Below are 113,853 nucleotides of genomic sequence, written 5' to 3'. Positions count from 1 at the left end.
TCTGGATTTTCTGGCGGCGCAGTTTCTCCGCCGTTTCGTCGGGTTTCAGCAGATCCTGGCCCTGATAGTAAAGCTCGCCGCCGGTCGGCGTTTCTATCATCGTCAGCAGACGGCCGAGCGTGGATTTCCCACAGCCGGACTCGCCCACCACCGCCAGCGTTTTGCCGCGCTCAAGGGTAAAGGAGACGCCGTCCAGCGCCTTCACCAGACGTTCCGGCGCGAAGAAACCCTTCTTCACCGGGTAGTGTTTTTTCAGGTCGATAGCCTGCAACAGCGGGTGCTGCGTGGTGGCCTCATGCGTGCTCATAATTGGTTGGCCTCCCGGCATCATCGAGGGGATAGTGGCATTTCGACTGGCGGCCGTTGTCCACCAGGTTTAACGCCGGTTCTTCGGCGCGGCAGCGCTCGGTGGCGTAGGGGCAGCGCGGGTTGAGCAAACAGCCCGTCGGACGGTCATATTTCCCCGGCACCACGCCCGGCAGCGACGCCAGACGTGCTTTATCCTGCGCGAACTCCGGCAGCGCGCGCAGCAGCGCCTGCGTGTAGGGGTGGCGCGGCGCGCGGAAGATATCCCGCGCCTCGCCGGTTTCCACCACCTGGCCTGCGTACATCACGATGATTTTGTGCGCCGCTTCGGCCACCAGCGCGAGATCATGGGTGATAAGGATCAGCGCCATGTTCTCTTTTTGCTGAAGCTCCAGCAGCAGTTCAATAATCTGCGCCTGGATAGTTACATCCAGCGCGGTCGTCGGTTCATCAGCAATCAGCAGCTTCGGACGACAGGCGATCGCCATCGCAATCATTACGCGCTGGCTCATCCCGCCCGACAGCTGGTGCGGGTAGACGTCAAGACGCGACGCCGGGTCCGGAATGCCGACCAGGTTGAGCAAGTCGATCGCGCGCTGGCGGCGGGTCTTTTTATTGCCGCCCTGGTGCACTTTGATCGCTTCCATAATCTGGAAACCCACGGTGTAGCAGGGGTTCAGACTGGTCATCGGATCCTGGAAGATCATCGCCACTTCGGCGCCCACCAGGTTACGGCGATCTTTTTCCGAGATACGCTGTAAATCCTGGCCGTTGAATTCCAGTTTGTCCGCCATCACGCGGCCAGGAAAATCGATAAGGCCCATGATAGCCAGCGAGCTGACCGATTTGCCCGAGCCCGATTCCCCCACAATGCCGACCACTTCGCCCTGGTTCACGCTGTAGCTCACGCGGTCTACGGCGCGGAACGGGGTGCCTTCGTCGCCGAAGTGCACCGATAATTTATCTACATTCAGTAACGCCATCTCGTGCCTCTTTACTGCTTGAGTTTGGGGTCGAGCGCGTCACGCAGGCCGTCACCCATCAGGTTAAATGCCAGCACCGTCAGCAGGATTGCGAGACCCGGGAAGGTCACGACCCACCAGGCACTTTGCGCGAACTGCAACACGTCGGAGAGCATGGTGCCCCACTCCGGTGTTGGCGGCTGCGCGCCCATGCCGAGAAAGCCCAGTGCGGCCATATCGAGAATGGCATTCGAGAAACCAAGCGACGCCTGAACAATCAGCGGCGCAAGGCAGTTAGGGAAAATATTCACGAACATCTGGCGCATCGCGCCCGCGCCCGCCACGCGCGAGGCGGTGACGTAATCGCGGCTCACTTCCACCAGCACCGCCGCGCGGGTTAAGCGCACATAGTGCGGCAGCGCCACGAAAGTGAGCGCCAGCGAGGCGTTAACGATGGACGGGCCGAAAATCGCCACCAGCACCAGCGCCAGCAGCAGGCTCGGCAGCGCCAGCATAATATCGACCACGCGCATGATGATGGTGTCGACGATGCCGCCGAAATAACCCGCCACCAGGCCGAGCACAATGCCCATCACCAGCGACAGCACCACCACCAGACAGCCGACCAGCAGCGACAGGCGCGCGCCGTACATCAGGCGCGACATCACATCACGGCCTACGTCGTCGGTGCCGAGAATATGCGCCCAGGTGCCGCCATCCTGCCAGACCGGCGGGGCCAGCAGCGCGTCGCGGAACTGCTCCGCCGGGTTATGCGGCGCGATAAAGTTCGCGAAGACGGCGATGATTATCATCACCACCACATACACCAGGCCGACCACAGCGCCTTTGTTACGTTTGAAGTAGTGCCAGAACTCCTGCATCGGCGTCATCGGCACCGGTGCGGCCACCACTTTGTTTTCAGTCATTTGCGTCATGATGGCCCCTTATTTCTTATGACGAATACGCGGGTTCACCACGCCATAGAGCAGATCGACCAGCAGGTTGACGAGAATAATCATCGTCGCCACCAGCAGCACGCCGCCCTGCACCACCGGATAATCGCGGCGCTGCAGCGCGTCAATCAGCCAGCGTCCGAGCCCCGGCCAGGAGAAGATGGTTTCCGTCAGGATAGCGCCCGCCAGCAGCGTGCCCACCTGCAGCCCAATCACCGTCACGACCGGCAGCATGGCGTTACGCAGCGCGTGAATGATAATGACGCGCATGCGGGTCAGGCCCTTGGCGCGCGCAGTGCGGATGTAATCTTCGCCGAGCACTTCCAGCATCGCGGAGCGGGTCATACGCACAATCACCGCCAGCGGAATGGTGCCGAGCACCACGGCAGGCAGGATCATATGCGCCAGGGCATCGATAAAGTTGCCCTCTTCGCCCCAGATGGCGGTGTCAATGAGCATAAAGCCGGTCAGCGGATTGGTGTCGTCAAGGAACACCATATCGCTGACGCGCCCGGAGACCGGCGTCAGGTTCCACTGCACCGAAACCAGCATGATAAGCATCATGCCCCACCAGAAGATAGGCATGGAGTAGCCAGTCAGCGCCAGGCCCACCGCGGTGTGATCGAAGATGGAACCGCGCTTCACGGCGGCCAGCACGCCGACCGGAATGCCCACGGCGACGGCGAAAATCATCGCGCAAATGCCCAGTTCCAGCGTCGCTTTAAAGCGCGGCACGAACTCTTCCCAGACCGGGAGGCGGCTTTTCAGCGAGATCCCTAAATCGCCATGCAGCACGCCCCAGATGTAATGGAGATACTGTTCCCACAGCGGCTTGTCGAGGCCAAGCTCGGCCAGCAGCTGCGCGTGACGCTCAGGGGAAATACCACGTTCGCCCGCCATGATCATCACCGGGTCGCCGGGGATCATATGGACGAAGGCAAAAGTGAGAAGGGTGATACCGATAAACGTCGGGATAACAAGCCCCAGACGTCGGAGGATGAACTGCAACATAACCCGGATTCTCTGTAATGACGCACAACCAGGGGATGTGGTCTGTATTGCTCACAAATCTCATTCCCTCCCCTGTGAGAGAGGGAATAAAGCACTGCTGCCGGGTGCGCCGCCCTTACCCGGCCTGAAAGTGTAGACCGAGATAAGCGCAGCGTCGCCGGACACGGGGCGCTCACGCGCCCCTGATGGTTTTAATTATTCAACGGAGACGTTTTCGAAGTGGTGTTTGCCCAGCGGATCGACTACGTAGCCTTTGACCTCTTTACGCACCGGCTCATACACGGTGGAGTGCGCGACGATAAGCGCCGGCGCCTGATCGTGCATCACGACCTGAGCCTGTTTGTAGAGTTCGATACGTTTGTTGTGGTCTTCAGTGGCGCGCGCCGGCTGAATCAGATCTTCAAACGGCTTGTAGCACCAGCGAGAGTAGTTGGAGCCATCTTTCGCCGCGTCGCAGCTGAACAGGGTTGCGAAGAAGTTATCCGGATCCCCGTTGTCGCCGGTCCAGCCCATCATCACGGCCTGGTGCTCGCCCGCTTTGGCGCGTTTCAGATACTCGCCCCACTCGTAGGTCACGATTTTGGCCTGAACGCCGATTTTCGCCCAGTCAGCCTGGATCATCTCGGCCATACGGCGCGCGTTCGGGTTGTACGGACGCTGTACCGGCATCGCCCACAGCTCAACGGTAAAGCCTTTATCCTGGCCTGCTTCTTTCAGCAGCGCTTTGGCTTTCTCGACGTCATAGGTGTAATCCTTCACGTCGTCGTTGTAACCCCACATGGTCGGCGGGATCAGGTTTTTGGCGGCAACGCCAGCGCCCTGGTAAACCGCTTTGATAATGGCGTCTTTATTCACCGCGTAGGTCAGCGCCTGACGCACTTTCACGTCGTCAAACGGCTTTTTCTCGGTGTTGAAAGAGAGGTAGCCGACGTTCAGACCCGCCTGCTCCATCAGGTTAATGTTTTTATCCTGCTTCATGCGCGCGATATCTGCCGGGTTCGGGTACGGCATCACCTGACACTCATTTTTCTGCAGTTTGGCGTAACGCACAGACGCATCCGGCGTAATGGAGAAGACCAGACGGTCAATCTTCGGCTTAGTGCCCCAGAAGCCCTGGAACGCTTTATACAGAATACGGGAGTCTTTCTGGTATTGCAGAAGCTGGAACGGGCCGGTGCCGATCGGGTTCAGGTCGACTTTCTCCGGAGTGCCGGCTTTCAGCATATTGTCGGCGTATTCTTTAGAGAGAATTGAGGCGAAGTCCATCGCCATATCCGCGAGGAACGGCGCTTCCGGGCGCGTCAGCACAAACTGGACGGTATGGTCGTCGACTTTTTTCACTTCGCTAATCAGCGTCGGCAGGCCCATGCCTTCGAAATATTCGTAGCTACCGCCAGAGACTTTATGATACGGGTTTTGCGCGTTTTTCTGACGATCAAACGAGAACACGACATCATCGGCGTTAAATTCGCGCGTCGGTTTAAATTCTTTATTGTCCTGCCATTTTACGCCTTTACGCAGATAGAAAGTATAGGTTTTACCATCTTCGCTGACGTCCCATTTTTCCGCGAGTCCCGGAATAATTTCCGTGGTGCCGGTTTTAAATTCTACCAAGCGGTTATAAATAGGCACAGAGCTTGCGTCATAGGTGGTGCCAGAGGTGAAGAGCTGTGGGTTAAAGCCTTCAGGCGAGCCTTCTGAACAGTAAACCAGGGTTTTGGCTTGTACGCTTGCGGCGCAGGCCATAGCCAGCAGGCTCAGACCAAACTTCAGCATCCCTGACTTCTTCAAGGAAATACTCATTCTTCTGCTCCAATGTGATAGGTGTTGTGTTATCCGTCAGACCTTTTTTATTTTTTGCCCGGTCCGATCGGTAATGGTGAGGCTGGGGATTCCTTTCGCAAGGGAGACTGAGTTGCAGTACAGATTGTCCGTAAAATGACCCTCACGCCCTACAATCTGTCAACAGAACAGGCAAACGTCAATACAGCTATCCGGGATTTACAACCGGGGTGAGAAACGGCAAACAAAGATTAAAAAAACCTCATGGCCGTGTTTTCAGCACGGAAATTTATGCTACGCCCATGCTGGCAGAATAATCATCTTGATAATTTGTAACATCCAGCGCTTATGTTTTATGCGGTTAATCTAAAATTTCTCGCGCTGTGGCGAACTTATGAACGGTTTATGGCGAAATTTGTTAAGCATGCAGCAAAAAATGCTAAGGCGATATATAAGCAGAGGGGAAAGTATGCGCCGTGTTTCATAACTATTTTCAATGAAATATGTCACAGAATCGTGTTCAGACGACAAAATCGAAGCTAAATAAGACGGGCGAATTAAGCGGCGCGTTAGCGTTCGGCAGATATCGCCTGGAGCCGATTCTTAATGGGGCAGAAATGCAATAGCGTGAATGAATAAAGCCTGCCTTTTCGGTTTCATAAACGCCGGAAAGCAAAAAGCCTGCTCACTGAGCAGGCTTTTTAAATTTGGTCGGTGCCAGAGGATAACTCGCCGCTGCGCGGCTTCGCCCTGTGTCGAACCTCCCTGCCCCCGGAGGTTCTCATCCTCGCAGACGCCAGAAAGCAAAAAGCCTGCTCACTGAGCAGGCTTTTTAAATTTGGTCGGTGCCAGAGGATAACTCGCCGCTGCGCGGCTTCGCCCTGTGGGCCGTTGCTGCGCAACGTTCTCTCGCTACGCTCGGGTCGAACCTCCCTGCCCCCGGAGGTTCTCATCCTCGCAGACGCCAGAAAGCAAAAAGCCTGCTCACTGAGCAGGCTTTTTAAATTTGGTCGGTGATAGAGGATTCGAACCTCCGACCCCTTCGTCCCGAACGAAGTGCGCTACCAGGCTGCGCCAATCACCGAATGCGGGGCGCATATTACTGCGCACCCTAATCCTCGTCAATCCCTTACTTTAAAAAAGCCGCGCGATCGGCTGAAAAGCCAGCGATATGGCTATTTTGCCGCATCAGGAACGTGGCACCAGTTGTTATTCTGATTGATGCCGCCGTCCGGCGACTGGTAACCCAGACAGCCCATAATGGTGTCGAACAGCTCAACGTGGCGATGCGGACGCTTCTGCTGCGCCTGCAGTTTAAGCTGCGCGAATGCCTGCGCGTGTTGCGGGTCGGCCAGGTAGCTGTCAGACATCCAGACCATCATCGGCACGCGGAACTGCTCCGGCGGCGCGATATTGCGCGGCGTACCGTGCAGATGCTCTTTCTCGTTGATCGACTCGCCATGATCCGCCGCGTAGAAAACAATCGCTTTCTTGTTACGCACCTGGTCGATGACATCAGAGATAAAGCTGTCGACGTACAGCACCGAGTTATCGTACGCGTTAATCAGCTCCTCGCGGCTACAGCTGGAGTCAACGCCCATGCATTCCGGCTGCCAGCGCGCGAAGCTGCGCGGATAACGCTGCACATAGTTATAATGCGAGCCTTTGGTATGCAGGATGATGAGGTGCTTGCCCTTCTCGTGGTTGGTCAGCGAGTTTTTCATCTCATCCACCAGCAGCATGTCATCCACCTGCTTGCCGCGGTTGCGCGGCTCGGCGCCTATCTGCTCGCGGTAGGCGATGTTGTCCGCCATCGTGTTGCTGTAAAACCACATCTCGCTCTGCATCGCATAGAGATCTGCGCTAAAGCCCAACTGCTTGAGCACTGCGAAAACATTCTGCTCTTTCAGGGTGCGCTGTGGATTATCGTCCGCGCCGCCTTCACGAACAAACATACAGCGCAGCGACAGTTTGGTCGCCGTGTCGCACGACTCGCCGCGGAACGCCGCCAGGTTTTTCTCCTGCGCGAGTTTCGGCGTGGTGTCACGGTCGTAACCGAGCATGCCCATGTGATCCCAGCGCGTGGTTTCGCCGATGATAAACACCACGTAGGTGTCATCGATGCCCTGCGGGGCCTGCCAGGTAAATTTTTTGGCCGGATTCAACAGTGATTTGTTATCGCTCGACTCGTCCACCTGCGCCCAGGCGTAGAGGCCCAGCGCAGAGAGCCAGTTCGACGGCAGATAAGAGTTCGCCACCACGCCGCCGTAGCTCGGCATATCGACGCCAGAGGTGCGTTCTTCGTTCTTCTGCTGCAAATCCAGCAGGCGAATCGGCGCCCAGACCAGCAGGCCGGCCACAATCACCACCGCCGCGCTTTTCAGGCGTTGATCGCGCGTGCGCAGCTGGCGCAGCAGCGTATCGCGGCAGCGGTTGCCCCAGATAAGCGCCAGCGGCACGATACATACCAGCACCATCCAGGCGATAAACTGCCAGCCGATCACCTCTTTTGAGAGATCAATATCAGTAGTCATCACTGACGCGATGATCCCGTAGCCAATCACGACGTTCATAAACGTCATGTAATAACTGGCCGCGGCGGAGAACAGGACGATAAGCGTCGTCAGCACGCGCCAGACGCGTCGCCCGAACAGCGACAGCACGCGCAGCAGGAAGAACGTGACCAGCACGGTCGCCGCCAGCTCCACCACCATTGAGACGCCATTAACCCAGGTGAGATTTTGCGCATAACCATCAAAACGACGGTACAGCACCGCGCAGTTCAAAAACAGACCGATGTATACCGCCAACAGAAAGCTCAGCTTCTGCTGGGTCATCGAGAGGATGTATTTCATGCAAACCGTCCAGGCAAAGCAGGCACTAAAAACCCTTTACCCAAAAAAGGAAAAAAGAATGTACAGGTAACGGCCGTGAGGGAATCAGGAGATTCTTATCTCAGACGCGGGGAAGTAGACCACAGAAGCGGGAAAAAGTGCGGGCTTTTAGGGCGGTCCGGCCTCTATTTACAAAAATATGAGGCCGGAACCGCATTTTATGGCGCGTGAAGCCGGTTAGTCGGTGATCACATTCAGCTTAACGTCGATATTGCCGCGCGTGGCGTTGGAGTACGGGCAGACAATATGCGCTTTCTGCACCAGTTCTTCCGCTTCCGCACGATCCATGCCCGGCAAATGAATATCCAGCTGGGCTTCGATTCCGAAGCCGGTCGGCAGCGGGCCAATCCCCACCTGACCTTCGATAAACGCCTCCTGCGGCACTTTCTTTTTCTCCTGCGCGGCGACATGCTTCAGCGCGCCCAGGAAGCAGGCGGAATAGCCCGCCGCGAAGAGCTGCTCCGGGTTGGTCACCTGACCGCCCGCGCCGCCCATCTCTTTCGGCACGCCGAGTTTCACATCCAGCACGCCGTCATCAGACGTTGCCCGGCCATCACGGCCGCCAGTCGCTTTCGCTTTTGCGCGATAAACCACTTTTTCTAAGGACATCTTGTTCTCCTTTGTGTTGGCAATCACAGCTAGTAAGCATAGAACGTCTGAGCGAACTGGGGAGAAAGTGAGAACAATCGGGGAAACAGCGCCGCCGCAGGATGCGGCGGCGAAGGGCGAATCAGGCGCGGGCGTGTTCCCAGGTTTCGCGGCGCGGCTGGCGAATGGTGGTGGAAATCGCCAGCGACACAATCAGCAGCGCGAAGATAACGCAGAAGGTGACGTAAAAGCCGCCAAACAGCGAGGCGATAATCGAACCGCAGATGCTGCCGATACCGAAGCCGAGATAAATCACGCCGTAGTTTTTAGCAAGATTATTAAGCCCGAAGAAATCGCTGACCAGCGACGGATACACCGTGATCGTGCCGCCGAAGTTAAACGCCACGCAGGCGATGGCCGCGAAGAACGTCACTTCATTGAGCGGGGCGAAAAGCAGCGCCGCCATACCAACCAGCGACACCACCTGGCCCAGCGTAATCACGCGAATGCGCGGCATTTTATCGGAGAGAATGCCAAGCACCAGACGGCCCGCCAGGTTGGCGATGGAGATAACGGTAACGGCGTTCGCGGCGGTAGCGGCGTCGAGGCGCACCATGCCCTGGGCGATATCTTTCGCCACGCCAATAACATACAGGCCGCTCATGCAGGCGGTCAGGAACATCAGCGCCAGCATCCAGTACTGCGGTTTACGCATCGATTCGGCAAGGCTGTAATCGCCTTCACCTGCGTTATTGCCCGCGCTTGCAGGCTGCAGCGGCGCGTCTTTCATCAGCAGCGCGCCGCCGATGATCATCACCATCACGAGGCCGCCCCAGATAATAAACGTATGCTCAAGCCCGACGGAGGCCAGCAGATGGCTGTCGATAAATTTAAAGCCGAGGCTGCCGAGACCATACGAGCCGATGGAGAACGCGGAGATAAGCCCTTTGCGCTCCGGGAACCACTTCACGCAGTTCGAGAGCGTCAGCAGATAACCGGCACCGTCCGCGAGGCCCACCAGCAGCCCGGCGCTCAGCCAGAGCATCAGCAGATTGCTGGCGTGAGAGGTTAACACCAGGCCCAGCCCCAACAGTACGCCAGAGGCGATCGTCACGCGTTTTACGCCGAAACGCTCCTGCAACTTCCCGGCTACCGATGATGACAGCGCCAGCCCCAGGCTCAGCAGCCCGAAGGAAAACGCCACCTGGCTTACCGGCTCGTCGAGCTTTTGCGATAGCGCGCCGTTAAACAGGCTCCAGGTATAAACCGAGCCCAGCGCGAACTGGGTCACAATGGTGCCCACCAGGGTGAGCCACCGGGTACGCTGTTGGATGGATGTATTCATGGTTGTTATCCCAAAGAAAAGAAGAAAGCTTCACTACCTGCAACGATAGCGAAACCCCTACTTTTCCGGGGGAAAACGGCATGAGATGCCGCTGACGCGGAATGAACTGCATGAAAAAAGGCATGGATGGCCTTGAACGGGCGGCAAATGCCCGCCCTAAAACGTCGCGCTGACGCCGAGATTGTACATTTGCGCGTCGTTTTCACTCAGCCGCCCTTCCGCCTGGGAGAAGGACGCCCAGGCCGCAACATGCTTGTTAATTGGCATATCGGCACCAAACGAGACATCCATCCATGAGCCATACTGGCTGGTGGGCAGCAGCGGCTGCATATTCCACAGCGGATCGCCGTGCTGTTGGTTATAGCTGACCTGCGCCCAGGGCCGCAGAGCGCCGATACGCGAGTCAAGCCGCCAGCCCAGCGAGCCGACGCTCGGGTGCCAGTATGCGTCGTCCGCGCTCAGGCCGTTCTCCTGAACGGGAAGCACGCTGGCCTCGCGCCGCCAGCCAGCCACCGGGCGCGCGACGACCGGCAGTGGCAATGACAGATTCAGCCCCGGCGACGTGATTAACGTGTCGTCGCGCTGCGTCTGCGCCACCCGTTCGGCGAGGATCTCCTCATAGCTCGGGGTGCGATCGCTGTCCCACGTATAGCGTTCAGACGTATTACTTTGCGGGTCAACAGCGATATATTCCTGTTGCCAGGCGTGTGCCGCCTGCGTAAAAACCAGAGACCACAAAAGCACCGCCGCGCGTCGCAACGCATGGCGTCCAGAGATTGTTATCATCATCAAGGCGACTCCAGAAAAGAGCCGATTCCGGCAGTTTTTATTGGCTTTATTAGCGGAAATGCGAATAACCCTGAATTAACTATTGTCTCTTTATTCGCAACGTCAAGCCGCTTCAGAAAATCGCCAGGATGTTTATGACCATAAGGAAAAGCAGGATGGAACGTTGCGGATGGGTCACTCAGGACCCGCTTTATCTCGCCTACCATGATGATGAGTGGGGCAAGCCTCAAAAAGATAACCACACGCTGTTTGAAATGCTCTGCCTGGAAGGCCAGCAGGCAGGGCTTTCCTGGATAACCGTGCTGAAAAAACGCGAACACTATCGCCGCTGTTTTCACGAGTTTGATCCGAATGCTATCGCGCAGATGGGGCCGGAGGCGGTTGACGCGCTGGTGCTTGAGCCAGGGATTATCCGCCATCGCGGCAAGATCGAGGCGATTATCGCCAACGCGCGGGCGTATCTCGCCATGCAGTCGCAAGGGGAAGATTTCGCCACGTTTGCCTGGTCGTTCGTTGATGGCGCGCCGAAGATCAACTCACCCGCCACGCTCGCGCAGGTGCCGGTCACAACGCCGCAGGCGCAGGCGCTCTCAAAGGCGCTAAAAAAACGCGGATTTAAATTCGTCGGCCCCACCATTTGCTACGCCTTCATGCAGGCCTGCGGGCTGGTGAACGATCATCTCGCAGGCTGCGGCTGCCACCCGGAGAACCGGCCGTGATCCGCGCGCAACGCCCTGCCGACCGCGAACGGGTGCTGGCGCTGTGGCTTGCCAGCACTACCGCCGGACATCCGTTTATCCGCCCCGACTACTGGCGCGCCAGCCTGCCGGTGGTGCGCGATGTCTATCTGCCCGGCGCCTGCACCTGGGTGGAGGAAGAAAACAACGCGTTACGCGGCTTTATCAGCGTGATGCATGAGAAATTTATCGGCGCGCTGTTCGTCGCGCCGGCGTGGGCGGGAAAAGGCGTCGGCACCGCCCTGCTCACCCATGTGCAGTCGCAGTACGACACCCTGAACCTTGAGGTCTATCAGAAAAACACCCGGGCGGTGAATTTCTATCACGCCCGGGGGTTTCGCATTGAAGAGAGTGCGTGGCAGGAGGAGACCCGCCACGCGACGTGGATTATGCGCTGGCAGGCGGATCAAACGCCGTAACAACCGGCGCCGGGCCTTCATATTTCTCCACGCGCACCAGCGACGAGTTCGCCGCGCAGCCGTTGCCGAGCCGCGAGGTGGGGATATCGCGCGTCAGCACGTTTACCGCGCCGTTCTTGCAAAGCCCCTGCTGCTGCCAGTCAAAATCGGGCCATGCGCCCTGATGCAGGCAAATGACGCCCGGTTTAATGCCGTCGGTCACTACCGCGCCGGCCAGCACCTGGCCGCGATCGTTCCATACGCGCACCAGATCGCCATCATGGATACCGCGTTTACGGGCGTCGTCCGGGTGCAGCGTCAGCGGCTCGCGTCCGGCCACCGCGTAACGTTCGCGCAGCGCCGAATAGTTGAGCTGGCTGTGCAGGCGGTGCGCAGGGTGCGACGAGAGTAGCTGCAGCTCGTCCGGCTGCGCGTTGCCGTGCCACTCGTCCGGCTCAAGCCATGTCGGGTGCGGCGGGCAGTCGGCATAACCGAAACTCGCGATACGCTCTGAGTAGATCTCAATTTTTCCGCTCGGCGTACTGAGCGGGTTCGCCGCCGGATCGGCGCGAAACGCGCCAAAACGGACAAATTCGGCGTTTTTCGGGTTCTCCGGCATCTCGATTATCTGGTTCGCTTCCCAGAAATCCGCGAAATCCGGTAGCGTCACCTGCTGGGCCGCGCCGCGCTCGCGGGCGATGTTGTAAAACGTCTCCAGCCATTCGAGCTCGCTTTTGCCTTCGGTGAAACGCTCGCGCCCGCCGGTTTCCCAGCGCCCGGAGAGTTCAGCGAAAATATCGAAATCGTTGCGCGCTTCATACTGCGGCGGCACGACCTGCTTCATCGGCACCATATGCTGATTGCTGTAGTCGCCGGTCATGGTCATGTCGTTGCGCTCAAAAGATGTCGTCACCGGCAACACGATATCGGCGTGCTTCGCCGCCGCCGTCCAGAAGCATTCGGAAATCACCACCAGCTCCGGCTTCTGCCACGCGTTGATAAGCCGGTGCGTTTCCTGGTGATGAGTGAAATTCGCGCCGCCTGCCCACCAGATAAAGCGAATATCGGGGAAAATACGTTGCTGGCCGTTATGCGGGTATTCGCCGCCGGGGTTTTCCAGCGCCTCGACGATGCGCGCCACCGGGATTTTATCCACCGCGTCGGTACCGTCCGCGACTGTGCCCTGCATGGATGCCAGCACCGCGGCGCGGCGCGTCGGGTTGCCGCCATTCGCGAAGTGATAGGACAGCCCAAAGCCGCCGCCCGGCAGGCCAATCTGGCCGAGCATGGCCGCGAGCGTCACCAGCATCCAGTGTTTCTGCTCGCCATACTGCTGGCGCTGCATGCCCCAGCCCGCCATCAGCATGGTGCGATTCTGGCTGAAAAGCCGCGCCAGCTCGCGGATGGTCGCCGCGTCGACGCCGCAAATCGCCGCTGCCCAGTCGGCGTTTTTCGGCGTGCCGTCGCGCTCGCCGGTCAGGTAGGCCGCGAACTGCGCGTAGCCATGCGTACAGGCGTTAAGGAAGTCATTATCCTGCCAGCCGTTTTCCACCAGCGTATGGGCGATGCCAAGCATCAGCGCCACATCGGTGCCCATATGCGGGGCTATCCACTCCATGCGCTCGCCGAAGAAATCGGCGGTTTCCGGGCGCATCGGGTTGATGCAGATAAGCTTTTTACCACTCTCTTTTAACTGCTCGAAATAGCCGATGCCCTGTTCGTCAGAGGCGTTCCAGGCGATTTTCAGCGTATTAAGCGGGTTGGCGCTCCACAGCACCACCACATCGCTGTGCTCCAGCACCAACGGCCAGCTCGTCTGCTGCTGATACACTTCGTTGCCGCCCAGCACATAGGGCATGATCACCTGCGCGGCACCCGTGGAGTAGTCCCCAAGATGGCCGGTATAGCCGCCCGCGAGACTCATATAACGTTGCAGCAGCGTCGCGGCTTTATGCAGCACGCCGTTGGAGCGCCAGCCGTAGGAGCCTGCGAAAATCGACGACGGGCCGTAGCTTTCGCGGATACGCCGGTGCTGCTGGTCGATCAGACGCAGCGCCTCATCCCAACTGATTCGCACAAATTCATCCTGTCCGCGCACGCCCTGCGGGCTGTCCGGCGAGGCGAGAAACCCCTTGCGCGCCATCGGGTAGCGCACGCGCGCCTTGCTGTGCACCTGATCCGGCACGGCGGTTTGCAGCGAATTCGGGTGACGCGTCGGCAGCGCGCCCTGAGAGGACAGAACGGTCTCACCGTCGGTCTCAACCACCATAGGCCCCCAGTGGGCGGCGGTAACGATGCGTTTTAAAGCAGATGGGTTAGCCAAAACGGGCTCCTGACTGGCGTTTGCAGATGAGGCGGCGTGAGTATGGTCACTTTGTCGCCGCTCGATTCGTTATGGATGACAAAATCGGAACACTCCCCGGAATTTTCATCATATTCACCCCTCATAATCAACCTCCGCCACTCCAGGCGTACCAGAATTAAATTGAATAAGGATATGCGATGAAAAAACGCATCATGTTTGTGGCCGCGATTGTCAGCGGCGCACTGGTTATTTCAGGCTGCACCACTAACCCTTACACCGGCGAACGTGAAGCGGGTAAATCCGGCATCGGCGCGGGCCTCGGCTCGCTGGTCGGCGCGGGCGTCGGCGCGCTCTCTTCATCGAAAAAAGATCGCGGCAAAGGCGCGCTGATTGGCGCGGCGGCGGGCGCGGCGCTCGGCGGCGGCGTGGGGTATTACATGGACGTTCAGGAAGCGAAACTGCGCGAGAAAATGCAGGGCACCGGCGTCAGCGTTACCCGCAGCGGCGATAACATTATCCTGAATATGCCGAATAACGTGACCTTCGACAGCAGCCAGGCGAACCTGAAACCGGCGGGCGCCAACACCCTGACCGGCGTGGCGATGGTGCTGAAAGAGTACCCGAAAACCGCCGTGAATGTCGTGGGCTACACCGACAGCACCGGCGGACAGGCGCTGAACATGAAGCTGTCGCAGCAGCGCGCGGAAAGCGTGGCCAGCGCCCTCATCACCCAGGGCGTCGCCGCTAACCGCATCCGCACCAGCGGTATGGGCCCGGCGAACCCTGTCGCAAGCAACAGCACCGAAGAGGGTAAAGCGCAGAACCGTCGCGTGGAAATCACCCTGAGCCCGTTGCAGTAACAGGCAACCGCCTCACCGGAAATGGCCGGCGAGGCGGTATCACGCCTTAGTGATGCAGCATTTCGTCGACGATCTGCGCTTTGCTGAGCTGATACGGATAGTACGTCGGCCAGTTATCCATCTCTTTCAACAGCGCCTCATGCGAGGTATTGCCCATATAAATATGGAAATGCGCGGACTGGCGCGGCGCGATGGTGTGATCGCTGAATTGCACGAATTTTGGCGCTTTCGACGCGCTGTCGGTGCATTCAAACAGGTAACGCACACCCTTTTTACCTGAGACGTAATGCAGGATCTTATAGCCGTTATATTTGTATTCGCAGGCGTTCACGGTGTCGCCCACGTGAAACTCCATCACGTTGTTTTCAATGCCAATCATCCCGACATCCGTGGCGTAACCTTTTTTATAATACGCGCGATATTCTTCGACGGTTTTGCCGCCTTCTTTCGCTTTTTTCGCCAGCACCGGATCTAAATCGCCATTCAGCAGATACGGGTTAAGCGATTGCCAGACCCCGTCCCAGTTACTGAGCGGGCGATCTTTTACGTCGTTATCGTTAAACACCCCTTCGCTGGCCTGGCGCTCTGCTTCGGTCAACGGTTTGCCGTGATGATGGCCGTGGGCCAGGCTTTGGGTGCTGGTAAGCAGAAGCCCCATTCCCAGTAACAAGGCTAACTTCTTCATTGGTCTCACTCTCCTGTGTAAGCGACTGTCATGAATTGATACGTTATAACATAAATATAAACAGCGCTACAAAATCGTGATATCGCGAAAAGCCGCCAGTGGCGATAATGCGCGGTCTGGCCAACACTCGCTTTACGGCGGCCACCCAAATCATCTAATAATAAAAACCGTCACCTGCCCCACCGGCGTTGTAGCCTGAGAAGGAAATCTCATGACCCCAAAAGCGTCCCGCCCGACCATCAGCGATGTCGCCCGCGCCGCGAAAACCGGTAAAACCAGCGTCTCCCGCTATCTGAACGGCGAAAAGCACCTGCTTTCCGGAGATCTTCTGGCCCGTATTGAACAGGCCATCGCCCAGCTCGACTATCGCCCAAACCAGATGGCGCGCGGGCTGAAACGCGGCCGCACCCGCCTGATTGGACTTATCATCGCCGATATCACTAACCCGTACTCGGTCAATGTTTTAAGCGGCATCGAGGCCGCGTGCCGGGAAAAGGGCTTCACGCCGCTGGTCTGTAACACCAATAACGAACTCGATCAGGAGCTGCATTATCTGGATTTGCTGCGTAGCTATCAGGTGGAAGGGATTGTGGTAAACGCGGTGGGAATGCGCGAAGAGGGGCTGAACCGGCTGCAACAGTCGGCGCTGCCGATGGTGCTTATCGACCGTAAAATCCCGGATTTCGCCTGTGACGTGGTTGGGCTCGACAACACACAGGCGGCCACCACCGCCACGGAGCATCTGATAGAACAGGGCTTTGAGGCGCTGCTGTTTTTAAGCGAGCCGCTCGGCACGGTCAACACGCGCCGCGAGCGTCTGACCGCGTTTCGCGCCACCGCGGCCCGCTACCCCGGCGTGGTGGCGGAAAACGCCGAAACGCCGTTGCATGAGGCGGACCATCTCGACAACACGTTACGCCACTTCCACACGCGCTATCGCGGAATGCGCAAAGCGGTGATCTCCGCTAACGGCGCGCTGACGCTGCAGGTGGCGCGTTCGCTTAAACGCATCGGCCTCAACTGGGGCGCGGATATCGGCCTGCTTGGCTTTGATGAACTGGAGTGGGCGGAACTTGCGGGCGCTGGCATCACGACGCTGAAGCAACCGACCTGGCAAATTGGCTACGCCGCGCTGGAGCAGGTGGTGAAGCGTATTGAGGGCCAGTCGCAGGCGGTGCGGGAGCAGCTTTTCTCCGGCGAACTGATCGTGCGCGGCTCGACGGCGCGATAATCGACGGTTCGTGACCCCGATCATAAATTCACCATCCTGGGCTTCTCTTTGGAACCGGTTCCATCTAGCGTAATAACTATGTTATGCAGATGTAACCACTCCGGAGAAGTTAATGGAGAGAGAAATTATCGTCGTCACCGCCGCCTATGGTAACGACAAAATTAAAGCGCTCGGCGGCCAGCAGGCCGTGCTGCCGATTATCGCCGAAGCGGGCGCTGACGGCGTGGAAATTCGCCGTGAACTGCTCGACGCCGCCGAACTGGCTTCCCTGCCGGTGCTGGCGCAGGCCATCGCTAATCACCGGCTGAAAGCCTGTTATTCCGCACCGGAGCCGCTGTTTGAACACGACGGCAAAATCAACGCGCGCCTGCCCGCGCTGCTCGCCGAAGCGCACGAAATCAACGCCCGCTGGCTTAAGCTCTCACTCGGACATTTCAGCCAGTCGCATCAGGCGGAGCCGCTCGCCGGCCTGCTCGCGCTCAGCGACGTGGCGCTGGTCGTGGAAAACGATCAGACCGAATGCGGCCGCCTTGCGCCGATGCGCCGTTTTCACGCCGCCAGTAAAGCGCTCAACCTGCCTGTCCGCCTGACGTTTGACATGGCCAACTGGCTGTGGGTGGACGACGCGCCGGAAGACGCCGCGCGCGCGCTCCATACAGGCGTCAGCTATATCCACGTGAAGGCCGCCACTGCCCATCATTACCACTATCGCGCCATCGCGCTGGATGACGCCGGGCCGCGCTGGCGCGCGCTGCTGGAGATGCTGCCGGCAGACGCGCCGCGCGGCATTGAATTCCCGCTGGAAGGGCGCGATTTAACCGCCGTGACCCGCCACTACGTCAACCTGCTGCGCGAGGAGTGAACATGGAACAGCCACTGGATGTGATTACGATTGGCGAAGCGATGGCGATGTTCGTCGCAACCGATCCAGGCTCTCTTTCGCAGGTCGAACACTTTATCAGACGCGTGGCGGGAGCGGAGCTGAACGTCGCCACCGGCCTTGCGCGTCTCGGCCTGAACGTGAGCTGGGTGAGCCGCGTCGGCAATGATTCTTTCGGCCGCTTCGTACTGAACCAGCTGGAAAAAGAAGGTATCGCCACCCGTGGCGTGACGATTGATGACCGTTTCCCGACCGGCTTTCAGCTGAAATCGAAAGTGACAGATGGAACCGATCCCATCGTGGAGTATTTCCGCAAAGGCTCTGCCGCGAGCCATCTGAGCACCGAAGACTTTAACGCGCCCCTGTTTTACAGCGCCCGTCACTTACATCTGAGCGGCGTGGCGGCGGCGCTTTCCGGCACCTCTTACGATCTGCTGGATCACGCGGCACGCGCCATGAAAGCTCAGGGCAAAACGCTCTCCTTCGACCCGAACCTGCGCCCGGTGCTGTGGAAAAGCGAGGCGGAGATGATCGAAAAACTCAATCACCTCGCCAGCATGGCGGACTGGGTGCTGCCGGGCCTGAAAGAGGGCCAGCTCCTGACCGGACAACCAAGCCCGGAAGGCATCGCAGATTTCTACCTGACGCGCGGCGTGAAGGCCGTGGTGATTAAAACCGGCGCTGACGGGGCGTGGTATCAGGCGGCAAGCGGCGAGCAGGGCACGGTCGCCGCGGTGAAAGTCGAGAACGTGGTGGATACGGTGGGCGCGGGCGACGGCTTTGCGGTAGGCGTGATAAGCGCCCTGCTGGAAGGCAAAACGCTGCATCAGGCCGCGACGCGCGGTAACAGGATTGGCGCCCTGGCGATTCAGGTGCAGGGCGACAGCGAAGGCCTGCCGACCCGCGCGCAACTGGGCGAATAATCCCCTCGCTTTCAGGAGAGAGAATCCCCCTTGCGGCTGCACAAAGATATAGCCTGAGACCGGGCGCCAGACGCAACAAAAAGTATCCCCTCACCCGCCAGACGAGAACGATTTTCCCTTCTCCGTTCGGGAGAGGGCCGGGGTGAGCGGTCGCTCATCACCCTGGAACAGACAGTATTAACAGCGTCCGTCGTCCCCTACACCGATGAGACGCACCCACCTCAACCACAGAGGGAATACGATGAAAAGTCCGACTAACGCTTCAAAACGCTGGTGGTACATCATGCCAATCGTGTTTATCACGTACAGCCTGGCGTACCTCGACCGCGCAAACTTCAGCTTCGCCTCGGCGGCGGGCATCAATGACGATCTCGGCATTACCAAAGGCATCTCATCGCTGCTCGGCGCGCTGTTCTTTCTGGGGTATTTCTTCTTCCAGATCCCCGGCGCGATTTATGCCGAGCGCCGCAGCGTGCGCAAGCTCATTTTCATCTGCCTGATCCTGTGGGGCGGCTGCGCGTCGCTGACCGGCGTGGTCAGCAATATTCCGATGCTGGCGGCGATCCGCTTCATTCTCGGCGTGGTGGAGGCGGCCGTGATGCCCGCCATGCTGATTTACATCAGTAACTGGTTTACGAAATCGGAGCGCTCGCGCGCTAACACCTTCCTGATCCTCGGCAACCCGGTCACGGTGCTGTGGATGTCGGTGGTGTCGGGTTATCTGATTCAGGCGTTCGGCTGGCGAGAAATGTTCATCATCGAAGGGGTGCCCGCTGTCATCTGGGCTTTCTGCTGGTGGGTGTTGGTTAAAGACAAACCGACCCAGGTGAAATGGCTGGCCGATAACGAAAAAGCGGCGCTGCAGGCGCAACTGGATAAAGAACAGGAAGGCATCAAGGCGGTGCGTAACTACAGCGAAGCCTTCCGCTCGCGTAACGTGATCCTGCTGTGCGCGCAATATTTCGCGTGGAGCATTGGCGTTTACGGGTTCGTGCTGTGGCTGCCGTCGATTATCCGCAGCGGCAGCGAAAACATGGGCATGGTGGAAGTGGGCTGGCTCTCCGCCGTGCCGTATCTGGCCGCGACCATCGCCATGATTATCGTCTCCTGGGCCTCCGATAAAATGCAGAACCGCAAACTGTTCGTCTGGCCGCTGCTGCTGATTGGCGGGCTGGCGTTTATCGGCTCCTGGGCGCTCGGCGCAAACCATTTCTGGGCGTCCTATACGCTGCTGGTGATTGCGGGCGCGGCAATGTATGCGCCATACGGCCCCTTCTTCGCGATCATCCCGGAGATGCTGCCGAAAAACGTGGCAGGCGGCGCGATGGCGCTTATCAACAGCATGGGCGCGCTCGGCTCGTTCGTGGGCTCGTGGGTAGTCGGTTACCTTAACGGGGCTACCGGCAGCCCGTCTGCCTCATACATTTTTATGGGGGTAGCGCTTTTCGCCTCCGTGTGGCTCACTTTAATCGTCAGACCCGCCACCAGCCGGTCCCTGCCGGTAGGCGCGCGCCACGCGTAACACGCAGCGGGCGGCGTAACGCCGTCCGCTTGTCTATTCTTTCTTTTTTGTTCAAAGCTGGAGATCTGCATGAAGCCGTCCGTCATTCTCTACAAATCCCTGCCCGACGATTTGCTGGCCCGCCTCGAAAACCATTTCAGCGTGACCCGGGTGCCAGACCTCAGCCCGCAGACCGTCGCGGCGCACGCCGATGCCTTTAGCCAGGCGCAGGGTTTACTGGGCTCCAGCGAAAAAGTGGACGCGGCGTTGCTTGAGAAAATGCCCCACCTTCGCGCCACCTCGACGGTGTCCGTAGGGTATGACAATTTCGACGTGGACGCGCTGAACGCGAAACAGATAGCGCTGATGCACACGCCCACCGTGCTCACCGAAACCGTTGCCGACACGCTGATGACCCTGGTGCTGGCCACCGCGCGCCGCGCGCTGGAAGTGGCCGAGCGGGTGAAAGCTGGCGAGTGGACCGGCAGCATCGGCCCGGACTGGTTCGGCACCGACGTGCATCATAAAACGCTCGGCATCGTCGGCATGGGCCGCATTGGCCTCGCCCTGGCGCAGCGCGCGCATTTCGGCTTTAACATGCCGATTCTCTATAACGCGCGCCGTCATCACAGCGAGGCGGAAGAGCGCTTTAACGCGCGCTACTGCGATCTCGACACGCTGCTGGCGGAGTCAGATTTCGTCTGCGTTATTCTGCCGCTGACCGACGAGACGCATCATATGATTGGCGCGGAGCAGTTCCGCAAAATGAAAAAATCCGCGATTTTCATTAACGCGGGCCGCGGCCCGGTGGTGGATGAACAGGCGCTGATTGCAGCACTGCAACGCGGTGAGATTCATGCGGCGGGCCTGGATGTGTTTGAACAGGAGCCGCTGGCGAAAGACTCGCCGCTGCTGTCGCTTAAGAACGTGGTGGCGCTGCCACACATTGGCTCCGCCACCCATGAGACGCGCTACAACATGGCTGCCTGCGCGGTGGATAATCTTATCAACGCGCTTAACGGCGACGTGTCGCAGAACTGCGTGAATCCGCAGGTCGTGAAGAAATAAAAGATCGTGAAGAAATAAAAAACGGCTCGTAAGAGCCGTTTTTTTTACTGCATCGCGTTGGTCGCGGTGGTGTAAGCCTGAGTGAAGGCCTGATGCTGGGCGGCGAGCGGTCCAATCAGCGCATTATACTGGCTGGCCTGCTGCGAGGTCGGGAACTGAATGCCGTTGGCGGCAAAGCCCACCTGCGTGCCCTGCTGGGCAATGAAATCCCCCACCTGCACCAGTTGCTGAGTGAACGTCTGCGCGGCGGGGATCAGCGGTTGCAGCGCATTGGCCGGGCCGGTCACCACTTTCTCATAGGCTTTATCAAACACCGGCTTCAGATCGTCCGCCTGCTTCAGCGAAGAACGGGAGCTGTCGGCCTGCATTTTCGCATTCTGCAACTGCTGGCTCATCACGCCCAGCGAACCGTTCGCCTGGCGCAGCGCCTCGCGCTGAGTCATATAATCCTGCGGCACACGAATGCTGTTTACGCTATCCACTACCGGGCGGATACCAGCGTCCATCGCCTGGTTCACCTGCTGAGAGTAGCTGTAAAGGATGGCATAGTCGGATACGAACGGACCGAACTGTTTTTTCTGATCGGCGGTCAGCGTCGGCAAACGTTCGCCGCTACGCATCACCGTGTTTTGCAGGAAATCGACGAACGCTTTGCGCTGGTCACCCTCTTTATCAAAACACCCGCTCAGGCTGAATACCATTAACAACGCCGCCAGCGGCGCGAACCAGCGAGAGCAGGACTTACCTGTCGCCATTTTTTTGCTCCTTTCACTCATCAACGCGCACACCACTGCCAGTGTGCTTCAACGCCCACAAGGATAGTTCAGACGCGCCGCGCAGGATACCCTTTATTGCGCCGCGCAAGCGATTATGCGAAGGCCCGCGCGCCGTTCGCCCTGTGACCGTAAAAAAGGGCCGCTGGCCTGCGCTGACGCTCCTTGATAAAGACGCTCGCAGCCCTGCTCACATTCAGCGTCGCCTGGCCTGAAAAGGCGGGTTTCTTCTGGCAGCGACTTACCAGATTCGTAAGCCAGAAACGCAGCGCCCTCCCGCTACCTGTCCTTAATGGCGGATTTCGCACAGATAAAGAGCGTGAAGATGAATAACGTGACACAAATGATGAATACGCATCAGATAAGCGCATTTCGCGGTTGTTTTCTCAGCTTCTGACAGGCGAGAGGCTACTCTGCATAGGTTCAGCAGGAAGAGAGTCTCGTGGTTAATGAAAATTGGCCTTCGGGGCTTTCTTCTTTTTGCCTCCGGTAACCGGCGGTTTACCGCTCTGGCGGATGGCAAAAAGCCTCAGGTGCCGGGGATGATCCCGCGTCCCCGCTTCTGGCTACCAGAAAGCGATCTTTTTCAGAACCTGATACGGGCATCTTTCCCGCATCGTATGCCGGGCAGCGCATGCCGTGCGCCACAACGGTGCAACGCGCCTTTCAGGGGCGCGCTTTTCGCGCATGTTTTCCAGCGCATCTGAGTAATCTCCAGAAAAGGCCACAAAAACAACGGATTAACGACTAAAAAAATCTGGCATGCGCCTTGCTTAAATAAAAACGCAGGGGTGACAACCACAAGCCGGTGTCGCCAGACAATTTGCAATGGATCACTAGGGTTCCGGTCGCAAGACGCTGGTCCGAGAGTGATCGACCGCCCTCTGGCGGTTACACGGCGGGATAAAAGCCCGGGAGGATAAGCGACACCACGCGCCGTCCTCCTGCCTTTTATCAACGCAACGTCAGAGGAACCACCATGCTTAACGCCTGCCAGAAAGCCCTTCTGATCGCCGCGCTCGCGCTTTTCAGCGTGACCGCCAGCGCGGCGAAACCCGCCTTTAAGCTCTGCTGGTCTGTCTACGCAGGCTGGATGCCCTGGGATTACGCCCAGCAGACCGGCATCGTCAAAAAATGGGCCGATAAATACAACATTGATATCCAGTTCGTGCAGGTGAATGACTATATCGAGTCGGTAAACCAGTACACCGCAGGCGGCTTTGACGGATGCACCATGACCAATATGGACGCGCTGACTATCCCGGCGGCGGGCGGCGTGGAAAGCACCGCGCTTATCATCGGCGACTACTCCAACGGCAACGACGGCATCCTCTCTAAATCCGCCACCAGCATCGCCGCGCTGAAAGGCCAGCCGGTCAATCTGGTGGAGCTCTCCGTTTCGCACTATCTGCTGGCGCGCGCGCTGGAAACCGCCGGGCTTAGCGAAAAAGATATCAAGGTCGTCAACACTGCCGACGCCGATCTGGTCGCCGCGTATGGCACGCCGGATGTTAAAAATATTGTCACCTGGAACCCGCTGCTGGCCGAGGCGCAAAAACAGCCTGGCTCGAAAATCCTTTTCACATCCGCACAAATTCCGGGCGAAATTCTCGATCTGCTGGTGGTGAACAGCGCCACCCTGAAAGCGCATCCGGAACTGGGCAAAGCGCTGGTCGGCGCCTGGTTTGAAACGCTGAAAACCATGCAGGGCGACAGCGAAAGCGCCAGAGCCGCCCGCACGCAAATGGGTGAAGCGGCAGGCACCACGCTTGCTGGTTTCGACGCCCAGCTCGCCGCCACGCAGCTTTTCATCACGCCGCAACAGGCGCTGGCGTTTACCACCAGCCCGCAACTGAAAGCCACCATGCAGAAAGTGGCGGAGTTCTCTTTCGCGCACGGTCTGCTGGGCGACGCCGCGCCCGCTGCGGATGTGGTCGGCGTCACCACGCCTGCGGGAAACTGGGGCGATGAGGCCAACCTCAAACTGCACTTCAGCGACGAATTTATCCGCCTCGCCGCCGACAATAAGCTCTGACCACGGAGGCGCCCATGCGCAAAATGATTAACTTCCAGCCGCAGCCCATGAGCCGCGTTATGCTGGGCGCGCTGCCGCTGCTGGCGCTGATCCTCTTTTATCTCATCGCCTCTGACGCGCGCCTCGCCGCTAACAGCGCCGATAAACTGCTGCCAGGCTTTGACGCGATGTTCGCGGCCATTGACCGCATGGCCTTTACGCCCAGCCCGCGCACCGGCGACTACCTTCTGTGGGCCGATACCGCCGCGAGCCTGGCGCGTCTGCTTACCGGCACGCTGATAAGCGGCGCGGCGGCGCTACTGCTCGGGCTGTTCTGCGGCGCGCTGCCTGCGGTGCGGGCGGTCGTCTCGCCGTTGCTCACCGTCGTAGCGCTCATTCCCCCGCTCGCTATTCTGCCGATTTTGTTTATCTGCTTCGGGCTTGGCGAGCTCTCTAAAGTGGTCCTGATTGTCATCGGTATCACGCCGTTTATCGCGCGCGATTTACAAATGCAGGCGATGACAATCCCGCAGGAGCAGCTGGTAAAAGCCCAGACGCTGGGCGGGCACAGCGCGCAGATCCTCTGGCGCGTCATTCTGCCGCAACTGCTGCCGCGCCTGCTGGACGCGCTGCGTTTATCGCTCGGCGCCGCCTGGCTGTTTCTTATCGCCGCAGAGGCCATCGCCGCCACCGAAGGGCTCGGCTACCGCATTTTCCTGATGCGCCGCTACATGGCGATGGATGTGATCCTGCCATACGTCGCCTGGATAACGCTGCTTGCCTTTCTGCTCGACCTGGCGCTGCGCTGGCTCAATCGCCGCTGTTTCCCCTGGTATCACGCCCGGTAAGGAGCCTCTATGCCATTGCTCGAACTGAAAAATATCGAAAAACATTACGGCGACCAGGTGGTGCTGGAGCGGCTTAACGTCACCGTAGAGGAAGGCGAATTTGTCTCGGTCGTCGGCGCGTCCGGCTGCGGAAAAACCACGTTTCTGAAGATGCTGCTTGGCACCGAGGCCCCCAGCAAAGGCCAGTTGCTACTGGACGGCCAGCCGCTACCCCAGGAGCCGGACGCCCAGCGCGGCGTGGTATTCCAGCGCTACTCGGTGTTTCCACACCTGACGGTCATTGGCAATGTCATGCTGGCGGATGAATTTCGCGAAGCGCGACTGCTGGGACGCGTCTGGGGCCGCCCGCGCGCCGCCCTTCGCGAGCGCGCCCGCGCGATGCTGGATCAGGTGGGATTGCTCGCGGCGCAGGATAAATACCCGCATCAGCTGTCGGGCGGGATGCAGCAGCGCCTCGCGCTGGCGCAGGCGCTGATGAAACAGCCGCGCATTCTGCTGCTCGACGAGCCCTTCGGGGCGCTCGATCCGGGCATTCGCGGCGAGATGCATCTGCTTATCAGCGAGCTGTGGGAGCGCCACCGGCTGACCATTTTTATGATTACGCACGATCTCAAAGAGGGCTTTTCGCTCGGCTCGCGGTTATGGGTATTCGACAAAATACGTCACGACCCGCAGGCGCCGGACGCGTTTGGCGCCTGCATTACCTATGACATCCCGCTGGATCGCGCCCCGGCCGGCAAAGTCAGGCCCCCAGACCCGGTCGTGCGCCCTTTTCCCGGTTCTGATCCCACACAACGCCCGCTGGCTTTGATAAGCGAAGGCTAACCCAAGGAGACGCTATGGAAACTTTTTATGAAACTCGCCTGCCCGCCGGTAGCCACTGGTCGCTGCTGATGCGTCGCGGCACGGCCCTGACGCTCACCGACATCGCCGGCGGCGTTAACGCGGCGGCGCTGTTCTACAACCCGGACAACCTGCTTGAGCGCTACAACGCGCCGGACACGCTGAAATGTCAGCATACGTTTCGCCTGACGGAGGGCCACTGCCTCTATTCCGACATGGGACGCATCTTCTGCGGCATTGAGGATGACACTTTCGGCTGGCATGAAACCGTCTGCGGCAGCAGTAACGCCTCGCAGGTAGAAGCGCAGTTCGGCGCGCTCCGCTACCAGCAGGCGCGCAACGAGCGCCATCAGAACGGCGTCGACAGCTTTCTGACCGAGCTTGCCAAATATGGTCTTGGCAAACGCGACATGGCTGCCAACGTCAATTTCTTCGCCCGCGTGGAAACCGGCGACGACGGCGCGCTCGCGCTCACCGCCCAGGGCCTGCCCGGCGCCCGCGTCCGGCTGCGTTTCGCGATGGATACGCTGGTGGTGCTACACACCTGCCCGCACCCGCTCAGCGACGCCGCAGCCTATCCCACCGCGCCGCTCGGCCTGACCTTTGACGCCACGCGCCAGCCCTTGCCGGCACGCTGTCTGGCGCGTGCGGAAAACCAGCGTGGTCTGCGCAATAACCAACTCTACTATCTCAGTGAAGGAGTGTGACGATGCTGACTGAAAGCCCCCGTAACCCGCAGCAGGCGGCGTATCGCGCCACTGTCGAAGCAGGCGACTACTGGATCTGGCGGCTGCGCGAAGGGGAAACGCTGCGCATTACCGATCTCGAAGGCAACCAGGCCGCCGACACGCTGTTCTTTAACGCTGACAACACGGCCGAACGCTACAGCGTGACCGATACCCTGCGCGGCCAGCGCAATGTGTTCCTCACTACCGGCAGCGTGCTGCGCTCAAACGACGATCGGCCGATGCTGGAAATTGTGGCCGACACCTGTGGCCGTCACGACACCCTGGGCGGCGCCTGCTCGTGCGAAAGCAACACCGTGCGCTATGACCTCGAAAAACGCCATATGCATGCCTGCCGCGACTCATGGATGCTGGCAGTGGCGCAGCACCCGGAATTTGGCCTGACCCGCCGCGATATCACCCATAACGTCAATTTCTTTATGAACGTGCCGGTGACGCGCGACGGCGGGCTGACTTTTGCCGACGGGATTTCCGCGCCGGGCAAATATGTGGAGCTGATCGCCCGAATGAACGTGCTGGTGCTGATCTCCAACTGCCCGCAGCTGAACAACCCCTGTAACGGCTATAACCCGACGCCGATAGACGTGGCTGTCTGGTAATCCTGGCGCTGCGGGACGACCCGCGCACAGCGCGAAAAACCACGCAGGACGACCTGCCCGCCGGAGATCCGGTTATGTTTACCCGAATTCTTATCGCCAACCGCGGCGCTATCGCGGTGCGTATCATCCGCACGCTGAAACAGATGGGCATCACCGCCGTCGCGGTTTACGCCGACGCCGATAAACACGCTGAACATGTGCGCCTCGCCGATCTGGCCTTCCCGCTTGGCGAAGGGAACGTGCGCGACACCTATTTAAACCAGGACAAACTGTTCGCCATCCTGCACGAATGCGGCGCGCAAGCGGTGCATCCCGGCTACGGTTTTTTGAGTGAGAACGCGAGTTTCGTGGCGCGTTGCGCCGACGAAGGCGTGATATTTCTTGGCCCGACGCCTGAACAGATGGCGGCCTTTGGCCTGAAACACCGCGCCCGCGAGCTTGCGCAGCAGAATAATGTGCCGCTCCTGCCCGGCAGCGGGCTGTTACAGTCGCTGGAGGCCGCGCTGGAGGCCGCACACGCCATTGGTTACCCGGTGATGCTGAAAAGCACTGCGGGTGGCGGCGGCATTGGCATGCAGCGCTGCGACGACGCGCAGGCGCTGAGCGACGCGTTTACCCGCGTGAAGCGCCTCGCAGGTAATAATTTCGCCGATGATGGCGTCTTTTTAGAGAAATTTATCGCCCGCGCGCGGCATATTGAAGTACAGGTCTTCGGCGATGGCGACGGCAACGTCATTGCCCTGGGCGAACGCGACTGTTCGGCCCAGCGCCGCAATCAGAAAGTGATTGAAGAGACGCCCGCGCCGCGCCTTTCCGACGCGACGCGCGAGGCGCTTCAGGCGACCGCGGTGCGGCTGTGCCAGGCGGTGAACTACCGCAGCGCGGGCACCGTCGAATATGTCTATGACGACCAGGCGCAGCAGTTCTGGTTTCTTGAGGTCAATACACGTTTACAGGTAGAGCATGGCGTCACCGAGATGGTCTACGGCGTGGATATTGTGCGCTGGATGGTGGAGCTTGGCGCGCAGACGCTACCGCCGCTGGAAACGCTGCGCCCCATGCCGCAGGGCCACGCTATCCAGGTGCGCCTCTACGCCGAAGATCCGGCGAAAAATTTCCAGCCGGTGGCCGGGCTTTTGAGCGACGTCGCTTTTCCGGAGCACATCGCGGGCGCGCGGCTGCGCGTCGACAGCTGGGTGTCGGCAGGCTGCGAGGTCTCGCCGTTTTACGATCCGATGCTTTCGAAAGTCATCGTTCATGCGTCCACACGCGACCAGGCGCTTGACGCGCTGCGCCAGGCGCTTGACGCAAGCCGCCTCTATGGCATTGAAACCAATCTCGGCTGGCTGCGCCATCTGCTGCGTCTGCCGGAGGTGCGGCACGGCAACGTCATTACCGCGACGCTCGGCCAGGTCAGCTGGCAGCCCGCCACGCTCGACGTGCTGGCAGGCGGCACGCTGACCACGATTCAGGACCTGCCGGGGCGCACCGGCTACTGGCACGTCGGCGTGCCGCCTTCCGGCCCATACGACAGGCTGGCGTTTACGCTCGGCAATGAACTGCTCGGCAACCCACAGGATGCCGCCGGGCTGGAAATCACGCTGCGAGGCCCGACGCTGCGCTTTAATCGCGCCTGCTCCGTGGCGCTTACCGGCGCGGAAATCGACGCTGAGCTCGACGGTCAGCCGCTCGCGATGGGCGAGACGATCGCGGTGGCAGCCGGACAGACGTTACGCCTGGGCGACATCCGTGGAGCGGGTTGTCGTAGCTACCTGCTGCTGGCGGGCGGGCTCGATTGTCCACGCTATCTCGGCAGCCGCAGCACTTTCACGCTCGGCAAATTCGGCGGCCATGCCGGACGCGCGCTGCGCACCGGCGACGTGCTGCATCTGGCGGCACCGGATCTGCGTGCGGCGGCGACGCTGGCGCCAGACGCCTGCCCCGCGCTCACGGATCACTGGCAACTGCGCGTTATTTACGGGCCGCACGGCGCGCCGGAATTCTTTACGCCGCAGGATATCGACACGTTTTTCGCCGCGCGCTGGCAGGTGCACTACAACTCCAGCCGCACCGGCATCCGGCTTATCGGCCCGAAACCCGAATGGGCGCGGCCGGACGGCGGCGAAGCGGGCATGCACCCGTCCAATATTCACGATAATGCCTACGCCTTCGGCACCGTGGATTTTACCGGCGATATGCCCGTCATCCTCGGGCCCGACGGCCCGTCGCTCGGCGGTTTCGTCTGCCCCGCAACGGTGATTGATGCCGACCTCTGGAAGCTCGGCCAGCTAAAGGCGGGCGATACGCTGACGTTTGTGCCGGTCACGCTGGAGACGGCGGACACCACCACCGCGACCGCGCGGGCACCTGCGCCAGCGTTGCCGCTCCCCTCGCCCATCCTCTGGGAGGAGGCGGCACGCGACGGGATGCCCGCCATGACGGTACGCGCCGCAGGCGATCGCTTTTTGCTGGTGGAATATGGCGAGCAGAAGCTGGATATCGCCCTGCGTTTTCGCGTCCACGCGCTGATGCAGCAGCTCGAACGCCAGCCGCAGCCAGGGAGGCTTGAGATGACGCCCGGGATCCGCTCGCTACAAATCCACTTCGACCCGACGATCTGCCCACGCGCGATCCTGCTGAAAGCGCTGATCGACGCCGATCTCCGTCTCGGGGATCTGCATGATGCGCGGGTGCCATCGCGCACGGTCTGGCTGCCGCTCTCGTGGGACGACGACGCGTGTCGCGAGGCTATTGCCCGCTATACCCAGTCGGTGCGCCCCGGTGCGCCCTGGTGCCCGAGCAACATTGAGTTTATCCGCCGCATTAATGGCCTTGAAAGCGTTGAGCAGGTCAAAGAGACCGTCTTCAACGCCTCTTATCTGGTAATGGGGCTTGGCGATGTATACCTCGGCGCGCCGGTCGCCACGCCGCTTGATCCGCGCCACCGCCTGGTGACGACCAAATACAATCCGGCGCGTACGTGGACTGCGGAAAATTCGGTGGGCATTGGCGGCGCGTACCTGTGCGTTTACGGAATGGAAGGGCCGGGCGGCTATCAGTTTGTGGGCCGCACGCTGCAAATGTGGAATCGCGATCGAAAAACCCGCGACTTTACGCAACCCTGGCTGCTGCGTTTTTTCGATCAGATACGCTTTTATCCGGTGAGTCACGAGGCGCTGGCGGAGATCCGCGAGCGTTTCCCGTGGGGCGACTACCCGCTTCGTATCGAAGAAGGCGAATTCAGCCTGCGCGATTATCAGCAGATGCTTCAGGATGACTCCGCCAGCATTGGAGCGTTTCAACAGCAACGCCAGCAGGCGTTTGATGAAGAACTCGCACGCTGGCGCGCCGACGGGCAGTTCACGTTCGACAGCGCCCTGGCGGAGCAGGAGGATATCGTTGAAGCGATACCGGAGCACTGTTGCGGCGTGGAAAGCCAGGTGGCGGGCAGCGTCTGGCAGTGGCTGGTGCAGCCTGGCGAGCAGGTTAGCGAGGGGCAAATCATCGGCATTCTGGAGTCCATGAAAATGGAAATTCCGGTCACGTCGCCGGTGACGGGCACTATCCGCGCATTTCAGCGCCAGCAGGGGCATCAGGTACAGGCCGGGCAGTTGCTGATGCTGATTGAAAAGGCGGCGTAGCGCGTTCGCGTCGGGCAGGGAAGCCCGGACTGACGCGATCACGCCCCGCTCATCCGGATCGTCACAGGATCATTTACAAAACTATACTCAGGCCCAGAAAAATCTGAATATCAGCCGGTTAGCACGCGATTTTTCACCAGCGAACCGGCAAATCCGCGGCTTGCGGAGCCGCCGTCACAAGATTCCCTGCTACCCTGCCCGCAGGTTGTTTTTTCCGAACTATGATTAAGAAGCTTCTTAGTTGTTCACGATCCCGCTGTGTGATTTAGGAGTCCAAAATGGAATCTAAAGACCCTATGTTTGAGTTGCTCAGCAGCCTCGAACAAATTGTATTTAAAAAAGATGTCGCCGAAACGGTTACCCTGCCGCAGAAACCCAACGCGTTTTCAGAATTTGAACTGTTACGCAAAAAAACGGGCCTGAAAACAGACGACCTGGCGCGTGTAATGGGTGTCAGTGTCGCGATGGTTAAAGAGTGGGAATCGCGCCGCGTGAAACCCTCCAGCACCGAACTGAAGCTGATGCGCCTGATTCAGGCGAATCCCATGCTCAGTAAACAGCTCATGGAATAAACCGGTAGTCAGAACACTTTTTTCGCAAACAAAACGCCCCCGCAAAAGCGGGGGCGTTGCTTTTCGGAATAAATTTGGGTGCCTGCAGGCGCGCCCAACATGCTGACCGTTGGGTGGGGGATCGCTCCCCCATCCAAAGGCTACTTCCCTGGTTCGTAAGCAAGGATGGCCCGTATTTCCCGGCTTCCCTCTTTAATGGTGAATTCACATAAGCGGTCACGCATTATTAAGGCGAAACACAGCACCGTAATACAGAGCGCTAATATGCTTAAAAAAGCATATCGGGATTTTACTGGCATAATTGCCTCCTTATAGGGAAGAGGCTACAATCAGGCTGTTGGGTACTGATTGCAGCCTCCCCCGAGGTTAAATGGAATTAACTTAGGGGGGCATTCATCTGACCAGCCTTTGCATCATGCCCAGGCCAGCCAGCCTGAGCACCCGCGCGCTATATTATCCGTAACCCGCTTATTAATAATTCCGTGAACCCGTAATAAGGCCACGCTTTTTGCGTTGCAGGAATAAAATAAGAATACGGCGTAGCGGAAAGCGTATAAAAAAACCCGCCAGCGGCGGGTTTTTTATTATTAACGAAACGTGTTACTGGAGCAGGGAAATATCCGCGACCTGCAGGAACAATTCACGTAATTTAGACAGCAGCGTCAAACGATTAATACGCACCTGCGCGTCATCCGCGTTGACCATGACTTTCTCGAAGAACTCATCCACCGGCTCGCGCAGCTGCGCCAGTTCGACCAGCGCTTCCTGGTAACGGCCTTCCGCGAACAGCGGTTGCAGCTTGTCGCGCATCACTGCGAGCTGCAGCGCCAGGCGGATTTCCGGATCTTCTTTCAGCACCGACGCGTGAACCTGATCGTTCAGCGGCTCGGTCGCTTTGGCCAGAATGTTGGAAACGCGCTTGTTGGCTGCGGCAAGCGCAGCGGCTTCGTCCAGCGTACGGAAGTGCGACACCGCTTTCATGCGGACATCGAAATCCGCCGGGCGGGTCGGACGATTCGCCAGTACCGCCTGGATGGTGTCGACGCTGTAGCCTTCGTCCTGATACCAGGCGCGGAAACGGCCCAGCATGAAGTCGACCACCTCATCCACCACTTTCGCATTGGTCAGCTTGCTGCCGTAGAGGCGTACCGCTTCTTCGGTCAGCGTTTGCAGATCGAGCGGTAGATTTTTCTCAACGATAATACGCAGCACGCCGAGCGCGGCGCGGCGCAGCGCGAACGGGTCTTTATCGCCTTTCGGATGCTGGCCGATGCCGAAAATCCCGGCAAGAGTATCCATCTTATCGGCAATCGCCACGGCGCAGGCGACCAGGCTTGACGGCAGCGCATCGCCCGCAAAGCGCGGCATGTACTGCTCGTTCAGCGCAACGGCCACGTCTTCGGCTTCGCCGTCGTGACGGGCGTAATGCATCCCCATAACGCCCTGAGTGTCGGTGAATTCAAACACCATGTTGGTCATCAGGTCGCACTTGGACAGCAGGCCCGCGCGCGTCGCGTGGTTGACATCTGCGCCGATCTGGCTGGCAATCCAGCCGGAAAGCGCCTGAATGCGGTCGGTTTTATCACGCAGCGTACCGAGCTGCTGCTGGAACAGCACGGTTTCGAGACGCGGCAGGTTATCTTCCAGACGTTTTTTACGGTCGGTGTTGAAGAAGAACTCGGCATCCGCCAGACGCGGGCGCACGACTTTTTCGTTACCGGAGATAATCTGGTGCGGATCTCTGGACTCAATATTCGCCACAAAGATAAAGTTCGGCAGCAGCTTGCCGTCGGTGCCGTAAACCGGGAAATACTTCTGGTCGCCCTTCATGGTGTAGACCAGCGCTTCCGCCGGCACCGCCAGGAATTTCTCTTCGAATTTCGCGGTCAGCACGACCGGCCATTCCACCAGCGAGGTCACTTCTTCGAGCAGGCTGTCGCTCAGATCGGCATTGCCGCCGATTTTCGCGGCCGCGGCTTCGGCGTCCTGCTGAATTTTAGCTTTACGCGCGTTGTAGTCGGCGATGACTTTGCCGCGCTCCAGCAGGATCTGCGGATACTGGTCGGCGTGGTCGATGGTGAATTCCGGCTCGCCCATAAAGCGGTGGCCACGGATCACGCGGTCAGACTGAATGCCCAGAATGGTCGCCGGCAGCACTTCATCGTCCAGCAGCAGCGTCACGGTGTGTACCGGGCGCACGAATTGCACCTCGGACGCGCCCCAGCGCATCAGTTTCGGGATAGGCAATTTAGAGAGCGCGACGCTGACCATGTTCGGCAGCAGCGCCTGCGCGCTTTCGCCTTTCACATGGGCGCGATACATCAGCCACTCGCCTTTATCGGTCACCAGACGTTCAGCCTCTCCGACCGTAATACCACAGCCGCGCGCCCAGCCTTCCGCCGCTTTGCTCGGGTTGCCCTCGGCGTCAAACGCCGCAGAGACCGCCGGGCCGCGTTTTTCAACTTCGCGATCCGGCTGCGACGCGCTCAGATTCGCCACTTTCAGCGCCAGGCGACGCGGCGCTGCAAACCAGCTTACAACGCCGTGGGTCAGGCCCGCAGCGTCCAGTTCAGCAGTAAAATTCGCAGCGAAGGATTCCGCCAGGCTGCGCAGGGCTTTTGGTGGCAGCTCTTCAGTGCCAATCTCCACCAGAAAAGTTTTCTCAGACATGGCAGCCTCTTATTTATTTCTGTTGCACATCGGGAAGCCCAGCGCCTCGCGGGAGGCGTAGTAGGCTTCGGCCACAGCTTTGGTCAGCGTGCGGATACGCAGAATGTAGCGCTGGCGCTCGGTCACCGAGATAGCCTTGCGCGCGTCCAGCAGGTTGAAGCTGTGGGCGGCTTTCAGAATACGTTCATAAGCAGGCAGCGGCAGCGGGTTTTCCAGCGCCAGCAGCTGTTGGGCTTCTTTTTCGTACTGCTCAAAGCAGGTAAAGAGGAAATCCACGTCGGCGTATTCGAAGTTATAGGTGGATTGCTCCACTTCGTTCTGATGGAACACGTCGCCGTAAGTGGTTTTGCCGAGCGGGCCGTCGCTCCACACCAGGTCGTAAACGCTGTCTACGCCCTGGATGTACATGGCAAGACGCTCAAGACCGTAAGTGATTTCGCCAGTCACCGGTTTGCACTCCAGGCCGCCAACCTGCTGGAAGTAAGTGAACTGCGTGACTTCCATGCCGTTCAGCCACACTTCCCAGCCGAGGCCCCAGGCGCCGAGCGTCGGGTTTTCCCAGTTGTCTTCGACGAAGCGAATATCATGAATGGTCGGGTCCATACCCAGCTCTTTAAGCGACCCCAGATACAGCTCCTGAATATTGTCCGGCGACGGCTTGATGATCACCTGGAACTGGTAGTAGTGCTGTAAACGGTTGGGGTTTTCGCCGTAGCGGCCATCGGTCGGGCGACGAGAAGGCTGAACATAAGCGGCGGCGATAGGCTCCGGGCCCAGCGCCCGCAGGCAGGTCATCGGGTGGGAGGTGCCGGCGCCGACTTCCATGTCCAGAGGTTGAACGATGGTGCAGCCCTGACGAGCCCAGTAATCCTGTAAGGTCAGGATCAGGCCCTGAAAGGTCCTGGTATCAAACTTTTGCATATGATTTCGCACGCGATACGAGTGGGTTTATTTGGAAGCGGTCAGTATACCCGTTGACCGCCAGATATACAGCCTCAATCCACGTCCAAAACCAGGCTGTTGACGCGTGGTTGCGCCATTAGCGCATAGAAAGGTGTAAAAATTGACCATTGGCGTCGAAAGAACAGGTAAAGCCCTCTTCGCGCGCTGTATAGCCCCGCATTTCATAGCTTCCCTGGAACGCCTCGAAGCCGTTAACGGTAATTTTCTGCGCAGCGGTGTTATAGCGGCGGGCGGCTTTATCTTTGCAAAGCTGCTCCATTTCCAGCGAATGCGGCGCGCTGACGCGGCCTTTTTGCGCATGCTGCGGATGCGCCTCTTCATGACTGCAACCGGCAAGCGCGCCCGTAAAAAGAACCAGCCAAAGCGTGCGGGGCAACAGCCTCGTCATAGTGTGTTATCTCCATGTTAAAATGACGACCAAACGCGGGGTATCGCAGCGAACAAGGGGCGTGCATTCTGCGAAACCGTCCCCAGGCTGACAATAGCCCGTCCTGAAACTCAGACTGTTCCGTGGTGCAGGATCCCGATTCAGGAAGTCACACTGCTGATAATTAAAGATGGTACAGAGGAACTGATGCAGCAAAAAATTCACTGGATAGATAACCTGCGCGCGATAGCCTGTCTGATGGTCATCATGATCCACACCACCACCTGGTACATCACCAATCCGTCGCTGGTAAGCCCGCTGAACTGGGATTTCGCCAACCTGCTGAACTCCGCATCGCGCGTTAGCGTACCGCTGTTTTTTATGATTTCAGGGTATCTGTTTTTCGGCGAGCGCAGCGCCGGCCAGCGGCATTTTCTGCGTATCGCGCTCTGTCTGGTGTTTTACAGCGCCGTGGCGCTGGCTTATATCACATTGCTTACGCCTATCAATGCGGAGCTGTCGCTTAAGCTGTTGTTGCAAAAGCCCGTTTTCTACCATTTATGGTTTTTCTTCGCGATCGTGGTGATTTATCTGCTGTCGCCGTTGATTAGCGTGAAACGCATTGATGGCCGCACGGCGCTGGCGCTCATTGTGCTGCTGGGCGTGGTGGCGAACCCGAATACCGTGGCGCAAAAGCTCTACGGCGTGCAATGGCTGCCGGTGAATCTCTACATTAACGGGGATACGTTTTATTACGTGCTCTATGGCCTGATGGGCCGCGCTATCGGGATGATGGAAACGCAGCAGCGGCCGGTAAGCCTGCTGGCGGGCGTGTTGCTGGCGGTGAGCACGGTGTCGATTGCCAGCGGCACGCATCAGGCGCTGGAGAGCCACGGTAATTTTGCCGACACTTTTTACCTCTACTGCGGCCCGCTGGTGTTGATCGCCGCGTTAAGCCTGCTGGTGCTGGCGAAAAACACGCTTAACCGCGAGCTTGCGCCGCTGTCGTTTATTGCCCGTTATTCGCTGGGGATTTACGGTTTTCATGCCCTCATCATCCATTTTATGCGCACGCGCCATCTCGAACTGACGGCGTGGCCAGCGCTGGATATCGCCTGGATTTTTAGTATGACGCTTGCGGGCAGCCTCCTGCTGGCCGCGCTCCTGCAACGTATCGATCGCCGCCGTCTGGTCAGTTAATCGCGCGCAGGCGGGCGCGCTGAAGCTGCCGGGCAGATGAAAACCCGGCAGCCAGCGCCGCCTGTTCAGCGCCCTGCCCCTGAAGCAAACACTGACTGGCGAACGCCACGCGCAGTTGCTCCAGATAGTCACGCACACTTACCCCTAAATGTTCCTTAAAGAGCCGCGACAGGTGACGCGGGCTGACATGCGCCCGGCCCGCGATCTCCGTCAGGCTCCACGCACCCTGCGGATTGGCGGCCAGCAGATCCTGAGCCCGATGCACGGCGGGGTGTAGATGGTTACGGTAACGCAGCCAGGGCGACAGCTGCGGATCGTCGCCGGAGCGGCGAAACCAGACCACCATTTCGCGCGCCACGTCGAGGGCCGCGCGTGGCCCGCTCAGTCGATGAATAAGATGCAGGCTTAAATCGATACCAGAGGTAATGCCCGCGCTGGTCCAGATGCCGCGGTCCTCCACGAAAATGCGGTTATCGCGCACCAGTGCGCCAGGCGCGGCGGCTTTGAGGCGCGCCAGCACATCGTGATGCGTGGTGCACTCCACGCCATGCAGCAGCCCGGCGCGGGCCGCCAGAAGAGCGCCGGAACAGACGCAGATAAGCGTGATCTTCCGGCTGTGGATCTGCGGTTGCAGGCGCATTAGCCAGTTACGGGCGGCCTGCGCCTCTGTCGTATCAAACCAACGGCTGGAATCCGACACGCCAGGCAGAACCAGCAGACTGCCTGGCGGCAGTGTGTCTGGTAACGGGGCGATACCGGCGATCTGCAGGCCGGTCGACATCGTGACGTGCGCTTCAGGCCCGATATAGTTCAGGCTGAAGGCATCGCCCGCGAGCGCGAGCGTCTCCGCAGGGCCCGTTAAATCGAGCGCCATGACGCCAGGCAACACCACAAACCAGACAGGAATAGTCATCCCAAAGACTCCAGACATTGCGCTACGCTGCTAATCGTCGCGAAACGCCCTGCCAGCACCGTTTCAGTGCGGTGGCGCAGCGTTTCCACATCCAGCGTCACGCCTTTCCAGGTCATCGGGAAGGTCAGCGTCGCTTCGCTGACAAACGTCACCCGATAGCCCAGATCAGAGGCGACCCGCGTAGTGGTTTCGCAACACTGCTCGGTACGGATACCGCAAATAATCAGGTGGTTAATATCTCTTTGGCGCAGCCATAAATCCAGCCCGGTATCGGTGAATGCGTTATGAACATGCTTATGAAATGTCACGGCGGCCTGATGACGCAGAAAAGGCATTGGCGCGACAAAGCCGGACTCCAGCGTAAATAACGCATCGCCATCGACATGGAAAATATCAACGATCGGTACATTACGCGCCCGGCAGCCGTCGATGAGTCCGTTCATGGCCTCACAGAACGCCGGAAAGTCATCTTCCCGCCAGTAGTCACGATGAAGAAAGGATTGTTGAGTATCAATATTCAGCAGAGCGGTACGCGTCATTTCAGGACACCTTAGTGAGGGGGGATAAACCCTATTCTCACAGGCATCCCTGATCGTGGGCAGGCCAGAAAAGGACAAAAACCGGGTGTTTCAGGACGCCTTTTGCTGACCACCCGGTTCCCGTTAAGACATCAGCGGCAACAGCTGTCGGTAAAGCTGGCGGAAGGTTTCCCGCTGCTCGCCGTAGCGCTGATGACGCGCCCTGTCTGGCTGATGCTGCTGCTCCAGCGGCAGCGGCGGCAGCAGCGCTTTCAGCGAACGCTCAGGCGCCAGCGCAATCTGTGCAAGCCTTGCCGCGCCAAGCGCCGGGCCTACGTCGCCGCCGGTGCGATAATCCAGCGGCATGCCGCTGATATCTGCCAGCATCTGTCGCCAGTACGTACTCCGTGCGCCGCCGCCGATGAGCGTGACGCTTTGCGGCGTCACGCCGCACGCGTGCACCGCGTCCATACCGTCTGCCAGCGCATAGCCGACGCCTTCCAGCACCGCACGCGCCAGTTCAGCCGGGCCGTGCTCATGCGTCAGCCCGAAAAATACGCCTTTCGCCAGCGGGTTGTTATGCGGCGTGCGCTCGCCTGAAAGATAAGGCAGAAACCAGACCGTGCCCGCCTCTTCACGCGCGCGTTGCGCGGCGGCCAGCAGCGCCGGAACGTTATCCGCGCCCGTCAATGACGCGGCCCAGTCAAGGCATGACGCGGCGCTCAACATCACCGACATCAAATGCCAGCGCGCTGGTAAGGCGTGACAAAAGCTGTGTACTGCGCTCTCCGGCCTGGCGCGGAATCCATCGCTGACCGCAAAGTAAACGCCTGAGGTGCCGAGCGACAACATCGCGTCGCCAGGATCGGCAAGCCCGACACCCACCGCACCCGCGGCATTATCGCCACCGCCTGCGACCACCGGCACCGCATCCATGCCCCAGGCCGCGGCAACGTCGTGCTTCAGCTCGCCAGTTATTTCACTGCCTTCGAACAGCGCAGGCATAGTCTCACGTTGCAGGTGACAGGCCGCCAGCATCGTGTCGCTCCAGTCGCGCTGCGCCACGTCGAGCCACATCGTGCCTGCCGCGTCAGACATGTCGCTCGCAAAAACGCCGGTCATGCGCAGCCGCAGATAATCTTTCGGTAGCAGCACTTTATCGGTTTGCCTGAAAATGTCTGGCTCGTGACGTTCAACCCACAGCAGCTTCGGCGCGGTGAAGCCGGGCATCATTAAATTACCGGTAATCGCGCGCGAATTGGGCACCTTTTCTTCAAGAATGGCGCACTCCTGCGCGCTACGTCCGTCATTCCATAAAATCGCCGGACGCAGGACACGTTGCTGTTTATCGAGCAGTGTGGCGCCGTGCATCTGGCCGCTTAAACCGATCGCTTTCACGTCTCGCAGGCTGCGCTGTGCGCCGAGCGCCTGCATGGCGCGGTCCGTCGCCTGCCACCAGCTTTCAGGATCTTGCTCCGACCACAACGGATGCGGACGGGAGACCTGCAGCGTTTCACTGTGCGAGGCCACCAGCGCGCCCTGCTCATCCAGCAGAATAACTTTTACCCCTGACGTTCCAAGGTCGATCCCAATGTACATAGCCAGCGCTCCTGAGCAAGAACGCCGCCCGAAGGCGGCGCCACGCGTTTACTTATCAAACAGATAATAATTGACCAGATTTTCCAGCAACTCCTGATGCCCGCTCTGATGTTGCGGCGCCAGATTGTGCTGCTCCGCGTACTGTGCCAGCTCGGCAAGCGACATTTGCCCTTTGAGGATCTGCTGGCCCAGCTCGCCGTTCCAGCCTGCATAGCGGCGGGCGACGCGTTTATCCAGTTCGCCATCTTCCAGCATTTTCGCCGCCACTTTCAGCGACAGCGCCATCGTATCCATCGCGCCGATATGGCCGTAGAAGAGATCGTATTTATCGGTGCTCTGACGGCGCACTTTGGCGTCGAAGTTCAGGCCGCCGGTGGTAAAACCGCCCGCTTTGAGGATTTCGTACATCACCAGCGCGTTCTCTTCGACGCTGTTCGGGAACTGATCGGTGTCCCACCCAAGCTGCGGGTCGCCGCGGTTCGCATCCACCGAGCCGAAAATACCGAGCGCAATGGCGCTGGCTATCTCATGATGAAAAGAATGCCCGGCAAGCGTGGCGTGGTTAGCCTCAATGTTGAGCTTAATCTCTTTTTCCAGGCCGAACTGTTTCAGGAAGCCATACACCGTCGCAGCGTCATAGTCATACTGATGTTTGGTCGGCTCCTGCGGTTTCGGCTCGATAAGCAGCGTTCCGCGAAAGCCGGTTTTATGCTTATGTTCCACAACCATTTGCATAAAGCGACCAAGCTGTTCGCGCTCCTGGCGCAGGTCCGTGTTGAGCAGCGTTTCATAACCTTCACGCCCGCCCCACAGCACATAGTTCTCCCCGCCCAACTGGTGCGTCGCGTTCATGGCGGTTACCACTTGCGTGGCCGCCCAGGAGAAGACTTCCGGATCAGGGTTGGTGGCGGCACCCGCGCCGTAGCGCGGATGGGTAAAGCAGTTGGCGGTGCCCCACAGCAACTTCACGCCGCTTTCCTGTTGCTTCTGCGCCAGCACCTCGACCATCTGGGCGAAATTATTCAGATATTCTTTTAGTGATGCGCCTTCCGGCGACACGTCGACATCATGGAAGCAGTAGTACGGCACGTTGAGCTTATGGAAAAACTCAAACGCCACGTCGGCTTTGCGCTTCGCAAGGCTGAGGGCGTCGCCCGCCTGTTGCCACGGACGCTCGAAAGCGCCCACGCCAAACATATCCGAGCCGTTCCAGCAGAAAGTGTGCCAGTAGCAGGCGGCGAAACGCAGATGATCTTCCATACGTTTGCCAGCCACCAACTCGTCAGGATTGTAATGGCGGAATGCCAGGGGATTCGTGGTTTTCGGGCCTTCGTAACGCACACGTTCAAGTTGGTCGAAATAAGTCGGCATAATTGACTCCGTAATCAGGGGCTGTTGCAGCGAGAATAAATTAATCCTGGAATTTCCTTTGCCGTTGCTCAATTACGTTATTTCACACTGCGATTAAGAGAATGCACAAATGTGCGCTGGCTCGCAAAAAACAGGTTTCTTTTACTCAATATTGCATTGCGGGATAAATTCCATTTTGTTTGTGAAACTTTTGGATTTAACATTTGAAATCCGATCGGCGTCATAAAATCAGAAATAAACAAAAAAACATAATCCAAAGATAAAAATCTGTAATTGATCGCCAGCCTTTCCGCGCTAAAAATTCCTGCGTCCGTAAGTGTGAATGTCCGTTTCGTCCCCGATGAATTAAGCCCATTCGTAACACTGGAACAGGTATAAAAACCATGAAAATAAAGCAGCTTATTCTTACCCTGTGCGCGTCGCTGGCGTTGATCACCTTCAGCGGCATCGCAAAAGACATTAAAATCGGTATGGCTATTGATGACCTGCGGCTGGAGCGCTGGCAGAAAGACAGGGATATCTTTGTCAGCAAGGCAGAGTCGCTGGGCGCTAAAGTGTTTGTGCAGTCAGCGAACGGCAATGAAGAAACGCAGATGTCGCAAATTGAAAACATGATTAACCGTGGCGTGGATGTCCTGGTGATTATTCCCTACAACGGTCAGGTATTAAGTAATGTGGTCGCCGAGGCGAAGCGCGAAGGAATTAAAGTACTGGCGTATGACCGTATGATTAATAACGCCGATATCGATTTCTATATTTCTTTTGATAATGAGAAAGTCGGCGAAATTCAGGCGCAAAGCCTGGTGGATCAGGTGCCGCAAGGCAATTATTTCCTGATGGGCGGCTCGCCGGTTGATAATAACGCGCGCCTGTTCCGCGACGGCCAGATGAAAGTGCTGAAGCCCTTTATCGATAGCGGAAAAATAAAAGTGGTCGGCGACCAGTGGGTTGATGGCTGGCTGCCGGAAAACGCGCTGAAAATTATGGAAAATGCGCTGACCGCAAATAATAATAAAATCGACGCCGTCGTCGCCTCTAACGACGCGACCGCAGGCGGGGCCATTCAGGCGCTGAGCGCGCAGGGCCTTGCTGGTAAAGTCGCGATTTCGGGTCAGGATGCCGACCTTGCCGGTATCAAGCGCATCATGGCCGGCACGCAGACCATGACCGTCTATAAACCTATCACCCAGCTTGCTAATACCGCGGCGGAAGTCGCCGTCGAGCTTGGCAACGATAAGCAGCCCAAACCCGACGCGACCCTGAATAACGGGCTGAAAGAGGTTCCGGCGCGCCTGCTAGCTCCCATCAAAGTGGATAAATCCAATATCGAATCCACCGTTATAAAAGATGGCTTCCATAAAAAGAGCGATCTGTAATCTCGCGGCGTTCGCGGTATTTCGCGAACGCCAGGCCGCTGTTCGACCTCTGCAGGCGGAATCGTAATGCCTTATTTACTCGAAATGAAAAACATCACCAAAGCCTTTGGCGCGGTAAAAGCGGTAGATAGCGTGTCGCTCGCGCTGGCGCCTGGCGAAGTGATGTCGCTGTGCGGTGAAAACGGCTCTGGTAAATCAACCCTGATGAAAGTGCTCTGCGGCATTTACCCCTGGGGCAGTTATGAGGGCGAAATTGTGTTTGCCGGCGAGCCGCTCACGCCAACGCATATCCGTGATACCGAGCGTAAAGGTATCGCGATTATTCACCAGGAGCTGGCACTGGTGAAAAACCTGACGGTGCTGGAAAACATCTTTCTGGGTGCCGAAATCACGCGTCACGGCGTGCTGGATTACGATGCCATGACGCTGCGCTGCGAAAAACTGCTGGCCCAGGTGAGCCTGCACATTTCGCCGCATACCCGCACGGGCGATCTCGGGCTTGGGCAGCAGCAACTGGTGGAGATCGCGAAAGCGCTCAATAAACAGGTGCGTCTGCTGGTGCTGGATGAGCCGACGGCCTCACTTACCGAGCAGGAGACCGCGCTGTTGCTGGATATAATCCGCGATCTGCAACAACACGGCATCGCCTGTATTTATATCTCTCACAAACTGAATGAAGTGAAGGCGATTTCTGACACTATCTGCGTGATCAGGGATGGCAAACCCGTCGGCACGCGCCCTGCCGCGCAGATGAGCGAAGAAGAGATCATCGCCATGATGGTAGGCCGTGAACTGACGGCCCTTTATCCGAGCGAGCCACACAGCCCCGGTGACGAAATTCTGCGCGTTGAGAATCTGACGGCATGGCACCCCGTTAACCACCATATCCGCCGCGTCAGCGATCTCACTTTTTCACTGCGCCGTGGTGAAATCCTCGGTATCGCCGGGCTGGTCGGTGCCGGGCGCACCGAGGCGATGCAGTGCCTGTTTGGCATCTGGCCGGGGCGCTGGCAGGGCAGCATCTTTATTGACGGCAAGCCGGTCACTATCCGCAACTGCCAGCAGGCTATCGCCCACGGTATCGCGATGGTGCCGGAAGACCGCAAAAAAGATGGCATCGTACCGGTGATGGCGGTCGGGCAAAACATCACGCTTGCCGCTCTGGATCAGTTTAGCGGGCCACTCAGCGCGCTGGATGCGGCGGCGGAGCAGCAGTGCATTCTCGATTCGCTGCAGCGATTAAAAGTAAAAACGGCCTCACCGATGCTGGCGATTGGTCGCCTTAGCGGCGGCAATCAACAGAAAGCGATTCTGGCGCGCTGCCTGCTGCTCAATCCACGCATTCTTATTCTGGATGAACCGACGCGCGGCATTGATATCGGCGCGAAATATGAAATCTACAAACTCATCCACCAGCTGGTGCAGCAGGGTATTGCCGTTATCGTTATTTCTTCGGAGCTGCCGGAAGTGCTTGGCCTGAGCGACCGGGTGCTGGTGATGCATGAAGGCCGACTGAAAGCCAATTTAATCAACCATCAGCTGACGCAGGAACAAGTGATGGAAGCCGCACTGAGGAGCGACCGCCATGTCGAAAAGCAACCCGTCTGAAATTAAGCTGACCGCAACGTCAGCCTCATCGCCGATATCTTTCCGCGCCCTGAACAAAATCAACTTTCAGGTGTTCGTCATGATCGCCGCCATTGTGGCCATCATGCTGTTTTTCACCCTGATGACGGAGGGCGCGTACCTGAGCGCGCGTAACATTTCTAACCTGCTGCGCCAGACCGCGATTACGGGCATCCTGGCGGTGGGGATGGTGTTTGTCATTATCTCGGCGGAAATCGATCTCTCTGTCGGCTCAATGATGGGATTGCTGGGCGGGGCCGCGGCCATTTTCGATGTCTGGCTAGGCTGGCCGCTTCCGCTGACGATTGTCGTCACGCTACTGCTCGGTCTGCTGCTGGGCGCCTGGAACGGCTGGTGGGTGGCGTACCGGAAAGTACCCTCGTTTATCGTCACCCTGGCGGGAATGCTGGCGTTTCGTGGCGTGCTGATTGGCATCACTAATGGCACAACGGTTTCGCCCACCAGCCCGGCGATGTCGCAGATTGGACAGAGCTACCTGCCGGGCGGCGTTGGCTTCGCCATTGGCGCGCTGGGGCTGGCGCTGTTTATCTTCTGGCAATGGCGCGGGCGCATGCGGCGTCAGGCGCTTGGATTAACGTCCACAGCGTCAACAGCGGTCGCGGGCAAGCAGGCGCTGACGGCGGTCATCGTGTTGGGCGCCATCTGGCTGCTTAATGATTATCGCGGCGTTCCGACGCCAGTGTTGATCCTGACGTTTCTGCTGCTGGCAGGCATGTTTATGGCGCTGCATACTGCCTTTGGCCGCCGCATTTACGCGATTGGCGGAAATCTGGACGCCGCAAGGCTTTCGGGTATCAATGTGGAGCGCACCAAGCTCGCGGTGTTCGCGATAAACGGCTTAATGGTGGCAATTGCCGGCCTGATTTTAAGCTCGCGGCTCGGCGCAGGCTCACCGTCAGCGGGAAACATTGCCGAGCTGGACGCCATCGCCGCCTGCGTCATCGGCGGCACCAGCCTTGCGGGCGGCGTCGGGAGCGTAGCGGGCGCGGTAATGGGCGCATTTATTATGGCGTCGCTTGATAACGGCATGAGCATGATGGATGTTCCCACGTTCTGGCAATACATCGTCAAAGGCGCCATTTTGCTGCTGGCGGTCTGGATGGATTCCGCCACCCGCAGGCGCGTATAACCATAACCTGCAATGGATCACATTGCCGGTGCACGGTTATTCCGCCTGGCGGGATATGTGTTATTCAAACAACAGGTTCAAGGCCGGATACTGACACTATGTTTGAAAAGCGTCATCGCATTACGCTGCTGTTTAATGCCAACAAAGCTTATGACCGCCAGGTGGTCGAAGGGGTTGGCGAGTATTTACAGGCTTCTCAGTCAGAGTGGGATATCTTCATGGAAGAGGATTTCCGCACCCGGATTGAGAACATCCGGGAGTGGCTTGGCGACGGGGTGATCGCCGATTTTGACGATCCGGAAATTGAGCAGTTGCTGAAGGATGTGCAGGTGCCGATTGTCGGCGTCGGCGGCTCTTATCATCGCCCGGAACATTATCCGCCCGTGCACTACATCGCGACGGATAACTACGCACTGGTGGAGAGCGCGTTTTTACATCTCAAAGAGAAAGGGGTACACCGTTTCGCTTTTTATGGGTTGCCCTCTTCCAGCGGCAAACGCTGGGCCGCCGAGCGCGAACATGCGTTCCGCGAGCTGGTAGCGCGTGAAAAATATCGCGGCGTCATTTATCAGGGGCTGGAAACCGCGCCGGAAAACTGGCAGCACGCGCAAAACCGGCTCTCTGACTGGCTGCAAACGCTACCGCCGCAAACTGGCATCATCGCCGTGACGGACGCGCGGGCGCGTCATCTGCTGCAGGTGTGCGAGCATCTGCATATTCCGGTGCCGGAGAAGCTTTGTGTTATCGGGATTGATAACGAAGAGCTGACCCGCTATCTCTCTCGCGTGGCGCTCTCGTCCGTGGCCCAGGGAACGCGACAGATGGGGTATCAGGCGGCAAAATTGCTGCATCGCCTTCTGGATAACGAAAATCTGCCGCTGCAGCGCGTGCTGGTGCCACCCGCGCGGGTGGTGGAAAGGCGCTCTACCGATTATCGTTCATTGCACGATCCAGCCGTTATCCAGGCGATGCACTACATTCGCAATCATGCCTGTAAGGGCATCAAAGTCGAGCAGGTGCTGGATGCGGTGGGCATCTCCCGCTCTAATCTTGAGAAGCGTTTTAAAGAAGAAGTGGGCGAAACCATTCACGCCATGATCCACGCCGAGAAGCTGGAAAAAGCGCGCAGTCTGTTGATCTCGACCTCATTGAGCATTAACGAGATTTCCCAGATGTGCGGCTACCCGTCACTGCAATATTTCTATTCGGTATTTAAAAAAGAGTACGACACCACGCCAAAGGATTATCGCGACCGATTCAGTGAAGTGATCATATAGAACGTGCTGTTCCGTATGGTTACAACGTTAAGCGACGCTTATGCCGCTTCGCGTAAAAAAAAGAAGTGTGCTAACCGCTAACGACGACAATAAAAAACGTCTTCCGAAGAAGACGTTTTTTACGCTCAGGCCAGGAGAGCCGCTACATTAGTTGGTTGCCAGCAGGTGCTGATTATCCTGATACATGGCAAACAGATAATTGTTATAGCTTTTTCCTTTGGTGGAGTAGCCTTTCAGCTTATGGATCATATTGCTGGCGGTGACTTCCTGGTCCGCTTTACGAAGCTGCAGGCGGGATTTACGGAAAGAGGCATAAGCCGGATGCGTATTCAGGTTTACCGCATACGCATTAACGGATTCTTTAACAGAGTTAAAGGTTGAATACCCTTTCACTTTCCCGGGCGCGTTATTACAACGCTTATTGCCGCATTTCATGCCGAACAGATTGTTATTGTTACGGGCAAGTTTCGACGTACCCCAGCCGCTTTCCGCTGCCGCCATCGTCGCGACCATGCTGGCAGGAATAATATCAACGCGTTCAAGCAGCGTATTCCACGGTACACGACGCGTATTGCCGTTCCATTTCACCTTGTAACGCTTCGCGATATCTTTCAGGCGCGCGCGTTCAGACGGCGACCACTGGGCGTCGTACTGCTTTGAAATAAGCCAGTTACGCTCAGCCGAAATGGCGGCATTCTGGCTGGTAATGTAAGGCATGACGGTCCGGAGAAACGCTTTTTTCCGTGGTGTTCCGGAAGGGTATTTTCGCAAATCAGGCAGTGAACCACTTATTACACTATTGCGAGAATACTCTTTTTTACTGCTTGCCAGTTTTTTACCGCTTGTCTTTTTAATATGGACTGTATGGCTCTTTTTCGTCGTGTGCTGCGTTGCCAGCACTTCACCCGAAAATGCCAGGGTGGCTAACATACACAGCGCCGCCCCTAATCGTCGAATTGAAGTCGATATCATCAGGTCTCCTGGTCGGATTTCAGCATTCCAACGCCTTATTATTTAATTAAATTTAAGAAAGGAATCTTAAATCGTATCAAAAATACCTCTATGGATCACCTAAAGAAATAAGTCGATTCTGAATTATGGCCTGAACCCTGCCGCTTAAATCACTGAAAATTAATAGTAAAAAGTGGAAATTTTAGCAATTTATGCTGGCGATGAGACGGCACGGCTCATCCTTGCGTTTCCTCCCCTTTCACTGGCGCTTAAGGATGAGGCTTTTGCAGCGTCGCCATGCGAGACTGGACAAAAATCGCACAGGATGCAGATAACTCATGAACCTCTCCCCTCTCGCGTTGTGTTTACTGCCCGGTATTGCGCTTGCGCAGTGGTCTGCCCCCGGTCTTCCCGCGTTTAAGGAACAGACGCCAGGCGTGTTTGTCAGTAAAGGCGCGCTGAAAAAAGGCGCTGATCCGCTGCGCCTGACGCTTGATAACGCCTGCTGGCAACCCGCAGGCCCGGTCAGGCTCAACCAGATGCTCTCGCTCAAGCCCTGCGCCGACCCGTCGCCCGAATGGCGACGCTTTCGCGACGGCAATTATCAGGTGCAGATAGACACGCGCTCCGGCACGCCGACGCTCATGCTGAGCGTGGAGCAGGAAGGCGAGAAAGCGACGACGGAAGTCGCGCGCCAGTGTCCGAAATGGGACGGTAAACCACTCACCATTGCCGTCAAAGAGACGTTCCCCGAAGGCAGCCAGGTGCGCGATTTCTACAGTGGTAACATCGTCACGGTCACGCAGGGGAAAATCACCCTCACGCCCGCGCCCGGGAGCAACGGGCTTCTGCTACTGGAACGCGCTGAATCACCCGCACAGGCAGCCTTTAACTGGCACAATGCCACCATCTATTTTGTCCTCACCGACCGCTTCGTTAATGGCGACCCGACTAACGACAACAGCTATGGACGCCATAAAGATGGTATGCAGGAGATCGGCACCTTTCACGGCGGCGATCTCCGGGGGCTCACCGGCAAACTGGATTATCTGCAAACGCTTGGCGTTAACGCGCTATGGATAAGCTCGCCGCTGGAGCAGATCCACGGCTGGGTGGGCGGCGGCACTAAAGGCGATTTTCCGCACTACGCCTACCACGGCTACTACCCGCAGGACTGGACAAAACTCGACGCTAATATGGGTACCCCGGACGATTTACGCCAGTTGGTGGATGAGGCGCACCGGCGCGGCATTCGCGTGTTGTTCGATGTGGTCATGAACCACGCGGGCTACGCCACGCTTGCCGATATGCAGGAATTTCAGTTTGGCGCGCTCTACCTGAAAGGCGAGGAGCTTAAAAAAACGCTGGGCGACCACTGGACGGACTGGCGTCCTTCACCGGGCCAGAGCTGGCACAGCTTTAATGATTACATTAACTTCAGCGATAAAAGCGCATGGGATAAATGGTGGGGGAAAAACTGGGTCCGCACCGATATCGGCGATTACGACAGCCCGGGCTTTGATGATCTCACCATGTCGCTCGCTTTCTTACCGGACCTGAAAACCGAATCGACGCAGCCCTCCGGCCTGCCGCATTTTTATCAGCACAAGCCCGACACCGCCGCGCAGGCTATCGACGGCGCCACTCCGCGCGATTACCTGACGCGCTGGCTCAGCCAGTGGGTACGCGATTACGGTATTGACGGTTTCCGGGTGGACACGGCAAAACATGTTGAGCAGGCAGCCTGGCAGCAGCTTAAAAATGAAGCCAGCGCCGCGCTCGCCGACTGGAAAGCGAATAACCCCGATAAAAAACTTGATGACGCGCCGTTCTGGATGACGGGCGAATCCTGGGGCCACGGCGTGATGCAGAGTGATTACTATCGCCACGGCTTCGACGCGATGATCAATTTTGATTACCAGGAGCAGGCGGCAAAAGCCGCCGACTGCCTGGCGTATATCGACCCAACCTGGCAGCAAATGGCAGAAAAACTTCAGGGCTTTAACGTACTGAGCTATCTCTCCTCGCACGACACCCGGCTGTTCCGCGAAGGCGGATCGCGCGCGGCAGAGCTGCTGCTACTCGCCCCTGGCGCCGTGCAAATCTATTACGGTGACGAGAGCGAGCGGCCTGCCGGGCATGGCGGTTCGGATCCGCTCCAGGGCACGCGATCGGATATGAACTGGCAGGATCTCACCGGAAAAAGCGCGGCGACGCTGGCGCACTGGCAAAAGCTCGGGCAGTTCCGCGCGCGTCACCCGGGCATTGGCGGCGGCAAACAGACCACGCTTTCACTTAACCAGGGCTACGGCTTTGTACGCCAGCAGGACGATGACGTCGTCATGGTTATCTGGGCGGGTCAGCAGTAAACGCCGGGCGGCGCGTCTTTCCCCACGCGCCGCCCTTTTAACCAGCATTAAATCCTGTCAGTCTTTACCATCGAAACATTTTGCATCAGAAAAGCGTTCACCCGCCGATTTGCACCATGCCAGTTGTAGCGCTATGGTTAGCCTCTTTTTAAAAGAATGCGACAGACTGACCGCTATGACGTTTTCACTTTTCGGCGACAAATTTACCCGCCATGCAGGCATTACGCGCCTCATGGAGGATCTCAACGACGGATTACGCACCCCTGGCGCTATCATGCTGGGCGGCGGAAACCCGGCGCAAATCCCGGCGATGAATGCCTATTTCCAGGAGCTGCTGGCCTCGATGCTGGAAAGCGGCAAAGTCACTGATGCGCTTTGCAATTATGATGGTCCGCGCGGAAAAAGTGAGCTGCTGGTGGCCCTGGCGGGGATGTTGAGAAAAGAGTTTGGCTGGGATGTTGAACCACAGAATATTGCACTGACAAACGGCAGCCAGAGCGCATTTTTCTACTTGTTTAACCTGTTTGCTGGTCGTCAGGCAGACGGCACCTCGAAAAAGGTGCTGTTCCCGCTCGCGCCAGAATACATCGGCTATGCAGATTCGGGGCTGGAAGAGGATCTGTTTGTCTCCGCACGCCCGAATATCGAGCTGCTGCCGGAAGGCCAGTTTAAATACCACGTCGATTTCGAACATCTGCATATCGGCCCGGAAACCGGCATGATTTGCGTGTCGCGTCCGACCAACCCGACGGGTAACGTCATCACCGACGAAGAGCTTATCAAGCTCGACGCGCTGGCAAACCAGCACAATATTCCGCTGGTTATTGATAACGCCTACGGCCTGCCGTTCCCCGGCATTATCTTCAGCGAGGCGCGCCCGCTGTGGAATCCTAATATTATTCTTTGCATGAGCCTCTCCAAGCTCGGCCTGCCGGGCAGCCGTTGCGGCATTATCATCGGCAACGAGAAAGTCATTTCCGCCATCAGCAACATGAACGGGATAATCAGCCTGGCGCCGGGCGGCATCGGGCCGGCGATGGCTTGTGAAATGATCAAACGCAACGACCTGCTGCGTCTGTCGCAGGACGTGATTAAGCCTTTTTACCAGCAGCGCGTACAGGAGACAATCGCCACGATTCGCCGCTACCTCTCACCGGAACGCTGCCTGATCCACAAGCCGGAAGGCGCGATTTTCCTGTGGTTGTGGTTTAAAGATTTACCGATCACCACCGAACTGCTTTACCAGCGCCTGAAAAAGCGCGGCGTGCTGATGGTGCCGGGCGATTTCTTCTTCCCGGGGCTGGATAAACCCTGGCCGCACACGCATCAGTGCATGCGCATGAACTATGTGCCGGAGCCGGAGAAAATCGAAGCGGGCGTGAAAATTCTGGCCGAAGAGATCGAACGCGCCTGGCAGGAAGCAGGTCAATAACGCGTACTTATCATCTCAGGCAAAATGCCGCCCGTGGGCGGCATTTTTGTTGCTTACAGCGTAATACTTAACGCCTGCGCGCCGCGCTCAGGCGTTACCACGACGCCCCATTCGCTGCCCGCGCCGCTGCCGCCCTGCACGCTAGCCACCTGAGGAACGTTGCGCAGGCAGAGCGTCCAGCCTGTCGCATTGCCGTTCCCTTCGACTGTCAGGCGATTGCCCTCACGCTTCACGCACAGCGTAAACACCGTCGTGCCGTCAGCGGCAGGCACCTCGCAGCGCGCTTCACGGCCCTCCTCCAGATTAAACAGCTGGAACGCGGTGCCCTCATGCCAGGCATAATCGGGCTTTTTATCGTTATTTCCGAGCGCCAACAGCGTGTTGTCGCGCACATAGACCGGCAGGCTCAGGAAGTCATGACGCTGGTTATGCCAGCGACTGCCGGAAAGCTCGTCGTTGCGCCACAGGTGCGTCCAGCGCCCTTCCGGCAGGTAAAACGCCACGTCGCCCGCCTCACTGAACACGGGTGCCACCAGCACCGCATCACCAAGCATATACTGGCGGTCGAGGTAATCGCAGGCCGGGTCATTCGGAAACTCCAGCATCATGGCGCGCATCACTGGCGTGCCGCGCTCGTGCGCTAACGCCGACTGGCGGTAGAGATAAGGCATCAGCCGGCATTTCAGCTGCGTGAAGTGGCGCACCACGTCGCAGGCTTCGTCATCGTAAGCCCAGGGCACACGGTACGATTTGCTGCCGTGCAGGCGGCTGTGGCTGGAGAGCAGCCCAAACGCGCACCAGCGTTTATAGACATGTGCCGGCGCGGTGTTTTCAAAGCCGCCGATATCGTGGCTCCAGAAGCCGAACCCGGAAAGGCCGATAGACAGCCCGCCGCGCAGGCTTTCAGCCATCGATTCATAGTTAGCGTAGCAGTCGCCGCCCCAGTGTACCGGGAACTGCTGCGCGCCCACCGAGGCCGAGCGGGCGAACAGCACCGCTTCTTCCTCGCCCACGGTCTCTTTGAGCACGTTCCAGACCAGCGCGTTATAGAGGAAGGCGTAGTGATTGTGCATTTTTTGCGGGTCAGCGCCGTTATGCCACACGACATCGGTCGGGATACGCTCGCCAAAATCGGTTTTAAAGCAATCGACGCCCATTCTCACCAGCCGCTTCAGATGGCCCGCGTACCATTCGCACGCCGCCGGGTTGGTGAAGTCGACGATACCCTGCCCCGGCTGCCATTTATCCCACTGCCACACCGCGCCGTTCGGGCGTTTCAGCAGGTAGCCTTTTTCCATCCCTTCGCGGAACAGCGGCGATTTCTGACCGATGTACGGATTGATCCAGACGCAGATTTTCAGCCCGCGGGCTTTGAGGCGCGCTAACATGCCTTCAGGATCCGGGAACGTCGCCGGGTCCCATTCGAAGTCACACCACTGAAACGCCTTCATCCAGAAGCAGTCGAAGTGAAAGACATGCAGCGGCAGTTCGCGCGCCGCCATGCCGTCGATAAAGCTGTTTACCGTCTCTTCATCGTAATTAGTCGTAAATGATGTGGTGAGCCACAGCCCGAACGACCAGGCGGGCGGCAGCGCCGGACGGCCTGTCAGGCGAGTATAGCGATCCAGCACCGCTTTCGGCGTCGGGCCGTCGATAACGAAATACTCCAGATATTCCCCGGCCACGCTGAACTGTACTTTCGAGACTTTTTCAGAAGCCACTTCGAAGGAGACGCACTCCGGGTGATTGACCAGTACGCCATAACCGCGGTTGGTCAGGTAAAACGGAATGTTTTTGTACGCCTGCTCGGTGCTCGTGCCGCCGTCGCGATTCCAGGTCTCCACCGTCTGACCGTTCTTCACCAGGGCAGTAAAGCGTTCGCCGAGCCCGTACACCGTCTCGCCGACGCCCAGATCCAGCCGCTCAAACATAAAGGTCGCGGCGTTGCCGTCCTGAACATAACCGCTGTTCTTTACCTGGCTGCCGGTAATCCGCTCGCCGTCACGCAGAAAATCGAGCGCCCAGTTTTCGCCTTTGGTCACCCGCACGCTGAGGCTGCCGCTTTTTAGCTCGGCATAGCTCTCGGTTTCGCACATCGCTACCGGCACGTTTTCCTGAACCTTGAGCGGGTAATGCGGGCCGTTATCCGGCACGCCCTGAAAATGCGCGATACGCACGCCGATAATGCCCTCCTGCGGCGAAAAAAACCGCAGCGTAAAGAGCGGGATATCCAGTTGCCCGGCACGTTCGCGCACGTCTCGCGGCGCGGCACAGACAATCATTTCGCCGTCGCGCTGCTCGACATCAAACACCTGAATGGGATGCAGCAGGCTTAAACCCGGCTGGATCAGCCAGTTCCCGTCACTGATTTTCATGACTTACCCCTTAGACTCATGGAATGCGTCGCTAACCGGCAGCGTTTCAAACTCTTTCTGGTTATTGCGCGCGCCCTGCGCCAGTTCCGCCAGGATATGTTTCAAAAACGGTGTCTTTAGCGTGTAATAGCGTTTCGCGATGATGGCGCTCAGCACATAGCAGACGCCCGGCGCCAGCGTGAACAGCGCGATAATGATGGTGAGCGTCGCACCGTTCTGGGCTTTCGCGGCGGCGTCATAGCCACCGCCCGCCAGCATCCAGCCGATAAGCGCGCCGCCGAGCGCCAGACCCAGTTTCAGGACAAACAGCGTGCCCGCAAAACTGATGCCGGTCAGACGTTTGCCGTTACGCCATTCACCGTAATCGACCGTGTCGGACATCATGACCCACTGAATCGGCGTGACCAGCTGGTGCAGAACGCCGATAACGAAGATAAAGATGAACATCACAATGGTGGCGCTCATCGGCACAAAGAACATGGCGACGCTCAGGACCGCCAGCGCGGCGTTGGTCCACCAGAAGACGCTGACTTTGCACTTCCAGTCGGTGAGCGGTTTGGCGAGTGCGCTGCCGAACAGGTTGCCGACGCAGTAAAGCCCGAGGAACCAGGAGAACAGCGCGGCGTCACCCATAATCCAGGTGACGTAGTACATCATCGCCCCGCCACGTACGCAGACCGCGAGAATATTAAGCAGGGTCAGCATGCCCACAACACGCCACTGGTCGTTTTGCAGGATATCGCGCAAGTCTTCACGCATGGTCGAGGTCGTTGGCGGCGCCTCGACACGCTCTTTGGTCGTGAAAAAACAAAACGCGAGCATCAGAAACGCCACCGCGGCCAGCACCGCTATGCCCGCCTGAAAGCCGAACGCTTTATCTTCGCCGCCAAAAAAATTTACCAGCGGCATCATCAGTACCGTAGAGAGCATGCCGCCCGCCGTCGCCAGCACGAAACGCCACGATTGCAGCGAGATACGCTGCTGCGGATCGCTGGTAATCACGCCGCCCAGCGCGCAATAAGGAATATTCACGACGGTGTACATCAGGGTGAGCAGCGTGTAGGTCGCGGCGGCGTAAATCATCTTGCCGGTGAGGCTGAGTTCCGGTGTGCTGTAAGCGAACACGCACACCACGCCGAACGGCAGCGCGCCGAACAACACCCACGGGCGAAATTTACCCCAGCGGCTGCGGGTGCGGTCCGCAATCAGCCCCATCGCCGGGTCGGATATCGCATCCAGCGCGCGGGCCAGCAAAAACATCGTGCCGACGAAACCGGCGGGAATGCCGAAGATATCGGTGTAGAAAAACATCATATAAAGCATTACGTTATCAAAGACGATATGGCTTGCGGCGTCTCCCATGCCGTAGCCTATCTTCTCCTTCACGGTAAGCGCTTGCTCACTCATCGGGCAGTCCTCATCGGCGATACGCGAAATTTCACTTAGGTTTTAACGCCGTTCGGATCCCCCAGAAATTCTGTTTTCTGGTAATTTCTTTATGATTCTTGTTTTCTGTGATCGCGTTAACTCGCTGATGCAACGAATGAATAATTTTTGTTGCAGATAACAGGCAAAAAATACTTAAGCAAAACCGTATCACGCCCGTCAGACGGGCGAAAAAAGAGTGTGGTGGGGGTATTGGTAAGCGTCAGAAACGCGCCTATAATGCGCCGGCCTCCATGTAGCAATGCAGGCGCGGAAGATCGTCGTCTCCGGTGAGGCGGCTGGACTTCAAATCCAGTTGGGACCGCCAGCGGCCCCGGGCAGGTTCGACTCCTGTGATCTTCCGCCAAAATGCTTTCCCTGGTTTATGATGTGTAGCCCTTCTGCTGAATGCCCGCCTCTCTTCTTCTCCTGAGTATTTTTTCTGTCACTCTAATTATTAAGGCAAATAACAGTAAGGTCAGAATAGTGGTAGAACTCACAAAAAACAGCTCAAACAGCGTATCCATTTGTCCTTCAAGATCAATTATTTGTTTTGCCGAAGAATAATGATTAACAAGATACCAGGCGAGATAACTTGACGCGTAATCCAGTTCAGAAAAAAGCCAGACAAGAAGTAATATACCGTAATAAACACTGCCTTTTATAAGCCTGTTCCAGGACCACCAACCGACAAGCCGGATAATCAATCCCCATAAAAAAATATTTAATAAAAGGAAAAGACTTACAGAAGCAACCGGATTTATTCCCTCGCCATAGCTACCCATACCTACAAAAAAGATATTAATTAACGGTATAGTGATTAACGCCGCCAGTAATGACAATTTATATAAGAAGGTCTTAGGATAATCTGGCATAAGGCATCCCTATAACATTTAATTGTCCATACGCCTTCAAACCGCTACAGTGGACCACATATCTTACTGATTTTAACAGTGCTCTTCTTAATATGTAAAAATCCGATCGGTTATAAAACGTCACGCAACCGTCAGAAACACCGGTGCCGTCTGGCCGCAATGGATGAAGACGAAAGCTGCCACGAAAAGTCCCGTCTACGAACGTTTGATCATCAATAAAGCCGTCCTGCCTGAATAAAGCAAACCACTCATTATAGAGATTCCCTGTATCTCTCTTTTTCTGCCACGTACGATACCTCGAATAAGGTCCTCCTCGTGGCCGCTCAACAATCCAGTATCTCCCCAACGGAATCGGCCCATTACGCCTGCCGGCAAATTCAACGGTGTTTTTATAACTCCCCAGCCCTGAAAAAACCGGGAAAGAGCCTACACCGGCGCAGCGCAAAATCAATCTGCCATCAGGTGTTTTTTCGTTGTAATTGAGTTCGCAAGAAATCATATCGCCATCCTAAGCATAAACCTGACTGTTCCATTGGTCCGTATACTGAATATTACCATTCAGGTATTTCCACGTGATTTTACTGTATATCAGGGCCACGGATTCTACGGGTGTGGAAAGAAGTCCTTCTGGATGTTTAAAATTTTGCATATTAGGATGAATACCCGTAATCCTGACCGATTCGAGCACCATCTGGAAAAACTCCTCTTCCATTCCGGCCCGGTTTATTCGATACCAGCGAATAATTGCCTGCTGAAGGTTTTCGCTGGTGGCAACAGCCCGATAAAGATAAGGAGAGGATTTATCGAACTCTTTTTCAATATTCATCAGATTATGAACACGCGTGGCGGTCAGCCTGCCGGTATTACCATCATAAGGCACTGCCAGCCCATGCCCAAAACTCTGGATCTCTATGCTGCCCTCACGTCCAGTGACCTCGGAACCGCCAGCAATTAACACGCCTGAGGCGTCGTAGAGCCATAAATGTGCCGGAACTGCCATAATTATCTCCTTTTATTAACCATAGCCATGTAATCCTGCCAGGTATTTCCCCACCAAATAAATTAAAAACTCCGGTGTGATTATTTAGCGTAAAACAGATTAAAAAGTAAAAAGGAGATATTTTGTAATAGCGGTATCTTTGACTAAAATTAAAAAAGCACCCTACGCATTCACGCAAAAAATAAGAAACTAACCACTATATTATTAATACATTAATCGATGCCGTTACGCCTTCTGTCAATCCCCTTCCCCTTTACACGCCTTGCAAATACCCCGCCAGCAGGCGGGATAAGTGCGTCTGAAATTGTTCCGTGTAACCCGCTGGAATAAATCCTTCGAGAAATGCCTTCGTCGGGCCGGTTATGACGCCAAGCGCGAGATGCGCGGTAAAAACCGGGTCGGGGAACGTGTTATCCGGCGCGGTAGCGAGCATTTGCGCTATGGCGTTAACCATCCGCTGATAAATCACGCCCATCAGACGCGCGCCGTCGCGCTCTGCCGCAACGGCGTAGAGCGCTTTTGACTCATCAGGATTGGCTAATTTCAGGCTCAGATAAGCCCGCACTATCGTCCTTGCCATTTCCGCGACAGGTTTACCGCGTGCGGAAATACAAGCGGCGTCGAGCGCGTCGGCAATTTTAGTTAAGTGCAACTCCAGCACGCCGGAAAGGAGCGCGTCGCGATTAGGGTAATACTGATAAAGGCTGCCGACGGACATCCCGGCGCGGTTTGCGACACGCGTTGTCGTACAGCGGCTTAATCCTTCATTCACTAAAACCTGAATGGTTGCCGTATGAAGCGCCTCCACCGTCGCGACTGAACGGCGCTGGACAGGCATTTTACGCGGGCTAAGGGGGGCTGCGGTCGTCTTCATGGAATGCGAATTCTTAAACTGAAGGATGCTTCATATACTAATACTTCCTCACCACCGATACAGCAAGCAGGCGTTATGAACAGTATTGAAAAGAGCGGAACTTATTTACTGGGCAACCGTGAAGTCAAACGGTTTGGTTACGGCGCGATGCAGCTGGCAGGGCCTGGCGTATTTGGGCCGCCGAAAGATAAAAGCACGGCGCTTAGCGTATTACGCGCCGCCGTCGAGGCAGGCGTAAATCATATCGATACCAGTGATTTTTACGGGCCGCATATTACGAATCAACTGATTTGCGAAGCGTTATATCCCTATCGCGGCGACCTGACGATTGTTACGAAAGTGGGGGCGAAACGCGGCAATGACGGCTCGTGGAACCCGGCGTTTTCCGCTGAGGAATTAACTCAGGCGGTGCATGATAATCTGCGCAATCTGAAACTCGACGCGCTGGACGTTGTTAATCTGCGCGCGATGTTCGACGTGCATGGTCCGGCGGAAGGGTCAATCGAAGCGCCGCTGTCGGTACTGGTGAAATTAAAAGAACAGGGGCTGATTAAACATATTGGCTTAAGCAACGTCACGCCCGGTCAGGTCGCCGAGGCGCGGAATATTGCCCCGATTTGCTGCGTACAGAATATGTATAACATCGTCCATCGCAACGACGAGGCGTTAATTGACGAGCTTGCCGACGCCGGAATTGCATACGTGCCGTTTTTCCCGTTAGGCGGTTTCTCACCGCTGCAATCCTCGACGCTTGCGTCTGTCGCTGCGCAATTATCCGCCACCCCGATGCAGGTCGCGCTCGCCTGGCTGTTGCAACGCGCAAAGAATATTTTATTAATTCCGGGCACCGCGTCAGTCGCGCATTTTTATGAAAACAGCAAGGCCGCAGAATTAACGCTTTCGCCGCAAACGCTGAACGCGTTAAACCAACTGGCGGCCTGATAAACAGACGCCTTCAGACGGTACTGATTTTATTTAAATATCACTACCGCCTGCGGGCGTTATTTTATAATTTTCTGCCGCGATGAGATCGCCTGGCACATCAACATCCAGCACCACGCCCGCATCGTCCAGTGCCAGCGTCAGCACCTCGCCGCGCGCCCGCGCCGTCTGCACAACGGATTTTGCGCCCTCGTCGCCGGAAAGCGCAGCCAGCGCATCAAAATACTCACGCCGGAACGCGACCGGATGGCCGTGGCGTTGCTGGTAGTGCGGCACCACGACCGGTTTCTCGTTAAGCGCCTGCGCCACGCGGCGTATCGAGGCCGCGGTGATAAACGGCAGATCGCCCGGGAGGATCAGCCAGCCTGCGGCATCCGGCGTCGCTTTTACGCCAAGCGCGATCGATTCCCCTATCCCGCCGGTGCCGCCTGCCGGCCTCACAAGATGCCAGCGCAGGCCGGAAGTTTCCGCTGCCGCCAGTACATGCGCTAACACCGGTTTGCCATGAAGCAGGGCGTCCAGCTTGTGCGTAGTCGCGCCGCCTGCGCGAAACCGCTCGCCCTTTCCGGCGGCGAGAATAATGATGACCGGCGGTGTGGTCGCAGACATTAGCCTGCCGCCTGTGCTTCTGCAAGGCGCTGCCGGGTCGCCGCGACGTCAGCCAGGATGCTGAGCGCCAGCGATTGCGCGTCGCGGGCTTTGGGGAAAATACCAATTGGCGCTTTAATGCGGGCGATATCCTCCTCGCGCCACCCGCGCTCGCGTAGCGCCTCCGTGCGCCTGGCATGCGTGCGCTGGCTGCCCAGCGCGCCGATATAAAACGGCCCGGCGGCCAGCGCGGCGTTAAGCACCGGCAGTTCACGGTCAAGATCGTGATACAGCAGGATCACGGCGGTATCGGCGTCCATCAGCGCGGCATCGGCCTGCGGCTCCGCGCCGCTACTGACATGCACGTCATACCCTGCCGCCCGCGCCACATTCGCCGTCGCGTCGGCTTCAACGGAGCGCCCATAAATGATAACGCGCGCGCAGGGCACATAGCGCACCTCGAAACCGTCGTCGCGCCAGCCCGTTTCCCTCGCCGGCAACACGCTTTGTAGCGTCTGCGAGGCCGGATGATAACGCATCCCGGCGGCTTTACGCTGCGCCAGCGCGTTGAGCGTCGCCAGCAGCGGCGTGACCGACCGTAACGGATGAATGCTGAGCGTAATGCCGCCGCCGCAGGGCAGCACAATATCGAAATATGGCGAGCCTTCGCCGTATTTCACCACGCGGTCTTTGCCGCAGGCTATCGCCTCCAGCGCTTCATAAGCGGCGGCCGATTCCACGCAGCCGCCGGAGACAAAACCGCAGTACGCGCCATCTTCGCGCACCGCCATGTGCGCCCCGAGCGCGCGGGACGAGCCGCCGCGGATATCTACCAGCGTGACCAGCGCCGTCGCCATACCGGCGTTCAACGCCTGCAACGCGAAGCGCAAAATTGTCGCGCTGTCGTCGGTTAACAACGCCGCCTCAGGCCGCGCCTGTTCTGTCAGGAGGGATTGTTGCAGCACTTTTTCTCATCCTTCTGTCAAACTGCGATGCGATACCGCTGACGACGCGGGGCCGTCAGCGGACGCGTTCCTTACGAGGCAAGCTCAGGCAGGCCTTCAAGTAATTTATCGAGCGTGATGGGGTATTCCCGCACGCGTACGCCGGTTGCGTTATAAATCGCGTTCGCAATGGCGGCGCTAACGCCGCACAGGCCCAGCTCGCCGACGCCTTTGGCTTTCATCGGCGATGACACCGGGTCGGTATCTTCGAGGAAAATGACCTCCTGCGTCGGGATATCGGCGTGAACCGGCACCTCGTAGAGCGCCATGTCGTGGTTGACGAAAAAGCCGCGCCGCGTGTCGACAAACAGCTCTTCCATCAGCGCACCGCCAAGGCCCATCGTCATCGCGCCAATCACCTGGCTGCGCGCGGTTTTCGGGTTGAGAATGCGACCGGCGGCGCAGACGGCCAGCATGCGGCGCACGCGCACCTCGCCGGTGTTCGCCTCCACAGCCACTTCAACAAAATGCCCGGCGAACGTAGACTGCTGAAACTCCTTGTCGAGGGAGCCATATTCCATGGTGTCTTCTGCAGTCAGCGTACCGTCGGCGGCAGCCTGCGCGAGCGGCGCGACCCTGCCTTCGCTGCGGATCTGACCATCGGCGAATTCCGCGCTGTTCGGGTCAAATCCGAGCCGTTTCGCTGCGGCTTCGCGCAGTTTGACGCAGGCGGCATAGACTCCCGCCGTTGAGCTGTTGGCGCCCCACTGCCCGCCGGAGCCGGACGAGATCGGGTAATCGGAATCGCCCAGGCGCACGGTCACGCTCTCCAGCGGCACGCCCATCATTTCGGCGGCGGTCTGGGCGATAATGGTGTAACTGCCGGTGCCGATGTCGGTCATGTCCGTTTCCACCGTCACCCGGCCCTGCGCATCCAGATGTACGCGCGCGCCGGAGGGTGTCACCAGGTTATTGCGAAACCCGGCCGCCATGCCGAGGCCCACCAGCCAGTCGCCTTCACGCACCTGGCCTGGCACCGGATTACGCTGCTGCCAGCCGAAATGCGCCGCGCCCGTGCGCAGGCACTCCACCAGCTGGCGGCGCGAGAAAAAGCGCTCCGGATGCGCCGGGTCGACCTGGGTGTCATTCATGATGCGAAACGCCACCGGGTCCATGCCGAGCTTCTCGGCCATTTCATCAATGGCGATTTCCAGCACCATCATTCCCGGCGCTTCGCCAGGCGCGCGCATGGAGTTGCCCTCCGGCAGGTCGAGCTCCGCCAGCCGCAGCCCGGTATGGCGGTTCGCCCCTGCGTACAGCAGTTCGGTCTGGTTGGTCGCCGTCTCCGTCGGCCCGCCCGGCAGGTTGCCGGACCAGCTCTCGTGCGCGATGGCGGTAATGCGCCCGTCCTTACGCGCGCCGAGGCGCACCCGCTGGATGGTCGCCGGGCGGTGCGTAGTGTTATTGGGAATAAACGGTCGCGGCAGCATCACTTTCACAGGGCGCTGCACCGCGCGGGCGCCGAGCGCGGCCAGCACCGCGTCGCTTCGCAAAAAGAGCTTGCTGCCAAAGCCGCCGCCGATATACGGCGAGCGCACGCGAATGTTTTCCAGGGGAATGTTGAGCGTTTTAGCGAGATCGCCGCGCCACCAGTTAATCATCTGGCTGGAGGTCCACAGCGTGAGTTTATCCCCCTCCCAGGCCGCCATTGACGCATGCGGCTCCATCGCCATGTGGCTTTGATCCGGCGTGGTGTAGGTGGCGTCGAACTGCACGTCGGCGCGGTTGAACGCGCTGTTGAAATCGCCGACCGTTTTATCGGGCGTATCCTCCGGCGGCGTCGTCACGGCGGGCTTTTCTTTCGCGAGATCGTACGCGCCCGGCGCTTCTTCATACGTCACCGTAATCAGCCCGGCGGCGGCGCGCGCCTGCTCAAAGGTCTCCGCCACCACCACGGCGATAGCCTGATGGTAGTGCTCTATCTCCGGGCCGCCCAGCAGCGTGGCGGCGTTCATGTCGCCTTTGCCGAGCGGGCCGGCGTTCTGCGCGGTGATGACCGCCAGCACGCCGGACGCCTGTTCCGCCGCCCGGGTATCCATAGCGGTAATACGTCCTTTGGCGATGGCGGAGCCGACCACATGACCGTAAGCCGCGTTCGGCGCTTCATCGTGCCATTCATAAGCGTACGTCGCCTGCCCGGACGTTTTCAGCGGTCCGTCGATGCGATCGCGTGGCCGCCCGACCACGTTTTGCTGGTCGATCGGGTTCTGTGTTGCCGGTTTATCGAATTTCATCAGCCTGCCCTCGCTTGCGTCAGTACCGAGGCGAGCGTGCGCTTCGCCAGTACCAGCTTGAATGCGTTTTCCGGTGTCGGTTGCGCGTCGGCAAAGAGCACGTCGTAGACGGCCTGCGCGCCATGAGGCACCTGCGCGTCCGCCGCTTCAACCCGCCAGGGCTGATGCGCCACGCCGCCGAGCGCCACGCGTCCGGTGCCGTCCGGCTGCACAATCGCCGCCACCGAAACCAGCGCAAACGCATACGAGGCGCGATCGCGCACTTTACGGTAGATCTGCGTGCCGCCCACCGGCGGCGGCAGCGTTACGGCAGTGATAAATTCGCCGGGCGCAAGCGTGGTTTCCAGATGCGGCGTATCGCCAGGCGCGCGGTAAAACGCCGCGATGGGGATATGCCGCTCCTCGCCTTGCGGGTCGACGGTTTCCACCACCGCATCCAGCAGACGCATGGCGACCGCCATATCGCTCGGGTGCGTGGCGATGCAGGCGTCGCTTGCGCCGACCACCGCTAACTGGCGGCTGTAGCCCTGCATGGCGGCGCAACCGCTGCCGGGCTGGCGTTTGTTGCACGGCTGGTTAGTGTCGTAGAAATAGGGGCAGCGGGTGCGCTGAAGCAGGTTCCCGGCGGTCGTGGCCCGGTTGCGTAACTGCCCGGACGCCCCGGCGAGCAGCGCGCGGGAGAGCACCGCGTAATCGCGGCGCACGCGCGGGTCCGCCGCCAGATCGGTGTTGCGCACCAGCGCGCCTATGCGCAGGCCGCCCTCGTCGGTGGGCTCAATCGTGTCCAGCGCCAGGCCGTTCACGTCGATAAGATGCACCGGCGTTTCTATCTCAAGCTTCATAAGATCGAGCAGATTCGTGCCGCCTGCGATGAATTTCGCGCCGGGTGTGCGCTGGGCGCTGGCCGCCGCCTCTGCAGGCGTCGCGGCGCGTTCATAAGTGAAAGCTTTCATGAGGATCCACTCCCGGCGACATCTTCGATCGCGGCAAGAATGTTGGAATACGCGCCGCAGCGACAGATATTGCCGCTCATTCGCTCGCGGATCTCGTCGGCGGTCATTTCCGGGGGCGAGACTAAATCGTGCGTCACATGGCTTGGGATGCCCGCTTCTATCTCTTTCAGCATGGCCACTGAGGAACAGATCTGCCCCGGCGTGCAGTAGCCGCACTGAAAACCGTCGTGCTCGACAAACGCGGCCTGCATCGGGTGCAGGTTGTCCGGCGTGCCGAGGCCTTCGATAGTCGTTATCTCTGCGCCTTCGTGCATGACCGCGAGCGTCAGGCAGGAATTCACGCGTCGCCCGTCGACAAGAACCGTACACGCCCCGCACTGGCCGTGATCGCAGCCTTTTTTGGTGCCGGTCAGGGCCAGATTTTCGCGCAGCGCGTCCAGCAGCGTGGTGCGGGTGTCAACGTCCACCTGTCGGGTCTCGCCATTTACCGTCAGCGTCAGCGCCATATACTGCGGCGCGCCGTCCGCCTCGCGCCGATGCGCGTTGTGTATTTCATCGCCTTGGTTGCTCATGCCAGGCCTCCAGTATCGTCAAAGCAGAAAGGGCATAAACCGCTACGATGCCGCGCGGTTTTTTTTATAACGGACTGTTAATAATAGACGGCGCTGGCAACCCGGCGGCGCGAGCGGGTGGATCGGCGTCAGAGCGAACCCCGGGGACGGCGCGGGAACAGGGGCGCAGGCCCCTGTAAAAGAACGTAAAACGCGCGCTACTGACGGCGTGGACGCGTGGCCCACAGCGACGCGCCGACAATAAACAGCCCACCGAGCCAGGCCGCCGGGGTGAGCGACTCTCCCAGCCACAGCATGGCGAACAGCGCGCCAAACAATGGCTCGGTTCCCATCAGCAGCGAGGCCCTGGTGGGCGTGGTGCGCTGTACCGCGTAATTCTGCGCAAAGAAGGCGAATATCGTGCAGAACAGCACCAGATAAAGCGTCGCGATCCAGAAGCCTGGACTGATCGGCAAGGCGGGAAGGGTATGATAAGTCCCGAGCAGCACCGCCAGCGCCCCGGCGGCAACCACGCCGGTCTGTACGGCCGTCAGGGCAAGCGCTGGCACATCGTGCCGCTGCGTCAGCGTTTTTGTCAGGCACACCATCACGGCCCGCAGCAGGGCCGCGCCCAGGAGAAGCGCATCACCCACGCCGAGCCCGGTAAGCGTGCCGCCGGTCAGCAGCAGCGCGCCGCACAGTGAAACGCCCGCCGCGATAAACGCCCGCGTTTCCGGGCGCGTACGAAAGACCCGCCATTCGACGAAAGGCGTCAGCACCACGCACAGGCTTATCAGAAACGCGGCGTTGCTGGCACTGGTCTGCGCGACGCCAAAAGTTTCACACAGAAAAATCGCCAGCAGCACCGAGCCAGGTGCCAGGCCCGCCGCCGTCGCCTCTCGCCAGTGGTTTTTCAGCGCAGGCAGCAGAATGAGAAACGTCAGCATAAAGCGAATAAACAGAAAGCCCGCCACCGGATAGAAAAAGAGCGCCTGACGCGCCATGCCGTAACTGGTGCCCCACACCACAGCCACTCCCAGCAGCATAACCTCGGCATATCCGCTGCCTGCGCGCCGCACCTCACCTTGCGCGCTCATATTTCTCTCCCCGCCGCCGGGATGAAAAACCCGTGACGCGTCGCAGGGTCTGCGCCCGCACGCCATCGCCGGTCAGCACGGTGACTTTACCGCCGTGCTGGGATAGTTTGTAAAACAGATAGCCGCGGTTAAGCAGCGCGAGGATCTGTTCCGACCGGCACGGCGCCTGTTGATAACGCTTCATGATCGCTTTCCTTGTGGTTAAACGTGAGAGTTGCGGCCTGCCACAGGGCGATTATGGGGCATTCCGCCCCGGCGAATAATCGGGGTAAACAAACAAGACTGTTGCGCTATGAGAACAAATCAATACATGGGACTGCTGCCGTACATGGCGGTGTTCGTGAAAGTGGTGGAAACGGGCAGCTTTTCCGCCGCGGCCGAACAGCTTGGCACCACCGCATCGTCGGTCAGCCGCCAGGTGGCGAGCCTCGAAAAAGCGCTGTCGGTAAAGCTGCTGGAGCGCACCACACGGCGTCTGCGGCTCTCGGCAGCGGGCGCCGATGCGTATGCCCACGGCTGTGAAATCGTGCAGGCGGCGGCTTGCGTCATGGCGCTGGCGGAGCGGGTCAACGACGCGCCGCAGGGCATGGTGAAGCTCAGCGCCCCGCGCGCCTTTGGCAGGGCGCTGATTGCGCCGCATATCGCAGCGTTCCTGAGCCGTCATCCCGGGGGCGATATCCAGCTCCAGCTGACCGACCGCCAGACCGATTTGATTGGCGATGAGCTCGATCTGATGGTGCGCATTACCGACACGCCCCCCGAAGGGCTGGCGGCGCGTCCGCTTATCCGGGTCAGCCATGTCATTTGCGCCACGCCCACGTACCTGAATAAGCACGGCTACCCGCAGCATCCGGACGATCTGGCGCGACACCATTGCCTCTATCTTGGCGAGACGCCTGGCGATAACGTCTGGAAATTCCGGCATCTGGAAACACACGATCGCGTTAGCGTCGTGGTACACGGACGTTACGTCACCAACCACAGCCTGGCGCGGCGGGATGGCGTGTTGAGCCATCTGGGTATCGGCTGTCTGCCACGGTTTGTCGCCCGCGAGGCGCTGGAGGCCGGGCAACTCGTTGAGGTGCTGCCGCAGTGGGATTACATGACGTCCTATTACGGTATGGCATGGCTGCTCTACCACCCGAACCGCTTTCTGCCGCCGAAGTGCCGCGCGTTGATCGACTTCCTGGCAGAGAAAATCGCCGGGTCGCCGCCTTGCGCGGTCGAAGGCTAAAAATTTGCCGTCCGCCGCCGATACCTCTGGTATCGTGAATTCCTCTGAAGCCGCCCGAACCGCCTGAGCCTGACACTATGATTTCCATCTGCATGATCGTGAAAAACGAGGCGCAGCACCTTGCCGCCACGCTGACCTCCGTCGCTGCGCATTTTGACGATATCGTGATTGTCGATACCGGCTCGCAGGACGAGACCAAAGCCATCGCGCGCCGCTTTACCGATAATGTTCATGACTTCGCCTGGGTGGAGGATTTCTCGGCGGCCCGTAACGCCTCGCTGCACTATGCGCGTCACGACTGGGTGCTGGTGATTGACGCCGACGAGGCGGTAGCGGCGGTCGATGTCCCGGCGCTACAGGCGCTTATCAATGCGCATCCGCAGGGCGTGGGCCGCGTGGAGCGGATTAACTATATCGACGAGGGCGAAGGGATGACGACCGTGCGTGAACGGGTATCGCGCCTGTTTTCGAAGGCGCGCTATTGCTATCAGGGTGTGATCCACGAACAGGTGACGCCGCGCGCAGGCATCCCGGCAGGCGAGACATTCCCGGCGCCCGTGACGCTGGATCATGTCGGCTATAAAAAAGCGGTATTGCAGCAGACGGATAAAATCAGCCGTAACATCCGGCTGCTAACGCGCGCGCTGCAAACCCGGCAGGACAGCCCCTATCTCTGGTTTCAGCTCGGTAAAAGCCATTTTCTGAAGCGCGACTACCCGGCGGCGGTTCAGGCGTTTCGCGAGGCGCTGCGTTACCAGCCAAATGTGGCGCTGGAGTATGTCGAAGAGCTGTGGAAACCCTGGGCTATGCGCTGATTAATAAGGGCGACTACGCCGCCGCCATGACGCTTATCGATTACGAGCGATGGTACACGTCGGCCGATTTTACGTTCCTTAAGGCGTTAATTCTGATGAACAACGGCAAGCTTCAGGAGGCCGTGGACACCTTTATAGCCTGCACAACATTGCCGGAGGGCAACAAAGCGGGCGTCAACAGCTTCAAGGCCTGGTACAACATCGGCGTTATCCTGGAGATTTCCGGTATGACGCCCGACGCGCAGGCGTGTTATCAGCAGTGCGGTGATTACCCGCCCGCGCAGGCCGGGCTGGCGCGGCTTAACGCCTGAGCCTTCAGCGCGGCGCGGCGCCGCTCTCCTTTAGCGCCTCCACCACCAGTGAAAACGCAGGAGATGGCTGCTTTCTGCTGGGATAATAGAGGTAATAACCGGGAAACGGACGACACCAGGGTTTCAGCACCTGTACCAGCCGTCCTTCTTCGATATGCGCGCCAAATTCCTCTTCCGGCAGGAAGGCGATGCCAAGCCCCGCCAGCGCCGCATCCACGATATGCGCCGAAGTGTTGAAAATTAGCTGGCCTTGCACGCGCACATTCACCGGCCCGTCGTCGCCGTCAAACTCCCACACGTAAACTCTGCCGGACGCGGCCATACGCATGTTGATGCAGTTGTGCTGCATCAGATCCTGCGGCGTCTGCGGCACCGGATGGCGGGCGAAATAGTCCGGCGAGGCCGCCGCCGCCATCCGCAACGCCGGCCCAATGGGCACGGCAATCATGTCTTTATCGATGGTGTCGCCCATGCGCACGCCTGCATCGAAGCGGTCCGCCACAATATCGCGAAAGCCGTGGTTAGCATCGAACTCCAGTCGGATATCCGGATATTCGCGCAATAGCGGCGTCAGTTTCGGCAGCAGAATGGTATGCAGGACGTTCGGCCCACAGGTGATGCGTACCGTGCCCGCAGGCTTGTCGCGCAGGGCGGTTAACATATCCAGCTCCGCCTCTATCTCATCAAAACGGTTGCCGATCGCCTGCAACAGCCGCTCGCCTGCGGCAGTAAGCGAGACGCTGCGCGTGGTACGCGTCAGCAGGCGGATTTGCAGCCGCGCTTCGAGACCGCTTATCGCCTGGCTCAGCGCAGGCTGGGTGACGCCCAGCTGCGCGGCGGCGCGGGTAAAGCTCCCCTCACGCGCCACGGTCACAAAAGAGAGCAGATCATTAAGATTTCGCTTCATTCTGGCTCCTGCCGGTGCGATTTATAAATATTACTTATAAGCCCATTAAGCATTCATTAGCTAGTCAGCACAAGACGCGCGTGTAACACTTTTACCGTCACTTGCATGCCAGCCCTGCCGCGCGGTCTCCGCGCTGTCGCGCACAGGTCCATTGACCTTATCCGCGCCCATAAAAACATCCCGTCACATCAGGTTTTTATTCTCAATAAAAGCCCGACCCCGGTGTGCCTGCGCACGGGCTGGCGCAGAAAAAGCGAAGGAAAAATATGTCCGGAACGTACCAGGAAACAGAAATACAAAGCGAAAAGACGCCCGCTTACTGGGCCGGCGTGCTGGCGATGACGCTGTGCGTCTTCGCGTTAGTAGCCTCGGAGTTTATGCCGGTAAGCCTTTTGACGCCGGTTTCGCGTGATTTAGGCGTCAGCGAGGGGTTGGCGGGTCAGGGGATCGCGATTTCCGGCGCGCTGGCGGTGCTGACCAGCCTGTCCATTGCGCGTCTCGCGAGCAGCGTCAACCGTAAGGCGTTGCTGCTGGGGCTGACTATTTTGATGGCGGTTTCCGGCGTCATCATCGCTATCGCGCCCGGTTACCTCACGTATATGGCGGGACGTGCCTTGATTGGCGTGGTGATAGGCGGCTTCTGGTCGCTCAGCGCCGCGACAGCGATACGGCTGGTGCCGCGCCATCAGGTAGCGCGCGCGCTGGCGGTTTTTAACGGCGGCAACGCGCTGGCGACGGTTATCGCCGCCCCGCTCGGCAGCTGGCTCGGCGGAGTGATCGGCTGGCGCGGTGCGTTTTTCTGTCTGGTGCCGGTCGCGATTATCGCGTTTATCTGGCAGTGGATAAGCCTGCCTTCAATGCCATCGTCGCCGCAAAAGACGCGCCAGAGCGGCCTGCTGCCTCTGCTGCGCCAGCCACTGGTGCTGACGGGAATGGCGGCCTGCGGGATCTTCTTTATGGGCCAGTTCGCGCTCTTTACCTATGTACGGCCCTTTCTTGAGTCCGTCACCCGCGTCGATGTCCCCACGCTGTCGCTCATTCTGTTGGTTATCGGGGTGGCAGGGTTTACCGGCACGATACTGATTGGCGGCGCATTGCGCGCCGGGCTCTACCGGACGCTTATCGCCATTCCGCTGCTGATGGCGACGGCAGCCATCGCGCTGACCGCTTTCGGACATCAGCTCTGGCTGGTCGCCGCGCTGCTCGGCGGCTGGGGGCTTATCGCGACCGCCGCGCCAGCGGGCTGGTGGACGTGGGTCGCGCGTACGCTGCCGGATAACGCCGAGGCGGGCGGCGGCCTGATGGTGGCGGTCGTTCAGCTCTCCATCGCGCTCGGCTCCACGCTCGGCGGACTCGCCTTCGACCACAGCGGCTGGCGCAGCGCGTTCCTTCTGAGCGCCGGGCTGCTGCTGCTGGCGGCGCTGCTGGCCGTGCTGACCGCACGACACGATCAACACCCTGATTTCTGAGCCGTAATACGGCTGACTACTAAGGAGCCTCGTTATGAAAATCAAAGCTATTGGCGCGATTTGTGCTACGCAACCGCTTGAACCTATGGAGATTTCCCGCCGCGAACCGGGCGCGCAGGATGTGCAAATCGCCATCGCGTATTGCGGCGTCTGCCACTCCGATATTCACCAGGCGCGCGCCGAATGGGCGGGCACGTTATTTCCCTGCGTGCCAGGCCATGAAATCGTCGGACGCGTCACCGCGACCGGGGCGCAGGTTTCCGGCTTTAAGCCGGGCGATTTGGTGGGCGTGGGTTGTATTGTGGACAGTTGCAAACACTGCGAGGAGTGCGACGAGGGCCTGGAAAACTACTGCGATCATATGACAGGCACTTATAACTTCCCGACGGCGGACGCGCCAGGCTATACGCTCGGCGGTTACTCGCAGCAGATCGTAGTGCATGAGCGCTACGTGTTGCGCATCCGTCATCCGGAATCGCAGCTTGCCGCCGTGGCGCCGCTGCTGTGCGCCGGGATCACTACGTATTCGCCGCTGCGCCACTGGAATATCGGGCCCGGGAAAAAAGTGGGCATTGTCGGCATCGGCGGGCTTGGGCATATGGGCATTAAGCTTGCGCATGCGATGGGCGCGCAGGTGGTGGCGTTCACCACTTCAGAATCCAAACGCGACGCGGCGAGAGCGCTGGGCGCGGATGACGTGGTGGTGTCGCGCAACGCCGATGAGATGCAGGCGCACGCGAAAAGCTTCGATTTCATCCTCAATACCGTGGCGGCGCCACACAGCCTGGATGCGTTCACCGCGCTGCTCAAACGTGACGGCACGATGACGCTGGTCGGCGCGCCTGCCTCGCCGCACCCATCGCCGGAGGTGTTTAACCTGATTTTCAAACGCCGCGCGATTGCAGGCTCCATGATTGGCGGCATTCCGGAAACCCAGGAGATGCTCGATTTCTGCGCCGAACACAACATCGTCGCCGACATTGAGCTTATCCGCGCTGACGAGATCAACGAGGCCTGGGAGCGCATGATCAAAGGCGATGTGAAATATCGCTTCGTGATAGACACCGCCACGCTCGCCTGAGTATTCCCACGCCGGGCAACGTAAACGTCCGGCGTCGCGATGTGGTCCATAACGCTTTTAGCTTTGACAGGAGATTGTGATGACTGAGATTTACCGTTGCGGTTCACGCGCCTCTTATGGCGGCCCGGAGGCGTGGTTTACGGGTACGGTGCGTATCGACCCGCTCTTTCCGGCAAACGATCCGGCCCGCGCGAGCGGCGGCAGCGTGACCTTTGAGCCCGGCGCGCGTACCGCCTGGCATACGCACCCGCTGGGCCAGACGCTTATCGTCACCGCCGGTTTCGGCTACGTGCAGACCTGGGGCCAGCCTGCGCGGGAGATTCGCCCCGGCGACGTGGTCTGGATCCCGCCGCATGAAAAACACTGGCATGGCGCAAGCCCGACCACGCCGCTGACGCATATCGCGATACAGGAAGCGCAGGACGGCAGCGTCGTGGAGTGGCTGGAGCACGTCAGCGACGCGCAGTACCACGCGCGCGGTTGATAAGCGCGGCCTGCGTTTGCGGCGCAGGCCGCGGCGCGAAAAAGCTTATCGGCGTGCAAAGGCCAGGTATAATCCGCAGCAGCGGGAATGGCCCGCGCCATTTTCCTTTGCGACAAGGACGTAATCATGAACGCGCCCGCGGACAGATTTCAACACACGCTGCTTTGCATTACCGTCGGGGTGGCCTGGTTTACGCTACCGGTCGCCATCTCCCTGTTACCAGGCTATTCAGGTATTTACCGTGCCGGGTTCGCCACGCCGCTGCTCTATTTCGTATTCTGGCTGCCCTTCGCCCTGCTCTGCTGGCGAACGTATCAGAAACACTACGGACTGCTGCCGCCGGGCAGGCTGAGCGTGCAATCGCTGGTATTGCCGGGGCTGGCGCTGATGGCGCTTTCGATGATCCACGGGTTGTTTGGCAGGCAGGAGCCCTGGAGCGCCACGCTGTCAGAGATGTCATCCTTTAGCCTGGCGCTGACGGCGATCTGCATCTGCCTGCTGGCGCCGGTGGTGGAAGAGGTTATCTGCCGCGGCTTTTTGCTGAACGCGGGCATCGGTTGGGGCAAAACCGGCCAGACGATAGCGATGGTCGCCACCTCGCTGTTTTTCGCCATCGGCCACGCGCAATATCAGATGCCTACCACCTTCATCTGGCTGTTTGTCTTCTCGGTGATCCTCTGTCAGGTGCGCATTCATACCGGCAGCCTGCTGGCGCCCATCGTGCTGCATTCGGCGACCAACATTATCGGCATGATGGCGGCGCTGAAACTCTCCTGAACTGCCTTACGCCGCCGGGAACCGCAGAATAAAGCGGTTCCAGCCCTCTTCATGCTCGACCGCCACCTGACCGCCGTGTAGCCGCACGATCGCCTGGGTGAGCGCCAGCCCAAGACCAGTCCCGGGCGTGTGGCGCGCGTTGTCGCCGCGCCAGAAGCGCAGAAACAGTTTATCCGCCTCGGCTATCGGCGCGCCCGGATTGGCGACGCTTAATACTGCGTAGTCCGCCTCCTGAGCAGCGGCGATCCGTACGTCGCCACCCGTTGGCGCATGGCGCAGCGCGTTGGTCAGAAGGTTAGTAAGCGCTCGCTGGAGGAGCAGACGGTCGGCGCGCAGCGTCCCGCTCGCCTGCACGCTAAACGTGATGCCGCGCTCTTCCGCCAGCGGCTCCAGGAAATCGGTCAGTTGATGGATAAACGGCTCAAGCGCCAGCGTCTCGCGGCGTAGCGCGATGTTTTGATGATCGGCGCGGGCGAGAAACAGAATGTTTTCAATAAGTCGGGTCATCTGCTCCAGCTCTTCGATATTGCCGGCAAGCAGGTTCTGATACTCCTGCACGCTGCGCGGGCGTTGTAGCGCGACCTGATTCTGCCCCAGCAGAATGTTGACCGGCGTGCGCAGCTCATGAGCGAGATCGTCGGCAAAGCGCGTCAGCCGGGCGAAATCCTCCGCCAGCCGGCGGCGCATGGTATTGAGCGCCTCGCCAAGCGGCAACAGCTCGCGCGGCAGGGTCTCCAGGCTTAGCGGCTGTTGCAGCGTCTCGCTGCCGGTGCGGGCGGTGGCCTCGCTAAGACGGCGAATCGCCCGCAGTCCGCGGCGGATAAGCCACGGGCTTAACAGCGCGGCGGCGAGCGTCGCCAGCAGGCAGACCAGCAGGCTTTCCCGCCGATATTCCGCCAGCATCTGCGCGCGCTCCTGCGCCACGCGCGCCACGGTGATGACCAGCGGCCCGTTTTTATCGCTCGCCGTCAGGGCTATCGCGCTGACATACACGCCGTCGGGCCGCCGCCAGCGGTGCAACGCCTGGTCGTTCACGCTCCGCCCCGGCAACACCGGCGCGAGCGTCGGCAGCGTCACGCCCGCCTGGTTGATGTTCACCAGCGTGTCGCCATCGACGCGGCGGATCAGCAGCACATCCTGTCGCGTATCCAGCATACGGTTGAAATAGAGCGGCAGCTGGCGCGGTTCGGCGCCGTCCGTCAAAAGCTGGCGCAATTGCGAGGCGCGGTTGAGCAACGTCTGATCGTCGCGCCAGACCAGCTCCGCGCTGAGCGAGCGGTAGAGCGACACGCCGGTAACACCGCAGGCGAACGCCACCAGCAGCGTAAAAATGAGCGTCAGGCGCAGCGTCAGTGAGGGGCTACGCATCGCTCTCCTCCGGCGCGTTGAGCCGATATCCCATGCCGCGGACGGTTTCAATCAGCTTGAGCGGGAAGGGATCGTCGATTTTCTTGCGCAGGCGACGGATGGCGACATCCACCACGTTGGTTTCGCTGTCAAAATTGATGCCCCAGACTTCGCTGGCGATAAGCGTGCGCGGCAAAATCTCCCCGACGCGGCTCGCCAGCAGCCAGAGCAGGGTAAATTCCTGGCGGGTCAGCGCGATCCGCTCGCCGCCGCGGCTGGCGGAGTGACGCGCGGTATCAAGCGTGAGGTCGGCCACCTGTAACGTCGCAGCGGCGGGCGCATGACGCCGCAGCTGGGCCCGTACGCGCGCCAGCAGTTCGGCGAAAGAAAAGGGCTTTACCAGATAGTCATCCGCGCCAAGCTCCAGCCCCTTGACGCGATCGCTGACTGCGTCTCTCGCCGTCAGGCAGAGTACCGGCGTGGCTTTGGCGGTGCGCAGCGCGCGCAACACCTGCCAGCCGTCGAGGCCCGGCAGCATGATATCAAGGATGATAAGCGCATAGTCCTGGTCCAGCGCCAGGTGCAGGCCATCGCGCCCGTCGGCGACAGCGTCCACCACCAGCCCCGCCTCGCGCAGCCCCTTTTCGAGCCACGCGCGGGTTTTTTCGTTGTCTTCAATCAGTAGCAGTTTCATGGCGACAGTCTCGCAAAGAACGCAGGCGCTGCCCAGCGCAGACACGCCGGATGACAAAACTGTCATCTTCGCGTCAGGCTTTTTCCCGCGCGCGGCTGGCAGGATAACCACACAACCCATTAAGGAGGAATGACAATGAACCGTTTTCAAACGCTTGCCGCCGCTGCCCTTTTCGCTCTGCCAGGGCTGGCGCTTGCCGCGTCTTCAAACTTACTGAGCGTACATGTGCTCAATGAACAGACCGGCAAACCCGCGCCGGGCGTAGTGGTTAAGCTTGAGAAAAAACAGGGCGACGCATGGCAGCCGCTGAACCAGGCGACAACCGATAAAGATGGCCGTATCAAAGCGCTGTGGCCGGACGCGCCCGCCGCCGCAGGCGACTATCGCGTTATCTTTGAAACCGGCGACTATTTCGCCTCGCATAAGCAGTCCAGCTTTTTCCCGGAAGTGCCGGTGGTGTTCCATATCGACAACACCGACGAGCACTACCATGTGCCGCTGCTGCTGAGCCAGTACGGCTACTCCACCTACCGCGGCAGCTGAAAACCGGGCGGCGGGCAGCACAGGATGTTGCCCAGAAAAACGAGCAGTGGCGAGGACTCTTTCTCGCCGTAATAGTCGACGTCAGGCAGCGCGTAAAGAAAGCTGATATCGCTGACGCCGCGCTCGCAAAGCTGTTCCGCCGCCGCGCGGGTTAAAAACGCAAACTGCGGGTCGAGCGCCGGATTGTGCGGATGAATCGATCCCGTCTCGCCGGGCACGGCACCATACCAGAGCGCGATCGCGCGTTCCGCATGGCCCGGCGCAAACCCGAAATCCTGCAAAAAATGGCGCTCGCAGCCGGGCGCGGGCAGCGCCTCACGCAGCGCCTTTTCATCGTCAGTCGTGGAATACCAGACCGCAAAATGCATCGTCGTCATGCTGTTCTCCGCGTCGCGTTGCCTCAGAGTTTACCCAGCAGCCGGAACCAGCCGTAATCCAGCGGCAGCAGGAAAAGAAACGTGACGATCGCCAGCGCCAGACAGAGCTTCATCCCGGCGCGCGCCGGTACGTTGCCAAGCGCCATCGCCACCACAATCGGCGACGCCTGATACGGCAGCAGCGGCGTCGAATATCCCAGCACCTGAATCATAATGGTCGACAGCAGCGGAAACCCGGTGCTGCGTGAAAAGCTTTCCGCAAGCGTGGTGTAAAGCGCCGGCACGCCGTTAGCGGTCATAATGAAATTCAGCGCGGTGGTGATGCCGGTGAGCGCGGCGAAGCTCGTAAAGGGGCGTTCCGGATCAAGCGGCATAATATGCATCAGCGCCTCGCCGACCGCGCTGCCGATGCCGGTATGGGTGACGGTCGTCGCAAGGCCAAGAATGCCCGCCACGTAGATACAGGTACGCATATTAACGCCGCTGGCGAACTCATCGCCGGTAATAAACCCGACGCGCGGCAGCAGCGTGATGACCGCCGCCGCAAGCCCCGTCCATGCAGGCCCGATGCCGTGCCAGCTCTCCGTCACCCACAGCACCAGCACCACCAGCAAAAGCCAGCCGAGGCGTTTTTCGGCGCGGCTCATCGGCGTTGCGGCGGGCAGTTCGCGCGGCCGCTGGGGCTTGCCGGGAAACAGCCAGCAGATAAGCGCTATCATCACCGCGCCCTTGAGCAGCCCCAGTACCGGCGTGTGCAGTAGCAGATAGGGCAGATAGTTAAGATGAATGCCGAAAGAGCCTTCCGCCGCGCCGCTCATGACGAGGTTCGGCACGTTAGCAGGCAGGATGGTGGCGGAAAGCTGAAAGGTGCCAAAACCCACCGCGAGCGCCAGGCCGTACCAGCCGCGGGTGTTTTCCTCGATACCGGCGCGTTTCGCCATCGCCGCCACAATCGGCATCAGCAGCGCGATGCGCCCCATGTTGGAGGGCATTACAAACGCCAGCGCATAGCTGAGCAGCACCACGCTCGCTACCATCTGCCACCAGGAGTCCGTCAGCCGCGCCGATAACGCCCGCGCGGCGCGGTCCGCCAGCCCGGTTTTGCGAATAGCCACGCCCAGCACGAAGCCGCTGAACACCAGCCAGAATGCCGATGACGCGAAGCCGCCGAACAGAACCTCCGGCGGGGCGATTTTGGCTATCATCGCCACCGCGAAAAAGAGCAGCGCGGTGATAAATTCCGGTAGCAGGGACGTCGCCCAGAGCACGATCGTCAGCAGAATAATAAGGGCGGGTAAGAAAAGCGGATGCGCAAGCCAGACGGACATACCTGTCTCCTGATGAATTTTTCAGCAAGTCTACGGCGCGCCAGACGTTAAGTAAATGTTATGGATTGCCTTTTTGCAGAAGCGCGCAGTCGTGATCCTGTAGCTCTTCGCTGTGCGCCAGGTTCAGTTGCAGAAGGTTGCGACGGGTCGCGAGCAGGACAAACGCGCCATCTTTTAGCGGCGCCAGCGCCAGCGAATAGCGGCCCATGTGCTCACGCGCCTGCGGCACTTCTTCTGCCAGCATGAGGAATGGCGAGCGACGCGACAGTTCTTCGCCGGTGATGTGCCGCGCCAGATAGTCGTGCCCGCGCAAGCCGCCCGGAAACGGCTGCCAGCGGCTGCCGATGGCGGTCATCGCCGCGTCAAGCTGCGCGCGCACGTCCGGGCGCAGGCAGGAGATGTGGATATGCAGATGGTTCTGGGAACGGCCCAGCCTGGAGTTGATGGTCAGCGAGACGGCGCTATCCGGCACCGGGCTACCGCGCTTTTCGCTCATCCAGCGGCGCGCCTGCCAGGCCTGCCAGAAAAAGTTAGGGGTGTTATCGGAAAGCAGTTGCGGGCTTTCGATACCGTTGATTTTCCACAGCGGCATTAACAGGTATTGCAGCGGGCCGTTGATATCTTTCAGCACGGCGTAGCCGGCAGGGAGATTCACCTGCGCGCAGGGCGCGGGGTTCTGGCGTTCACGTTCGCCGGGCAGACACTGCTGCGTCACGATGCGCCTGAGGATGTCGGGATCGTCCGCAAGGAAATAGCGCCACGCCACCAGCGCGGCCAGCGCCAGTAAGACAATGAGTGTGATCGTGACAGACACTATTCGCTTCATGCTTCGCCCTGATGATTCCGTAAACGCAAAGCGTAGCGTAAAACGGACCGCTACGGGGCACTATTGCGCGGAAAAGGCGGGCCACATCCTTGTGGCCAGGGTATTTAACGCTTGCTGATTTGATCGAACGTACCGCCGTTGGCAAAGTGCGTCTGCTGCGCTTTGGTCCAGCCGCCGAACACGTCATCAATCGTAAACAGCTTGAGTTTCGGGAAGGTGTTTTCATACTTCGCCGCAATTTGCGTATCGCGCGGGCGGTAGAAGTTTTTCGCAGCGATCTCCTGGCCTTCCGGTGAGTAGAGGTATTTCAGGTAGGCTTCCGCCACGGTCTGGGTGCCTTTCTCCTGCGCGACTTTATCGACGACCGAGACGGTCGGCTCCGCAAGGATAGACTCGCTCGGGGTCACGATTTCAAATTTGTCTTTGCCAAGCTCGTTGGCCGCCAGCAGGGCCTCGTTTTCCCAGGCGATCAGCACATCGCCAATGCCGCGCTCAACGAAGGTGTTGGTTGCGCCGCGCGCGCCGGAATCAAGCACTTCGACGTTTTTATACAGCGCCTTGACGAACGCCTGGGCTTTCGCCTGATCGCCGTTGTTGTGATGCAGCGCGTAGCCCCAGGCTGCCAGATAGTTCCAGCGCGCGCCGCCGGAGCTCTTCGGGTTCGGCGTGATAACCGACACGCCCGGCTTCACGAGATCGTTCCAGTCTTTGATCTGCTTCGGGTTGCCCTTACGCACCAGGAAGACGATGGTGGAGGTGTACGGCGCGGAGTTGTCCGGCAGGCGCTTGATCCAGTTTTTATCGATACGCCCACGCCCGGCGATAGCATCGACGTCATAGGCCAGCGCCAGCGTCACGACATCCGCCTTGATGCCGTTGATAACCGAGGTCGCCTGCTTGCCGGAGCCGCCGTGTGACTGACGAACCACCACGTTGTCGCCGGTCTCTTTTTTCCAGTGCGCGCTGAATGCCTTGTTATATTGCTCATAGAATTCGCGCGTCGGATCGTATGAGACGTTTAACAACTGAACGTCTTTCGCCAGTACGCTTGCCGAAGCCAACAGTAAAGTAATGCCCACGCCCCACTTGTTCATTGCACGCTCTCTTTAAATTTTCAAAGTTAAATGTTGATAAAAGCAGCGTGCCAGAAAGCGCGGCAGGGATTAAAGAATAAAAAAAAATTGGCTATAACTGACGGGAATAACAACAGGAAAAAGAAACGCCCGGCAGCGCAGGCTGACCGGGCGCAAAGCGTGAGGCTTAGTAGAGCTTTTTAGCGCAATCCAGCCAGTCGCCTTTGAACGGACGCTTCATGTTTTCGATAGCGTCGATGATGTCGTGATGCACCATTTTTTCGTTCTGAATACCGACGCAGCGGCCACCGTGGCCCTGGAGCAGCAGTTCGATAGCATAAGCGCCCATGCGGGAGGCGAGGATACGGTCGTAAGGCACCGGCGAGCCGCCGCGCTGGATGTGCCCGAGCACGGTGGCGCGGGTTTCGCGTTTCGTCTCGGTTTCAATGTATTTCGCGAGCTCGTCGATATCGCAGATATGCTCAGTGATGGCGACAATCGCGTGTTTTTTCCCTTTCGCGATGCCGGCTTTGATTTCCGCCACCAGATCTTCGCGGTTAAATTCCACTTCCGGCAGAACGATAAATTCGCAACCGCCCGCAATAGCCGCCGCCAGGGTGAGATCGCCGCAGTAACGGCCCATCACTTCAACGATGGAAATACGCTGGTGAGAAGAAGAGGTGTCGCGCAGGCGGTCAATCGCTTCGACCACGGTGTGCAGCGCGGTGAAGTAACCAATGGTGTAATCGGTGCCCGCCACGTCATTATCGATGGTGCCCGGCAGACCGATGCACGGGAAGCCCATTTCGGTCAGGCGTTTGGCGCCCATATAAGAGCCGTCACCGCCGATGACCACCAGCGCGTCGATGCCGCGTTTTTTCATGTTCTCGATAGCCACGGCGCGAATATGTTCTTCGCGGAATTCCGGGAAACGCGCGGAACCGAGGAAAGTGCCGCCGCGGTTGATCATGTCGGAAACGCTGTAACGGTCGAGCTGGATCATGCGGTCTTCATACAGGCCAAGATAGCCATCGTAAATGCCGAATACTTCCAGACCTTCCGTCAACGCCGCGCGGACTACGCCACGGATGGCGGCGTTCATGCCAGGCGCATCACCGCCACTCGTCAACACACCGATTTTCTTAATCATGACTACCTCTGAACGTAGAATGCAAAAGGAATACTTTCGCCGGAAACCGCCTGCGCGAGTGCGACAGGTGATCGACTATTGCTGCAAATAGTATATCAACAGCTTCCTGCTGAATTGATTCAGGTCAGCCCGCGTGGGGGTGAGATATACAAAAAATGCCTGCCCGAATCACGCCTTTACAACGAATGCTTAATGCTCAAATTGCCCCTGCTGAAAACGCGGGACGACCGAGCATGGGTCCTGATGAATAATGACGTCCGACCCCGGAAACCGGAACAGGATCGCCTGCTCCACCTGTTCGGCGATTAAATGCGCCTGAACCAGCGGCAAGTTGTCTTCCATTTCGAGATGAAGCTGGATAAAGCGGGTCGGCCCTGACTGCCGCGTGCGTAGATCGTGCGCGCCCCGAACGCCTGGCCAGGCGGAGATAATCTCGACTATCGCCTGACGTTCTTCATCGGGCAGGGCCCGGTCAAGCAACGCCTGTACCGCTTCATAGCCCATCCGTAACGCACTGTATAAAATCCAGACGCCAATCCCGAGCGCAAACAGCGCGTCGGCGCGGTGCAGGCCATACCAGGAGAGGGCCAGCGCCACAAGAATAGCGCCGTTCATCATAACATCAGACTGATAATGAAGCATATCCGCCCGCACCGCCTGGCTGCGGGTTTTACGCACCACCCAGCGCTGGAAAGTGACCAGCATCAGCGTGGTCACCAGCGCCGCCATCGTCACGATAACCCCGACCAGCGGCGCGCGCATCGGCTCTGGCGTCACCAGATGCTGAATGCCGGTGAGGAAAAGAAACAGCGCCGAGCCGGAAATAAACATGCTTTGCGCGAGCGCCGCCAGCGATTCCGCTTTCCCGTGACCGAAAGCATGTTCTTTATCGGCAGGCTGAAGCGAATACCGCACCACCCATAAATTGGTGAGCGACGCGGCGATATCGACAAGCGAGTCCACCAGGGCGGCGAGAATGCTGACCGACCCGGTATACCACCAGGCGAAAATTTTGATGATCAGCAGTAGCGTCGCCACCAGCGTGGCGGCGAGAGCCGCCCGGTTCACCAGGCGGGCATAGTCATGATTCATAACGACTCCTGCGAAGACATGTTGCCAGTATAACCAACCGTCCGCAGGAATTTGATGAAATTCGTATGGCATGTAGCGCCGATGAACATCGGCGCGCGGCGAAAAAAGGGCAAAAAAAACCCCCTCATCATGAGGGGGAAGACAGGGATGGTGTCTATGGCAAGGAAAACAGGGTTGTTACTGGTTACTACGGGTACTGCTACTAAAGAGCGGCAGCGCAGACTGGCGCTGCATTTGCGCAACCTCACGAAACTGTTCCATGCGTTGCTGGTGTTTCTCGTTCAAAACCGCTTGCTGCTCGGGCGTTAACAGGCGATACATTTGATTTCTCACCTTCGCCATTTCCACCTGGCGGGCCACTTGCTCCTGGGCCATTTTTTCCGCCTGAGCGCGCACTGCGTTTTCATCAAAATTTTCTGCGGTGACCAGCCTGTGCATGGTCTCCATTTCGCTAACATTAACAGGGGGCTGCTCATGCCGCGCCTGCTGCATCAAATCGCGCATTTGCTGGCGCTGATGCTCTGTTAAGTTGATGCCGTCAAACATATGACTCTGCACGCTGCTGCGTTGCGTCAGCATTTCCGCTGGATGCCAGCTTTCGTCCGTCGGGACCTGTGCCGCCTGGCTGGTTAACGCACCGGCAGCCAGCGTTGAGGCCATGACGGCGGCGGTAACTTTGCGCATCACTGACTCCTGGAAACTTATGTGCTGCGGTTCAACGAAATCCAGTCTACGATTCGGGCTGCAAACATGCGTCAGGGGGTGTAAAACAACGTAAAGTCATGGATTAGCGCGCCTTGATGACGTAATTTCTGCCTCGGAGGTACTGAAAATGAATAAAATCCTGTTAGTTGATGATGACCGCGAGCTGACTTCCCTGTTAAAGGAATTGCTCGACATGGAAGGGTTTAATGTCCTCGTTGCCCATGATGGCGAACAGGCGCTTGACCTCCTGGACGACAGCATCGACCTGCTTTTGCTCGACGTGATGATGCCAAAGAAGAACGGCATCGATACTTTGAAAGAGCTTCGCCAGACTCACCAGACACCCGTTATTATGCTGACCGCACGAGGCAGCGAACTGGATCGCGTACTTGGCCTTGAACTGGGCGCGGACGACTATCTGCCAAAACCGTTTAACGACCGCGAACTCGTGGCCCGTATTCGGGCGATTTTGCGCCGTTCACACTGGAGCGAACAGCAGCAGAACAGCGACAGCGGTTCGCCGACGCTGGAAGTGGACGCGCTAAGCCTCAACCCAGGTCGTCAGGAAGCGAGTTTTGACGGCCAGACACTGGAACTCACCGGCACCGAATTTACCCTGCTCTATTTGCTGGCGCAGCATCTGGGCCAGGTGGTGTCACGTGAACATTTAAGCCAGGAAGTGCTTGGCAAACGTCTCACGCCGTTCGATCGCGCGATCGATATGCATATCTCTAACCTGCGTCGTAAATTGCCGGAGCGCAAAGACGGCCATCCGTGGTTTAAAACCTTACGCGGACGCGGCTATCTGATGGTTTCCGCTTCATGATAGGCAGCCTTACCGCCCGCATTTTCGCCATTTTCTGGCTGACGCTGGCGCTGGTGTTAATGCTGGTGCTGATGCTGCCCAAGCTCGACAGCCGTCAGATGACGGAACTGCTGGAGAGCGAGCAGCGTCAGGGCACCATGATTGAACAGCACGTCGAGGCCGAGCTGGCGAGCGACCCGCCCAACGACCTGATGTGGTGGCGTCGGCTGTTTCGCGCTATCGACAAGTGGGCGCCGCCGGGGCAGCGGTTGCTGCTGGTCACCAGCGAAGGCCGCGTGATCGGCGCAGAACGCAATGAAATGCAGATCATTCGCAACTTTATCGGGCAGTCCGATAACGCCGACCATCCCCAGAAGAAAAAGTATGGCCGCGTGGAGCTGGTCGGTCCCTTTTCCGTGCGCGACGGCGAGGATAACTACCAGCTTTACCTGATCCGTCCGGCGAGCAATTCACAGTCCGATTTCATCAACCTCCTGTTCGACCGCCCGCTGCTCCTGCTGATTGTCACAATGCTGGTGAGTTCGCCGCTGCTGCTTTGGCTGGCGTGGAGCCTGGCGCGACCGGCGCGTAAGCTTAAAAACGCCGCCGATGAAGTGGCTCAGGGCAATTTGCGTCAGCATCCGGAGCTGGAAGCCGGGCCGCAGGAGTTTATCGCCGCAGGCGCCAGTTTCAACCAGATGGTAACGGCGCTGGAACGTATGATGACGACCCAGCAACGGCTGCTTTCCGATATCTCTCACGAGCTGCGCACTCCGCTGACGCGTCTGCAACTCGGTACCGCGCTGCTGCGCCGCCGCAGTGGAGAGAGCAAAGAGCTGGAGCGCATTGAAACCGAAGCCCATCGCCTCGACAGCATGATCAACGATCTGCTGGTGATGTCGCGCAATCAGCAGAAAAACGCGCTGGTGAGCGAGACTATGAAAGCGAATCAGCTGTGGGGCGACGTGCTTGATAACGCCGCCTTCGAAGCGGAACAGATGGGCAAATCGTTTGAAGTCGCCTACCCGCCAGGCCCGTGGCTGCTTTACGGCAACCCGAATGCCCTGGAAAGCGCGCTGGAAAATATCGTGCGTAATGCGCTGCGCTACTCTCACAGCAAGATTTCCGTAAGCTTCGCGGTGGATAAAGAAGGCATTACGATTAACGTCGATGATGACGGGCCGGGCGTGAGCCAGGCTGACCGGGAACAGATTTTCCGCCCGTTCTATCGCACCGATGAGGCGCGCGACCGCGAATCCGGCGGCACCGGTCTCGGCCTCGCCATTGTGGAAACCGCCGTGCAGCAGCATCGCGGCTGGGTGAAGGCGGACGACAGCCCGCTTGGCGGTCTGCGCCTGACCCTCTGGCTACCGCTCTATCACCGCTCGTGAATATGGCCCTCCCCTGCGCGGGAGGGCTTTGCCTCTCTGATATAGTCCCCCGTGCCCCGCAGTTTTTACGCGCGGGCAATTCTGGTATTCTGCGCGCCTCTGCAAAAGGGGAGCCGTATGCTGAATATCGTCCTGTTTGAACCTGAAATCCCGCCCAATACCGGTAATATCATTCGCCTGTGCGCCAACACCGGCTTTCGCCTGCATATTATCGAGCCAATGGGCTTTACCTGGGATGATAAACGCCTGCGCCGCGCGGGGCTGGATTACCACGAATTTACCGCTGTAATACGCCATCGTGATTATGCCGCGTTCCAGGATTCGGAAAAACCGCAGCGCCTGTTCGCACTGACGACCAAAGGCACGCCCGCGCACAGCGCGGTCAGCTATCAGGACGGCGATTATCTGCTGTTTGGCCCCGAAACGCGCGGGCTGCCCGCCTCGATTCTGGACGCGCTGCCGCCCGAGCTGAAAATCCGTATTCCGATGATGCCGGACAGCCGCAGCATGAACCTCTCTAACGCGGTTTCCGTGGTGGTATATGAGGCGTGGCGACAGCTTGGCTATCCTGGCGCGGTATTGCGCAGCTGACGGCTGAACGTTAAAGACAACAAAGCCGCGCATTGCGCGGCTTTTTTATGCATAAAGCAGGCGGTTTAAATCCCGTCGCCGTACTCGAACCCGTGGTTGATGCCGTTGAAGTGCTGATCCATATCCATCGACGGCTTATCGCTTTCCGGCTTGCCGACAATACGCGCCGGCACGCCTGCCGCCGTCGTGTGCGGCGGCACAGGCTGCAACACCACGGAGCCTGCGCCGATTTTTGCGCCACGCCCCACTTCGATATTGCCCAGAATTTTGGCGCCCGCGCCAATCATCACGCCTTCGCGGATTTTAGGATGGCGATCGCCGCTGGTTTTACCGGTACCGCCCAGCGTTACCGACTGCAGGATAGAGACGTCATCTTCCACCACGGCTGTTTCGCCGATCACAATGCCGGTCGCGTGATCGAGCATGATCCCACGTCCAATGGTGGCCGCCGGATGGATATCGACCTGGAAAGAGACCGACACCTGGTTTTGCAGGAAAATCGCCAGCGCCTGACGCCCCTGTTTCCACAGCCAGTGGCCGATGCGATGAGCCTGCAGCGCATGAAATCCTTTAAGATAGAGCAACGGCGTGGAATATTTATCTACCGCCGGGTCACGGGTGCGCACGGCCTGGATATCGCAGGCGGCGGAGGCAATCATCTCCGGGTCCGCTTTGTAGGCCTCTTCCACCACTTCACGAATGGCGATAGCCGGCATGATAGGCGACGCCAGCTTGTTGGCAAGCATATAGCTTAACGCGCTGCCCAGGTTCTCGTGCTTAAGCAATGTCGCATGGTAAAAACTGGCCAGCATCGGCTCGCAATCGGCCAGCTGACGGGCTTCGGCTTTGATATTCTTCCACACCAGATCCAGTTCTTCACACGGCATTGCTTTCTCCAGACAAACAAATAGCGGCCGACAAAAAGGTTTTGTTGGCACGCATCAATCATTACGGACGCGCTTCCCTACTGGCTGCTTCGCTCATCCTTGCGGGTACGGCCCAGCAGCGTTAATGCTGCCTCGCGCGCATTTTTTCCGCAATAGAGTACCTGATAAATTTCCTCGGTTATTGGCATTTCCACGCCAAAACGCGCCGCCAGTTCGCGCACCTCTTTGGTGTTGCGATACCCTTCGACCACCTGGCCTATCTTCTCCTGAGCGCTCTGCACATCCATACCCTGGCCGAGCATCATGCCGAAGCGGCGGTTGCGCGACTGGTTGTCGGTACAGGTCAGGACAAGATCGCCGAGACCAGCCATGCCCATAAAGGTGGTTGGATCCGCACCGAGCGCCGCGCCGAGGCGTGACATCTCCGCGAGACCGCGCGTAATCAGCGCCGTGCGGGCATTCGCGCCGAAGCCGATGCCGTCAGACATCCCGGCGCCGATGGCGATAACGTTTTTCACCGCGCCGCCGAGCTGCACGCCGATGAAATCGGGGTTGCTATAAACGCGAAAGCTCTTGCCGCAGTGCAGCAGTTGCTGAAGATCGTTGGCAAACGCGTCGTCCGTGGCCGCCAGCGAAATCGCCGTCGGCAGCCCTGCCGCCAGCTCTTTGGCGAATGTCGGGCCGGAGATCACCGCCAGCGGTATCTCATCGCCTAGCGCTTCGCGCGCCACATCCTGCAATAATCGACCGGTTTCCGCCTCAAGACCTTTGGTCGCCCATACCACGCGGGCATCCGGGCGCATGAGCGGTTTAATCTGGCGCAGCACCTGACCAAACACATGGCTTGGCACTACAACCAGAATATTGCGGCTGGAGGCCAGCGCGGCGGCTAAGTCGCTCTCAAGATGAAGCGTGTCGGGGAAAGGCACATCGGGAAGGAACGCCGCGTTGCAGCGGTCGGCCTGCAGCGTCGCGATATGCGCGGGGTCATGACCCCACAGCACGACGTGATGGCCATTTCTTGCCAGTGTAATGGCAAGAGCGGTGCCGTATGAACCGGCACCGATAACTGTCATTGACGCATTAATGGTGTTCATCAGGCATCCTGATGGTTTTGCGCACCTTCAGCAGCCTGCTGCTGCAGATAGTTCATGAACAGCGCGTCGAAGTTAACCGGCGCAAGGTTCAGCTGCGGGAAAGTGCCGCGGGAAACCAGGTTGGTGATGCATTCGCGAGCATACGGGAACAGGCTGTTCGGGCAGTAAGCGCCGAGGCAGTGCGCCATCTGGGTGCCTTCAATGCCAGAAATATTGAAAATGCCTGCCTGCTGCACTTCGCAAAGGAAAGCGGTCTCTTCGCCCAGCGACGCGGTGACCGTCACGCGCAATACCACTTCATAGACATCGTCAGCAAGCTGGCTGGAAGCGGTATCCAGATCCAGCTTCACATCCGGCTGCCAGTCTTTCTGAAACACATGCGGCGCATTCGGTGCTTCGAAAGAGATATCTTTGGTGTAAATGCGCAGAAGCTGAAAGTTCATTTCAGTGTTGTTTTGTTCTGACATGAGCGAAAACCCTTGTATGTAATGTCCTTAAAAATGCCGTCACGGCTAAGCGCACTAGCGCAGCAGAGGATCGAGTCCGCCGCGCGCATCCAGTGCATGCAGGTCGTCGCAACCGCCAATGTGCTGACCATCAATAAAGATCTGCGGCACAGTGGTGCGGCCACTACGCTGAATCATTTCTTCCCTTTTGGCGGTATCGCCGTCAATGGGCAGTTCGAGGAAAGCGGCGCCTTTGCTGTTCAGCAGGGCCTTCGCACGATGGCAATACGGGCAGGTCGCTTTGGTGTACATTTCGATATTAGCCATGTCGTTACCTCTTATGAAAATTATTTACCACGTACCAGCGGCAGGTTCTCGCCACTCCAGCCGGCAACGCCTTCTTTGAGCACATACACCTGTTCAAACCCGGCGTTAGTTAACGCCGTTGCTGACTCCTGAGCCGACAGGCCGTTGCCATCAACGACGATGACCGGCTTCGCTTTATGCTTGTCCAGTTCGCCGACGTTATTTGCCTTGATATCGGCAGGCAGCAGGTTCATGGCGCTGGCGATATGCCCTTTGCGGAAGTCGTCGCGCTGGCGGATATCCACTACCACGGCATCTTCTTTGTTAATCAGACGCGTCGCTTCGCCACGCGTAATCACCTTCACTTTAGAGGTCAGGCTCTTGAAAGTGGTGTAAATCACCGCCGCGAATAACGCAATCCACGCGATACTAAGTATGGGGTGGCGGCCAACGAATTGCATAATTTCTTGCATGGGGGGGTCAAACTCCCGACTCAGTAAAAAAACCAGGTGTGGAGTATACCTGCGCGCTGTGTCAATTACAGCCAGTACAAAGAAGGTTGTGCGTTTTCTGCGGCACGTTACGGAAAAAAGGATGAAATGCGCCGTTGCGCTTGCAGACCCCTGCCTGTTCTTTGATCTTCTGCGGCTATTTGCCCTCTGACGGTGTAGTAAAATTACGCCAATTTTTTCGTCGTTGACGCATGAGGTTCCGCAATGTCGCTTACTAAAAAACCTGTCGTATTAGTGATCCTGGATGGCTACGGCTACCGTGAAGACAATCAGGATAACGCTATTTCCGCCGCCAGAACGCCTGTAATGGATAGCCTGTGGGCAAGCCGTCCGCACACTTTAATTGATGCTTCTGGACTTGAAGTCGGCCTGCCGGACCGTCAGATGGGTAACTCGGAAGTGGGTCATGTCAATCTGGGCGCAGGCCGTATCGTGTATCAGGATCTCACGCGTCTGGATGTCGAAATCAAAGAACGCACTTTCTTTACAAATCCGGCACTGACTTCGGCCGTTGATAAGGCCGTCGCCGCCGGGAAAGCCGTCCATATCATGGGTCTGGCGTCACCTGGCGGCGTGCACAGCCATGAAGATCATATCCTGGCGATGATAGAACTGGCGGCCGCACGCGGCGCAGAAAAAATTTATCTGCATGCGTTCCTGGACGGTCGCGATACGCCGCCGCGAAGCGCAAAAGCATCGCTGGAGAAATTCGCCGCGAAGTTTGCCGAAGTGGGTAAAGGCCGCGTCGCATCGATTATCGGCCGCTATTTTGCGATGGACCGCGATAACCGCTGGGAGCGCGTGGAGCAGGCGTATGATCTGCTGACGCTGGCACAAGGTGAATATGAGGCGCCAAACGCCGTGGCAGGCCTTGAAGCCGCCTACACGCGCGATGAAAACGATGAATTCGTTAAAGCGACCGTGATTCGTGGCGAAGGCGAAGCCTCTGCCGCAATGGAAGATGGTGACGCGCTGATTTTCATGAACTTCCGTGCCGATCGCGCACGTCAGATAACCCGCGCCTTCGTTAACTCCGATTTTGACGGTTTTAATCGCAAAAAAGTCGTTAAGTTCGCCGATTTCGTTATGCTGACCGAGTATGCCGCCGATATTCGCACCGCCTGCGCTTATCCGCCCACCTCGCTGGTTAACACCTTCGGCGAGTGGATGGCAAAACACGATAAAACCCAGTTGCGTATTTCCGAAACCGAGAAATACGCCCATGTGACGTTTTTCTTTAACGGTGGTGTGGAAGAGCCGTTCCCGGGCGAAGACCGCATCCTGATTAATTCGCCGAAAGTCGCGACCTACGATCTGCAGCCGGAGATGAGCTCCGCCGAGCTGACTGAAAAACTGGTTGGCGCTATCAACAGCGGCAAATATGACGCCATCATTTGTAACTACCCGAACGGCGATATGGTCGGCCACACCGGCGTGTTTGACGCTGCTGTCGCTGCGGTGGAAGCGCTTGATAACTGCATCGCGCAGGTGACGCGCGCCGTTGAGGCGGCAGGCGGTCAGATGCTGATCACCGCAGACCACGGCAATGCCGAACAGATGCGTGATCCGGCGACCGGTCAGGCGCACACTGCGCACACTAACCTGCCGGTACCGCTGATTTACGTGGGCGATAAAAAAGTTAACGCGGTAGACGGTGGCAAGCTCTCCGACATCGCGCCGACCCTGCTTACGCTGATGGGGATGGAAATCCCGCAAGAGATGACTGGCAAGCCGCTGTTCATCGTGGAATAATCCCTCCCCATGAGGGGAAAGGCGATTTTTTCAATGACATGGGGCAACAGGCCGTTTCGGTTCTCACTTAAGCCCCTGCTTTACGCCAGCGCGCTCAGCGCTGGCGTATTGTTATGCCCGCTTTCCGCCCATGCGGATGACCGCGATCAGCTCAAATCTCTTCAGGATGATATCGCCGCCAAAGAGCGCGCGGTACGCCAGCAACAGCAGCAGCGCGCAAAATTGCTCGCCCAGTTGAAAAGCCAGGAGCAGGCGATCGCTGCCGCCAGCCGTAAACTGCGCGAAACCCAGAATACGCTGGCGGAACTTAACCGTCAGATAGCCGAGATGAACGCCTCCATCGCAAAGCTTGAAAAGCAGAAAGCCGCCCAGGAACGCAACCTCGCGGCCCAGCTTGATGCGGCGTTCCGTCAGGGGCAGCACAGCGGTCTTCAGCTTATTCTGAGCGGCGAAGAGAGCCAGCGCGGCCAGCGTTTACAGGCTTACTTCGGCTACCTTAACGAAGCGCGTCAGGAAACCATCGCGCAGCTCAAACAAACCCGCGAAGAAGTCGCCACTCAAAAAGCCGAGCTTGAAGAGAAGCAAACGCAGCAGCAAACGTTGCTCTACGAGCAGCAGGCGCAGCAGGCGAAGCTGGAGCAGGCCCGCAACGAACGTAAAAAAACCCTGAGCTCGCTGGAATCCTCTATTCAGCAGGGCCAACAGCAGCTAAGCGAGCTGCGTGCGAATGAATCGCGTCTGCGCGATCGCATCGCCCGCGCAGAGGCGGCGGCGAAAGCCCGTGCCGAGCGCGAAGCACGTGAAGCTGAGCAGGTCCGCTCTCGCCAGAAAGAGGCGTCGCGCAAAGGCACCACCTATAAACCCTCTGAAAGTGAGCGCTCACTAATGGCGCGTACCGGCGGGCTGGGCTCGCCGAATGGGCAGGCTTACTGGCCAGTACGCGGCCCGTTGCTGCATCGATATGGCGAACAGTTGCAAGGTGAACTACGTTGGAAGGGCATTGTTATCGGGGCCAGCGAAGGCACCGAGGTAAAAGCCATTGCCGACGGGCGCGTGATCCTCGCCGACTGGCTGCAGGGCTACGGTCTGGTGGTCGTCGTTGAACACGGCAAAGGCGACATGAGCCTTTACGGTTACAACCAGAGCGCGCTGGTGAATGTCGGCGCCCAGGTCCGCGCCGGTCAGCCCATCGCGCTGGTGGGCAACAGCGGCGGCCAGGGGCGGCCTTCGCTCTATTTTGAAATTCGCCGTCAGGGTCAGGCGGTCAATCCACAACCGTGGTTGGGAAGATAAGTTTTGCTTCAGTTGCGTCGTCTTGTTTTTGCTCTCGCCGGTTCGCTGGCTCTCGCTTTCCCCGCCCTCGCTGGCAAACTCGCTATCGTTATCGATGACTTCGGCTACCGCCCGCATACCGAAAACCAGGTGCTGGCGATGCCCGCTGAAGTCTCCGTCGCTGTACTGCCCAACGCGCCGCATGCCCGAGAAATGGCGACTAAAGCCCACAATCAGGGACACGAGGTGCTAATCCATCTGCCGATGGCGCCGCTCAGCAAGCAGCCGCTGGAAAAAGACACGCTGCGCCCGGACATGAGCGGTGAAGAAATCGCGCGCATTATTCGCAACGCCGTCGACAACGTGCCCTACGCCACCGGCATGAATAATCATATGGGCAGCGCCATGACCTCAAGCCTCCCCGGCATGCAAAAAGTCATGGCGGCGCTGGCGCACTATAACCTCTATTTTCTTGACAGCATGACCATTGGCAACAGCCAGGCCATGCGCGCCGCCGCAGGAACGGGCGTGAAGGTCATCAAACGCAAAGTCTTTCTTGACGACACCCAGAACGAGGCGGACATACGCGCCCAGTTTAACCGCGCGGTCGCGCTTGCGCGTCGCAACGGCTCAGCGATTGCCATTGGTCACCCGCATCCGGCAACGGTGCGCGTGCTCCAGCAGGCGCTCTATAATTTGCCGCCAGATATCACGCTGGTGCGCGCCAGTCGCCTGTTGAACGAGCCGCAGACGGATAATTCCACGCCGAATGCTGCGCCGCCCACGACAACGCCTGCCGCGCCGCGTAATCCGTTCCGCGGCGTGAAGCTGTGCAAACCGAAAAAACAGCCTGAACCGGTTTATGCCAGCCGCTTCTTTACGGTCATCAGTGAAAGCGTCAGCGAGAGCGCCGTGGTGAGCTACTTCCGCCATCAATGGCAGGGCTGGGGCAAGCAGTCCTGAATAAAAAACCCGCCGAAAGGCGGGTTTTTTAACAGAGACGGCGCTCCGCGCTTATGAAAGCGTAAAGCGCCCATCCAGAATCATGCTGTACAGCGCAGGCTCTCCATTATCCGTCAGCCGATAATTTTCCTTATGGGAGAGCTTATAGATCCCGACAGGATCCTGACGTAATGTGGCCAGCGCCGTTTGCGTCGGCGCGGCATTAATAAACTGGCGGATAAGAAAACGATGGTTTCCCGTCACGGGCTGCCTGTTCATCATCTCGCGAAACGCCGGTACCTTTTCGCGCGCATATAAGAAACAATAGTCAGTAAAAAAGTACTCGATGCTTTGATCGTTTAACTGCCAGTAGCGATAAAGGTTATCTCGGACAAACTTCACCAGCGTGTTACCTTGCCGCGCTGCAAACAGATAAGTGGTCCAGTAGCCCTGACTTAGCGAGCTTTCCTGTCCGGCATCATCAAAACGCAGTGACGAAAAGCTATGCTCATAAAAAGATTCAGGCAACGGTCGGGTCACGAATACGGTGGCGTCCATCCAGATGCCGCCATACTGGTAGAGTAAAGAACAACGCACGATATCTGAATACAATGCTTTATTGATAAGGCCCGCCTGATACTTAGCAATAATGAAATCAGGCAGCGTTAAATAGTCTGCAATATTGTCGTCAGTCAGCACAATAGTGCTTGCATCCGGCGTGTGCTGTTTTACCGACTCGATACACCGCTTAACCAGTTCAGGCGCCTGATCCAGGCCCTGGAACCAACAAATCCAGATGATGCGCGACTGCGCCAGCGGAACGGTTGCTACAGGCTCAGGCTGGACGTTAAGGCTATCAATAACAGAAAAAATCGTCGCCTTTTTCTTCGCTTCAAAATGTGCCGCCGCGCGCTGGAAAACTGCGAGTCTCGTCTTCTTATGCCACCGGCGCGTTTTCTTGATGAGTTTGTTGATGGTCGTGAGCTTCATCATTCCACCTGCCAGAGAGTTCAGAAGAGTTCTTTTAATGTGCGGCGAAATAGCTTCAGCCTTAACTTAATGTCTTTCTTGCGGCCACGTAGCAGAGCATTCATGCGGGTTGAGCTAAAACCCCTGAAAGACATCAACTGAAAGAGGTTATTACTGCGCGTCATTTCCGACATATGTTCACGATATTTAAAATAGAGCTTGCGATACGAGTTATATTTTTTGATTTTTTTTGTAATGCGATCGCTACTATGTTCAGCATCAACCATCGCAGTGCTAAAACTGTATTTAATCCCCGGGCCATATTTCAGGATGAGTTTTATCCACGCATCGCGATCCTGCTGCTGCTTTATTTCCGGTGAAAACCCACCAACCCCAAGTAATTTTTCTCTTGTGGTAAGCACCTGATTGCCAACTACATTTTCACAGAGAATATCCTGTAACGTGATAATGCGTTTGCTGTTGCTGTCAGGCCTGGTGCGCTGTTTTTTATCCAGACGGGCTGGGGAGTCGGTGACGAAGGCATAACGCTCTTCATAACGAGTGACAAGCTTTGATAAACGCTCCGGTAAAAAGTAATCGTCATCATCAAGCCCCGTGACGAAAACGCCCTGTGAAAGCGCATAGCCCCGATTACGGCTGAAATTTGAACCGCTGTTTTTCGTATTACGTTCATAGATGAAATTAACGAACCGCGCCTCACATTCCGCCCGCATTTTCTCTATGAGCTGTGCGGTTTTTTCGTTCGAACAATCATCGACAACGATCAACTCGACGGCAGGATACGTTTGAGCAATGACGGAGCGAATCGCCCGCTCCAGCAGGTCTTCTCTGTTAAAGGTCGTAATGATAACGGAGATCAGTTCATTCATATCAGGCTCGTCTGGTCAGGATCGTAACTCCACCGGGAGAATACTCTTTTCCCGGTGGGGAATCAAAAAAGCTTACTTAACAATATCCTGGTGCCTGTTTTGCTCCAGGAAAACGACAGACATAATTAACGTCAGCATCCAGGCGATAGGGGTCGTTTTCGAATAAAACATGACGCCACTAATGCCAAACATAATGATCGAGGCCAGAAACGCGCAAAGAATAATACTGTTGAGTTTTCTGTAGGCGTAACAGAACAGAGCGACAATAAAAGCAAAATAGAGCAATAAACCCGAAGGGCCTTTTACAGATAATGTTTCTACCACTTCATTGTGCAGGTGGCCTTTCATATGCTTTAGTGCACCCCGTAGTCCAGGATCTTTCTCTACAGTAGCAACGATAATTTTATTACGCTGATCCGTTGACTGCCATAAATAATTCTCTTTAGCTGCTTCAAGGCCTGTCTTCCACATTGCCAGGCGCGCGCCCACCGACGTCGAACTGTTATTTTTATCATACGCAGCAATATCGCGATTAAAATCATTATAGCGCTTAGAAATGTCGTCCTTCATCATAAAAACCCCCACGATCAAGGCGCAAATAAAAGCTATTACGCCTTTCCAGGGAATATGTTTTTCCTTGTACAATTTAACGCTTAAAAGCACAAAGAAGATAACCGGATAAGCGATAATCGCTGCGCGTGTGCCCGTTGTTACCAGCATCAGAAATGTCAGGAAAAAATGCCCTAAAATGAGTGACTCTTTCCATTTATAAGCGCTGTGCTGAAGCACAAGAATGATGTAAAAAGAGATAAAAGCAATGGTGTAGGCAGCACCTGTCGCATCTGCCCCCCCTTCAAGAGAGAGCGTCACCCGACCCGTTCCCAGAAAAATAGCCTGATATCCCACATACACGGCCATCATCAGCTGTAACAGCATCGCTAACAGGGCATGAATTTTGTTACTACCGATATTTAACTTGCGGTAATTAGCGAAAGTGTAAATACAAAAGGCGCCAAAGACACATATTTTACCTACTTCCAGGTAGGCACGGTAGGAGTTAATGGCCGGACTGGTGTCGACTTTATACAGGCGGTACCACACTAAATCACAAAGTCCAATGGTTAATAGCACCGCGCACAGCCAAAAGGCATCATTTTTCCTGAAGTTTTTAATATCCAGCAAGAATGCTATCAGCGCCACCGCGCCAGCAAGGCTGAAAATTTTTGCGGCATAGTTTGGTGAAATAATCACACACCCAAATGCAATCGCACATAATCCGAATAACAATTGCATCAAACTAAAATGGACCTTCTCAAATTTACTTGTTGTCATCATCATTCCATTTATTACTGCAAACAAAAAACTTTAGCACACCATCGAAAAAATCATTAAGGACCGCTGTGTTAATGAATATTGCGCCATTCATATACGGTGCCCGTGGTATCCATAACGGCAACATCCTTATCATACTGCGACAGCCAGGACGATAACGTCTTCACCGCATCCCCTTCACGATGGATACCTAACCATAATTCAGCAAGCGTATTCACATCATCGGTTGACCAGAGCCGGTTGTAATCCCCCGTCAGCTTGTCTTTCGCTGCAACGCCCTGAGCATACCAGATGAACATGGGGACCTGTAGCGCCTCGCGAGGCGGTTTCGCTCCGCCATGAGAGTAGACTACGGCGCGGGAAGGGTCGCGTATCAGCGCGTGATCGGAAAAATAGAGCACGGAGGAGCGACTGTCGCCCAGAGCATTAAAGACCTGGCCCATCACCGTGTCGGTAAAGCGCACGGCATTATCGTAACAGTCATCAGCGTTATTACCGCTGTTGAGAACCGTCTGATTTGCCGGAAAACGCCGGCAGGCAGGTTCATGGCTACCATACAGATGTAACACGATAAGTTTTTTGCCCGGCTTTTTCAGCGCCTCGTTGAGTAACAGCAACAATGCGTCATCATAGCCCTCTTCCACCCATACACTCTGATGCGCGTTAAGCGCGATGCCCGTAATAATATTGTTATGCGCGCCGCCCTTTCCCTGACGGCTAAACCAGGACGTGTCGTAACCCGCTTTGTTGGCAATATTGATAACGTTATCGCCATATTTACGCGGATCGCGCGCCTTTACGGTATCCGCTGTCAGGGCCATTGGCACCGCCATAATGGTCACCGGTGCCGGAGCAATCGCGTTGCGGAACAGCAAAAGCCGATCTTTTTGGGCGTCCAGCGCTGGTGTGGTATCACGCCCATATCCGTAAATGCCCATATTTTTCGCGCGTGCAGACTCACCGACGATTAACACATAGTTGTCAATTCCGGTATCTGAAACGGTGATTTTATAATCAGGAATATCATTACCGACGCTCGCCATCACAGCATTATCTTCCGCCGCCTGCATGAAAACTTTGGCGGTGCTGACCGGCGTCGATTGCATAAAACGCTGCGTCAGACTTTCCACATTGCTTTTACGAATCTGATGTAGCCAGGCTTGCGTAAAAAAGCCAAATAGCGTCAGGCCGAGCAGAATTGCGGGCCAGCGTCTGAATCGAGGTGGAACCGGCCAGGCGTCGCTATTTGCCGTAAAAATAAACAGCGCCGAAAGAGCAAAAAATAACAGGCCATCGCGCCAGTAAAGGCCAAGCATGGAGCTCGCCTCTTCCGGCGTGGTATTCAGCACACTTAAGGCAAATCCATAACTGAACGCTGAATTAAAATTTGTCCATGCATAAAGCTGCAGCGTCACGTCTGCCGCGACCGGCACTAAGAAAAGCACAGCCAGAAGATGTCTGAAGCCTTTGTTATTAATACATTTAATCGTAAAAATCAGTAACGCGAATACCAGCGCCCGGTTTATTACCGTATTATATTTTTCATTCAAAACATTAGCGTAAATGACGATTGCGAGCGAAATAATTAACGGCAAAACGCTCGAAATACGAAAACCGTATTTCGTGGTTTTTTGTTCTAACAGAATAGACATGACGACCTGGACTTTATTTAAATCTTTCCTGACGACACCCTTATCACCGGAAAAAGAAATACCTCACCCTCTTCCGGACAGAAGAAAGCCTGATATCTGCGTGATACTGGGCGTAAAAAAGAGGCACTATTAAAATTTGCGCAGACGGTAGCAATTCGTTTTTATAAAGTCAAACCGCTGAAGATAGTAGCGGCGCCTGAATATACAGGCGCCACGATAAGCTGTTAATCCCAGCTCAGAATGACCTTACCGGACTGACCAGAACGCATGGCGTCGAAGCCTTTCTGGAAGTCGTCGATGGTGAAGCGGTGAGTAATAATCGGCGACAGGTCGAGGCCGGACTGGATCAGCGCCGCCATCTTATACCAGGTTTCAAACATCTCGCGGCCATAGATGCCTTTGATGAAAAGCCCTTTAAAGATAACTTTGTTCCAGTCGATGGACATATCGGAAGGCGGAATACCGAGCATTGCGATACGTCCGCCGTGATTCATGGTATCCAGCATGGTACGAAACGCCGGCGGCGCGCCGGACATCTCCAGGCCAACATCGAAGCCTTCGGTCATGCCCAGCTCTTCCATCACGTCGCTCAGGCTCTCTTTAGAGACGTTCACCGCGCGGGTCACGCCCATTTTGCGCGCGAGATCCAGACGGAACTCGTTCACATCGGTGATCACCACATTGCGCGCGCCCACGTGCTTCGCGACCGCCGCCGCCATGATGCCAATCGGGCCCGCGCCGGAGACCAGCACGTCTTCGCCGACCAGGTCAAACGAGAGCGCGGTGTGTACCGCGTTGCCGAACGGGTCGAAAATCGAGGCCAGCTCGTCCGGAATATTGTCCGGAATTTTGAAGGCGTTGAACGCCGGGATCACCAGGTATTCGGCGAAGCAGCCCGGACGATTCACGCCCACGCCGACCGTGTTGCGGCACAGGTGCGTACGCCCGCCGCGGCAGTTACGACAGTGGCCGCAGGTGATATGACCTTCGCCGCTGACGCGATCGCCGATTTTAAAGCCTTTCACTTCCTGGCCGATGCCGACGACTTCGCCGACATATTCATGCCCGACGACCATCGGTACCGGAATTGTCTTCTGCGACCACTCGTCCCAGTTATAGATATGCACGTCGGTGCCGCAAATCGCGGTTTTGCGAATTTTAATCAGCAGATCGTTATGGCCGACTTCCGGCTCCGGCACGTCGGTCATCCAGATGCCTTCTGCCGGTTTCAGTTTTGATAATGCTTTCATTCCACGCCCTCAGGCAATCACGCCTAACTGTTTACCGATGCGGGTAAACGCATCGACTGCACGTTCAATCTGTTCAGGGGTATGCGCCGCCGACATCTGGGTGCGAATACGCGCCTGGCCTTTTGGCACCACCGGATAGAAGAACCCGGTGACGTAAATGCCCTGGTTTTGCAGCTCGCGGGCGAAGTTCTGCGCCACAACCGCCTCGCCCAGCATGACCGGAATGATAGCGTGATCGGCGCCCGCAAGCGTAAAGCCCGCCGCAGTCATTTTCTCGCGGAACAGGCGCGCGTTAGACCACAGACGCTCACGCAACTCCGCGCCGGATTCCAGCATTTCCAGCACTTTGATGGAGGCGGAGACAATTGCCGGCGCGAGCGAGTTGGAGAACAGATACGGGCGTGAACGCTGGCGCAGCCACTCCACCACCTCTTTACGCGCCGCGGTATAACCGCCGGACGCGCCACCCAGCGCCTTGCCGAGCGTACCAGTGATAATGTCCACGCGGCCCATCACGTCGCAATACTCATGGGTGCCGCGGCCGTTTTCGCCGACAAAGCCCACCGCGTGGGAGTCATCGACCATCACCAGCGCGTCATATTTATCCGCCAGATCGCACACGCCTTTCAGGTTGGCTATCACGCCATCCATGGAGAACACGCCGTCTGTCGCGATAAGGACATGGCGCGCGCCCGCGTCACGAGCCTCTTTCAGGCGCGCTTCCAGCTCCTGCATATCGTTGTTGGCATAACGGAAGCGTTTTGCTTTGCACAGGCGCACGCCGTCGATAATGGAGGCGTGGTTCAGCGCGTCGGAGATAATGGCGTCTTCCGCGCCGAGCAGCGTTTCAAACAGCCCGCCGTTGGCGTCAAAGCAGGAAGAGTAAAGAATGGCGTCTTCCATGCCGAGGAACGCGGCCAGTTTATTTTCAAGCAGTTTGTGGCTGTCCTGGGTGCCGCAAATAAAGCGCACCGACGCCATGCCGAAACCGTGCGTATCCATGCCCTGCTTCGCCGCGGCGATCAGTTCAGGGTGGTTCGCCAGACCGAGATAGTTATTGGCGCAAAAGTTGATTACGTGGCTGCCGTCTGCCACCTGGATATCCGCCTGCTGGGCGGAGGTGATGATCCGTTCTTCCTTAAACAAGCCTTCGGCGCGCGCGGTATCTAAATCGGCGGAAAGCTGTTGGTAAAAATCCCCTCGCATTGCATTTCTCCAGACATGAGCCAGTTCGGCACATATTATTACCCAAAGCTATGGATGGAGACGAGATGACGAAGCACCGATTCTCTGTTTTGCAGCATAAATCACGCGAGACGGGCAAACTTGCTGCGGCTGAAACGGGCAATGGCTGTAGGGCAACCAATGTGATGGTATGATTAACACTATTCACGCCGGAGATTTTTCCCGGCTCACATTCTGAAGGACAGGCTTATGATTATCGTTACCGGCGGCGCTGGTTTTATCGGCAGCAACATTGTTAAGGCTCTGAACGACATCGGCTATACCGATATTCTGGTGGTGGATAACCTTAAAGACGGCACCAAGTTTGTTAACCTGGTGGATCTGAACATCGCCGACTACATGGATAAAGAAGATTTCCAGGTGCAGATCATGTCCGGGGAAGAGTTCGGCGACGTCGAAGCCGTATTCCACGAAGGCGCATGCTCGTCCACTACAGAATGGGATGGGAAGTACATGATGGATAACAACTATCAGTACTCCAAAGAGCTGCTGCACTACTGCCTGGAGCGCGAAATCCCGTTCCTGTACGCCTCTTCCGCCGCCACCTACGGCGGACGCACCTCTGATTTCATCGAATCCCGTGAATATGAAAAGCCGCTGAACGTTTACGGCTACTCTAAATTCCTGTTCGACGAGTATGTCCGCCAGATCCTGCCGGAAGCGAACTCCCAGATTACCGGCTTTCGCTACTTCAACGTCTACGGGCCGCGCGAAGGCCACAAAGGCAGCATGGCGAGCGTCGCGTTCCATCTCAACACCCAGCTGAACAACGGCGAGAGCCCGAAACTGTTTGAAGGCAGCGATAATTTCAAGCGCGACTTCATCTATGTGGGCGACGTGGCGGCAGTAAACCTGTGGTTCTGGCAGAACGGCGTCTCCGGCATTTATAACTGCGGCACTGGCCGTGCGGAGTCGTTCCAGGCCGTGGCAGATGCCGCGCTGGCCTTCCATAAAAAAGGCAGCATTGAGTACATCCCGTTCCCGGAAAAACTCAAAGGCCGTTATCAGGCGTTTACGCAGGCGGATCTTACCAACCTGCGCGCGGCGGGTTATGACAAGCCGTTTAAAACCGTTGCTGAAGGTGTGACGGAATACATGGCCTGGCTGAACCGCGACGCATAAGCAGGCTAATGCATGAAAATATTGGTGATCGGCCCGTCATGGGTGGGCGACATGATGATGTCGCAAAGTCTCTATCGCACGCTCAAGGCTCGCTATCCACAGGCGATCATCGACGTGATGGCGCCCGCGTGGTGCCGTCCGCTGCTGTCGCGCATGCCAGAGGTGAACGAGGCGATCCCCATGCCTCTCGGCCATGGCGCGCTGGGGCTCGGCGAGCGCCGCCGTCTGGGGCGCAGCCTGCGCAATCGCCGCTACGATCGCGCTTATGTGCTGCCGAATTCGTTTAAATCTGCGCTCGTACCGTTTTTTGCAGGTATCCCGCACCGCACCGGCTGGCGCGGCGAGATGCGCTACGGCCTGCTGAACGATATTCGCGTGCTGGATAAACAGGCCTGGCCGCTGATGGTTGAGCGTTACGTCGCGCTGGCTTACGACAACGGTGTGATGCAGTCGGCGAAAGATTTACCGCAGCCTTTACTCTGGCCACAGTTGCTGGTGACGGACGCGGAAAAAAGCCAGGCCTGCGCCCAGTTCGCGCTCTCCGCGGAGCGTCCGATCATCGGTTTTTGCCCGGGTGCGGAGTTCGGCCCGGCGAAACGCTGGCCGCACTACCACTACGCCGGGCTGGCGAAAGAGCTGATTGACGAAGGGTATCAGGTGGCGCTGTTCGGCTCGGCGAAAGACAACGAAGCAGGTAATGAAATCCTCGCGGCGCTGAGCGTCGAACAGCAGGCGTGGTGCCGTAATCTCGCGGGCGAAACCCAGCTTGAACAGGCCGTGGCGCTGATTGCCGCCTGTAAAGCGATTGTCACTAATGATTCCGGCCTGATGCATGTAGCCGCCGCGCTCGACCGTCCGCTGGTCGCGCTGTATGGCCCGAGCAGCCCGGATTTCACGCCGCCGCTGTCCCATAAAGCGAAAGTCATTCGTCTTATCACCGGCTACCACAAAGTGCGCAAAGGCGACGCCGCCGAAGGTTATCACCAGAGCCTGATCGACATTACGCCCGCGCGCGTACTTGAGACGCTCAACGAACTGCTGCTGAACGAGGAAGCGTGAGGATGCGGGTGCTTGTTGTGAAAACCTCCTCGATGGGCGATGTACTCCACACGCTACCCGCGTTAACCGACGCGATGCAGGCGATGCCGGATATTCGCTTCGACTGGGTGGTGGAAGAAGGGTTCGCGCAGATCCCTTCGTGGCATCCGGCGGTCGATCGCGTGCTCCCGGTGGCCATCCGCCGCTGGCGCAAGGCGTGGTTTTCCGCGCCGGTGAAGTCCGAGCGTCACGCCTTTCGCGACGCCCTGCGGGCGGAAAAATATGACGCCGTCATCGACGCGCAGGGGCTGGTGAAAAGCGCAGCCCTGGTGACGCGTCTGGCGCGCGGTCTGAAGCATGGCATGGACTGGCAGACGGCGCGCGAACCGCTCGCCAGCCTGTTCTACAACCGCCGCCACCATATCGCCAAAGCGCAACACGCCGTGGAGCGCACCCGTGAACTCTTCGCCAAAAGCCTCGGTTACGCGAAGCCCGCCGCGCAGGGCGATTACGCCATCGCGCCGCATTTTTTGCGTGAGCCTGCTGACGCCGCCGGGGACTATGTTGTGTTCCTGCATGCCACGACGCGTGATGAAAAGCACTGGCCGGAAGCGCACTGGCGCGAGCTTATCGCGCTGATGGGCACGACCGGCCTGCAAATCCGGCTGCCCTGGGGGGCGCCGCACGAAGAAGCGCGAGCGAAAAGACTTGCTGAAGGTTTCGGGTATGTTCAGGTGCTCCCGCGCCTGACGCTTGAACAGGTCGCCCACCAGCTGGCGGGCGCACGGTTTGTGGTATCGGTGGATACCGGTCTGAGCCATCTGACGGCGGCGCTCGATCGCCCGAATTTCACGCTCTATGGTCCGACCGATCCGGGGCTTATTGGCGGATATGGGCAGAACCAGTTTGTTTGCCGCCCGCCCCATTCTCAGGATCTCGCCGCCCTGCCCGCAACAACCGTTTTCGAACAACTGCGTCCCTGGCTTAACGGGGAAACTTCCGTTTCAGAGAGTGCCCATGCCTGACTTTTTCTCGCCCGAACAACCGCCGAAGCGGGTTCTGATTATTAAGCTGCGCCACCACGGCGACGTGCTGCTGACGTCTCCCTGCTTTACGGTGCTTAAGCAAGCGTATCCGCAGGCCGAAGTGGACGCGCTGGTCTATGACGACACCCAGGCGATGCTCACCAGCCATCCGCACATCGATCAGGTACACACCATCGGGCGTAACTGGCGCAAACAAGGGCTGCTAAAGCAGCTCCGGCTCTATCGTGGGCTGGTGAAAACGCTGAAGGCGCGCCAGTACGATGTGCTGATCAACCTGACCGAACACTGGCACGGCGCTCGTCTGGCACGCCTGCTGAAGCCGCGCGTCTCTGTCGGCTTTCGCCCTGACAAGCGCAGCGGCTTTGCGCGCCGCCGCTGGGTGAAATCCTTTACCACGCTTTATCCGGCGATTCAGGACAATACGCGCCATATGGTGGAGGTTAACCTCGACGCGCTGCGCCGTATCGGCATTCATCCGGCCACCCGCGACGATAAGCGTACGCTGTTCGTGCCGGGGGATGAGGCGGAAGCCTTTATCCAGGAAAAACTGGCGGCGTTCGGCCTCAAGAGCGGCGAGTACATTCTTGTGCATCCGACCTCGCGCTGGATGTTTAAATCCTGGGATATCCCTGCGCTGGCGGCGACCGTCGATGCGCTGGCAAGCCGCGGGCTGCCGGTGATCCTCTCAGCCGCCCCTTCACGCGAAGAAACCGAGTATATGGATAAACTACGCGCCGCCCTGACGCAGCCGGTATTCGACCTGAGCGGCCAGCTGAATCTCAAACAGCTTGGCGCGTTGATGAAGCACGCGCGGGTTTATTTCGGCGTGGACTCCATGCCTATGCATCTGGCGAGCGCCGTCGGCACGCCGACCGTCGCCATTTTCGGGCCGACCGGCGCGATTAAATGGGCGCCGTGGGGCGTCTCGCATCGGGTGATTACCGCAGGCTTCACCTGCCAGCCCTGCGGCAAAGCGGGCTGTGGCGACAGCGGTGTCTCCGACTGCATCACCGCGATTGCGCCTCAACAGGTGCTGAGCGCCATTGATACCCTGCTGCTGGAAACGCCTGCATGAAGCTGGCGATTGTCAGGCAGACCTGGAACCCCAACGGCGGCGCAGAGCGTTTTGTGTCGCGCGCGCTGAATGTGCTTTCGCAAAGCGGCGAGCTGGATGTCACGCTGATTGCCCGCCAGTGGGAAAGCGGCGCGGGCTGGCAGACGCTGACGGTCGATCCGCCGTTTCGCAACCGCAAGGCGCGCGAGGCGGGCTTCGCCGCCGCTGCCGCCGCGCAGTTCCCGGCATTCGATATTGTGCAGAGCCATGAGCGCATTCCCGGCGCGACGATTTTCCGCGCGGGTGACGGCGTCCATGCCGCCTGGCTGGAGCAGTACCAGCGCATCCAGTCGCCGCTGGCGCGCTGGGCGCAGGCGTTCAGCGCGTACCATCGCTACATTCTTCAGGCGGAGCGCGAGATGTTTATGCATCCTCAGCTTCGTAAAGTGATCTGTAATTCGAAGATGGTGCGTGACGATATTGCCCGCCGCTTCGGCCTTGCGGACCACCAGCTCACGGTCATTTATAACGGCGTCGATACGTCGGTATTCCATCCATCAGTACGTGAGCACTCGCTACGAAGCGAGCTCAACATTCCTGACGATGCGCCGGTGCTGGCCTACGTCGGTTCCGGTTTCGCCCGTAAGGGCGTCGCCGTTGCGCTGAAGGCGATTGTCAACCATCCGTCTGTCTGGCTGTTAGTCGCCGGACGTGACAAGCACGCGCGACGCTTCGAGGCGCTGGCGCGCAAGCTCGGCGTAGCGGCTCGCGTGAAATTCCTCGGCCCCGTATCGGACATCAAAACGGTGTACGGTAGCGCCGACGCGCTGATCCTGCCGACGCTCTACGATCCGTTCCCCAATGTCTGCATCGAAGCGCTCGCCTGCGGCCTGCCGCTGTTAACCAGCCACGGCTGTGGCGCGGCAGAGTGGGTGCAGGAAGGCGAAAACGGCTGGGTGCGTGACGCGCTGGACGCGTCCGGCTACAGCCTGGCGGTCGGGGAGTGGCTCGCGGGCCGCGCGGCAGGGAAAGATTACGCCGCTGCGGCGCGACGTACCGCGGAGCCCTGGACGCTGGAGCGAATGGCCCAGGAACTCAACGCGCTTTACCGGGAATTGCTGGCCTGACGGCTGGCGTTCCGGAAGACCTGTTCCATCGCATCCAGCATGCAGTCGCGCGTGAAATGGCTGCGCAGGTAATCGTAACCCTGCTGCGCCAGCCGCTCGCGCAACGCAGCGTCGTCATATAGCCGCATAATCGCGGCTTTTAACGCCTGCGCATCCCGCTGGCCCACCAGCACACCCGTCTGGTTATCAATGACTGCATCCGCGGTGCCACCCGCGTCGGTAGCGATCGTCGCCACGCGCGAGGCGAGCGACTGCAATACTCCTTGCGGTACGCCTTCCATATCGTGCGACGGGCTCAGCGCGATATCAAACGCCGGGAACCAGGCTTCGGGATCGGCGCGATGCCCTGCCATTAGCACGCGCTCCTGCAACCCCAGCGCGACAATCTCCTGCTCCAGCGCGGCGCGATGCGGCCCTTCGCCGACAATCGCCAGTCGGATACGCGGGTTATCGATTTGCGCCAGCGCCTGCAATAACACGCTGTGGCCCTTGTTAGGCCGCAGATGCGAGACCACGCCCAGCCAGAAATCCTCTTCTCTCAGCCCGCAATGCCGGCGTGCCGCGTTTTTATCGCCGGGCTTAAAGCGTGCCGTATCAACCCCACTGGGAACCGAGGTGCTGTGTGAAAGCGGAACGCCGATATCCTCAAGCTGATGACGCAATGCCTCGCCAGTCGTGACCACATGCGCGCAGGCGGTGCCGAAGAGCCAGCGGGTGCCGCGGTTATTACGCGGTTTGCCCGAGGCGTGGCGTGTGCGCACCAGCGGCGGTGCGTGACGCAGTGTCGCGCAGGCCAGCGCCGCAAGCCAGGTGTCTACGGAGTTGTGACTATTGATGACATCAATATGTCCCGCCTCGTGTTTTAGCCAGGCGCGCAGACGCAGCAGGTTAGCGATTTTTTTACGCTTAATGGGCAGATTGACAACCGTCAGGCCCGCGTCCCGCGCCAGCGTGCTGAGCGGCACTTCTGCAGGACACACAATCGTGACCTGGTGTCCGCGTGACTGCATGCCAAGAGATTCGTTGATAATACGCAGCGGCTGACCACCTTTCCCGCCGTCCGCTTCGGTATGAACGATGTGCATAATCTTCCTGTTATTGACCGGCCTGTCCGGCGCTGACAAGTATACCTTTGGCTTTATGAAAGCTTCGCAGTTTTTCTTTCGCCAAAGAAGCGCGGGCAACCCGCTTGCACATCATGGTTTCGCCATCACTGGCAGGCACCTTACACAACACGCAAAGGTAATGCACCCGCAAACGGACGCGTGCCTGTGGCTTTCTTTACCACTTCATAGATAATAAGCGGCAACTGGAGCAACACGCTGGCGAACCACCGCCCCTGTAAGCGGTCAATAAGCCATAACGTCAGGCGATGCGGTTTGCCTGTACGACCCGGTATCCAACGGAGAAAGCATGTCTGATACCCCTCTTCTGAGTATTATTGTCGCGGTTTATAACGGCGAGAAATTCCTGAGCGCCTTTTTTGACAGCATCAAAAACCAGCAACTGGAAAGCGTTGAGCTTATCGTCGTGGACGACGGGTCGACCGACCGCTCCGCAGAAATCACCGAAAGCTATCGCGCGCAGTTTCCCCGTTTTCAGTATGTGAAACAGGAAAACCAGGGCGTTTCCGCGGCCCGCAATACCGGCCTTGCGCTGGCGCAGGGGAAATATCTGGCGTTTCCGGATATCGACGACGTTATCTACCCGACGCTTTACCCGCGTCTGCTGGATATCGCCACGCAGAATGACCTTGATGTCGCAACCTGCAACGGCACCTATATCTATGACGACGGCCGCCCGGCGAAGAAAATTTTTCCGTCAGATCGCCTCTCTTCAACCGGTGTCCTGGACGGCCCAACCTGGCTGCAGATGGCACTCAGTTCGCGCAAATTCCTGCATGTCACCTGGCTTAATATCTATCGCCACGACTTTATTAAACGCCACGGTTTTAGCTTCGAACATGGCCTGCGCCATCAGGATATTCCCTGGACTACCGAAGTGTTGCTGACAGCGCAGCGGGTACAGTACATCGACGAAACATTGTATGACTACCTGATCCACTCAGCCTCGGTGTCGCATACGCCAGGTACGGACGACACGCGGATGCGATCGGCTCGCCACTATATGAAGATTCTGGAGATGCTGAACGCGATTAATGAACGTTACCCGGAACAGGTGAAACGCGTACCGGCATGCCACTGGCAAATCGCCAAAGAAGGGCTCGGGATCCTGCACAGCATTAATAATATTGAAAATCCGCAGAAGAAGCGTGAAATCACGCGTGAGCTTTTCGAGCGGGGCATCTGGGAGATGATCTGGAAGAACGCGCGCGGCTTTAAGCAGCGCTGGCGTCTGGGTCGTCGCTATTTCCGCCTGAAAAAAATGGCAGGCTAAAAACCGGCGGGCGCAGGCGGCATAATATGGCCTGCGCCTTTATCACCAGAGACAGTTTCGGGGGCTTTTCGGAACGTATTGCCTGCCATCTGGATGGAGTAAAAAAAGCCGTTCCCTGATTTCTTCTGCGTTACAGCCTGACACGGCAGGCGGTTGCCGCCGCCCGCTTCTTCCTCTTCCCGCTTATCTGTATACTTCCGGCAGGCAAAACGCGTCGGCTGGCGCCAAAACAATAGCTTTAACCGGGCTAAATGCTTAGAATTTGCCCGCCGATAAAGAAAATAACGGATATTAGCTTGGAATCGTTGTATACCGCTCTGCTCTACCTGATACAGCCTTTTGTCTGGGTGCGGCTTCTGCTCCGCAGCCGTAAAGCCCCTGCCTATCGCAAACGATGGGGGGAACGCTACGGCTTTTGTCAGGGAAAAGTGTTGCCGGACGGTATTCTGCTGCACTCCGTATCGGTGGGCGAAACCCTGGCCGCGATCCCGCTGGTGCGCGCATTGCGCCACCGCTACCCTTCTCTGCCGATCACCGTCACCACCATGACGCCGACGGGCTCTGAGCGCGTACAGTCGGCGTTCGGCAAAGATGTACATCACGTCTATCTGCCTTACGATTTGCCCTGCGCGATGCATCGTTTTTTGGAAACCGTGCGCCCGAAGCTGGTTATCGTGATGGAAACCGAACTGTGGCCGAACATGATTTCCGCGCTGCATCAGCGCAAAATCCCGCTGGTTATCGCTAACGCGCGGCTTTCCGAACGTTCCGCGAAGGGCTATCAAAAACTCGGTGGATTTATGCGCCGTCTGCTGTCGAAAATCACGCTGATCGCCGCGCAAAATGATGAAGACGCCAGCCGCTTTACCGCGCTTGGCCTCAAGCGTAACCAGCTGGCCGTGACCGGCAGCCTGAAGTTTGATATCTCCGTGACGCCGGAACTGGCGGCTCGCGCGGTAACGCTGCGCCGTCAGTGGGCGCCGCGTCGCCAGGTCTGGATAGCCACCAGCACGCACGACGGTGAAGAGGCGATTATTCTGCAGGCGCATCGCCAGCTACTGGCAACCTTTCCCGATCTGCTGCTGATTCTGGTGCCGCGCCACCCGGAGCGCTTTAAAGACGCCCGCGATATGGTGCAAAAAGCGGGCTTTAGTTTTACGCTGCGCAGTACCGGCGAAATCCCCTCTGGCAGTACCCAGGTGGTGATTGGCGATACGATGGGCGAACTGATGCTGCTGTACGGCATCGCCGATCTCGCGTTTGTCGGCGGCAGCCTTGTCGAGCGCGGCGGCCATAATCCACTGGAGCCCGCCGCCCACGCCATTCCCGTGCTAATGGGCCCGCATACATTTAATTTCAAAGATATCTGCGCCAAATTGCAGGAAGCCGACGGACTTATCACGGTGACCGGCGCCGATTCGCTGGTAAAAGAGATCTCCACGCTGCTGACTGACGAGGACTATCGTCTGTGGTATGGCCGTCATGCGGTCGAAGTGCTGCACCAGAACCAGGGCGCGCTACAGCGTCTGTTGCAGCTGCTGCAGCCGTACCTTCCGCAGCGGAGCCACTGATGCGCGCGCGTCTCTCGGTGGTGATGATCGCCAAAAACGCGGCGCTGCTGCTGCCGGATTGTCTCGCCTCCGTGGCCTTTGCTGATGAAATCGTGGTGCTGGATTCCGGCAGCAGCGACGAGACTGTCGCTGTCGCGACGGCAGCCGGCGCGAACGTGTTCGTCGAAACCGACTGGCAGGGCTACGGCATTCAGCGTCAGCGGGCTCAGCAGCACGCCAGCGGTGATTACATTCTGATGATCGATACCGACGAGCGCGTGACGCCAGAACTGGCCCAGGCGATTCGTCAGGTGCTGGAAAATCCCGATCCGCAGACGGTTTACAGCATCGCCCGCCGCAATCTGTTTCTGGGCCGCTTTATGCGCCACAGCGGCTGGTATCCGGACCGCGTCACCCGCCTCTATGCCCGCGAGCGCTATCGCTATAATGATAATCTGGTGCACGAATCGCTCGACGCGCCGGATGCGCGCGTGGTCGCCCTGCAGGGCGATCTGCTGCACCTGACCTGCCGGGATTTCGCGGGTTTTCAGCGCAAGCAGTTAGGCTACGCCACCGCCTGGGCTCAGGAACGTCATCTGAGGGGCAAAAAGGTGTCGGTAGCGGGGATTTTCGGACATACGCTGGCCGCATTCTGCAAGACACTTCTGCTGCGCGCAGGCGTGCTGGATGGCCGTCAGGGCTGGCTGCTGGCCGTGGTGAACGCCCAGTACACCTTCAACAAATATACCGAGCTGTGGGCGCTGAACCGCGGCTATACGGAAAAGTAACGCTATGACCACTCGCGCGATTTACCCAGGTACGTTCGACCCGATCACTAACGGTCATCTCGATATTATTACTCGTGCGGCCAGCATGTTTGATGAGCTGATTCTGGCGGTGGCCGCCAGCCCGCATAAAAAGACCATGTTTTCGCTGGATGAGCGCGTGGCGCTGGCGCAGCAGGCGGCGGCGCATCTGCCGAACGTCAGCGTGACCGGCTTTAGCGATCTGATGGCGAACTTTGCGCAGACCCGGCAGGCGAATGTTCTGGTACGCGGCCTGCGCACCGCGGGTGATTTCGAGTATGAAATGCAGCTGGCGCATATGAATCGCCATCTGATGCCTTCGCTTGAGAGCGTGTTTCTGATGCCCTCGAAAGAGTGGTCCTTTATCTCATCAAGCCTGGTGAAGGAAGTGGCGCGCCATCAGGGCGATGTCTCCCACTTCCTGCCTGCGCATGTTCACCAGGCGTTGCTGGAGAAGCTGCGTTAATCACTTCTGACAGCGTCGGCACCAGTAGGTACGGCGCTGGGCATGTTTCCCTGCCAGAATCGGCGCGCCGCAGACCCGACACGGTTCGCCTTCACGCCCGTAGACCTGCAGCTGCTGCGCAAAATAGCCCGGCTTGCCGTCGCTTTGCAGAAAATCACGCAGCGTCGTACCGCCCTGTTCAATCGATCGCAACAGTACCGCTTTGATCGCCTGCGCCAGCAGTTCACACTCTTTTTCTGACAATGACGAGGCCAGCCGATCGGGGTGGATCCCGGCGGCAAACAGCGACTCGCTGGCGTAGATATTACCGACGCCTACCACGAGCTTGTTATCCATCAGCCAGGGTTTAATAGCGACTTTCTTTTTCGTGCATTTTTGATGCAGATACGCGCCGTTAAACGCCTCGCTGAGCGGCTCCGGCCCCAGATGCGCCAGGACGTTATGCCCTTCCAGCTCGCGCGTCCATAGCCAGGCGCCGAAGCGGCGCGGATCGGTATAGCGCAGCACTTTGCCGTTACTCATCACCAAATCGACATGGTCGTGTTTCTCGGCCGGGCGCTCCTCCGGCAGGATACGCAGGCTACCGGACATGCCCAGATGAATAATTATCCAGCCGTCCGGCAGCTCCAGCAGCAGATATTTAGCGCGACGCTGCACGCTGAGGACGGGTTTGTCGCTTAACGCATGGATTTCATCAGAAACTGGCCAGCGTAGCCGGCTATTGCGCACAACGGCGTGCAGGATGGTTTCGCCAACCAGATGCGGCTCAATCCCGCGACGGCTGGTTTCCACCTCAGGTAATTCAGGCATAGCGTTTCTCGCGTGAGTTAACAGAAGCAGTAAGGATAGATATGGGGACAACGCAGAAAACAAAAAACCCCGCCGAAGCGGGGTTTTTGTACAAATCTGACTAAAATCTTATTTGATTTTAGCTTCTTTGTAGAGAACGTGCTGACGGACAACCGGATCGAATTTCTTCAGTTCCAGTTTTTCCGGCTTAGTACGTTTGTTCTTCGTGGTGGTATAGAAGTGACCAGTACCAGCAGAAGAAACCAGCTTGATTTTCTCGCGAATACCTTTAGCCATGATTTATTTCCTCTAAGTACTTAGTACTTTTCGCCACGGGCACGCAGTTCAGAAAGAACTACATCGATGCCTTTTTTATCAATTACACGCATACCTTTAGCAGATACGCGCAGAGTAACGAAACGCTTTTCGCTCTCAACCCAGAAACGGTGAGAGTGCAGGTTCGGCAGAAAACGGCGTTTAGTCGCGTTCAGTGCGTGGGAACGGTTGTTACCGGTCACCGGACGCTTGCCAGTAACTTGGCAGACTCGGGACATGTCTATTCTCCAAAAATCAAATTAGCTCGAGCTTCGTATAGGGTATTGGCAGCCTCGTCAGGCCTGATGGCCCAGTCTGGCGGTTCAATGGAACTCGCATTGCCAGGCCCACATGCCAAACCCGAGATTCTCAAAGGTGGCGTAGTATACGCTGCCGGGACCGTCTGCTCAAGTCCCGAACAAATAAAGATCGCTAAGGATCGCCACGTCTGGCTTATATCCACCCACGTTCGGCGAAAGAAACGTATTCTCCACGCCCAATGACCAGATGGTCAAGCACCCGAATATCCACCAGCTGACAACTTTTCACGATGCGCTCGGTGACCAGTTTGTCCGCCCGGCTGGGCTCGGCATGCCCGGAAGGATGGTTATGCGCCAGAATAATTCCGGCAGCGTTGAGCCGCACCGCCTCGCGGACGATTTCGCGCGGATGCACTTCGACATGGCTGAGCGTGCCGGTAAACAGCGTATTTTGCCTGATAACACGGTTCTGATTATCCAGAAAGACGACCAGAAACACTTCGCGTTCCAGCGCTGAAAGCTGGCTTTGCAGAAACTCGCGCGTGATAGTCGGGCTCAATAGCGCCGTTTCTTGCGAGGGCCGTGAGCCGTAATAACGCCGCGCCAGTTCGGCCACGGCTTTAAGTTGCACATATTTCGCCGTACCAATGCCGCTGAAGCCCTGAAATGCCTGCCAGTCTGCTGAAAGCAGGCTGTAGAGCGATCCGAAATGCAGCAACAGCCGCTTCGCCAGCGTAAGCACGTCTGCACCCGGCGTCCCGGTTCGCAGGAAAATTGCCAGCAGTTCGTCATCGTTGAGATCGGCGGCGCCGTATCGCATCAGTTTTTCTCGCGGCCCGTTGTCCATGACAGCTATCGTCTTCCTTGCCCTGTTTTGTTTGCCATTATGCGCAGGCGGTCAGTCGCTGGCGACAGCGCGTATCGATCCCTGCGTAACGTCTCGCAAAGTTTAAATTTCATACCGCCGCGCAGTTTTTCGGATTGTGATAAAATGCCCGCTTTCCAGAAAGCGACAGGAAGAGAAGACAATGGGGCTTGCCGGTAAAAAAATCGTTTTGGGCGTCAGCGGCGGTATTGCGGCGTATAAAGCGCCGGAACTGGTGCGGCGTTTGCGTGAGCGGGGCGCAGAAGTGCGCGTCGCCATGACCGAAGCGGCAAAAGCGTTTATCACGCCGCTGAGCCTGCAGGCCGTTTCCGGCTACCCTGTTTCAGACAGCCTGCTCGACCCGGCCGCCGAGGCCGCTATGGGCCATATTGAGCTTGGTAAATGGGCCGATTTAGTCATCCTGGCACCCGCGACGGCGGATCTCATCGCGCGCGTTGCGGCGGGTATGGCGAATGATCTGGTCACGACGATTTGTCTCGCGACGCCCTCGCCTGTCGCCGTCGTTCCTGCAATGAATCAGCAGATGTACCGTAACGTCGCGACGCAGCACAATATTGCGCTGCTTGCCTCGCGCGGTCTGCATATCTGGGGCCCTGACAGCGGCAGCCAGGCCTGCGGTGATGTCGGGCCAGGCCGTATGCTCGATCCGCTGGAGATTGTGGACCTCGCCGTTAACCACTTCGCCCCTGTCAACGATCTGCAACATCTCAACATCATGATTACCGCGGGTCCGACTCGTGAGCGGCTTGATCCGGTGCGCTACATCACCAACGACAGCTCCGGTAAAATGGGCTTCGCTATTGCGGCGGCAGCCAGCGCGCGCGGCGCGCGCGTCACGCTGGTGTCGGGGCCGGTCAACTTATCGACGCCAGCGGGTGTCGAACGCATTGATGTGGAAAGCGCTCTGGAGATGGAAGCCGCCGTTCAGCAACGTGCAGCGCAGCAGCATATTTTTATCGGCTGCGCGGCCGTGGCGGATTACCGCGCCGAAACGATTTCCAGCGAAAAAATAAAAAAACAGGGCGACGAACTCACGCTAAAAATGGTGAAAAACCCTGATATTGTCGCAGGCGTCGCGGCGCTTGTGGAAAATCGTCCTTATGTTGTCGGGTTTGCTGCCGAAACAAATAATGTGGAAGAATATGCGCGGCAAAAACGCCTGCGTAAAAACCTTGATCTGATTTGCGCCAACGATGTGTCGCAAGCGGGTCAGGGATTTAACAGCGATACCAACGCTTTGCATCTTTTCTGGCAGGAGGGAGATAAAGTCTTACCGCTTGAGCGGAAGGCGCTCCTTGGCCAACGTTTACTGGACGAGATTGTTACCCGTTATGATGAAAAAAATCGACGTTAAGATTCTGGACCCGCGTGTGGGCGAGCAATTCCCGCTGCCGACGTACGCCACCTCTGGCTCAGCAGGCCTCGATCTGCGCGCCTGCCTGGACGAGTCCGTTGAACTGGCGCCGGGTGCGACCACGCTCCTGCCAACTGGCCTCGCCATTCATATCGCCGATCCAACGCTCGCCGCTGTTATTCTGCCGCGCTCAGGCCTCGGGCATAAACATGGCGTCGTGCTGGGCAATCTGGTCGGGCTTATTGATTCCGATTACCAGGGCCAGCTGATGGTTTCCGTCTGGAACCGTGGCCAGCAGAGCTTCACCATTGAGCCTGGCGAGCGCATCGCGCAAATGGTTTTTGTACCGGTCGTGCAGGCGGAATTTAATCTGGTAGAAGAGTTTACCGCTACCGATCGCGGTGAAGGCGGTTTCGGTCATTCCGGGCGTAAATAAACCCGCCCGCGTATACGCGCATTCCTTAAGTTAAATAAAGCGAACAGATTGCCGCAGGCGAGGGCCTGCGGACGCTTTGTGGATGCTCGCCTGGCAAGTGTTTATTTTTCAGGGGTATTTTAGAACATGGCAGAAAAACAAACCGCGAAAAGGAACCGTCGCGAAGAAATACTTCAGTCTCTGGCGCAGATGCTTGAATCCAGCGATGGTAGCCAACGTATTACGACCGCTAAACTCGCGGCCTCCGTTGGCGTCTCCGAAGCGGCGCTTTATCGCCACTTCCCCAGCAAAACCCGCATGTTCGACAGCCTGATTGAATTTATCGAAGACAGCCTGATCACCCGCATTAATTTGATTCTGAAAGATGAAAAAGAGACGCTTAACCGTCTGCGCCTGATTGTGCAGCTCATTCTCGGGTTCGGCGAGCGCAACCCGGGGCTGACCCGCATTCTGACGGGACATGCGTTGATGTTTGAACAGGATCGTTTGCAGGGGCGCATTAATCAGCTCTTTGAACGTATAGAAGCCCAGTTGCGCCAGGTGCTGCGTGAGAAAAAAATGCGTGAAGGCGAAGGGTATGTCACTGACGAAGCGCTGCTGGCAAGCCAGCTGCTGGCGTTTTGTGAAGGCATGCTGTCGCGCTTTGTACGCAGCGAATTCCGCTACAGCCCGACGGCGGACTTTGAAGCGCGTTGGCCGTT

107 protein-coding genes, 2 tRNA genes, 1 other RNA gene, 1 pseudogene and 1 riboswitch (2 of these 112 cut by a window edge) are annotated in these 113,853 nt (G+C 58.1%); of the genes and pseudogenes, 49 read left to right on the top strand and 62 right to left on the bottom strand.

The window, feature by feature from the left end; genetic code table 11:
- From dppF to BJP61_RS02065, 11 genes are all read right to left on the bottom strand, one after another.
- A protein-coding gene (dppF, locus tag BJP61_RS02115; RefSeq protein WP_038866824.1) for a dipeptide ABC transporter ATP-binding subunit DppF crosses the window boundary here: on the bottom strand, window positions 1–307 show its 5' portion. Its footprint begins 707 nt before the window's first position; the window shows 307 of its 1,014 coding nt (coding positions 1–307); it begins with the start codon at window positions 305–307; the stop codon falls past the left edge of the window.
- Entirely contained in the window at window positions 294–1,289 is a 996-nt protein-coding gene (gene dppD / locus BJP61_RS02110) for a dipeptide ABC transporter ATP-binding protein (RefSeq protein ID WP_007703029.1), read from the bottom strand. The genes dppF and dppD overlap by 14 nt, the downstream gene beginning before the upstream one ends.
- Before the next feature lie 11 nt (window positions 1,290–1,300).
- Window positions 1,301–2,203 (bottom strand): dipeptide ABC transporter permease DppC, encoded by a 903-nt coding sequence (gene dppC, locus BJP61_RS02105; protein WP_038866821.1) that lies wholly within the window; start codon window positions 2,201–2,203, stop codon window positions 1,301–1,303.
- Window positions 2,204–2,212: 9 nt separating this feature from the next.
- Window positions 2,213–3,232 (bottom strand): dipeptide ABC transporter permease DppB, encoded by a 1,020-nt coding sequence (gene dppB / locus BJP61_RS02100; protein WP_007724059.1) that lies wholly within the window; start codon window positions 3,230–3,232, stop codon window positions 2,213–2,215.
- Window positions 3,233–3,427: 195 nt separating this feature from the next.
- Complete coding sequence (gene dppA / locus BJP61_RS02095) at window positions 3,428–5,035, bottom strand: dipeptide ABC transporter periplasmic-binding protein DppA (protein WP_171997762.1); 1,608 nt, start codon at window positions 5,033–5,035, stop codon at window positions 3,428–3,430.
- Between the two features lie 818 nt (window positions 5,036–5,853).
- Window positions 5,854–5,989, bottom strand: a non-coding RNA gene (locus BJP61_RS02090) — RtT sRNA.
- A 32-nt stretch (window positions 5,990–6,021) separates the two neighbouring features.
- Window positions 6,022–6,098 (bottom strand) — tRNA-Pro (locus BJP61_RS02085).
- 91 nt (window positions 6,099–6,189) lie between these two features.
- Entirely contained in the window at window positions 6,190–7,869 is a 1,680-nt protein-coding gene (gene eptB / locus BJP61_RS02080; protein WP_038866783.1) for a kdo(2)-lipid A phosphoethanolamine 7''-transferase, read from the bottom strand.
- Window positions 7,870–8,085: 216 nt separating this feature from the next.
- Entirely contained in the window at window positions 8,086–8,517 is a 432-nt protein-coding gene (locus BJP61_RS02075) for an organic hydroperoxide resistance protein (protein WP_007753714.1), read from the bottom strand.
- A gap of 121 nt (window positions 8,518–8,638) precedes the next feature.
- Complete coding sequence (locus BJP61_RS02070; protein WP_038866781.1) at window positions 8,639–9,841, bottom strand: MFS transporter; 1,203 nt, start codon at window positions 9,839–9,841, stop codon at window positions 8,639–8,641.
- A gap of 156 nt (window positions 9,842–9,997) precedes the next feature.
- The gene (locus BJP61_RS02065) at window positions 9,998–10,630 is read right to left on the bottom strand and encodes a lipase (protein WP_161580067.1); all 633 of its coding nucleotides are present in this window, start codon (window positions 10,628–10,630) and stop codon (window positions 9,998–10,000) included.
- Window positions 10,631–10,785: 155 nt separating this feature from the next.
- On the opposite strand from BJP61_RS02065, the gene BJP61_RS02060 reads away from it, so the two are divergent.
- Both BJP61_RS02060 and BJP61_RS02055 read left to right on the top strand, forming a co-directional pair.
- Window positions 10,786–11,349 carry a DNA-3-methyladenine glycosylase I gene (locus BJP61_RS02060; RefSeq protein ID WP_171997761.1) on the top strand — a complete coding sequence of 188 codons (564 nt, stop codon included), beginning with the start codon at window positions 10,786–10,788 and terminating at the stop codon, window positions 11,347–11,349.
- Window positions 11,346–11,786, top strand: coding sequence for an N-acetyltransferase (locus tag BJP61_RS02055; protein ID WP_038866774.1), 441 nt, complete (start codon window positions 11,346–11,348; stop codon window positions 11,784–11,786). The genes BJP61_RS02060 and BJP61_RS02055 overlap by 4 nt, the downstream gene beginning before the upstream one ends.
- On the opposite strand, the gene BJP61_RS02050 is transcribed toward BJP61_RS02055, so the two are convergent.
- Window positions 11,755–14,088, bottom strand: coding sequence for a molybdopterin guanine dinucleotide-containing S/N-oxide reductase (locus BJP61_RS02050; RefSeq protein WP_171997760.1), 2,334 nt, complete (start codon window positions 14,086–14,088; stop codon window positions 11,755–11,757). The genes BJP61_RS02055 and BJP61_RS02050 overlap by 32 nt on opposite strands.
- 179 nt (window positions 14,089–14,267) lie before the next feature.
- On the opposite strand from BJP61_RS02050, the gene BJP61_RS02045 reads away from it, so the two are divergent.
- Window positions 14,268–14,930, top strand: coding sequence for an OmpA family lipoprotein (locus BJP61_RS02045; protein WP_038866770.1), 663 nt, complete (start codon window positions 14,268–14,270; stop codon window positions 14,928–14,930).
- A gap of 46 nt (window positions 14,931–14,976) precedes the next feature.
- Here BJP61_RS02045 and zinT read toward each other — a convergent pair whose 3' ends face one another.
- Window positions 14,977–15,615: a metal-binding protein ZinT gene (gene zinT, locus BJP61_RS02040; RefSeq protein ID WP_038866767.1), complete on the bottom strand. Its 639-nt coding sequence runs from the start codon at window positions 15,613–15,615 to the stop codon at window positions 14,977–14,979.
- Window positions 15,616–15,826: 211 nt separating this feature from the next.
- On the opposite strand from zinT, the gene BJP61_RS02035 reads away from it, so the two are divergent.
- From BJP61_RS02035 to ghrB, 5 genes are all read left to right on the top strand, one after another.
- Window positions 15,827–16,846 (top strand): LacI family DNA-binding transcriptional regulator, encoded by a 1,020-nt coding sequence (locus BJP61_RS02035; RefSeq protein ID WP_075193987.1) that lies wholly within the window; start codon window positions 15,827–15,829, stop codon window positions 16,844–16,846.
- Window positions 16,847–16,958: 112 nt separating this feature from the next.
- Window positions 16,959–17,708, top strand: coding sequence for an epimerase (locus BJP61_RS02030; protein WP_171997759.1), 750 nt, complete (start codon window positions 16,959–16,961; stop codon window positions 17,706–17,708).
- A gap of 2 nt (window positions 17,709–17,710) precedes the next feature.
- A complete protein-coding gene (locus tag BJP61_RS02025; RefSeq protein ID WP_171997758.1) occupies window positions 17,711–18,649 on the top strand; it encodes a sugar kinase in 939 nt (312 codons plus the stop codon).
- 241 nt (window positions 18,650–18,890) lie between these two features.
- Window positions 18,891–20,171 carry an MFS transporter gene (locus tag BJP61_RS02020; RefSeq protein ID WP_171997757.1) on the top strand — a complete coding sequence of 427 codons (1,281 nt, stop codon included), beginning with the start codon at window positions 18,891–18,893 and terminating at the stop codon, window positions 20,169–20,171.
- A gap of 69 nt (window positions 20,172–20,240) precedes the next feature.
- Entirely contained in the window at window positions 20,241–21,218 is a 978-nt protein-coding gene (ghrB, locus tag BJP61_RS02015) for a glyoxylate/hydroxypyruvate reductase GhrB (protein ID WP_038866749.1), read from the top strand.
- A gap of 44 nt (window positions 21,219–21,262) precedes the next feature.
- Here ghrB and BJP61_RS02010 read toward each other — a convergent pair whose 3' ends face one another.
- Window positions 21,263–21,973 (bottom strand): DUF3053 domain-containing protein, encoded by a 711-nt coding sequence (locus tag BJP61_RS02010; RefSeq protein ID WP_075193992.1) that lies wholly within the window; start codon window positions 21,971–21,973, stop codon window positions 21,263–21,265.
- A gap of 843 nt (window positions 21,974–22,816) precedes the next feature.
- Window positions 22,817–22,911, top strand: a riboswitch (guanidine-I (ykkC/yxkD leader).
- Window positions 22,912–22,970: 59 nt separating this feature from the next.
- On the opposite strand from BJP61_RS02010, the gene BJP61_RS02005 reads away from it, so the two are divergent.
- From BJP61_RS02005 to BJP61_RS01975, 7 genes are all read left to right on the top strand, one after another.
- Window positions 22,971–24,026, top strand: a complete 1,056-nt coding sequence (locus BJP61_RS02005; protein WP_161580072.1) for a putative urea ABC transporter substrate-binding protein — start codon at window positions 22,971–22,973, stop codon at window positions 24,024–24,026.
- A 14-nt stretch (window positions 24,027–24,040) separates the two neighbouring features.
- Window positions 24,041–24,853: an ABC transporter permease subunit gene (locus tag BJP61_RS02000; RefSeq protein ID WP_038866742.1), complete on the top strand. Its 813-nt coding sequence runs from the start codon at window positions 24,041–24,043 to the stop codon at window positions 24,851–24,853.
- Between the two features lie 9 nt (window positions 24,854–24,862).
- Entirely contained in the window at window positions 24,863–25,678 is an 816-nt protein-coding gene (locus BJP61_RS01995; RefSeq protein WP_038866740.1) for an ATP-binding cassette domain-containing protein, read from the top strand.
- Between the two features lie 14 nt (window positions 25,679–25,692).
- Entirely contained in the window at window positions 25,693–26,403 is a 711-nt protein-coding gene (locus tag BJP61_RS01990) for an urea amidolyase associated protein UAAP1 (RefSeq protein ID WP_038866738.1), read from the top strand.
- A 2-nt stretch (window positions 26,404–26,405) separates the two neighbouring features.
- Window positions 26,406–27,041, top strand: a complete 636-nt coding sequence (locus BJP61_RS01985) for an urea amidolyase associated protein UAAP2 (RefSeq protein ID WP_038866736.1) — start codon at window positions 26,406–26,408, stop codon at window positions 27,039–27,041.
- A 74-nt stretch (window positions 27,042–27,115) separates the two neighbouring features.
- A complete protein-coding gene (gene uca, locus BJP61_RS01980) occupies window positions 27,116–30,682 on the top strand; it encodes an urea carboxylase (protein WP_171997756.1) in 3,567 nt (1,188 codons plus the stop codon).
- A 278-nt stretch (window positions 30,683–30,960) separates the two neighbouring features.
- Window positions 30,961–31,254 carry an HTH-type transcriptional regulator gene (locus BJP61_RS01975; RefSeq protein WP_171997755.1) on the top strand — a complete coding sequence of 98 codons (294 nt, stop codon included), beginning with the start codon at window positions 30,961–30,963 and terminating at the stop codon, window positions 31,252–31,254.
- A gap of 140 nt (window positions 31,255–31,394) precedes the next feature.
- Here the strand turns inward: BJP61_RS01975 and BJP61_RS01970 are convergent, their stop codons facing one another.
- The 4 genes from BJP61_RS01970 to BJP61_RS01955 form a co-directional block, all read right to left on the bottom strand.
- The gene (locus BJP61_RS01970; protein WP_071601133.1) at window positions 31,395–31,553 is read right to left on the bottom strand and encodes a Hok/Gef family protein; all 159 of its coding nucleotides are present in this window, start codon (window positions 31,551–31,553) and stop codon (window positions 31,395–31,397) included.
- A 301-nt stretch (window positions 31,554–31,854) separates the two neighbouring features.
- Window positions 31,855–33,924: a glycine--tRNA ligase subunit beta gene (gene glyS, locus BJP61_RS01965; protein WP_171997754.1), complete on the bottom strand. Its 2,070-nt coding sequence runs from the start codon at window positions 33,922–33,924 to the stop codon at window positions 31,855–31,857.
- A gap of 9 nt (window positions 33,925–33,933) precedes the next feature.
- A complete protein-coding gene (gene glyQ / locus BJP61_RS01960; protein WP_004387598.1) occupies window positions 33,934–34,845 on the bottom strand; it encodes a glycine--tRNA ligase subunit alpha in 912 nt (303 codons plus the stop codon).
- 118 nt (window positions 34,846–34,963) lie between these two features.
- Window positions 34,964–35,275, bottom strand: a complete 312-nt coding sequence (locus BJP61_RS01955; RefSeq protein ID WP_038866729.1) for a YsaB family lipoprotein — start codon at window positions 35,273–35,275, stop codon at window positions 34,964–34,966.
- Between the two features lie 186 nt (window positions 35,276–35,461).
- Between BJP61_RS01955 and BJP61_RS01950 the strand changes: the two genes are divergently transcribed.
- Window positions 35,462–36,454: an acyltransferase gene (locus BJP61_RS01950; RefSeq protein ID WP_171997753.1), complete on the top strand. Its 993-nt coding sequence runs from the start codon at window positions 35,462–35,464 to the stop codon at window positions 36,452–36,454.
- Here the strand turns inward: BJP61_RS01950 and BJP61_RS01945 are convergent.
- The 4 genes from BJP61_RS01945 to xylA all read right to left on the bottom strand — a co-directional run bounded on the left by BJP61_RS01945 (window position 36,447) and on the right by xylA (window position 40,855).
- Window positions 36,447–37,367, bottom strand: a complete 921-nt coding sequence (locus BJP61_RS01945; RefSeq protein ID WP_171997752.1) for a helix-turn-helix domain-containing protein — start codon at window positions 37,365–37,367, stop codon at window positions 36,447–36,449. The two genes, BJP61_RS01950 and BJP61_RS01945, sit on opposite strands and share 8 nt — an antisense overlap.
- Window positions 37,364–37,906 (bottom strand): isochorismatase family protein, encoded by a 543-nt coding sequence (locus BJP61_RS01940; RefSeq protein ID WP_171997751.1) that lies wholly within the window; start codon window positions 37,904–37,906, stop codon window positions 37,364–37,366. Before BJP61_RS01940 ends, BJP61_RS01945 begins: the two co-directional genes overlap by 4 nt.
- Window positions 37,907–38,029: 123 nt before the next feature.
- Window positions 38,030–39,484 (bottom strand): xylulokinase, encoded by a 1,455-nt coding sequence (gene xylB, locus BJP61_RS01935; RefSeq protein WP_171997750.1) that lies wholly within the window; start codon window positions 39,482–39,484, stop codon window positions 38,030–38,032.
- A 48-nt stretch (window positions 39,485–39,532) separates the two neighbouring features.
- On the bottom strand, window positions 39,533–40,855 hold the full coding sequence (gene xylA, locus BJP61_RS01930) for a xylose isomerase (RefSeq protein WP_075194003.1): 1,323 nt from the start codon (window positions 40,853–40,855) through the stop codon (window positions 39,533–39,535).
- A 383-nt stretch (window positions 40,856–41,238) separates the two neighbouring features.
- On the opposite strand from xylA, the gene xylF reads away from it, so the two are divergent.
- From xylF to xylR, 4 genes are all read left to right on the top strand, one after another.
- Window positions 41,239–42,231, top strand: a complete 993-nt coding sequence (gene xylF / locus BJP61_RS01925) for a D-xylose ABC transporter substrate-binding protein (protein WP_171997749.1) — start codon at window positions 41,239–41,241, stop codon at window positions 42,229–42,231.
- A gap of 66 nt (window positions 42,232–42,297) precedes the next feature.
- The gene (locus tag BJP61_RS01920; protein WP_171997748.1) at window positions 42,298–43,839 is read left to right on the top strand and encodes a xylose ABC transporter ATP-binding protein; all 1,542 of its coding nucleotides are present in this window, start codon (window positions 42,298–42,300) and stop codon (window positions 43,837–43,839) included.
- Complete coding sequence (gene xylH, locus BJP61_RS01915) at window positions 43,817–45,007, top strand: xylose ABC transporter permease XylH (RefSeq protein ID WP_038866712.1); 1,191 nt, start codon at window positions 43,817–43,819, stop codon at window positions 45,005–45,007. Before BJP61_RS01920 ends, xylH begins: the two co-directional genes overlap by 23 nt.
- 98 nt (window positions 45,008–45,105) lie before the next feature.
- Complete coding sequence (gene xylR / locus BJP61_RS01910) at window positions 45,106–46,284, top strand: D-xylose utilization transcriptional activator XylR (protein WP_038866710.1); 1,179 nt, start codon at window positions 45,106–45,108, stop codon at window positions 46,282–46,284.
- Between the two features lie 147 nt (window positions 46,285–46,431).
- On the opposite strand, the gene BJP61_RS01905 is transcribed toward xylR, so the two are convergent.
- Window positions 46,432–47,256: a protein bax gene (locus tag BJP61_RS01905; protein WP_071603762.1), complete on the bottom strand. Its 825-nt coding sequence runs from the start codon at window positions 47,254–47,256 to the stop codon at window positions 46,432–46,434.
- Between the two features lie 317 nt (window positions 47,257–47,573).
- Between BJP61_RS01905 and BJP61_RS01900 the strand changes: the two genes are divergently transcribed.
- Both BJP61_RS01900 and avtA read left to right on the top strand, forming a co-directional pair.
- Window positions 47,574–49,604: an alpha-amylase gene (locus BJP61_RS01900; RefSeq protein ID WP_171997747.1), complete on the top strand. Its 2,031-nt coding sequence runs from the start codon at window positions 47,574–47,576 to the stop codon at window positions 49,602–49,604.
- A gap of 175 nt (window positions 49,605–49,779) precedes the next feature.
- A complete protein-coding gene (gene avtA / locus BJP61_RS01895; RefSeq protein ID WP_038866703.1) occupies window positions 49,780–51,036 on the top strand; it encodes a valine--pyruvate transaminase in 1,257 nt (418 codons plus the stop codon).
- 53 nt (window positions 51,037–51,089) lie between these two features.
- On the opposite strand, the gene yicI is transcribed toward avtA, so the two are convergent.
- Window positions 51,090–53,411 carry an alpha-xylosidase gene (yicI, locus tag BJP61_RS01890; RefSeq protein ID WP_171997746.1) on the bottom strand — a complete coding sequence of 774 codons (2,322 nt, stop codon included), beginning with the start codon at window positions 53,409–53,411 and terminating at the stop codon, window positions 51,090–51,092.
- A 3-nt stretch (window positions 53,412–53,414) separates the two neighbouring features.
- Window positions 53,415–54,818, bottom strand: a complete 1,404-nt coding sequence (locus BJP61_RS01885) for a glycoside-pentoside-hexuronide family transporter (RefSeq protein ID WP_171997745.1) — start codon at window positions 54,816–54,818, stop codon at window positions 53,415–53,417.
- A 290-nt stretch (window positions 54,819–55,108) separates the two neighbouring features.
- Between BJP61_RS01885 and BJP61_RS01880 the strand changes: the two genes are divergently transcribed.
- Window positions 55,109–55,203 (top strand) — tRNA-Sec (locus tag BJP61_RS01880).
- A 16-nt stretch (window positions 55,204–55,219) separates the two neighbouring features.
- Here the strand turns inward: BJP61_RS01880 and BJP61_RS01875 are convergent.
- The 4 genes from BJP61_RS01875 to BJP61_RS01860 form a co-directional block, all read right to left on the bottom strand.
- Window positions 55,220–55,711 carry a hypothetical protein gene (locus BJP61_RS01875; protein WP_171997744.1) on the bottom strand — a complete coding sequence of 164 codons (492 nt, stop codon included), beginning with the start codon at window positions 55,709–55,711 and terminating at the stop codon, window positions 55,220–55,222.
- Window positions 55,695–56,210 (bottom strand): DUF2778 domain-containing protein, encoded by a 516-nt coding sequence (locus BJP61_RS01870; RefSeq protein ID WP_171997743.1) that lies wholly within the window; start codon window positions 56,208–56,210, stop codon window positions 55,695–55,697. The genes BJP61_RS01875 and BJP61_RS01870 overlap by 17 nt, the downstream gene beginning before the upstream one ends.
- Before the next feature lie 9 nt (window positions 56,211–56,219).
- The gene (gene tssD, locus BJP61_RS01865) at window positions 56,220–56,711 is read right to left on the bottom strand and encodes a type VI secretion system tube protein TssD (protein WP_171997742.1); all 492 of its coding nucleotides are present in this window, start codon (window positions 56,709–56,711) and stop codon (window positions 56,220–56,222) included.
- 253 nt (window positions 56,712–56,964) lie between these two features.
- Complete coding sequence (locus tag BJP61_RS01860) at window positions 56,965–57,585, bottom strand: TetR/AcrR family transcriptional regulator (RefSeq protein WP_171997740.1); 621 nt, start codon at window positions 57,583–57,585, stop codon at window positions 56,965–56,967.
- A gap of 75 nt (window positions 57,586–57,660) precedes the next feature.
- Here BJP61_RS01860 and BJP61_RS01855 point away from each other — a divergent pair, with 75 nt between their 5' ends.
- Entirely contained in the window at window positions 57,661–58,527 is an 867-nt protein-coding gene (locus BJP61_RS01855; RefSeq protein WP_171997738.1) for an aldo/keto reductase family oxidoreductase, read from the top strand.
- 33 nt (window positions 58,528–58,560) lie between these two features.
- Here BJP61_RS01855 and BJP61_RS01850 read toward each other — a convergent pair whose 3' ends face one another.
- The 7 genes from BJP61_RS01850 to BJP61_RS01820 form a co-directional block, all read right to left on the bottom strand.
- A complete protein-coding gene (locus BJP61_RS01850; RefSeq protein WP_171997737.1) occupies window positions 58,561–59,136 on the bottom strand; it encodes a nucleotidyltransferase family protein in 576 nt (191 codons plus the stop codon).
- A complete protein-coding gene (locus BJP61_RS01845; RefSeq protein WP_171997734.1) occupies window positions 59,136–60,080 on the bottom strand; it encodes an XdhC family protein in 945 nt (314 codons plus the stop codon). Before BJP61_RS01845 ends, BJP61_RS01850 begins: the two co-directional genes overlap by 1 nt.
- A gap of 71 nt (window positions 60,081–60,151) precedes the next feature.
- Window positions 60,152–62,353, bottom strand: coding sequence for an aldehyde oxidoreductase molybdenum-binding subunit PaoC (paoC, locus tag BJP61_RS01840; RefSeq protein ID WP_171997732.1), 2,202 nt, complete (start codon window positions 62,351–62,353; stop codon window positions 60,152–60,154).
- On the bottom strand, window positions 62,353–63,306 hold the full coding sequence (locus tag BJP61_RS01835) for a xanthine dehydrogenase family protein subunit M (protein ID WP_171997730.1): 954 nt from the start codon (window positions 63,304–63,306) through the stop codon (window positions 62,353–62,355). The genes paoC and BJP61_RS01835 overlap by 1 nt, the downstream gene beginning before the upstream one ends.
- Window positions 63,303–63,878 carry an aldehyde dehydrogenase iron-sulfur subunit PaoA gene (gene paoA / locus BJP61_RS01830; RefSeq protein ID WP_075192736.1) on the bottom strand — a complete coding sequence of 192 codons (576 nt, stop codon included), beginning with the start codon at window positions 63,876–63,878 and terminating at the stop codon, window positions 63,303–63,305. Before paoA ends, BJP61_RS01835 begins: the two co-directional genes overlap by 4 nt.
- 197 nt (window positions 63,879–64,075) lie before the next feature.
- The gene (locus BJP61_RS01825; protein WP_202624900.1) at window positions 64,076–64,954 is read right to left on the bottom strand and encodes an EamA family transporter; all 879 of its coding nucleotides are present in this window, start codon (window positions 64,952–64,954) and stop codon (window positions 64,076–64,078) included.
- Entirely contained in the window at window positions 64,938–65,138 is a 201-nt protein-coding gene (locus BJP61_RS01820; protein ID WP_171997728.1) for a hypothetical protein, read from the bottom strand. Before BJP61_RS01820 ends, BJP61_RS01825 begins: the two co-directional genes overlap by 17 nt.
- 108 nt (window positions 65,139–65,246) lie before the next feature.
- On the opposite strand from BJP61_RS01820, the gene BJP61_RS01815 reads away from it, so the two are divergent.
- Window positions 65,247–66,188, top strand: coding sequence for a LysR family transcriptional regulator (locus tag BJP61_RS01815; RefSeq protein ID WP_220393055.1), 942 nt, complete (start codon window positions 65,247–65,249; stop codon window positions 66,186–66,188).
- Between the two features lie 77 nt (window positions 66,189–66,265).
- Window positions 66,266–67,314 (top strand): annotated as a pseudogene (locus BJP61_RS01810) (glycosyltransferase).
- Between the two features lie 4 nt (window positions 67,315–67,318).
- On the opposite strand, the gene BJP61_RS01805 reads toward BJP61_RS01810, so the two are convergent.
- Complete coding sequence (locus BJP61_RS01805) at window positions 67,319–68,221, bottom strand: LysR family transcriptional regulator (protein WP_161580095.1); 903 nt, start codon at window positions 68,219–68,221, stop codon at window positions 67,319–67,321.
- 266 nt (window positions 68,222–68,487) lie between these two features.
- On the opposite strand from BJP61_RS01805, the gene BJP61_RS01800 reads away from it, so the two are divergent.
- The 4 genes from BJP61_RS01800 (at window position 68,488) to BJP61_RS01785 (ending at window position 72,032) form a co-directional block, all read left to right on the top strand.
- Complete coding sequence (locus tag BJP61_RS01800) at window positions 68,488–69,690, top strand: MFS transporter (RefSeq protein WP_171997726.1); 1,203 nt, start codon at window positions 68,488–68,490, stop codon at window positions 69,688–69,690.
- Between the two features lie 34 nt (window positions 69,691–69,724).
- A complete protein-coding gene (locus tag BJP61_RS01795; protein ID WP_038866637.1) occupies window positions 69,725–70,771 on the top strand; it encodes an NAD(P)-dependent alcohol dehydrogenase in 1,047 nt (348 codons plus the stop codon).
- A gap of 79 nt (window positions 70,772–70,850) precedes the next feature.
- Window positions 70,851–71,255, top strand: a complete 405-nt coding sequence (locus BJP61_RS01790; RefSeq protein ID WP_038866635.1) for a cupin domain-containing protein — start codon at window positions 70,851–70,853, stop codon at window positions 71,253–71,255.
- Window positions 71,256–71,381: 126 nt separating this feature from the next.
- On the top strand, window positions 71,382–72,032 hold the full coding sequence (locus BJP61_RS01785) for a type II CAAX endopeptidase family protein (protein WP_038866633.1): 651 nt from the start codon (window positions 71,382–71,384) through the stop codon (window positions 72,030–72,032).
- A gap of 6 nt (window positions 72,033–72,038) precedes the next feature.
- On the opposite strand, the gene BJP61_RS01780 is transcribed toward BJP61_RS01785, so the two are convergent.
- The gene (locus BJP61_RS01780) at window positions 72,039–73,400 is read right to left on the bottom strand and encodes a heavy metal sensor histidine kinase (protein ID WP_171997724.1); all 1,362 of its coding nucleotides are present in this window, start codon (window positions 73,398–73,400) and stop codon (window positions 72,039–72,041) included.
- The gene (gene hprR / locus BJP61_RS01775) at window positions 73,393–74,073 is read right to left on the bottom strand and encodes a response regulator transcription factor HprR (protein WP_171999224.1); all 681 of its coding nucleotides are present in this window, start codon (window positions 74,071–74,073) and stop codon (window positions 73,393–73,395) included. Before hprR ends, BJP61_RS01780 begins: the two co-directional genes overlap by 8 nt.
- Before the next feature lie 135 nt (window positions 74,074–74,208).
- On the opposite strand from hprR, the gene uraH reads away from it, so the two are divergent.
- Window positions 74,209–74,616 (top strand): hydroxyisourate hydrolase, encoded by a 408-nt coding sequence (uraH, locus tag BJP61_RS01770; RefSeq protein ID WP_007735323.1) that lies wholly within the window; start codon window positions 74,209–74,211, stop codon window positions 74,614–74,616.
- On the opposite strand, the gene BJP61_RS01765 is transcribed toward uraH, so the two are convergent.
- From BJP61_RS01765 to cpxP, 7 genes are all read right to left on the bottom strand, one after another.
- A complete protein-coding gene (locus tag BJP61_RS01765; protein WP_038866629.1) occupies window positions 74,601–74,993 on the bottom strand; it encodes a hypothetical protein in 393 nt (130 codons plus the stop codon). The genes uraH and BJP61_RS01765 overlap by 16 nt on opposite strands.
- A gap of 23 nt (window positions 74,994–75,016) precedes the next feature.
- On the bottom strand, window positions 75,017–76,321 hold the full coding sequence (locus BJP61_RS01760; protein ID WP_171997722.1) for an SLC13 family permease: 1,305 nt from the start codon (window positions 76,319–76,321) through the stop codon (window positions 75,017–75,019).
- Between the two features lie 58 nt (window positions 76,322–76,379).
- On the bottom strand, window positions 76,380–77,147 hold the full coding sequence (locus BJP61_RS01755) for a CDP-diacylglycerol diphosphatase (RefSeq protein WP_038866624.1): 768 nt from the start codon (window positions 77,145–77,147) through the stop codon (window positions 76,380–76,382).
- Between the two features lie 104 nt (window positions 77,148–77,251).
- Window positions 77,252–78,241: a sulfate ABC transporter substrate-binding protein gene (locus tag BJP61_RS01750; protein WP_038866622.1), complete on the bottom strand. Its 990-nt coding sequence runs from the start codon at window positions 78,239–78,241 to the stop codon at window positions 77,252–77,254.
- 166 nt (window positions 78,242–78,407) lie between these two features.
- Window positions 78,408–79,370, bottom strand: coding sequence for a 6-phosphofructokinase (gene pfkA / locus BJP61_RS01745; protein ID WP_038866621.1), 963 nt, complete (start codon window positions 79,368–79,370; stop codon window positions 78,408–78,410).
- 189 nt (window positions 79,371–79,559) lie between these two features.
- Window positions 79,560–80,462, bottom strand: coding sequence for a CDF family cation-efflux transporter FieF (fieF, locus tag BJP61_RS01740; protein WP_038866619.1), 903 nt, complete (start codon window positions 80,460–80,462; stop codon window positions 79,560–79,562).
- Between the two features lie 177 nt (window positions 80,463–80,639).
- Complete coding sequence (gene cpxP, locus BJP61_RS01735; RefSeq protein ID WP_038866616.1) at window positions 80,640–81,146, bottom strand: cell-envelope stress modulator CpxP; 507 nt, start codon at window positions 81,144–81,146, stop codon at window positions 80,640–80,642.
- Between the two features lie 148 nt (window positions 81,147–81,294).
- On the opposite strand from cpxP, the gene cpxR reads away from it, so the two are divergent.
- The 3 genes from cpxR to trmL all read left to right on the top strand — a co-directional run bounded on the left by cpxR (window position 81,295) and on the right by trmL (window position 83,954).
- Entirely contained in the window at window positions 81,295–81,993 is a 699-nt protein-coding gene (gene cpxR / locus BJP61_RS01730; protein WP_007680774.1) for an envelope stress response regulator transcription factor CpxR, read from the top strand.
- Window positions 81,990–83,363, top strand: coding sequence for an envelope stress sensor histidine kinase CpxA (gene cpxA, locus BJP61_RS01725; RefSeq protein WP_038866611.1), 1,374 nt, complete (start codon window positions 81,990–81,992; stop codon window positions 83,361–83,363). The genes cpxR and cpxA overlap by 4 nt, the downstream gene beginning before the upstream one ends.
- A gap of 117 nt (window positions 83,364–83,480) precedes the next feature.
- Window positions 83,481–83,954, top strand: coding sequence for a tRNA (uridine(34)/cytosine(34)/5-carboxymethylaminomethyluridine(34)-2'-O)-methyltransferase TrmL (gene trmL, locus BJP61_RS01720; protein ID WP_038866610.1), 474 nt, complete (start codon window positions 83,481–83,483; stop codon window positions 83,952–83,954).
- A 65-nt stretch (window positions 83,955–84,019) separates the two neighbouring features.
- On the opposite strand, the gene cysE is transcribed toward trmL, so the two are convergent.
- From cysE to BJP61_RS01695, 5 genes are all read right to left on the bottom strand, one after another.
- Entirely contained in the window at window positions 84,020–84,841 is an 822-nt protein-coding gene (cysE, locus tag BJP61_RS01715; protein WP_038866608.1) for a serine O-acetyltransferase, read from the bottom strand.
- Window positions 84,842–84,918: 77 nt separating this feature from the next.
- Window positions 84,919–85,938, bottom strand: a complete 1,020-nt coding sequence (gene gpsA / locus BJP61_RS01710) for an NAD(P)H-dependent glycerol-3-phosphate dehydrogenase (protein WP_038866606.1) — start codon at window positions 85,936–85,938, stop codon at window positions 84,919–84,921.
- Window positions 85,938–86,405 (bottom strand): protein-export chaperone SecB, encoded by a 468-nt coding sequence (secB, locus tag BJP61_RS01705; RefSeq protein WP_038866603.1) that lies wholly within the window; start codon window positions 86,403–86,405, stop codon window positions 85,938–85,940. Before secB ends, gpsA begins: the two co-directional genes overlap by 1 nt.
- A 54-nt stretch (window positions 86,406–86,459) precedes the next feature.
- Window positions 86,460–86,711, bottom strand: coding sequence for a glutaredoxin 3 (gene grxC / locus BJP61_RS01700; RefSeq protein WP_004388492.1), 252 nt, complete (start codon window positions 86,709–86,711; stop codon window positions 86,460–86,462).
- Between the two features lie 20 nt (window positions 86,712–86,731).
- Window positions 86,732–87,163, bottom strand: a complete 432-nt coding sequence (locus BJP61_RS01695) for a rhodanese-like domain-containing protein (protein ID WP_038866594.1) — start codon at window positions 87,161–87,163, stop codon at window positions 86,732–86,734.
- Between the two features lie 243 nt (window positions 87,164–87,406).
- Here BJP61_RS01695 and gpmM point away from each other — a divergent pair, with 243 nt between their 5' ends.
- Genes gpmM through BJP61_RS01680 form a run of 3 tightly spaced genes read left to right on the top strand, consistent with a single transcriptional unit; the run spans window position 87,407 to window position 91,189 of the window.
- On the top strand, window positions 87,407–88,954 hold the full coding sequence (gene gpmM, locus BJP61_RS01690; RefSeq protein WP_171997720.1) for a 2,3-bisphosphoglycerate-independent phosphoglycerate mutase: 1,548 nt from the start codon (window positions 87,407–87,409) through the stop codon (window positions 88,952–88,954).
- Between the two features lie 33 nt (window positions 88,955–88,987).
- Window positions 88,988–90,247 carry a murein hydrolase activator EnvC gene (envC, locus tag BJP61_RS01685; RefSeq protein WP_236613133.1) on the top strand — a complete coding sequence of 420 codons (1,260 nt, stop codon included), beginning with the start codon at window positions 88,988–88,990 and terminating at the stop codon, window positions 90,245–90,247.
- A gap of 3 nt (window positions 90,248–90,250) precedes the next feature.
- Entirely contained in the window at window positions 90,251–91,189 is a 939-nt protein-coding gene (locus BJP61_RS01680; protein WP_171997718.1) for a divergent polysaccharide deacetylase family protein, read from the top strand.
- Window positions 91,190–91,240: 51 nt separating this feature from the next.
- Here BJP61_RS01680 and BJP61_RS01675 read toward each other — a convergent pair whose 3' ends face one another.
- From BJP61_RS01675 to kbl, 6 genes are all read right to left on the bottom strand, one after another.
- Entirely contained in the window at window positions 91,241–92,161 is a 921-nt protein-coding gene (locus BJP61_RS01675) for a capsular polysaccharide synthesis protein (RefSeq protein WP_255485453.1), read from the bottom strand.
- A 17-nt stretch (window positions 92,162–92,178) separates the two neighbouring features.
- A complete protein-coding gene (locus BJP61_RS01670; protein WP_171997716.1) occupies window positions 92,179–93,027 on the bottom strand; it encodes a glycosyltransferase in 849 nt (282 codons plus the stop codon).
- A gap of 72 nt (window positions 93,028–93,099) precedes the next feature.
- The gene (locus BJP61_RS01665; RefSeq protein WP_171999220.1) at window positions 93,100–94,359 is read right to left on the bottom strand and encodes an O-antigen ligase family protein; all 1,260 of its coding nucleotides are present in this window, start codon (window positions 94,357–94,359) and stop codon (window positions 93,100–93,102) included.
- A 71-nt stretch (window positions 94,360–94,430) separates the two neighbouring features.
- The gene (locus BJP61_RS01660; protein WP_171997714.1) at window positions 94,431–96,011 is read right to left on the bottom strand and encodes a phosphoethanolamine transferase; all 1,581 of its coding nucleotides are present in this window, start codon (window positions 96,009–96,011) and stop codon (window positions 94,431–94,433) included.
- A 224-nt stretch (window positions 96,012–96,235) separates the two neighbouring features.
- Window positions 96,236–97,261 carry an L-threonine 3-dehydrogenase gene (gene tdh, locus BJP61_RS01655; RefSeq protein ID WP_075192751.1) on the bottom strand — a complete coding sequence of 342 codons (1,026 nt, stop codon included), beginning with the start codon at window positions 97,259–97,261 and terminating at the stop codon, window positions 96,236–96,238.
- Between the two features lie 9 nt (window positions 97,262–97,270).
- The gene (kbl, locus tag BJP61_RS01650) at window positions 97,271–98,467 is read right to left on the bottom strand and encodes a glycine C-acetyltransferase (protein ID WP_171997712.1); all 1,197 of its coding nucleotides are present in this window, start codon (window positions 98,465–98,467) and stop codon (window positions 97,271–97,273) included.
- 228 nt (window positions 98,468–98,695) lie between these two features.
- Between kbl and rfaD the strand changes: the two genes are divergently transcribed.
- The 5 genes from rfaD to BJP61_RS01625 are packed head-to-tail and all read left to right on the top strand — an operon-like array spanning window position 98,696 to window position 103,893.
- Complete coding sequence (gene rfaD, locus BJP61_RS01645) at window positions 98,696–99,628, top strand: ADP-glyceromanno-heptose 6-epimerase (RefSeq protein WP_038866575.1); 933 nt, start codon at window positions 98,696–98,698, stop codon at window positions 99,626–99,628.
- A 12-nt stretch (window positions 99,629–99,640) separates the two neighbouring features.
- Window positions 99,641–100,687, top strand: a complete 1,047-nt coding sequence (gene rfaF, locus BJP61_RS01640) for an ADP-heptose--LPS heptosyltransferase RfaF (RefSeq protein ID WP_171997710.1) — start codon at window positions 99,641–99,643, stop codon at window positions 100,685–100,687.
- Window positions 100,688–100,689: 2 nt separating this feature from the next.
- Window positions 100,690–101,691 (top strand): lipopolysaccharide heptosyltransferase RfaC, encoded by a 1,002-nt coding sequence (gene rfaC / locus BJP61_RS01635; RefSeq protein WP_161580108.1) that lies wholly within the window; start codon window positions 100,690–100,692, stop codon window positions 101,689–101,691.
- Window positions 101,684–102,787, top strand: a complete 1,104-nt coding sequence (gene rfaQ / locus BJP61_RS01630; protein WP_038866570.1) for a putative lipopolysaccharide heptosyltransferase III — start codon at window positions 101,684–101,686, stop codon at window positions 102,785–102,787. The genes rfaC and rfaQ overlap by 8 nt, the downstream gene beginning before the upstream one ends.
- Window positions 102,784–103,893, top strand: coding sequence for a glycosyltransferase family 4 protein (locus BJP61_RS01625; protein WP_171997708.1), 1,110 nt, complete (start codon window positions 102,784–102,786; stop codon window positions 103,891–103,893). The genes rfaQ and BJP61_RS01625 overlap by 4 nt, the downstream gene beginning before the upstream one ends.
- Here BJP61_RS01625 and BJP61_RS01620 read toward each other — a convergent pair.
- Window positions 103,872–104,978: a glycosyltransferase family 4 protein gene (locus BJP61_RS01620; RefSeq protein WP_038866565.1), complete on the bottom strand. Its 1,107-nt coding sequence runs from the start codon at window positions 104,976–104,978 to the stop codon at window positions 103,872–103,874. The genes BJP61_RS01625 and BJP61_RS01620 overlap by 22 nt on opposite strands.
- Window positions 104,979–105,306: 328 nt before the next feature.
- Between BJP61_RS01620 and BJP61_RS01615 the strand changes: the two genes are divergently transcribed.
- From BJP61_RS01615 to coaD, 4 genes are all read left to right on the top strand, one after another.
- A complete protein-coding gene (locus tag BJP61_RS01615; RefSeq protein ID WP_161581958.1) occupies window positions 105,307–106,290 on the top strand; it encodes a glycosyltransferase in 984 nt (327 codons plus the stop codon).
- Between the two features lie 296 nt (window positions 106,291–106,586).
- A complete protein-coding gene (gene waaA, locus BJP61_RS01610) occupies window positions 106,587–107,861 on the top strand; it encodes a lipid IV(A) 3-deoxy-D-manno-octulosonic acid transferase (protein WP_038866560.1) in 1,275 nt (424 codons plus the stop codon).
- On the top strand, window positions 107,861–108,628 hold the full coding sequence (locus BJP61_RS01605; protein ID WP_075192759.1) for a glycosyltransferase family 2 protein: 768 nt from the start codon (window positions 107,861–107,863) through the stop codon (window positions 108,626–108,628). Before waaA ends, BJP61_RS01605 begins: the two co-directional genes overlap by 1 nt.
- Window positions 108,629–108,632: 4 nt before the next feature.
- Window positions 108,633–109,112, top strand: coding sequence for a pantetheine-phosphate adenylyltransferase (gene coaD, locus BJP61_RS01600; protein ID WP_038866555.1), 480 nt, complete (start codon window positions 108,633–108,635; stop codon window positions 109,110–109,112).
- Here the strand turns inward: coaD and mutM are convergent, their stop codons facing one another.
- The 4 genes from mutM to radC form a co-directional block, all read right to left on the bottom strand.
- Entirely contained in the window at window positions 109,113–109,922 is an 810-nt protein-coding gene (gene mutM / locus BJP61_RS01595; protein WP_038866554.1) for a bifunctional DNA-formamidopyrimidine glycosylase/DNA-(apurinic or apyrimidinic site) lyase, read from the bottom strand. It lies immediately after the preceding gene.
- A gap of 108 nt (window positions 109,923–110,030) precedes the next feature.
- Window positions 110,031–110,198 (bottom strand): 50S ribosomal protein L33, encoded by a 168-nt coding sequence (gene rpmG, locus BJP61_RS01590; RefSeq protein ID WP_003024094.1) that lies wholly within the window; start codon window positions 110,196–110,198, stop codon window positions 110,031–110,033.
- Between the two features lie 20 nt (window positions 110,199–110,218).
- On the bottom strand, window positions 110,219–110,455 hold the full coding sequence (gene rpmB / locus BJP61_RS01585) for a 50S ribosomal protein L28 (RefSeq protein ID WP_004388471.1): 237 nt from the start codon (window positions 110,453–110,455) through the stop codon (window positions 110,219–110,221).
- A gap of 214 nt (window positions 110,456–110,669) precedes the next feature.
- Window positions 110,670–111,323, bottom strand: a complete 654-nt coding sequence (gene radC, locus BJP61_RS01580; RefSeq protein WP_038866551.1) for a DNA repair protein RadC — start codon at window positions 111,321–111,323, stop codon at window positions 110,670–110,672.
- A 181-nt stretch (window positions 111,324–111,504) separates the two neighbouring features.
- On the opposite strand from radC, the gene coaBC reads away from it, so the two are divergent.
- From coaBC to slmA, 3 genes are all read left to right on the top strand, one after another.
- Window positions 111,505–112,716, top strand: coding sequence for a bifunctional phosphopantothenoylcysteine decarboxylase/phosphopantothenate--cysteine ligase CoaBC (gene coaBC, locus BJP61_RS01575; protein ID WP_038866550.1), 1,212 nt, complete (start codon window positions 111,505–111,507; stop codon window positions 112,714–112,716).
- On the top strand, window positions 112,694–113,152 hold the full coding sequence (gene dut / locus BJP61_RS01570) for a dUTP diphosphatase (RefSeq protein WP_038866548.1): 459 nt from the start codon (window positions 112,694–112,696) through the stop codon (window positions 113,150–113,152). Before coaBC ends, dut begins: the two co-directional genes overlap by 23 nt.
- Before the next feature lie 126 nt (window positions 113,153–113,278).
- Window positions 113,279–113,853: the 5' portion of a nucleoid occlusion factor SlmA gene (gene slmA / locus BJP61_RS01565; protein WP_038866546.1), read on the top strand. 22 nt of this gene lie beyond the right edge of the window; 575 of the gene's 597 nt are visible here — the first part of the coding sequence; the start codon lies at window positions 113,279–113,281; its stop codon lies beyond the right edge, outside the window.

This window comes from Cronobacter sp. JZ38, assembly GCF_008932145.1.
Taxonomy (GTDB): domain Bacteria; phylum Pseudomonadota; class Gammaproteobacteria; order Enterobacterales; family Enterobacteriaceae; genus Cronobacter; species Cronobacter muytjensii.
Note: the sequence above shows the minus strand (reverse complement) of the source record. Positions and strands in the feature narration are given on the sequence as shown.

Excerpts from the sequence above, each read along its gene's own strand:
- dppD (WP_007703029.1), bottom strand. The coding sequence starts at position 1,289 with ATGGCGTTACTGAATGTAGATAAATTATCGGTGCACTTCGGCGACGAA.
- dppC (WP_038866821.1), bottom strand. The coding sequence starts at position 2,203 with ATGACGCAAATGACTGAAAACAAAGTGGTGGCCGCACCGGTGCCGATG.
- dppB (WP_007724059.1), bottom strand. The coding sequence starts at position 3,232 with ATGTTGCAGTTCATCCTCCGACGTCTGGGGCTTGTTATCCCGACGTTT.
- dppA (WP_171997762.1), bottom strand. The coding sequence starts at position 5,035 with ATGAGTATTTCCTTGAAGAAGTCAGGGATGCTGAAGTTTGGTCTGAGC.
- eptB (WP_038866783.1), bottom strand. The coding sequence starts at position 7,869 with ATGAAATACATCCTCTCGATGACCCAGCAGAAGCTGAGCTTTCTGTTG.
- BJP61_RS02075 (WP_007753714.1), bottom strand. The coding sequence starts at position 8,517 with ATGTCCTTAGAAAAAGTGGTTTATCGCGCAAAAGCGAAAGCGACTGGC.
- BJP61_RS02070 (WP_038866781.1), bottom strand. The coding sequence starts at position 9,841 with ATGAATACATCCATCCAACAGCGTACCCGGTGGCTCACCCTGGTGGGC.
- BJP61_RS02065 (WP_161580067.1), bottom strand. The coding sequence starts at position 10,630 with ATGATGATAACAATCTCTGGACGCCATGCGTTGCGACGCGCGGCGGTG.
- BJP61_RS02060 (WP_171997761.1), top strand. The coding sequence starts at position 10,786 with ATGGAACGTTGCGGATGGGTCACTCAGGACCCGCTTTATCTCGCCTAC.
- BJP61_RS02045 (WP_038866770.1), top strand. The coding sequence starts at position 14,268 with ATGAAAAAACGCATCATGTTTGTGGCCGCGATTGTCAGCGGCGCACTG.
- zinT (WP_038866767.1), bottom strand. The coding sequence starts at position 15,615 with ATGAAGAAGTTAGCCTTGTTACTGGGAATGGGGCTTCTGCTTACCAGC.
- BJP61_RS02035 (WP_075193987.1), top strand. The coding sequence starts at position 15,827 with ATGACCCCAAAAGCGTCCCGCCCGACCATCAGCGATGTCGCCCGCGCC.
- BJP61_RS02030 (WP_171997759.1), top strand. The coding sequence starts at position 16,959 with ATGGAGAGAGAAATTATCGTCGTCACCGCCGCCTATGGTAACGACAAA.
- BJP61_RS02025 (WP_171997758.1), top strand. The coding sequence starts at position 17,711 with ATGGAACAGCCACTGGATGTGATTACGATTGGCGAAGCGATGGCGATG.
- BJP61_RS02020 (WP_171997757.1), top strand. The coding sequence starts at position 18,891 with ATGAAAAGTCCGACTAACGCTTCAAAACGCTGGTGGTACATCATGCCA.
- ghrB (WP_038866749.1), top strand. The coding sequence starts at position 20,241 with ATGAAGCCGTCCGTCATTCTCTACAAATCCCTGCCCGACGATTTGCTG.
- BJP61_RS02010 (WP_075193992.1), bottom strand. The coding sequence starts at position 21,973 with ATGGCGACAGGTAAGTCCTGCTCTCGCTGGTTCGCGCCGCTGGCGGCG.
- BJP61_RS02005 (WP_161580072.1), top strand. The coding sequence starts at position 22,971 with ATGCTTAACGCCTGCCAGAAAGCCCTTCTGATCGCCGCGCTCGCGCTT.
- BJP61_RS02000 (WP_038866742.1), top strand. The coding sequence starts at position 24,041 with ATGCGCAAAATGATTAACTTCCAGCCGCAGCCCATGAGCCGCGTTATG.
- BJP61_RS01995 (WP_038866740.1), top strand. The coding sequence starts at position 24,863 with ATGCCATTGCTCGAACTGAAAAATATCGAAAAACATTACGGCGACCAG.
- BJP61_RS01990 (WP_038866738.1), top strand. The coding sequence starts at position 25,693 with ATGGAAACTTTTTATGAAACTCGCCTGCCCGCCGGTAGCCACTGGTCG.
- BJP61_RS01985 (WP_038866736.1), top strand. The coding sequence starts at position 26,406 with ATGCTGACTGAAAGCCCCCGTAACCCGCAGCAGGCGGCGTATCGCGCC.
- uca (WP_171997756.1), top strand. The coding sequence starts at position 27,116 with ATGTTTACCCGAATTCTTATCGCCAACCGCGGCGCTATCGCGGTGCGT.
- BJP61_RS01975 (WP_171997755.1), top strand. The coding sequence starts at position 30,961 with ATGGAATCTAAAGACCCTATGTTTGAGTTGCTCAGCAGCCTCGAACAA.
- BJP61_RS01970 (WP_071601133.1), bottom strand. The coding sequence starts at position 31,553 with ATGCCAGTAAAATCCCGATATGCTTTTTTAAGCATATTAGCGCTCTGT.
- glyS (WP_171997754.1), bottom strand. The coding sequence starts at position 33,924 with ATGTCTGAGAAAACTTTTCTGGTGGAGATTGGCACTGAAGAGCTGCCA.
- glyQ (WP_004387598.1), bottom strand. The coding sequence starts at position 34,845 with ATGCAAAAGTTTGATACCAGGACCTTTCAGGGCCTGATCCTGACCTTA.
- BJP61_RS01955 (WP_038866729.1), bottom strand. The coding sequence starts at position 35,275 with ATGACGAGGCTGTTGCCCCGCACGCTTTGGCTGGTTCTTTTTACGGGC.
- BJP61_RS01950 (WP_171997753.1), top strand. The coding sequence starts at position 35,462 with ATGCAGCAAAAAATTCACTGGATAGATAACCTGCGCGCGATAGCCTGT.
- BJP61_RS01945 (WP_171997752.1), bottom strand. The coding sequence starts at position 37,367 with ATGACTATTCCTGTCTGGTTTGTGGTGTTGCCTGGCGTCATGGCGCTC.
- BJP61_RS01940 (WP_171997751.1), bottom strand. The coding sequence starts at position 37,906 with ATGACGCGTACCGCTCTGCTGAATATTGATACTCAACAATCCTTTCTT.
- xylB (WP_171997750.1), bottom strand. The coding sequence starts at position 39,484 with ATGTACATTGGGATCGACCTTGGAACGTCAGGGGTAAAAGTTATTCTG.
- xylA (WP_075194003.1), bottom strand. The coding sequence starts at position 40,855 with ATGCCGACTTATTTCGACCAACTTGAACGTGTGCGTTACGAAGGCCCG.
- xylF (WP_171997749.1), top strand. The coding sequence starts at position 41,239 with ATGAAAATAAAGCAGCTTATTCTTACCCTGTGCGCGTCGCTGGCGTTG.
- BJP61_RS01920 (WP_171997748.1), top strand. The coding sequence starts at position 42,298 with ATGCCTTATTTACTCGAAATGAAAAACATCACCAAAGCCTTTGGCGCG.
- xylH (WP_038866712.1), top strand. The coding sequence starts at position 43,817 with ATGTCGAAAAGCAACCCGTCTGAAATTAAGCTGACCGCAACGTCAGCC.
- xylR (WP_038866710.1), top strand. The coding sequence starts at position 45,106 with ATGTTTGAAAAGCGTCATCGCATTACGCTGCTGTTTAATGCCAACAAA.
- BJP61_RS01905 (WP_071603762.1), bottom strand. The coding sequence starts at position 47,256 with ATGATATCGACTTCAATTCGACGATTAGGGGCGGCGCTGTGTATGTTA.
- BJP61_RS01900 (WP_171997747.1), top strand. The coding sequence starts at position 47,574 with ATGAACCTCTCCCCTCTCGCGTTGTGTTTACTGCCCGGTATTGCGCTT.
- avtA (WP_038866703.1), top strand. The coding sequence starts at position 49,780 with ATGACGTTTTCACTTTTCGGCGACAAATTTACCCGCCATGCAGGCATT.
- yicI (WP_171997746.1), bottom strand. The coding sequence starts at position 53,411 with ATGAAAATCAGTGACGGGAACTGGCTGATCCAGCCGGGTTTAAGCCTG.
- BJP61_RS01885 (WP_171997745.1), bottom strand. The coding sequence starts at position 54,818 with ATGAGTGAGCAAGCGCTTACCGTGAAGGAGAAGATAGGCTACGGCATG.
- BJP61_RS01875 (WP_171997744.1), bottom strand. The coding sequence starts at position 55,711 with ATGCCAGATTATCCTAAGACCTTCTTATATAAATTGTCATTACTGGCG.
- BJP61_RS01870 (WP_171997743.1), bottom strand. The coding sequence starts at position 56,210 with ATGATTTCTTGCGAACTCAATTACAACGAAAAAACACCTGATGGCAGA.
- tssD (WP_171997742.1), bottom strand. The coding sequence starts at position 56,711 with ATGGCAGTTCCGGCACATTTATGGCTCTACGACGCCTCAGGCGTGTTA.
- BJP61_RS01860 (WP_171997740.1), bottom strand. The coding sequence starts at position 57,585 with ATGAAGACGACCGCAGCCCCCCTTAGCCCGCGTAAAATGCCTGTCCAG.
- BJP61_RS01855 (WP_171997738.1), top strand. The coding sequence starts at position 57,661 with ATGAACAGTATTGAAAAGAGCGGAACTTATTTACTGGGCAACCGTGAA.
- BJP61_RS01850 (WP_171997737.1), bottom strand. The coding sequence starts at position 59,136 with ATGTCTGCGACCACACCGCCGGTCATCATTATTCTCGCCGCCGGAAAG.
- paoC (WP_171997732.1), bottom strand. The coding sequence starts at position 62,353 with ATGAAATTCGATAAACCGGCAACACAGAACCCGATCGACCAGCAAAAC.
- BJP61_RS01835 (WP_171997730.1), bottom strand. The coding sequence starts at position 63,306 with ATGAAAGCTTTCACTTATGAACGCGCCGCGACGCCTGCAGAGGCGGCG.
- paoA (WP_075192736.1), bottom strand. The coding sequence starts at position 63,878 with ATGAGCAACCAAGGCGATGAAATACACAACGCGCATCGGCGCGAGGCG.
- BJP61_RS01825 (WP_202624900.1), bottom strand. The coding sequence starts at position 64,954 with ATGAGCGCGCAAGGTGAGGTGCGGCGCGCAGGCAGCGGATATGCCGAG.
- BJP61_RS01820 (WP_171997728.1), bottom strand. The coding sequence starts at position 65,138 with ATGAAGCGTTATCAACAGGCGCCGTGCCGGTCGGAACAGATCCTCGCG.
- BJP61_RS01815 (WP_220393055.1), top strand. The coding sequence starts at position 65,247 with ATGAGAACAAATCAATACATGGGACTGCTGCCGTACATGGCGGTGTTC.
- BJP61_RS01805 (WP_161580095.1), bottom strand. The coding sequence starts at position 68,221 with ATGAAGCGAAATCTTAATGATCTGCTCTCTTTTGTGACCGTGGCGCGT.
- BJP61_RS01800 (WP_171997726.1), top strand. The coding sequence starts at position 68,488 with ATGTCCGGAACGTACCAGGAAACAGAAATACAAAGCGAAAAGACGCCC.
- BJP61_RS01795 (WP_038866637.1), top strand. The coding sequence starts at position 69,725 with ATGAAAATCAAAGCTATTGGCGCGATTTGTGCTACGCAACCGCTTGAA.
- BJP61_RS01790 (WP_038866635.1), top strand. The coding sequence starts at position 70,851 with ATGACTGAGATTTACCGTTGCGGTTCACGCGCCTCTTATGGCGGCCCG.
- BJP61_RS01785 (WP_038866633.1), top strand. The coding sequence starts at position 71,382 with ATGAACGCGCCCGCGGACAGATTTCAACACACGCTGCTTTGCATTACC.
- BJP61_RS01780 (WP_171997724.1), bottom strand. The coding sequence starts at position 73,400 with ATGCGTAGCCCCTCACTGACGCTGCGCCTGACGCTCATTTTTACGCTG.
- hprR (WP_171999224.1), bottom strand. The coding sequence starts at position 74,073 with ATGAAACTGCTACTGATTGAAGACAACGAAAAAACCCGCGCGTGGCTC.
- uraH (WP_007735323.1), top strand. The coding sequence starts at position 74,209 with ATGAACCGTTTTCAAACGCTTGCCGCCGCTGCCCTTTTCGCTCTGCCA.
- BJP61_RS01765 (WP_038866629.1), bottom strand. The coding sequence starts at position 74,993 with ATGACGACGATGCATTTTGCGGTCTGGTATTCCACGACTGACGATGAA.
- BJP61_RS01760 (WP_171997722.1), bottom strand. The coding sequence starts at position 76,321 with ATGTCCGTCTGGCTTGCGCATCCGCTTTTCTTACCCGCCCTTATTATT.
- BJP61_RS01755 (WP_038866624.1), bottom strand. The coding sequence starts at position 77,147 with ATGAAGCGAATAGTGTCTGTCACGATCACACTCATTGTCTTACTGGCG.
- BJP61_RS01750 (WP_038866622.1), bottom strand. The coding sequence starts at position 78,241 with ATGAACAAGTGGGGCGTGGGCATTACTTTACTGTTGGCTTCGGCAAGC.
- pfkA (WP_038866621.1), bottom strand. The coding sequence starts at position 79,370 with ATGATTAAGAAAATCGGTGTGTTGACGAGTGGCGGTGATGCGCCTGGC.
- fieF (WP_038866619.1), bottom strand. The coding sequence starts at position 80,462 with ATGAATCATGACTATGCCCGCCTGGTGAACCGGGCGGCTCTCGCCGCC.
- cpxP (WP_038866616.1), bottom strand. The coding sequence starts at position 81,146 with ATGCGCAAAGTTACCGCCGCCGTCATGGCCTCAACGCTGGCTGCCGGT.
- cpxR (WP_007680774.1), top strand. The coding sequence starts at position 81,295 with ATGAATAAAATCCTGTTAGTTGATGATGACCGCGAGCTGACTTCCCTG.
- cpxA (WP_038866611.1), top strand. The coding sequence starts at position 81,990 with ATGATAGGCAGCCTTACCGCCCGCATTTTCGCCATTTTCTGGCTGACG.
- trmL (WP_038866610.1), top strand. The coding sequence starts at position 83,481 with ATGCTGAATATCGTCCTGTTTGAACCTGAAATCCCGCCCAATACCGGT.
- cysE (WP_038866608.1), bottom strand. The coding sequence starts at position 84,841 with ATGCCGTGTGAAGAACTGGATCTGGTGTGGAAGAATATCAAAGCCGAA.
- gpsA (WP_038866606.1), bottom strand. The coding sequence starts at position 85,938 with ATGAACACCATTAATGCGTCAATGACAGTTATCGGTGCCGGTTCATAC.
- secB (WP_038866603.1), bottom strand. The coding sequence starts at position 86,405 with ATGTCAGAACAAAACAACACTGAAATGAACTTTCAGCTTCTGCGCATT.
- grxC (WP_004388492.1), bottom strand. The coding sequence starts at position 86,711 with ATGGCTAATATCGAAATGTACACCAAAGCGACCTGCCCGTATTGCCAT.
- BJP61_RS01695 (WP_038866594.1), bottom strand. The coding sequence starts at position 87,163 with ATGCAAGAAATTATGCAATTCGTTGGCCGCCACCCCATACTTAGTATC.
- gpmM (WP_171997720.1), top strand. The coding sequence starts at position 87,407 with ATGTCGCTTACTAAAAAACCTGTCGTATTAGTGATCCTGGATGGCTAC.
- envC (WP_236613133.1), top strand. The coding sequence starts at position 88,988 with ATGACATGGGGCAACAGGCCGTTTCGGTTCTCACTTAAGCCCCTGCTT.
- BJP61_RS01675 (WP_255485453.1), bottom strand. The coding sequence starts at position 92,161 with ATGATGAAGCTCACGACCATCAACAAACTCATCAAGAAAACGCGCCGG.
- BJP61_RS01670 (WP_171997716.1), bottom strand. The coding sequence starts at position 93,027 with ATGAATGAACTGATCTCCGTTATCATTACGACCTTTAACAGAGAAGAC.
- BJP61_RS01665 (WP_171999220.1), bottom strand. The coding sequence starts at position 94,359 with ATGACAACAAGTAAATTTGAGAAGGTCCATTTTAGTTTGATGCAATTG.
- BJP61_RS01660 (WP_171997714.1), bottom strand. The coding sequence starts at position 96,011 with ATGTCTATTCTGTTAGAACAAAAAACCACGAAATACGGTTTTCGTATT.
- tdh (WP_075192751.1), bottom strand. The coding sequence starts at position 97,261 with ATGAAAGCATTATCAAAACTGAAACCGGCAGAAGGCATCTGGATGACC.
- kbl (WP_171997712.1), bottom strand. The coding sequence starts at position 98,467 with ATGCGAGGGGATTTTTACCAACAGCTTTCCGCCGATTTAGATACCGCG.
- rfaD (WP_038866575.1), top strand. The coding sequence starts at position 98,696 with ATGATTATCGTTACCGGCGGCGCTGGTTTTATCGGCAGCAACATTGTT.
- rfaF (WP_171997710.1), top strand. The coding sequence starts at position 99,641 with ATGAAAATATTGGTGATCGGCCCGTCATGGGTGGGCGACATGATGATG.
- rfaC (WP_161580108.1), top strand. The coding sequence starts at position 100,690 with ATGCGGGTGCTTGTTGTGAAAACCTCCTCGATGGGCGATGTACTCCAC.
- rfaQ (WP_038866570.1), top strand. The coding sequence starts at position 101,684 with ATGCCTGACTTTTTCTCGCCCGAACAACCGCCGAAGCGGGTTCTGATT.
- BJP61_RS01625 (WP_171997708.1), top strand. The coding sequence starts at position 102,784 with ATGAAGCTGGCGATTGTCAGGCAGACCTGGAACCCCAACGGCGGCGCA.
- BJP61_RS01620 (WP_038866565.1), bottom strand. The coding sequence starts at position 104,978 with ATGCACATCGTTCATACCGAAGCGGACGGCGGGAAAGGTGGTCAGCCG.
- BJP61_RS01615 (WP_161581958.1), top strand. The coding sequence starts at position 105,307 with ATGTCTGATACCCCTCTTCTGAGTATTATTGTCGCGGTTTATAACGGC.
- BJP61_RS01605 (WP_075192759.1), top strand. The coding sequence starts at position 107,861 with ATGCGCGCGCGTCTCTCGGTGGTGATGATCGCCAAAAACGCGGCGCTG.
- coaD (WP_038866555.1), top strand. The coding sequence starts at position 108,633 with ATGACCACTCGCGCGATTTACCCAGGTACGTTCGACCCGATCACTAAC.
- mutM (WP_038866554.1), bottom strand. The coding sequence starts at position 109,922 with ATGCCTGAATTACCTGAGGTGGAAACCAGCCGTCGCGGGATTGAGCCG.
- rpmG (WP_003024094.1), bottom strand. The coding sequence starts at position 110,198 with ATGGCTAAAGGTATTCGCGAGAAAATCAAGCTGGTTTCTTCTGCTGGT.
- rpmB (WP_004388471.1), bottom strand. The coding sequence starts at position 110,455 with ATGTCCCGAGTCTGCCAAGTTACTGGCAAGCGTCCGGTGACCGGTAAC.
- radC (WP_038866551.1), bottom strand. The coding sequence starts at position 111,323 with ATGGACAACGGGCCGCGAGAAAAACTGATGCGATACGGCGCCGCCGAT.
- coaBC (WP_038866550.1), top strand. The coding sequence starts at position 111,505 with ATGGGGCTTGCCGGTAAAAAAATCGTTTTGGGCGTCAGCGGCGGTATT.
- dut (WP_038866548.1), top strand. The coding sequence starts at position 112,694 with ATGATGAAAAAAATCGACGTTAAGATTCTGGACCCGCGTGTGGGCGAG.